Genomic DNA, 115,343 nt, shown 5'->3' with positions numbered 1-115,343 from the left:
GCGTGTAACCCAACAGCGGCAGTTCAAGGATCTGCGCCGGACTCAACGGCAGTTGCGAACCCAGGCGCTCCAGCAGCGCAGGCGAGGCCACCGCCATCACTCGATCCCCGCAGATCTGCGTCATCTCGCAGTCTTCCCATTCGCCATAACCGTAGCGCAAGGCCAGGTCCACGCGTTCGAATGCGCTGCGGTCCGAGCGCGGCATCGACAGCAATACCACTTCATGATCGGGCAACAGATCCAGCAATTGCGGCAAGCGCGGGTTGAGCCAGCTCTGGGCCAGTTCACTGTCGACATCCAGGGTCAGGCGTTGCGCCACGCTGCGGTTCTTCACCGAAGACAGCGCCCGGTCGATCTGCGCCAAGCCGTCGGACAGCACGCTGGCGAACAGTTGCCCGGCGTCGGTCAGGTTGCTGCCGCCGCCTTCGCGTACGAACAGCGGCTGGCCGATGAACTCTTCCAGCGAGCGAATCTGCTGGCTGATGGCGCTGTGGGTCAGGTCCAGTTTGCGCGCCGCGCTGGAGAAACTGCCGCTGCGCGCCGCCTGGATAAACGCATTCATGGACTGCACCGACGGGTATCGCTTGTACATGCTGTTAGTCCTACTTACACAGGATGGCAGAAATCGTCGCTGGCCCGATTTTCACAAGGCTTCCAATAATCGATCACCAGGCCTGCACAAAGACGGGCCGCTCTCTTGGAGCCTGACAATGATCGAATTCACGGTAAACGGCGAACGACGCGAGCTGGTAGAGACATTGCCCTCCATGCCCTTGTTATGGGTATTGCGTGACCACTTGAAACTCACCGGTACCAAGTTCGGTTGCGGCATGGGTCTGTGCGGCGCGTGCACCGTGCACCTGGACGGCGTCGCCGTGCGTTCCTGCCAGCTGCCGGTCGCCGCTGCGGCGGGGCACAGCATCACCACCATCGAAGGCTTGTCGCCGACTGAACAGCATCCGCTGCAACTGGCGTGGGTTGCCGAAGATGTCCCGCAATGCGGTTACTGTCAATCCGGTCAGATCATGTCCGCCGCGGCGCTGCTCAACACCGGCGCGGCGGTCACCGACGATTCGATCCGCAACGCCATGTCCGGCAACGTGTGCCGGTGCGGTACTTACGGGCGCATCAACAAAGCGATCAAACGTGCGGCGTCCGCGCTGAAGGAGGCGTGATGACGATCTCCCCGATGGATCTCTCGCGGCGCGTGTTTCTCAAGCAAACTGCAACCGTTGCCTCCGGCCTGGCCATTGCGTTTTACCTGCCGTCCAGCCTTGCTGCGACTGACCCGAAAGCCCCAGCACCTGCCGGTGAATTCGAACCCAACGCCTGGGTGCGGATCCTGCCCGACGGCACGGTGAAACTGGTGGTGCACAAGCACGATTCCGGCACCGGAACGCATACGGCCTTGGCCGCCTGTGTGGCCGAGGAGCTGGACGTCAACCCGATGACCGTGCAGGTGATCTCGCCGGAAGACCCGTTCTTCGAAACCTACATTCATCCGATCTGGAAAGTCTTCTCCACCGGCGGCAGCACCAGCGTTTCACTGGAATACGATCGCCTGCGCATGGCCGGCGCCACGGCCCGAGCGCTATTGATCGCAGCGGCGGCCAAACAGTGGAAAGTCAGCCCCGACAGCTGCGCAACCGAAGAGGGCCGTGTTGTTCATGCGGCGAGCAAGCGCAGCCTAGGTTTCGGCGAATTGGTCGATGTTGCCGCGCACCTGCCGGCACCGACCAAGGTCACGCTCAAGGATCCGTCGCAGTTCAAGTACATCGGCAAACTACGGCATAAGCGCGACGCCCAGGCCAAGGTCTGCGGGCGCTTCAAGTACAGCATAGATGTGGTGCTGCCGGACATGCAGGTGGCAGTCATCCAGCGTACGCCGGTGGTGGGGGCGAAAGTGCTGTCGGTGGACTCGGCTGCGACGCTGCAAGTACCGGGTGTACGCAAGGTGATTGTGGTGCCGGGACGGCCGGATGTGCTCGGCGGCAATCTGGAAGGCGTCGCGGTGCTGGCCGACAACTATTGGGCGGCGCATCAGGGCCGGGCACTGCTGAAGGTGCAATGGAGCGATTCGCCCTTGGCCGGTTTCGACAGCGATGAACTGGTCAAGACCCAAACGGCAGCGCTGAGCGACAAAGGCGCGCAACGGGTCTCTGCCATGGCTGCGGGAGATGTGAGCGCGCAATGGCCGGTCGCCGCGAAGCTGATCGAAGCCGATTACCGCATGCCGTACAAAGTGCAGAACCCGCTGGAACCGATTTGCATCACCGCGCAGGTCAAGGACAACGCCATCACCTACTGGGGCGGGGTGCAGGTGCCGTCATCGGCGCTGGAAGCGGCGCACGTCGTGTGCAAGATCGCCAAGGACAAGGTCACCATCAACGAGCTGGTGTCCGGCGGCAGCTTCGGTGCGCGGGAAGCAAAGTATTGGCTGTTTGAAGTGGCCTACCTGGCGCAACAGGCCAAGGTGCCGGTGAAGTTGATGAACAGCCGCGAAGATGAAATGCGCTCATTGTTTATGCACCCGGCCACGCTGCACCGGGTCAAAGGGGCGCTGGATGCTCAAGGTCGATTGACTGCTTTGCAGCTCAACGCGGTGTCGCCAGCCTCACCGGAACAATGGGAACCGGGCTATTTCGAGCGCCCGGACAAGATGGATTACAGCACCACCGAAGCCATCACCGCTTGGGATTTTGCCTATCGCCCGGCGAACCTGGACCTGGTCTGGGTCAAGCACGAAAGTGACGTGCCCAGCGGCTGGTATCGTTCGGTGAGCTTCATCCCCAACGTGTTCGCCGTGGAAAGCTTCATGGATGAACTGGCCCATGGCGCAGGGCAAGATCCGTTGGCCTTTCGCCTGGCCCACATGCAAGACCGGCCAAGGCATGTCGCGGTGCTGAAAAGCGCCGCCGAACGCGCCGGTTGGGGTAAGCCATTACCAGAGGGCACGGCGCTGGGGGTCGCCACCAATCAGGGTTACACCAGTTTCATCGCGGTGGTCGCGCGCCTGTCGAAGAAGGACGGCGCGATCAAGATCGACAAGCTCACCTGCGTGGTCGATTGCGGCCTCGCGGTGTCGCCCGGTGGAGTCGAAGAGCAGATCTATGGCGGCTTGATGTGGGGGCTGGGCCACGCGTTGTTCGATCAAATGGACATCAAACAGGGCAGGGTGGTGCAGAGTAATTTCCACGACTATCGGGTGCCACGCATGTCGGACATGCCGGCGGTGGACATCCTGGTCGTCGACGGCGAGCCGTCCAAACCGGGTGGCGTTGGCGAACTGGGCAGCCCGTCGGTAGCCCCGGCCATTGCCAACGCGTTGTTCAGCCTGACCGGTGTGCGCCAGCGTTCGACGCCATTGACGTTGGGATAACCGGGTATGGACTTGCGCTTGTTGAGGTACTTCATGGCACTGGCCGAAGAGCTGCATTTCGGCCGCGCCGCGACCCGTTTGCACATCTGCCAGCCACCGCTGAGCCAGCAGATTCGTCTGCTGGAGGAGGAATTGGGCACGCCGTTGTTCGAGCGCAGCCATCACCGGGTTGAGCTGACGGCCGCCGGGCAAATGCTCAAGGAACAGGCGCCGCTGGTGTTCGAGCAACTCAACCGCGCGCTGGACCTGACGCGTCAGACCGGCCGTGGCCAGTTGGGCGAACTGGAAATCGGCATGATCAGCTCGGTGATGGTCGGTGTGCTACCCCGCGCCTTACACCTTTTTCGCGAGCGTTATCCGCACGTCAACTGGCGGTTGCATGAAATGACCCCGGCGGCGCAGGTCAAGGCGTTGAAGGAAAAACGCATCGATGCCTGTGTGTTCCGGGTCGGTTACGACGATCCGCAGTTGCGCAACGAACTGTTGATCTACGAGCCGATCCGGGTGGTCATGCCGGCCGATCATCCGCTGGCAACGCGTGCAACCCTGGCGCCATCGGATTTGGCTCAGGAACCCTTTGTGGCGCTGGAACTGAAGCAGTCGCGGTTCGCCGATTTTCTGTTCCAGTGCTGCATCCAGGCCGGGTTTACCCCGCAGATTCGCCAGCAAGTGATTGAGGTGCAAACGCTGCTGAGCCTGGTCCGGGCCGGTTTCGGCGTGGCGTTGTTGCCGGCGTCCATCGAGCAATTGGCACCGGCCGGACTGGTGTTTCGACGCCTGACCCCGGCAATGCCGGAAGTGCCGCTGTACGCCACGTACCGCGCGGACGACGACTCACCGGTGCTCAAGTTGTTCCTCGATACCTTGCGCGAATTGGTGCTGCAAGACGCCCTATAAACGCGGTACAGGTAGGCGCTGGCTTGCCAGCGAAAGCGGTGGGTCATTCAACACATTGGTTGGCAGGTTGACGCCTTCGCCAGCAAGCCGGCTCCTACAAAGGTTCTTTGCACTATCCAAAACCTCGGAGGTCGTACTTTCACAGGGTCACATCACTTGTGGAGCCGCAATGAGCCAGGACGTCCTGACCACCGAAACCAACCGTCGCCAGTTGCAGCAGATCATCGCGGGCCTGTCCGACGGCGTGATCCTGCTCGACCCCGACCAGTCCATCCGCTGGGCCAATGAAGCGGCTTTGGCCATGCATGGCGTCTCGCGCGTCAGCGATCTGGGCCCCGATGCCAAGGCCTACACCCAGCGTTTCGTCCTGCGCTATCGCAATAATCACCGGGTGCCCGTCGACAGCTATCCGATCAACCGCGTTGCGTGCGGCGAGACCTTCGGTGACGTCGTGGTGGAAGTGAACCCCACGGCAGACGCAGAAGAACGTGCGTGGGTTCACCGTGTCCGTAGCCTGGTCCTGGCGGACAGCCAAGGCGAGCCGGAGTCCCTGGTGCTGATCATGGACGACGTCACTGACTGGGCCAACGCCGAGCAGCGTTTCGAGAAAACCTTCGCGGCCAACCCCGCACCGGCGGTAATTTGTCGCCTCAGTGATTTGCGCTACATCAAGGTCAATCCCGGCTTCCTTGAAATGACCGGCTATGCCCGCGATCAGGTGATCGGCACCTCCACCTATGAACTGGATGTACTGGAGCAAGCCGAAAACAAAGAACTGGCCAAGCAGCGTTTGCGCGAGGGGGGCACCATTCCACAGATGTCGGCTGAGTTGCGGCTACGGGACGGCGGTAGCAAACAGGTCATCGTCGCCGGCCAGCCGCTGGATCTCAACGACGAAGCCTGCATGTTGTTTTCTTTCGTCGACATGGAACCGCGACGCAAGGCCGAAGTGGCCCTGCGCCAGAGCGAAGAACGTTTTGCCAAGGCGTTTCGCCTGTCGCCGGTGCCCATTCTGGTGTGTGCTGCCGCCGAACAGGTGGTGCTGGACGTCAACGAAGCGTTCCTCGATACCCTCGGTTATTCGAGTGAGGAGGTGCTTGGCGTGACCATGGCGCAGATCGATTTCATCGACGACAAGTCGGCCCGTACACGGCTGTTCGCGGCGCTGGAGAAAACCGGGCGACTGGATCGTATCGAGGTGCGCCTGCGCAAAAAAGACGCCGGATTGATCGACTGCGCCGTCTCGGCCGAGACCGTGAATATTCAGGACAATCGCTGCTATCTGCTGGTACTGATGGACATCACCGAGCGCAAGCGTACCGAGCTCGAGTTGGTGTCGGCCATCGAAGAGGTGATGAAAGACGCTTCGTGGTTCAGCCGCACGTTGATCGAAAAACTGGCGAACGTGAAGAGTGTCAACTCACCGAAACTGGCCAGTGTCTCGTTCGCCGACCTTACGGCCCGCGAACGCGACGTCCTGGGCCTGATTTGCGAAGGCCTGGCCGACAAGGAAATCGCCGCACGCCTGAAACTGGCGCCGAACACCGTGCGCAATCATGTGGCTATGGTGTATTCCAAGCTCGATGTGCACAGCCGCAGTGAGGCGATTGTCTGGGCCCGGGAGCGCGGTTTGTTCAGCGGTGAGTGGCGGTCCAGGGGGCCGCTATAAAGGTGCAAATGCACCAGGAAGCAAGGTGCAAATTCATGTGTTGAGCGGGTGCGGCTGTTTTTAGGCTGGAAGCGTGTGGCAGGTGCCTTCGAATGCCCTGCGTGTTCCCTTCGAAATCGCTCAGGAACCGCCCCAATGACTCAACAATACGATGTGGCTTGCGCCAAGGCTCCCTCGCGATGATCACGCAAGCGCAACTGCGGATGCAGATTGAACAGGGTTTTGCGCCGCTGGCCTGTGAGTGCAGCGTCACGGGTGACCATTCGCTGACCGTCAAGCTCTATCACCCGGTCACGGGACAGGTGGATCTGGTGGTCAGTGGCTTGAACATGATGACACTGCAGTCGGCCGAATCAGTGACGGCATTGATCGAAGAGCTGCGCTACGAACTTGAGACCAGCAGCCTGAACCGACCCGATCAGGCGATGTAAGAACTGTCAGGTTTTGCTGGCAACGGTCACTGGCGTGGCGATAAGTGGAGTGCAAATCATTTTTTTGTGACAGGTGCATGGACTTTGCACGCGGGTTCTGTTGTCACAAAAAAGTGTCTTTTCACTTATCGCGGGTCAACCGATGAAAACTCTTGGGAAACGCGTTTGTACTCCACTGTCGCTCGCTTTCTGCGCGGCGATGTTCGCGGGCTGCTCCAGCCCACCACCCCCGGCACCGCTGCCACCGCCTGAACGCACCTGTGAAACTCAGGATAAGACCGATGTCCTGGGCGATGTACGGGGCGAAAACGGCGAGGTCACACGAATGACCACGACTACCCGGTGTGTCACGCAGTAAGCCCGTCGCATGGCTTCTGTAGGCACGAGCTTGCTCGCGATGGTCTCAAGTACGCGGTGTTTAGCCAGTCAGCACGCGTCATCGTTAACGCCCATCGCGAGCAGGCTCGCTCCTGCAGGGTTTTTTGGTGGTCAGGTCATCAGGACAGGAAACCGCCATCCACATTCAGCGAAACGCCGGTGGTGTAGCTGGAAGCATCGCTGGCCAGGTAAAGCACCGCGCCGGCCATTTCGTTTGGATCAGCCACACGCTTGAGCGGAATCTGCTGCAACGCGGTGTTCAAAATGGCCTCGTTCTTCACCAGTGCCGAGGCGAACTTGGTGTCGGTCAGACCCGGCAGCAGGGCGTTGCAACGGATGCCGAACTGCGCGCATTCCTTGGCAAACACTTTGGTCATGTTGATGACCGCCGCTTTGGTCACCGAATAGATACCCTGGAAGATCCCCGGCGAAACACCGTTGATCGACGCCACGTTGATGATGCTGCCGCCACCGTTTTCGCGCATCAGCTTGCCGGCTTCGACCGACATGAAGAAGTAACCGCGGATGTTCACGTCGACGGTTTTCTGGAAAGCGCCGAGGTCGGTGTCCAGTACGTTGCAGAATTGCGGGTTGGTCGCGGCGTTGTTGACCAGGATGTCCAGGCGTCCGAACTGTTCCTTGATACCGGCGAAGACCTGGCTGATCTGTTCCATCTCGCCAATGTGGCAAGCGACGGCGGTGGCTTTGCCGCCAGCGGCGATGATCGCGTCGGCCACGTGCTGGCAACCCTCGAGCTTACGGCTCGAAACGATGACGTGGGCACCTTGTTGGGCCAGGAGTTTGGCGATGGCCTCACCGATGCCACGGCTGGCGCCGGAGACGAAAGCGATCTTGCCGTCGAGGTCGAACAACTGAGTCTTGGACATGGGATTCCCTTAAAAAAGTCTTGTTGTTGTGTCAAATGCCGGGGTGTCGCTGATGCTGTTTGGTCGGGGCGGCTTGCTGCGATAGGTCATTGAACGAGTGTTATCGTTCACGATCTTCGCGAGCAGGCTCGCTCCTACAGGGGATCGCATCGAGGTCAGAGGGTGGATTTCTGGATGACCTGCAAGCTCATCTGCTCCAGCAGTTTGTTCATGTGAATGAACTGCGCGAAGCGTTTGTCCTGGGTTTGGCCGTGGTAGAAGCGGTAGTAGATCTGCTGCACGATGCCGGCCAGGCGGAACAAGCCGTAGGTGTAGTAGAAGTCGAAATTGTCGATCTGGATGCCTGAGCGCTGGGCGTAGTAATCGACGAACTCGCGGCGGGTCAACATGCCCGGTGCGTGGCTTGGCTGGCGGCGCATCAGTTGCACCGGTGCCGGGTCATCGGCTTCGATCCAGTAGGCGAGCGTGTTGCCCAGGTCCATCAGCGGGTCACCGAGGGTAGTCAGTTCCCAGTCGAGTACGCCGATGATCTGCATCGGGTTGCTCGGGTCGAGGATCACGTTATCGAAGCGGTAATCGTTGTGGACGATGCTGGAGGTCGGGTGATCGGCCGGCATCTTGTCGTTGAGCCAGACCTTGACCGCTTCCCACTGCGGGGCGTCAGGGGTCAGGGCTTTTTCGTAGCGATCGCTCCAGCCTTTGATCTGCCGCGCCACATAACCTTCGGGTTTGCCGAGGTCGCCCAGGCCATAGGCGTTGTAGTCAACCTGATGCAGCTCGACGAACTTGTCGATGAAGCTTTTGCACAGGGCTTCGGTTTTTGCCGAATCCAGCCCCAGCTCCGGTGGCACTTCGGAACGCAGAATGATGCCGTTGACCCGTTCCATCACATAGAACTCGGCACCGATCACCGATTCGTCGGTGCAGTGCACGTAGGCTTTCGGACAGTACGGAAAACCGTCGCGCAATTGATTGAGGATGCGAAATTCGCGGCCCATGTCGTGGGCGGACTTGGCCTTGTGACCGAAGGGCGGACGACGCAGGACAAACTCCTGCCCCGGGTATTCCAGCAAATAGGTGAGGTTCGACGCACCGCCCGGGAACTGGCTGATCTTCGGCAGACCGCTGAGACCCGGAATATGGGCCTTGAGGTATGGATCGATCAGGCTGGCATCGAGCTCTTCGCCGGTGCGGATACGGGTGGACTGGTCAGTAAGCGTCATGCTTATCCCTTCTGCTTATTCTGGAGGCCTGGAACTATTGGCTAATCTAATGCGCATACCCCACGCCCACAACAAAGAACGGCCCTTATTGGTGAGCGTGTTGCCGGCCAATCATTGCTTTTGATACACGCGTTTGAATTGTCTTACATGACAGCACTGCCGACGCTGCTGGGCATTTCGATCGGGGTTAATACGGGTTGACCGGAAAAAAATGCCGTGAGGTTTTTGCCCACCAGTTCGACGGTGGCCTGTGTGGCTTCCGGGGACAACCCCGCAACGTGGGGGGTGAGAATCACGTTGGACAAGGTTTTCAGGGCCTGTGGCACTTGCGGCTCGGCATCGAATACATCCAGCGCGGCGCCGGCGATACGGCGCTGTTCAAGGGCAGTGATCAGGTCAGCGGTGGCGACCACACTGGCCCGGGCGATGTTCACGATGAACCCGTTCGGACCCAGGGCATCGAGCACCTGGCGGTTGATCAGGTGTTTGGTGCCAAGGCCGCCGGGCGTGGCGATGATCAGGAAATCCGAGGCCCGCGCCAGTTCCGTGGGGGTCGAGCAGAACGTGTAGGGCACGTCGCTGCGGTGCTGGCGGTTGTGATAGCAAACGCTCATGTCAAAACCGGCGGCTGCGCGTTTGGCGATGGCCATGCCGACCGCGCCGAGGCCGAGGATGCCCAGGCGTTTGCCGGCGAGGGAAGGGCGCATGATTTTTGGCCATTCGCCACGGCGCACGGCGGCATCACAGCGCGGCACGTCGCGTACCAGCGCCAGCAGCAGCGCCATGGCGTGGTCCGCGACGGAGGAGGCGTTGACCCCGGCGCCGTTGGTGACGGTGATGCCCCGGTCGGCAGCGGCTTTCAAATCGACATGTTCATAGCCGGCGCCGATCACACAGATGATCTTGAGGTTGGGCAGCGCCGCGATTTCATCGGCATACAGCCCCAAAGGCCCACGGGTCAGAACGGCATCGATCTGGCTGGCATGCCGGGCAATGGCTTCGGCGCGCTCGGAGGGGGTGGGGGCCAGAATCAAGTGGAAGCCCTGATGTTCGAGGATCGGCAGGTAATCGTTGATGGTTTCAACCAGTACCAGAACGGTTGTAGGCATGCTTGGCTCCTGAGGGCGTCGGAAAGGTGGGCTCGAACGTCAATTGAGATGGCGGGCTGTGCGAGGTTTGGCAATCGCCAACGTTTGCCATTACTGGCTACTTTACTCAGTGTAGGAGCTGGCACAGCCTGCGATGAATTTCTGATTGTGTCTGCTTTTCAGGCGGCTGTGAAACGGAGCTAGCGTGCTCCGGAATGCATTGGCACATTCGACAGTTGTTTGATCGGACACACCGTATATCGTGAGCAAGTTCATTTTTATCGGTTTTTTTCGACAATCTGGTACCACCGTTCCTCACCTAAGTCTTTGCTTCTGCTCACTAATCCTCCAGAATCGCGCCCCTGTTTCGGCCAGGGCGCTGCCTGTCGGGTATTCCGACGCGTCCGGGCCGGGTGGCAAGTGACCGGAATGTGGAGATCCCACCGGATGAATGATCAGGCCAATAGCGTCAACAAACGCTATGTAGAAGCGACACCCGCGACGCTTTCGAGCTGGAATCGCCAAGACACCACCTGGATGCTGGGCCTGTTTGGCACGGCGATTGGTGCAGGAACCCTGTTTTTGCCAATCAATGCGGGCCTGGGCGGTTTCTGGCCGCTGCTGATCCTGGCGTTGCTGGCGTTTCCCATGACGTTCTACGCACACCGTGGACTGACCCGTTTCGTGCTGTCCGGTCGCGAAGGCGCCGACATCACTGAAGTGGTGGAAGAGCACTTCGGCATCAAGGCCGGCGCGCTGATCACCTTGCTGTACTTCTTCGCCATTTTCCCGATCCTGTTGATCTACAGCGTGGCGCTGACCAATACCGTGGGCAGTTTCCTCGAGCATCAACTGCACATCATACCGCCACCGCGCGCCGTGCTGTCGCTGGTGCTGATCCTCGGCCTGCTGGCAGTGGTGCGCTGCGGCGAGCAGATGATCGTCAAGGCCATGAGCCTGATGGTGTACCCGTTCATCGTCGCGCTGCTGTTTTTGGCGGTGTACCTGGTTCCGCACTGGAACGGCGGCATCCTCGCCACCGCAAGCCAGGTGCCTGCCCCTTCGGCGTTGCTGCACACCCTGTGGTTGGCGATTCCGGTGATGGTGTTCTCGTTCAACCACTCGCCGATCATTTCGGCGTTCGCGGTGGACCAGAAGCGTCGTTACGGTCAACACGCCGAAGAGCGCAGTTCGCAGATCCTGTCGCGCGCCCATCTGTTGATGGTGGTGATGGTGTTTTTCTTCGTCTTCAGCTGCGTGCTGACCCTGTCGCCGGCACAACTGGCGGAAGCGAAGGCGCAGAACCTGTCGATCCTGTCCTACCTGGCCAACCACTTCAGCAATCCGACCATCGCCTTCGCCGCGCCGTTGATTGCTTTCGTGGCCATTTCCAAGTCGTTCCTGGGGCACTACATCGGCGCCAGCGAAGGCCTCAAGGGCTTGATCGTGAAGAGCGGCAAGCGTCCAACAGCCAAGGCTCTGGACCGCATGACCGCGGCCTTCATGCTGGTGGTGTGCTGGATCGTCGCCACGCTGAACCCGAGCATCCTCGGCATGATCGAGACCCTGGGCGGCCCGATTATCGCGGCGATCCTGTTCCTGATGCCGATGTACGCGATCCGCAAAGTGCCGGCGATGGCGCGTTATCGCGGTCAGGCGTCCAACGTCTTCGTGACGGCGGTGGGCCTGGTGGCGATCACGGCGTTGATTTACTCGCTGACGGCCTGATTTAAAGGTCAAGAGATCGCAGCCTGCGGCAGCTCCTACCGGGATCGGATCATCCGTAGGCGCTGCCGCAGGCTGCGATCTTTTGATTTTCAGCTACAGTGGCCGCTGCACGTGATACGTGCAGCGGTTTTTTTTCGCCTGGAGACATCGGATTGCCCAGCGCCTCGACTACCCATTCCACCGAACGACCCAGTCGCTGGCAGGACCTGTTGGCCGGGTTGTCGATTGCCGGCCTGTTGTTGCCCGAAGCGGTGGCTTATTCAAGCATCGCGGCATTGGCACCCCAGGCCGGGGTGATCGCCTTGTTTGCCGGGTTGCTGTGTTATGGCCTGCTCGGCACCAGCCGCTTTGCGATTGTCTCGGCGACGTCGTCGTCCGCCGCGGTGCTCGCGGCGGCCACTGCGACGTTGGCCAATGGCGACTCTGAGCTTCGCTCGACGCTGGCCATCGGGCTGGTGCTGATGACCGGGCTTTTCTTCTTGCTGGCCGGGTTGTTCAAACTCGGCAGCGTGACCTCGTTCATTGCCAAGCCGGTGTTGCGCGGGTTTGCCTTTGGCCTGGCCCTGACCATCATTCTCAAGCAGGTCGCCAGCGTGGTCGGGGTGCATTTGACCGATGCCAGCCTGGTGCGCTTTCTGCCGCAACTGCTTGAACAATTGCCGCAATGGAACTGGGTGGCGGCGGCGGTTGGCGCGGCGGCATTGGCCTTGTTATGGCTGTTTGGGCGGTTTCGGCGTTTGCCGGGCGGGATGTTGGTGGTGGTGATTGGCATTGCGGCGGGCCAGTGGCTGAACCTGCCGGCTTATGGTGTGAAACTGATCGGCATGATCGATCTGAGCCTTGAGGTGCCAAGACTGCCGGTGCTGCCGTTTTCCGACTGGTTGCGCTTGGGTGAACTGGCGTTCGCGATGGTGATGATCCTGTACGCGGAGTCTTATGGTTCGATCAGTTCCTACGCGCTCAAGCATGGTGATCGCGTCAAGTCGAACCGCGACTTGCTGGCCCTCGGCGCGTCCAACCTGCTGTCCGGCCTGTTCCACGGGATGCCGGCGGGGGCGGGGTATTCGGCGACATCGGCGAACGAAGCGGCCGGTGCAACTTCGCGCCTGGCAGGCATCGTGGCGGCGCTGGTGGTACTGATTATTGTGCTGACGGTCCTGCCTTACATTGCCCTGACACCGGAACCGGTCCTCGCTGCCATCGTCATTCATGCGTTGGGGCGCGGCTTGAGTCTGCAACCGTTGGGGCGCTACTTCATCTGGCGCCGTGACCGGCTGTTGGTGATCTGCGCGGTGGGCGCGGTCCTGATGCTCGGGGTGCTGGACGGCTTGTTGGTAGCGGTGGCGATCAGTGTGCTGCTGATGCTCAAGCAAATGTCGGCGGCGGATATCCAGATTCTGGGGCGCATCGATGGCGGTCACGACTTTGTCGACCTGCAACGCCATCCAACGGCGCAAGCCGTGCCGGGCGTGTTGATTGTGCGGCCGGGTGAGGCGTTGTTCTTTGCCAATGTCGAGCGAATTCTTGGCGGTGCGATGCGCTTGATCCGGCATTCGCAAACACCGATTCATACGGTGATTCTCAGTCTTGAGGAGTCCCCCGACCTGGATGGCACCAGCATTGAGGCGTTGCAGGAGTTTTTTGTGCGGGTGCATCAGGAAGGCAAGCGGTTGATGCTGGCGCGGCTTAAGGATCAAGCGCAGTCGGTGTTGGCAGCGTTGCCGGAGGTGGAGGCAAACGGGGCGGTGCTGAGTGGGTTGAGTGTGGATGGAGCGGTGCAGCAAGCGCTCAAACGGAACACATAATCGGTGGGAGGGTTTTTGTGGCGAGGGGGCTTGCCCCCTCGCCACAAAAAGCTCTCACTTCACTGGCGAATTTTCAGGCATAAAAAAACGCCGCTCATCTCACGATGGGCGGCGTTTTTCATTGCGTTGCTACGTTAGGCTTGAACGACCGGGATCTTGGCGTTCGCAGCAGCTTCACGGAACTCGGCGATCTGGTCGAAGGACAGGTAGCGGTAGACATCGGCCGCCATGCTGTCGATCTTGCCAGCGTATTCCATGTACTCCTCGACGGTCGGCAGGCGACCCAGGATGGAAGCCACGGACGCCAGCTCAGCCGAAGCCAGGTAGACGTTAGCGCCGTCACCCAGACGGTTCGGGAAGTTACGGGTCGAAGTCGACACAACAGTCGAGTTCGGCTCTACACGTGCCTGGTTACCCATGCACAGCGAGCAACCCGGCATTTCCATGCGAGCGCCGGCCTTGCCGTAGATGCCGTAGTAGCCTTCTTCGGTCAGTTGGTGAGCGTCCATCTTGGTCGGCGGCGACAGCCACAGACGAGTTGGCAGCTGACCCTTGACCTGTTCCAGCAGTTTACCGGCAGCGCGGAAGTGACCGATGTTGGTCATGCACGAACCGATGAACACTTCGTCGATCTTCTCGCCAGCAACGCTGGAGAGCAGGCGGGCGTCGTCCGGGTCGTTCGGCGCGCAGAGCACAGGCTCTTTGATGTCGGCCAGGTCGATCTCGATGATTTCAGCGTATTCGGCGTCTTTGTCCGCTTGCATCAGCTCAGGGTTGGCCAGCCAGGCTTCCATTGCTTGAGCGCGACGTTCCAGAGTACGTGCATCGCCGTAGCCTTCGCCGATCATCCAGCGCAGCAGGGTGATGTTGGACTGCAGGTATTCGGCAATCGACTCTTTGGACAGCTGGATGGTGCAACCGGCAGCCGAACGTTCAGCCGAGGCGTCAGACAGTTCGAACGCTTGCTCTACGGTCAGCTTAGGCAGACCTTCGATCTCCAGGATGCGACCGGAGAAGGCGTTCTTCTTGCCTTTCTTCTCTACGGTCAGCAGGCCAGCCTGGATCGCGTAGTAAGGAATGGCGTGAACCAGGTCACGCAGGGTGACGCCTGGCTGCAGCTCGCCTTTGAAGCGAACCAGAACCGACTCAGGCATGTCCAGCGGCATGACGCCAGTAGCTGCGGCGAACGCAACCAGACCGGAACCGGCCGGGAACGAGATGCCGATCGGGAAACGGGTGTGGGAGTCACCACCGGTACCGACGGTGTCTGGCAGCAGCATGCGGTTCAGCCACGAGTGGATGATGCCGTCGCCCGGACGCAGGGAAACGCCGCCGCGGGTCATGATGAAGTCAGGCAGGGTGTGGTGGGTGTTCACGTCGATCGGCTTAGGGTAAGCCGCGGTGTGGCAGAAGGACTGCATCACCAGATCGGTCGAGAAGCCCAGGCACGCCAGGTCTTTCAGTTCGTCACGGGTCATAGGACCGGTGGTGTCCTGGGAACCCACGGTGGTCATCTTCGGTTCGCAGTAGGTGCCCGGACGAACGCCGGTCACGCCGCAAGCCTTGCCGACCATTTTCTGCGCCAGGGTGAAACCCTTGGTGCTTTCAACGGGCGCTTCTGGCTTCTTGAACAGAGTCGAAGGTGGCAGACCCAGCTCGGCACGCGCCTTCTCGGTCAGGCCACGGCCGATGATCAGCGGAATACGGCCGCCAGCACGTACTTCGTCCAACAGGACCGGGGTCTTCATTTCGAAGGTGGTCAGGACTTCGTCGGTGCCGTGCTTGCAGACTTTGCCGGCATGCGGGTACAGGTCGATCACGTCGCCCATGTTCATGCTGGACACATCGAATTCGATCGGCAGTGCGCCGGCGTCTTCCATGGTGTTGTAGAAAATCGGTGCGATCTTGTTGCCGAAGCAGAAACCGCCGGCACGCTTGTTCGGTACGTAAGGAACGTCGTCGCCGAAGAACCACAGTACGGAGTTGGTGGCCGATTTACGCGAAGAACCGGTACCGACCACGTCACCGACGTAGGCGATAGGGAAGCCTTGACCGCGCATTTCTTCGATCTGCTTCATCGGACCGGTGACGCCTTGCTCGTCCGGCACGATGCCGTCGCGAGCCATTTTCAGCATGGCCAGGGCGTGCAGCGGGATGTCTGGACGGGACCAGGCATCAGGAGCAGGGGACAGGTCGTCGGTGTTGGTTTCGCCGGTGACCTTGAACACGCGCAGGCTGATCTTGTCGGCCAGGGTCGGGCGCTTCACGAACCACTCGGCATCAGCCCAGGATTGCAGTACGCCTTTGGCGTGAACGTTGCCGTTCTTGGCTTTTTCAGCGACGTCGTGGAAAGCATCGAACATCAGCAGGGTGTGCTTGAGTTCTTTGGCAGCTACTGGTGCCAGTTCGGCGTCGTCCAGCAGGTTTACCAGAGTCACGATGTTGTAGCCGCCCTGCATGGTGCCGAGCAGTTCAACAGCGCGCTTCTTGTCGATCAGGGGGGAGTTGGCTTCGCCTTTGGCGATGGCAGACAGGAAGCCGGCCTTTACATAGGCTGCTTCGTCCACGCCTGGCGGAACGCGATTGGTGATCAGGTCAACGAGGAATGCTTCTTCGCCAGCCGGGGGATTTTTCAGCAGCTCGACCAGGCCTGCAGTTTGTTCGGCGTTTAGCGGCTGGGGAACGATACCCAGTGCTGCGCGCTCTTCGATATGTTTGCGGTAGGCTTCAAGCACAGTTATTACCCTCATCAGTGGTCCCAAATGGGTGTCCGGGACGCTCATCCCGAAATTGCCGTACTCATGCGCTGCATGGCGTTGTGAGCCACTTAGCCAGAATTACCGACAATTCCTTACAGAAGCTGCTTTCAAAGTTTTACGCCTGCAGAACGGGAGCTGATGAGGGTTGGCGTTGGGCTTTTCCCCGCTGGAAAAACCCCTCGCCAACACCGCTCTGAAGGAACGACTGTGCTCGTGACGCTTTGAAAACAGCTTCTAACGGACATTGGCGCCTAAAAAGGCAGGCTGATTCTACGGCAAAAAAAAATTAAAGGTAAGTCAGTGTTTATTGGACTTTGGTGGTGGCCGTCGGCAAAGAGCCACCGAGCGCTTTGGCCCCGAACTTTGAGGGGTGATGAATATTCGACAAAGGGCTACCATGCCGGCCTGTTTTGCTTTTTCGCGTTTTGCCTATTATGCCCAATCAGACCATCAAGACGCCCTGCGTCGGCCTTTGCTCCACTGTCTACGGTGACCTGGTGTGCCGTGGCTGCAAGCGGTTCCATCACGAAGTGATTCACTGGAACGGCTACAACGAGGAAGAAAAGCGCGCGGTGTGGCTGCGTCTGGAGCAGTTGCTGTCCCAGGTAATGGCCGCCAAAGTGGAAGTTTTCGACCCGGTGCTGCTCAGAATGCAGCTGGAACAACGCAAGATTCGCTTCGTGCCCCATCAGTCGGAATATTGCTGGGCTTATCAATTGATCGCCCGGGGCGCGCGGGTCATCAACAATCTGGAAGCCTACGGCATGGTGTTGTTGCCGGAATTCCGCGACTGGAACCTGCCGGAACTGCGCGATGCCATTGATCGGGAATTTTTCCTGCTGTCCGAGGCGCATTACCAGCGCTACATCGCGCCGGGGTTTCTGAAAGACGCCTTTGGCGGCTAAGAGCATCGCGAGCAGGCTCGCTCCCACAGGGGATTTGTAGCGACACAGATCCAATGTGGGAGCGAGCCTGCTCGCGATGACGTCCGAATCGACACCAAAGAACTCAACGCCTGTCGATCAACTCATCAATATGATCCGCCACTTCCGCCGGCTTAAGCACCAACACATCGCTTTCCACCTTATCCAGCACCACTTCCGCCGTATTGCCAATCAATGCCCCTGACAGCCCGGACCGCGCCACGGTGCCGATCACGGTCACGGCCGCCTGCAGCTTGTGCACCAGGAACGGAATCAGCACATCCGCCGGTCCTTCCTCGATATGCAGGTGTTGATCGTCGATATCGAACTCTGCCTGGAATGCCCTGCACTGATCGCGATAACGCTCAGCGATGGTTTCGCTCAGTTGAAGCGTCGGGTCGGCGGCCGACAGCATCGGCGACGGATGGGCGCTGATGACGTGCAAATGAGCCTTGGCGAGGCTGGCGATGTCGTAGCCATGGTCGATGATGGTGTTGTGCAGGTGACGGTGTTCAAGGTCGGTGTTGCCGACATCGACGGCTGCCAGAATCACCTTGTCTTTCCACGAGCCTGCCGTTTTGACCAACAGTACCGGGGTTGGACAGGCCCGCAGCAGTTTCCAGTCTTCCGGAGTGAGCAGGGCTTTTTTCAAGGGGTTATCGGGGAAGTGCTGCTTGACCACCAGCCCGCAGCCTTCAGCCTGCTGCACATCGACGATGGTTTTATGCTGGCTGTCATTCCAGGCCTGCTCGGTGGTGACGCTGTAACCATCTTCAAGCAAGGCGGACTTGAGCACGCTCAGCATGCCGCTGTGATCATGCTTGGGGTCGCAGACCAGCAGGTGCAAATGCGCCTGGGTCACGCCGGCAATCAACTTGGCCCGTTTGAGCGCCAGGCTTTCCGAGTGCTGGGGTTCGATGACCACCAGGATGCTGCGAATGGCTTGCATGATCGGGATCTCCTGAAATTAAAAATGCACGGCGTTGCACAACTATAGTTGCTGCCCGGCATTCGGGGACTTGATGCATATCAACGGTTGGCGTCTGGTGGTCTGCGGGCAGGCCGGTATAATCGGCGCCCTTCGTTTTGAACCTTTTATCCGTGAGCCCCATGATCCTTCCCGAAATTCACGAGTTCCTTGGCTGCCGCACCCCCGACGGCTGGGTCCAAGCCGCGCTGGCCGATCAGGAAACCCTGCTGATCGACCACAAGAACTGCGAATTCAAAGCCGCCAGCACGGCATTGAGCCTGATCGCCAAGTACCATTCCCACGTTGACCTGATCAATTTGATGTCGCGCCTGGCCCGGGAAGAGCTGGTGCACCACGAACAGGTCATGCGTTTGATGAAGCGGCGCAAGATCGAACTGCGCCAGCTGTCCGCCGGGCGCTACGCCTCGGGGTTGCGCAAGGTTGTGCGCAGCCATGAGCCGGTGAAGCTGGTGGACACGCTGGTGGTGGGCGCTTTCATCGAGGCCCGCAGTTGCGAGCGTTTCGAGGCGCTGGTGCCGCATCTGGATGAAGAGTTGGGCAAGTTCTATTTCGGTCTGCTCAAGAGCGAGGCCAGGCATTTCCAGGGTTACTTGAAGCTGGCCTATCAGTACGGGGACGCGAAGGACATCGCCCAGGTGATCGACAAGGTTCGCGCCGCCGAGCAGGAACTGATCGAATCACCGGATGTGGAATTCCGCTTCCACAGCGGCATACCCGCCGCCGCATAACCCCTGTAGGAGCGAGCCTGCTCGCGAAGAACTCAAGCGCGACGCGTGCATTCAGACAGCGCGTTATCGTTGACGTCCATCGCGAGCAGGCTCGCTCCTACAGGGTTTTTTGGTTCAGGCGTTCAGCTTAGAAATCCCACTTGGTGGTGAGCATCACGTTGCGCGGTTCGCCGTAATACGTGGTGTCGAAGTTGCCCAGGCCCGTCAGGTAGCGTTTGTCGAAGACGTTGTTGGCGTTGACGGTGAAGCTCAGGTGCTCGTTGTACTCGTAGCGGCTCATCAGGTCGACGAGGGTGTAGCCACCTTGTTTGATGCTCGTGTAGTCGCCCACGGTCGGGCTGTAGATCTTGCCGTAGAACGCGCTCTGCCAGCTGATGCCGCCACCGACGGTCACTTGATCCAGTGCGCCCGGCAAGCGGTAGGTGGTGAAGGTGCGAACGACGTGTTCCGGTTTGGTGGTCGACAATGGGTAACCGTAGATCCGCTGTTCGTCGGCGTCCCGGGTGCGGGCGTAGGTGTAGCCGGCCGACACGTTCCAGCCATCGGCCACTTCCCCGGCCAGTTCCAGTTCCACACCTTTGGTGGTTGCACCGTCGACGGCTTTGTAGATGCCTTCGTTGGTGACCGGGTTGGTGCCAATCGACTCGGCGACGTTGTCTTGCTCGATGCGGAAGAAGGCCAGGCTGGCGTTCAGGCGACCGTCGAAGTAAGCGCCTTTCAGGCCGGCCTCGTAGCTGTCGCCTTCGACCGGTGCCAGGGTTGAGCCCGCCGCATCCTTGTAGGTTTGCGGCTGGTAGATGCTGGTGTAGCTGGCGTACACCGAATTGGTGTCGTCCAGGTCATAGACCACACCGGCGTAAGGCGTGACCACGCCATGTTCCTTGTAACTGGCGTGAGTGTCATCGAGTCCCGCACCCGGATAATACGAATAGTCTTCGTTGTACTTGAACGTGCTCAGACGGCTGCCGAGGATGATCGACAGGTCGTCGGTCGCGTGCAGGCGCGTGGCCAGGTACAGGCCGTTCTGGCTTTGGGTGCGCTCGTACTTGCCATTTTTCGGGAAGTCCTGCTCCGGCAAGTCGCCGTTCCAGTCGTAGATGCTGCCCGGGACCATTTCGAAAGCGCTGGTGTCGTAGGTCGAGCCGGTCTGGCGTGAATGGGACGCCATGAAACCGGCTACCAACTCATGTTCACGGCCACCGAGGCTGAATGGACCGGTGACGTTCACATCCGCAGTGTTCTGCACGCGATGACCTTCCCAGCGACCCCAGTAGAGGAACATGCCTTCGCCGGTGGCGCGGTCCGGGTTGCCGCCGCTGGCCGAGGCCAGGCGCGTGTCGTGATCGGTGGTTTTCTGATCGAGGCTGGCCTTGAACTTCCAGTCGTTGGCGAGGGCCTGTTCGAGGGACGCGAAGTAAGTGATGTCGTCGAAATCGCGACGGCTCCAGTCGGCACCTGGGTTGAAGTGACGCGAGAAATCGGTACGGCCGCCGTCCGAGAAATACACCGGGTTGCCGGTCCAGGACGAACCTCGCGGCGTGGCGCTCGATTTGTCGATGCCGAACGTCAGCAGGGTGTCGGGCGTCAGGTCGGCTTCGAGGACACCATAGAACAGGTCTTTTTTCTGGCTGTAATGATCCTGGTAGGAATTCTTGTCGGAGTAAGCGCCGACGAAGCGCCCACGCACGCTGCCGGTATCGTTCAGCGAACCGGAAATATCGCCGACGCCGCGATAGGCGTCCCACGAACCGACGGTGCCGCTGATCGACGCCTTGAATTCCTTGGTCGGCTTCTTGCGGATCAGGTTGACGGTCGCGGACGGATCGCCCGAGCCGGTCATCAGGCCGGTAGCACCCTTGACGATTTCGATGCGGTCCAGGCTGGACGCGTCGTCGCCGTTGTTGGGGTTTTCACCGTACACGCCGTCATAAGGAATGTTGACGCCGTCGTACTGGAAATTGGTGATGGCAAACCCACGGGCGGAAAACTCGGTGCGGTCACTGTCGTACTTCTGCGTCGAAATGCCGGGGGTGTTGCGCAGTGCATCGCCGATGCTCTGCACGCCGCGATCGTCCATCTGCTGTCGGGTAATGACCGTCACCGATTGTGGCGTTTCGCGGATCGACAGCGGCAGACCGGTGGCCGAAGACGTCGAGCCGGTGGTGTAGGAGCGGGTGCCTTCGGTGGTGGCGCCCAGTGCCTGGCCGGAAATGGTCGTCGCGCCCAGTTGCAGGACGCCGTCGTCCTTGGCCGGTTTTTTCTCGGCATTGGTTTCGGCGGCGTGGGCAGCGGGGGCAAGGCTCAGCAGGGCGGCGGGCAGGGTCAGCGCCAGAGGGCACAAGGCAAAACGAAAACGGGCGGCAAGCTGGTGCGACATGGGGATCCCTTTGCGTCGAATCGGTCGGTAGTTGAAGTGCTTCTGAGGGGTTAACCGAACCAAAAACGCAAAGGGGAACTGCCGCGTGAAAAAAGTTGATAATTATTCTCAGAAAATCAGGCCGAGGCGCTCATGCCACACCTCGCCCAGCACAGACCGTCAGGGCTATTCGACGGGCACCAGAATCGCGTCGCCCGTCGCCACCAGTTTCAACTGATCACCGGTTTGCGCGAACAACTCGGCGTGGGCGAATACCTGCTTCTTGCCGGCCTTCACCACGCGACCCCGGGCGATGAAGACTTCACCGACGGCGGGCGAAAGGCAATTGACCGAAAAATGCGACGCCAGCACGTTGCCGGCGACCGTTCCGGCGGCAAAACCGCAGGCGGTATCGAGCATCGCGCCAATCAGGCCGGCATGCAGGAACCCGGCGTATTGCGCCATGTCGGCTTCGCGAAACGCCAGGGTGAGCTCGGCTTCGCCACTTTCGGCGCGGGTGACTTCAAATCCGGCCCAGCGGTTGAAGGCTGAGGTCGAGTTGATCTGTTTGAGTGTGTTGAGCATGACGAATCCCTCCGATTGAGGCATCAACATGCGCCGGGAGGTGGTGGGTGTCATCGACCATGAGAGCGGGTGATAGGCAGGCGGATTTGTGGTGAATGGGCTGGTCCCTTCGCTGGCAAGCCAGCTCCCACAGGTTTTTGGGGCTCCACAGAGGTCTTGTTCCGCACCGGTCATTGTAGGAGCTGGCGTTCAACCGGGCGTTGGTCAGGGCGTTCAGTCGGTTGAACTCTGGATTGTGATCGACCGTGGATGATGTGTTGAATGTGCCGACGTCATCGCTAGCAGGCTAGCTCCCACATTTGAAATGCAATCCCCTGTGGGAGCTAGCCTGCTAGCGATGAGCTGTAGGAGCAAGTTTGCTTGCGATGAACGATAACGCGGTCTACCGACCAGGCACGCGCCACAAATACCATGCTGCCACCGTCCGATATGGACTCCACGCCAGGCCTATCTCCATCATCTGCTTGCGGGTCGGTTGCACCTCCAGCCCTTTGAGCCGCCGATAACCTTCGCGTACGCCGAAGTCATCGGCGGGCAGGATATCCGGTCGTTCCAGGCTGTAGATCAACAGCATTTCCACGGTCCAGCGACCCACGCCGCGCAAGGTGATCAGGCGTTCGATCAAGGCTTCATCGTCCATCGCCAGCGCCGTGGCGTAATCGGGAACGATGCCGTCCAGCGCGGCCTGAGCAATGCCCTGAATGGTCGCTATCTTGCTGGCGGAAAAGCCACAGCTGCGCAATTGATCGAAATCCGTGGCGACCAGTTGTTCCGGTCGTGGAAAACCCCCAGTACCCAACAAACCCACCAGCCGCCCGACAATCGCGTCGCCGGCCTTGGCGTGCAATTGTTGATAGGCAATCGCGCGCACCAGCGATTCATAAGGATCACGCGCCGGATGCGGTTGATGCAGGCACGGGCCGATAGCGTCGATGTGACGGCGCCAGTCGTCATCAAGGGAGGCCAGGAATTCACTGGCGGGCAAATAGGGGTCGAGGTTACCCATCAAGTCCTTCTTGATCGAATTTTCAGAACGCCAACTGACGTGTCATCTGTGTTTTCGCATGCTCAAGCCTGAGCAGGAACGCCTTGCGCGGTTGTCCGCCGCCATAACCGGTCAACGAACCGTCGGCGCCGATCACCCGATGGCAGGGCACCACAATCGACAGGCGATTATGTCCGTTGGCCAGGCCCACCGCGCGACTGGCGCCGGGTTTGCCGAGGAGCGCCGCGATGGCGCCGTAGGTGGTGGTCTGGCCGTAAGGGATTTTCGCCAGTTCGGCCCAGACCTGCCGGGAAAACTCGGAGCCGGGCATGTGCAAGGGCACACTGAACTCCATGAGATTGCCGGCGAAGTACGCCGCCAGTTGAACCTCGATCTTTTGCAAATGTGCGTTGTGCCCGGGGGCTACAGCGTAGCCATGGCGGTGCTGCAACGCTTCGATTTCACGGGTGAGGGCGGGCCGATCGAGAAACTCCAGCAACACCAGCCCACGGCGTTCGGCCATGGCGATCATCGGCCCCAGCGGCGTGGTCAGGCGCGTAAACAGCAGGGGCTCACTGTGGGCAGCACGCCCCGGCGTGGTGTGAAAGGATTTCTGGAACGCATCGCGAAAACCACTCAGGGATTCGTAGCCTGAGTCGAACGCGGCGCTGTCGATGGAATCGCCCTGTTTGATCCCGCCCAATGCCATGCCCAGGCGCCGGGTACGCAGCCAGGCGTGAAAGGTCATGCCGAAATGTTGCTTGAACCAGCGGCGCAGTTTCAGCGGTTCGATGCCTTGTGCCTGCAACTGGGCATCGGTCCAGCGCAGCTCGGGATCGGCGTCCACCGATGTGAGCAACGTTTGCACCCAGTCTGGTGCAATAGCGGCAGCATCCAGCGGCTTGCACCGCAGGCACGCGCGGTAGCCGGCCGACAGGCACTCGTCGGCATTGGCAAAAAATTCGACATTCTCCGGTTTCGGCTTGCGCGCCGTGCAACTGGGGCGACAGAAAATGCCGGTGGTCCTGACCGCCGTAAAGAACACCCCCTCGTAGGCGGTGTCTCGTTCGAGCATGGCGCGGACCATCTCGGCGTGGGGTGGAAGCAGCGTGTGTTGTAGGTTCATGGACGCAGCATAGAACGCGTCACGGTCGGCCTCCACCGGAAAATCGACAGAGAATTTCTTCTTTCAACTCAACTCCCCCTGTAGGAGCGAGCCTGCTCGCGATAGCGTCAAATCATTCGCTATTGAAGCGACTGACACGACGCGAAAATCAGGATCGCCTTGGTGGTTTGACCGAAACAGTCCTGGGCGCAAACCACCGTACAACCGGCTACTTGGCGAACTTCTTCGCCCCGGCGACACACAGGATCACCGCCACAGTAACGCCCAGCATGCCGAGGCTGACTTGTTCGTGCAGCAGGGTGGCGGCCAGTGTCAGGCCAAAGAACGGTTGCAACAGTTGCAGTTGCCCGACAGCCGCGATTCCGCCTTGTGCGAGCCCGCGATACCAGAATACAAACCCGATCAACATGCTGAACAGCGACACGTAACCCAGGCTGAACCACGCCGGCATACTGATACCGCTGAAGGACGCGGGCATGCGCATCCAGGTCAGCACCGCGACCAACGGCAACGACAACACCAGCGCCCAGCAAATCACCTGCCAGCCACCGAGGGTGCGGGACAGTTTTGCGCCTTCGGCATAGCCGAGCCCACAGGCCAGGATCGCCAACAACATCAAGAGGTCGCCCTCGGGTGAGGCGGTCAACCCTTGGGACAGGGCGTAACCCACCACCAGCAGACTGCCCAGCACCGAGAAAATCCAGAACGCCGGCCGTGGTCGCTCGCCACCGCGCAACACACCGAACACTGCTGTCGCCAACGGCAACAGACCGACGAAGACGATGGAATGCGCGGACGTCACGTATTGCAGTGCCAGCGCAGTCAGCAGGGGAAAACCGATCACCACGCCCAGGGCAACGATGGTCAGGGGCATGAGCTGATGGCGTGCGGGACGCTTCTCCTTGAACAACCACAGCAGACACAACGCCAGCATCGCGGCGATGGTGGCGCGGGCGACCGTCAGGAAAACCGGATCGAATTCCAGCACCGCCACCCGCGTCGCCGGCAGTGAACCGCTGAAGATCACCACACCGATCAGGCCATTGATCCAGCCGCGGGTGGCGTTGTCCGACGTGTGTTTTGGCAATTCCGAAGTCCGTTCCATTTCGCGCTCGCTCAGTGTTTTGATTGCATGAAATCCATCGTATGATCGGCTATCGATACAATCAAAAAATTGTCATGGATACATCTCGACATGCCGCGATCACGCTATAAAACCCTGGTGGACGCCTTTGCCGCCGACATCCGGTCGGGGCTTTTGCCGCCCGGTACACGGTTGCCAACGCATCGGCAATTGGCCACCGAACACGGGCTGGCGCTGGTGACCGCCAGCCGGGTGTATGCAGAGCTTGAGGGCATGGGGTTGGTCAGCGGTGAAACCGGGCGTGGGACTTTCGTGCGGGAGACGTCACTACCGCCCGGCCAGGGTATTTCGCAGTCCGTGGTGGCGGCGGGGATGATTGACCTCAACTTCAACTACCCGTCATTGCCGGGCCAGGCGGACCTGTTGCGCAATGCCTTGCGCCAGTTGGCGTTGTCCGGTGATCTGGAATCCCTGCTGCGCTATCAGCCCCATGCGGGCCGCTTGCACGAGCGGGCCTCGGTGGCGCGGCATCTGCTGGAGCGTGGGTTGAACGTACCGGCCGAGCAGGTGCTGATCGTCAGCGGCGCCCAGCATGGCCTGGCGGTGACGATGATGGCGTTGCTCAAACCCGGCGATGTGATAGCGGCCGATGCGTTGACCTATCCCGGCTTCAAGACGCTGGCCGAAACCCTGCACCTTGAAGTCTTGCCCATTCCAGTCACCGACAATGGGCCCGATTTGCCGGCGCTGGCAAAGCTCTGCCAGAGCCGATCGGTTCGGGCGGTCTACTCGATGCCGACCCTGCACAACCCGTTAGGCTGGGTGATGGACGTTGATCAGCGCAAACATTTGGTGGCGATTGCACGCCAGCATGACTTGATGATTATCGAGGATGCGGCCTACGCGTTTCTCGCCGAAGACGTGCCGCCACCCTTGGCCGAGATGGCGCCCGAAAGGACGGTGTACGTTTCAGGCCTATCCAAGAATGTCGCCACGGGACTGCGCGTCGGATTTGTGGCCGCGCCCGTCCAATGGATGGCGGCGTTCGAGCGCACGATCATGGCGACCACCTGGAACACCCCCGGCGTGATGACTGCGATTGTCACTGCCTGGCTCGACGACGGCACCGTCAGCCAGTTGGAGATGCAAAAGCGCGCCGATGCACAGGTTCGGCAAACCCTGGCCCGCGAGGTGCTGCAAGGACTCAAATACATCAGCCATCCTTCTTCGTACTTCATCTGGTTGCCGTTGGCCGAAGATGCGCGCGCCGATCAGGTCGCCATGGCACTGATGCGCGAGCAGGTGTCGGTGTCGCCGGCAGAACCCTTTGCGATCACGGCTCATGTGCCCCACGCGATACGCCTCGCGCTGGGGTCGGTGGACATGGATTCACTGCGCCAGGCGCTGGTGAAAGTGAAGAGAATCGTCAGTCTGTACACCTGATCTTCGCTGGTTAATCGGGGCAGGGCATTTTTCTTCAATACGGGGTTGCGGTGGGTCTTTACCTTCAGGCCTGGTTCAACTCAATGGAAGAAGGTGTGTGATGAGTTTGATGATATCGATGGCGGCGTTTGCGTTGGTCGCTTCAATCACGCCGGGGCCGGTGAACATTGTGGCGTTGAGCTCCGGGGCGCGGTTCGGCTTCAGGGCCAGCCAGCGTCATGTGGCCGGGGCGACGCTGGGGTTTGTCTTGCTGCTGGTGTTGATGGGGTTGGGGCTGCATGAGCTGTTGCAGTTGTGGCCGGCGCTGACGCAAGTGGTGCAATGGGCGGGCGTGGCGTTTCTGTTGTACATGGCCTACAAGCTGGCTGCCGACAATGGGCAGGTGGAGGCCAAGGATTCGGCGCGAGCCCCGTCGATGTTGTACGGCGCGGTCATGCAATGGCTCAACCCGAAAGCCTGGCTGGCTTGCGTGGCCGGTATGGGCGCGTTTGTTGCCGATGGCGAAGCGCGGCTGGTGTGGCAGTTCGCGGCGGTGTATCTGGTGATTTGTTATGCGTCGGTCGGTTGCTGGGCCTATGCCGGCACGTTCCTGCGCGGCTACTTGAACAATCCCGCGGGCATGCGCTTGTTCAACCGGGCGATGGCGTTGTTGTTGGTGGTGAGTGCGGTGTATTTGCTGTTGCCATAGGCGCGGCTTTTTGTGGCGAGGGAGCTTGCTCCCGCTGGGCTGCGAAGCGGCCCTCGCTTTTCTTCAATCCCATTGTGCAGGCAGGTTCAGCATTAGCCACAGGTTCGGTGTCAGGCACAGGTTCAGCATCAGCCACGGATTCAGCCGCGATACTGTCCCGGTGTCGCCGCCAGATGCTGTTTGAACGCCCGTTGAAAATGCGCCTGATCGGCAAACCCCGCTTCCAGCGCCACGTCGGCGATCAGTTTGCCGCTGCGCAATTGGTCTTGAGCGAACTGGATGCGGCGGTTGACCAGGAAGGCGTGGGGCGTCATGCCGAAATGCTGTTTGAACGCCCGGATCAGGTAAGACGGTGACAGCTGAGCAGCCGCGCAAATGTCTTCCAGCTTGAGCATGCGCGTGCAGTTGTCACGAATGTACTCGGCAGCGCGTTCCAGTTTGAAGTTGGGTTCGCGCAGCGGTTGCGCTACCGGGTTGAGCTGCAATTGCACTTCGCCGAAGAACTCCACCGCCAGGCTCTGTTTGCGCAAGACATCCTGTTGCGGATCGACCAGCACCTCATACAAGTCGTTGAGGCCTGCAAACAGACTGGCATCTCGCGTGTGGGTGACCGAAAACCGGCGAAACGCCAAGTCGTCACTGAACCCGAGCTGATGCTGCAGATCGGTCAGCCACGGCGTATCGACGTACAGCATTACGTAGGACCACGGCTGATCATCGATGGGATTACAGGCGTGGACGTCTCCCGGGTTCATCAACACGACGGTGCCGACGTCGACCGCAAACTCGGACTGCTCATGGATATAGGTGCTGCTGCCTGCGGTGATCGCACCGATGGAAAAGTGCTCGTGAGAATGCCGGGTGTAGCAGACCTCACGACCGTCGGCGATCGAGCGGACTTCGATAAAGGGCAGGGCGTCATCGCGCCAGAAGCGTGGGGCCTTGTCGGCGTCTTTGGCGGCGGAATGCTTCATGCTCGGTCCTCGGCAGGTCAGCGCCTGAGTGTATTAGCTCTCGCCGTCAAAGGCTCGCTGCAACGCCGCGATATCGAGTTTTTTCATCTGCATCATCGCGGCCATGGCACGTTGGGATTTCTTCGTGTCGGGGTCTTTCATCATGTCCATCATGGCGACGGGCACGATCTGCCACGACAGCCCGAACTTGTCCTTGAGCCAGCCGCATTGCTGCGCTTCAGGCACGCCACCGGCCGACAGGTTGCCCCAGTAGTGGTCGACTTCATCCTGGGTCTGGCAATTGACCTGGAACGAAATCGCTTCGCTGAACTTGAACAGCGGCCCTCCGTTGAGTCCGGTGAAGCTCTGCCCGTCGAGTTCGAAGCTGACGGTCATGACCGAGCCTTCAGGGCGGCCGTGGAATTCAAACCCGGCTTTGCCATAGTGGGTCATGCCAGTGATTTTCGAATGATCGAAGATCGAGCAGTAGAACTTCGCGGCATCTTCGGCTTGATCGTCAAACCACAGGCAGGGCGTGAGTTTTTGAACGCGTTGCATGGCGGGCACTCCTAGGCAGGTTATGCAGGCTGGATTTAAAGCGTAGCCAGCCTGAGCCCGTTCGGCAGTACCGTAGATCGACCCGGGTTCAGAATTGCCAGCGGGTGGTCAGTTGCAGGGCGCGCGGTTCGCCGTAGAAACCGGTGCCAAAGTTGCCCAGCCCGGTGTAGTAGGTTTTGTCGAACAGGTTCTTCACGTTCAACGTGGTGCTCAGGTGTTCGTTGAAACGGTAGCGCGCCATCACGTCCACCAGCGCGTAACTGCGCTGGGTGATGGTCGAGTCCTGGCCGAAGTTGACGCTGTCGGCGGGGTTGGGCTGGAACACGTTGCCGAAGAACTCGCTTTGCCAGTTCACGCCGCCGCCGAGCGTGAGCGAGCTCCATCGCCCCGGCAGGCGATAGGTGCTGAACACCCGCACCAGTTGTTCCGGCGCTGTGGTTTGCAGGACCGAACCGTAGACGTAATCGCCGTGGGTATCGCGGGTATGGTTGTAGGTGTAGCCGGCCGAAATATTCCAGCCTTCGCTCAGCTCTCCCGCGAGTTCGACTTCGAAGCCCTTGGTGGTCGCACCCTGCACCGCACGGTACACCGACTCGGCGTCGACCCCGCTGACGTACTCGGCGATGTTGTCCTGCTCGACGCGATAGACCGCGAACCTGGCATTCAGGCGACCGCCGAAATAATCGGCCTTGATCCCCGCTTCGTAGCTGTTGCCTTGCACCGGATCGAGCAATTGCCGGTTGGCATCCTTGCTCATTTGCGGCTGATAGATGCTGGTGTAGCTGGAGTACAGCGAGTAGGTATCGTCGAGGTCGTAGACCAGCCCGGCGTAGGGCGTGACCACACCGCTCTGGCGATAGCTGTCGCGGATGTCGGCGGTGTCCGTGTCGCGGTAATCCAGATCATCGTGACCTTTGAAATCGCTGACCCGGGTGCCGAGGATCAGCGCCAGCTCGTCGCTGGGTTTGAGTCGGGTGGCCACGTAGAGGCCGGTCTGGCGCTGCTCAATGTCGTTGTCGCCCACCCGTGGAATGTCCGGTTTTGCAAACTCGCCGTGCCAGTCGTAAATGCTGCTATTCAAGGGCGGATAAACCGAGCCGTAGACCGGGATGTCCTGGCGGGTGTTCATCGACATGAAGCCTGCGATCAGTTCATGTTCGCGACCGAGCAAAGTGAAAGGGCCGGTCAGGTTGATGTCGATATTGTCCTGAACCTGATCGCCTTCGAATTTGCCCATGTACATGAACATGCCGTCCCCGGTCACCGGGTCCGGATTACCGCCGCTGGCGGAGGCGAGGAAGGTGTCGTGCTGGCGGTGCTTGCGGTCGTAACTGACCTTGAGTGCCCAGTCGTGGGCCAGCTGCTGATCCACCGAGGCGAAGAATGTCTGGTTGTTGAAGTCGCGACGGCTCCAGTCCGTGGCCGGGTTGAACGAGCGGGAGAAATCGGTGCGCGAACCGTCGCTGTTGTACATCGGAAACCCCGTCCAGCTGGCACCGCGAGAGCGGGTGTTCTGTTGGTCGATGCCGAAAGTCAGCAACGTATCCGGCGTCAGGTCGGCTTCGAGAATGCCGTAGGCGATGTCTTTGGTGTTCTGGTAGTGGTCGGCGTAAGCGCTGCGGTCCTGATACACCCCGACAAAGCGTCCACGCAGATGACCGCTTTCGATCAGCGGACCCGCGATATCCGCTTCGCTGCGGTAGCTGTCCCAAGAGCCGACGGCAGCGCTGACCGAAGCCTGGAATGCCTGGGTCGGGCGCTTCCTGATCAGGTTGACCGTCGCCGACGGATCCCCCGAACCGGTCATCAGGCCGGTTGCACCTTTGATGATTTCGACGCGGTCGAAGATCGCCATGTCAGTGCTGGTGGTGCCGTAGTCGTAGACACCGTCGTAGTCGGTGTTGACGCCGTCGTACTGAAAGTTGGTGACCGGCAGGCCACGGCTGGAGAACTCCCAGCGTTCGCTGTCGTAGTTTTGCACGCTGATGCCCGGTACGCGGCGCAGGGCGTCGGCAATGCTGGTGGAGCCCTGGTCGTCCAGGAGTTGACGGGTGATGACCGTGACCGATTGCGGTGTCTCGCGCAGGGACAGGGGCAGACCCGTGGCCGAAGCGCTAGAGCCGACGGTGTAGGCATGTGAATCTTCGCTGATCGACCCCTGCGTTTGTCCGGAAATGCTCGTGGCGCCCAGTTCCAGCGGGCCTGTTGCAGCGGGCGCGGCGCGCAGCACGTAGCCGCCGTCTCCTTGGGCTTGCGCCTGAAGGCCGGTGCCTTGCAGCAGTTGATGCAAGGCTTGCTGCTCGCTGTAGTCACCCTTCAGGCCGGGGCTGCGCTTGCCGGCAGCCAGGTCGTTGTGTCCCGCGAGAAACACTCCCGCCTGCTCGGCAAAGCGGTTGAGGGCGCTGACCAGGGAACCGGCAGGGATCGCGTAATGGCGTTGTTGCGCGCTGGATCGTTCATTGCTCGACTGGGTGTCGGCCTGGACGGTTGGCGCCGCAAAACCCGCCACGCCGAACGCCAGGGCCAGCACCGACAGGTGCAAAGCGCAGGGGCGGCGAGTAGGGGGGAAGCGCGACATGAAGTTCCCGACAATCTAACGGCTTTAAGGGTAAACCGAGCGAAAACCCGAAAAGGGCACCGGCACGACGAAAAAAACCAGCCTCACGCTTTCGCGGCCACGTTGACCCACCAGTCCAACGGCTTTTCCACCCGGATCGGCAACGCCGCTTCCAGCAGACGCAAGGCCTGGTCGGTGTCTTTGAGCGGGAACGAACCCATGACCGGCAATTCGGCAACGGCCGGGTCGCAGCCCAGATGTCCGGGGCGGTAACGGCTTAACTCTTCGAGCAACTGGCCCAGCGGCAGGTTATCTGCCAGCAATATTCCACGGCGCCAGGCTTCACGGCCTGGCGTGGCAGCAATCGGGGCAGGGAGGTGGTCTTCGCTGAATGACAGTTGTCCTCCGGCCTCGACCACCTGCATCAACCCGTGGGCGGTGCGGACTTCGACGGCGCCTTCGTAGACATTCAGCAGGGTTTTTCCGTCGTCCTGACGTACGCTGAAACGCGTACCCAGTGCGCGCATCCGGCCCTCGGTGGTTTGCACCAGCAACGGACGAACGTGGTCCTTGGCGGTGTCGATCAACACTTCCCCAGCCTGTAACAGCAGCAAGCGTTGTGTGGCGTCGAAACGCACATTCAGTGCGCTCAAGGCGTTGAGCCAGATCTGGCTGCCGTCACTGAGTCGAGTTTCGCGGGTTTCACCGGTGCCAGTGGAGAGGTCGGCGGTCCAGCGCGCCAGGGTGAGCGGCAGGGCGGTTTCCCGCCAGGCACTCCATCCCAACACGCCGCCCGAGGCCAGGATCAGCAGGCTCTTCACGGTCTGGCGGCGACTGATTGGCAGGCGCCCGGCGTTGCGCAACACCTGGCCGGCCGCGTGCTGATGATCGTCCTGCAACGCGGCAAAACGTTGGCCGACCCGCTCGACATACTGCCAGGCCGCCTGATGCTCGCCGCTTTGCGCCAGCCAGGCTTGCCAGCGCTGGCGGTCCTGCTCGCCGACTTGTTCATCGTTGAGTTGCACATACCACTGCGCCGCTTGCTCAAGGCTTCCATGGCTGATGGCGTTGGTGGCGATCCGGTTCATTGAATCAGCAGGCCGTCGAGTTCGGCCTCAAGGATCGCGCAATGCATCAAGGCCTGGGCCAGGTACTTTTTCACCATGCGCTCGCACACGCCGATTTCCTCGGCAATGACGCGGTATGCCAGGCCGTGCAGTTGCGCCAGAATGAACGCTTCGCGCACGCGTTGGGGCAAACGTTGCAGCATGGCGTCCACTTCATACAGCGTTTCGACGATGATCGCGCGCTGCTCGGGCGAGGGCTGAACCGCCTGGGGTTGCGCGGCCAACGTGTCGAGCCACGCCTGTTCGAGCTGCCGGCGCCGCCAGTGATCGATGCACAAGCCCCGGGCGATGGTCGCCAGATAAGAGCGTTCGTGGGTTTCGCCGTCGAATACCGGTGGGCGCTTGAGCACGCGGATGAAGGTGTCGTGGGCCAGGTCGGCGGCATCGAACGCATTGCTCAGGCGTCGACGCAGCAGCTCGTGCAACCAGCGGTGATGGCTGATGTAGAGGTTCTGGACGCAGGAGGTATCGGCAACCGTCATCGTGAGTGCATGTCCATGGGCGATCCTCGCCCTTGTGCAAATAAGAATGGATCGCGATTAAAGCAAAAGGCCATGAGCAGTGCAAATGATATTGGTTTGCTTTTAGTCAGTACCAACATGAGCGTAGTCAAAATGACGTTGTGTTGAGTCATTATGACTATTTTTGCTGTTGGTCATATTGACTGCTGATGCCTGAAAGGCTCGATCTGCAAGGGCTGCCGAAATGGCACGGATCGTGAAACAACAAACGTACAACTGAACGACTTCAGGAGTACCAGAACATGTCCCAACTGTTCAGCAACCCTCAGAACGTATTGCAGCTGTCGAGTCGAGTGCTCGGGGTGGGCGTGGCCATGCTGCTCGCCGGCATCTACGGCGCTTATCTGTACGCCGGCACGCTTTCGATCCCGGCGTTGGTGTCGATGCATGCAATGACCATTCTCGGTCCGACCTTGCTGAAAATCGGTTACGTGATGCGACTGCTGTCCCAGTATCGCCTCGACGCACCGGCAGGCGGAGCGATCGCTTGATGCGCAAGTTGGCTGCAGCTCCCGTTTTCAGTCTGGGCTTTCGCCCGTTCTTTCTCGCCGGTGCGGGGTTCGCGGCGATCGCCGTGGCCCTGTGGGGTGCCTGGCTGTACGGCCATTTACCCGGTACGCAACCGGTGGGTGGCATGCTCGCCTGGCATCGGCATGAAATGCCTTTCGGTTTTGCCGGTGCAATCGTTGCCGGGTTCCTGTTGACTGCGGTGCCGAACTGGACCGGTCGGCCGGGGCTCAATGGCTGGCCACTGATCGGGCTGGTGCTGGTATGGCTGCTGGCGCGTCTGGCGTGGTTCCTGCCGATTCCTTCGGCGCTTTTGTTCGTGATGGAAATTCCATTCCTGCCGCTGCTCGCCTGGGTGCTGGGGCGAGATCTGGTGGCTGCCCGCAAGCGCGAAAATTATCCGATCCTGCTGATGATCACGTTGCTGGCTGGCTGTCAGGCATTGACGCTGACGGGGGTCACCCTGGAGGACGCCAATCTGCAACGGCACGGTGTGTTGGCGGCATTGTGGTTGATCGGCGCGCTGATGAGTGTGATTGGTGGTCGTGTGATTCCGTTCTTCATCCAGCGAGGGTTGAATCGTCCTGCCGCGCCTGCGGTGAATCCGTTACCCGGCAAAATGCTCATGGTCAGCGCCATGCTCGCGGCGGTTTCGTTTGCCGGTGGTTTGAATGATGTCCCCCGGCTTTGGTTGGCCGGTTTGTTTGGATTGATGAGCGTGCTGCATGTGATGCGCCTGTGGCGCTGGCATGATCGGGGATTGTGGCGGGTGCCGTTGTTGTGGTCGTTGTATCTGACCTATGCATGGATTGTGGTCGCAACGCTGGCCATGACGCTGTGGCATGCCGGTGTACTTGATCAGCAAACCCTGGCCACTCATGCGCTGGCGGTGGGCGGTATTGGCGGGCTGATCCTGGCGATGATTGCGCGGGTCAGTCTCGGTCATACCGGGCGAGAGTTGAAACCGTCCAAAATGATCGTGGCGGGTTTTGTCCTCTTGCTGGCGGCCGGGGTGTGCCGGGTTGTGCTGGTGGCATTCTCCAGCGATGGACTGGCACTGTCGGCACTGCTCTGGTGTACGGCGTTTGGCCTGTTCGTGTGGCGTTACGCCGGAATCCTGTGGCGCCCGAGGCTCTAAATCAGGCGTCCATAGCCGCCCATTGAGGCGGCTTTCTTGTGACCGGTGGTCGATGCATCAGGTCCCCGGGGAAAATTGCGCTTAGCTAAAGGGATAACCCGAGGCGCGCGTAGGTGCTCCAGAACCACAGCGACGCCCCTTCAGATCACCGTGCGTCTGAGGAATTGCGCCATGCTGACCTTGAACATCAATGGCAAGGATCAGGAGCTGGATGTCCCCGCCGACATGCCGCTGCTTTGGGTCCTTCGCGACTTCGCTCATCTCACCGGTACCAAATTCGGTTGTGGCATGGCCCAATGCGGCGCCTGCACCGTGCATGTCGATGGTGCGCCACTGCGTGCCTGTATCACGCCGGCCACGGCGGTGGCCCATGGCCAGAAAATCCTCACCATTGAAGGGCTCTCTGCTGATGGCTCGCACCCGGTGCAGCAAGCCTGGGCTGAACTGGACGTGGTTCAGTGTGGCTACTGCCAGTCCGGGCAGATCATGTCGGCAGCCGCCTTGCTGGCGAAAATTCCGAAACCGACCGACAGCGATATCGATCAGGCGCTCTCCGGCAACATCTGCCGTTGTGGCACGTATCCAAGGATTCGTGCGGCAGTCAAGCGCGCGTCCGAGCTGGGTTGAGGGATCGAATCATGAACGACATCAACGCTGTCTCGCGCCGTGGTTTCCTCAAGGGCGGTGCCGTGCTCTGCGGGGGACTGGTGGTGGCCTTTGTCATTCCCGGCGGCCACCGTTTTGCCCTCGGTGCCGAGAATCAGGGCAATGTGTTCGCGCCGAATGCCTTCCTGCGCATCGGCAATGACAACAGCGTCACCGTGTTGCTCGGGCATTCCGAAATGGGCCAGGGCATCTGGACCGGCCTGACCATGCTGATCGCCGAGGAACTGGACGCCGACTGGTCGAAAATCCGTGTGGTGCATTCACCAGCATCGGCGGCCGATTACGGCATGGCCGGGTTTGGCGGGATGCAAATCACCGGCGGCTCGACCTCGATCTGGATGGAGTTCGATCGCTACCGCCAGGCCGGTGCGGCGGCACGCCTGATGTTGATCGACGCGGCGGCCAAGCGCTTCAACGTTGCACCCTCCGAAATCCACACCGAGCCGGGCGTGGTCATCGCCGGTGAACACCGCGCCACGTATGGCGAATTGGCCGATGACGCGGGCAAGCTTGCGGTCCCGGCTCCGGCGTCGATCAAACTCAAGGAGCCGAAGGACTGGCGACTCATCGGCAAACCCACCCCGCGCCTGGACACGCCGGAAAAAATCACCGGCCGGGCGAAATTCGGCATGGACGTGCAATTCGATGGGCTGATGACTGCCATGGTTGCCCGTTCGCCGGTATTCGGCGGCACCGTCAAATCCTTTGAAGGCGCCGAGGCGCTGGCGATTCCCGGGGTGCACAAAGTGGTGCAGGTGCCGACCGGTGTGGCAGTGATTGCCGATCACTATTGGGCGGCGAAACTGGGGCGCGATGCGCTGAAAGTCGATTGGGAACCGGGGCCGAACGCTGGACTCGACAGCGAGACATTGTTGGAAACCTTTCGCAAACTCGCCACGACGCCCGGTTTGAATGCCGGGCAGGCGGGGGATACCAAGGCTGCACTGGCGAAAGCGACGAAGACGATCGACGCCGAATACAGCGTGCCGTACCTGGCACACGCGCCAATGGAACCGCTCAATTGCACGGTGCGCATCACCCAGGACAAATGTGAAATCTGGACCGGTACGCAGTTCCAGACGCTGGACCAGATGATCGCGGGGAAAATCACCGGGCTCAAACCCGAGCAGGTCGAGATCCACACCGAGTTCCTCGGTGGCGGTTTCGGGCGGCGGGCCAATCCGACCTCGGACTTCGTCAGCGAAGCGGTGTACGTCGCCAAGGCAGCGGGCGGGCCGGTGAAAACCGTGTGGGCGCGGGAGGACGATATCCGTGGCGGTTATTACCGCTCGGCATTTTTGCACCATGCACGCATCGGTTTGGGCGCCGACGGGCTGCCGTTGGCCTGGAAACATGTGATGGTCGGGCAATCGATCATGGCCGGGACTTCCCTCGAAGCGACCATGGTCAAGGACGGCATCGACAAAACCTCCGTCGAAGGCGTGGCCGACAGCCCTTATATCGTGGGGTTGGCTAACCATCAGGTCGAATTGCACTCGCCAACCACCGGGATCAGCGTGCTGTGGTTGCGCTCGGTGGGGCACACGCACACCGCGTTTGTCATGGAATCGTTGATCGATGAGCTCGCCACGGCGGCGGGCAAAGACCCGGTCGAGTATCGACGAACGTTGCTCAAGGACCATCCACGCCATCTCGGCGTGCTGAACCTGGCCGTGGAAAAAGCCAACTGGAAAGCACCGCTGCCGGACGGCCACGCATTGGGCGTGGCGGTGCATGAGTCCTTCGGCAGCTACGTGGCGCAGGTGGCCGAAGTGTCCCAGGACAACCTGCACATCCGCGTGCACCGCGTGGTGTGCGCGGTGGACTGCGGCATTGCGGTCAACCCGCAAAGCATTGCCGCGCAAATGGAGTCGGGCATCACCTTTGGCCTCAGCTTCACCTTGCACAGCAAGCTGACCCTCAAGAACGGGCAGGTGGAGCAGTCCAACTATCACGATTACCAAGTGCTGCGACTGAACGAAATGCCGGTGGTCGAAGTGCATATCGTGCCCAGCAGTGACAAACCCGGCGGCGTCGGCGAGGTCGGCGTGCCACCCACGGCGCCAGCGGTGGCCAACGCGGTGTTTGCCCTGACCGGGCAGCGCTTGCGGGAGCTGCCGCTGCAACTGTCGGGGGTGTGAGATGAAACGACATCTGGTTCTCGCTGCCGTGGTGTTGATCGGCCTGGCCGGCTATGCCTCGGACCTGTTTGCGGATGACCGGGAAGCCTTGAAGGCATTCGATACCGTGCAGAAAGTCTTCCAGAGCCCGCGTTGCCAGAACTGCCACATTCCAGGGGATTCGCCGCTGCAATTCGATGCCGGCGTGCCCCATGCCATGAACGTCGTGCGCGGCCTCGACGGTAAGGGCTCGGCGGGATTGCCCTGCGCGACGTGCCATGCCCAAAGCAATCCACCGGCCAGTTACGGCCCTAACGCGCCACCCGGCGCCCCGCACTGGAGCCTGCCACCGGCCGCCCATCGCATGGCCTGGATAGGCCTGCCGCCAGATCGCTTGTGCGCGATGATCAAGGATCGCTCCAGCAATGGCGATCGGGATTTTGCCGCCCTGATCAAGCACGTCAGCGACGACAAACTGGTGTTGTGGGGCTGGAACCCGGGCGGTCATCGCGCACCGGTGCCGGTGCCCCACGACATTTTCGTCACACAGTTCAAACAATGGGCAGACGCGGGAGGACCGTGCCCGGTGGCGGGAAGCTGACCAACGGCGCGTGAACAGGGAGTCAATACGGTTATGGGCGACTCTAAAGTGCATAACCGCCAAGGGAGTCAACGATGTTAATTCCAGGCAAACCGGGCAAACCCGGTCGATATGCGACGCTGTTGCTCACGCCGCAGCAGGCGCGTGAACGACTGCGTGATCTGGCGCGTCAGGCCGAGCAGGAATTGATGGGCGTGCAGATGGCGAGCATGGACGAGCTGACGCTGCTGTCCAATCGCCACGGCTTCATCGCACTGGCCCAGCTGGGGCTCGACGCGTGTGAGCAGCTGGAAATTCCGGCAACGCTGCTGTACTTCACCCTTGATGAGTTCAAACACATCAACTACCTCTATGGGCGGGTCGAAGGCGATGACGTGCTCAAGACCTTCGCCGATGTGCTGCGCATCGGGTTCCGCGAAAACGACGTTGTCGGACGCCTCGGGGGCGACCGGTTTGTTGTGTTGTTGACCGGTTCCAGCACCGTGGAGATCGAATCGATAAAGACGCGACTCAAGGAAATTCTCGACGAACGCAACGCCACGGCTAGCCGCAGTTATGACATTCGGTTCAGTGTGGAGCAGGTTGAGTACGATTCGGCGCTTCAGGGTTCGGTGGAGCAATTGTTGGCCGAGACGGAGCGGGTGATGGGCCTGTAGTGCGATGCTGTCTGGGCGGGCCTCTTCGCCGGCAAGCCGGCTCCTACAGGGGTACGCATTTCAAATGTGGGAGATTCTATGTTGTCCGGCAACCTTGAACTCTCAGGCTGACAGGTATTTGCTCTGATTTCTCATAAGAGCAAATGCCATCCACGGCGTTGGTGTGAGCGGCTTCCTGGGGCGCGTTCTTCGGCGCCAGGTGAATCACCAGCTGATGGCCGAAGAAACTGAAGTCGACCCAGTGGTCGCTGGACCGTCCTTCTTCCAGGCCGAATACCGAGCCGTAAAAATGTCGCGCTGCGGCCAGGTCGTAGACGGGGATGGCCAAGTGAAAAGGGGATAGCTGCATTGTGCATGCCTCGACGATGGATTGAGTTGATAAAAAACAATAGTCGATCAAACACAATCCCTGTAGGAGCAAGCTTGCTCGCGATAGCGGTGTCTCAGCCACCACCGAGGGTGAATGTGCTGACATCTTCGCGAGTAGCTTGCTCCTACAGGGATTTAACCGCGTTCAAGAAATCACAGGCATAAAAAACCCGCCAGGCTTGGCGGGTTCTTTATTTGGCTAGCCGAAGATTACTCTTCGATGTTGCCCATGGCCGTGGTGTTGAAACCACCGTCCACGTACATGATTTCACCGCTGATGCCAGACGCCAGGTCCGAGCACAGGAAGGCGCCGGCGTTGCCGACTTCGTCGATGGTGACGTTGCGGCGCAGCGGAGTTTGCGCTTCGTTCGCGGCCAGCATCTTGCGGAAGTTCTTGATGCCAGAAGCGGCGAGGGTGCGGATCGGGCCAGCCGATACGCAGTTGACGCGAGTACCGTCCGGGCCCAGGGAGCCGGCCAGGTAACGAACGCCAGCTTCCAGGGAAGCCTTGGCCATGCCCATCACGTTGTAGTTCGGCATGGTGCGCTCGGCGCCCAGGTACGACAGGGTCAGCAGGCTGCCGTTGCGGCCTTTCATCATTTCGCGGCCGGCTTTGGCCAGGGCCACGAAGCTGTAGGCGCTGATGTCGTGAGCAATGCGGAAACCGTCGCGGGTGGTGGCTTCGGTGAAGTCGCCGTCCAGTTGGTCGCCCGGGGCGAAGCCGACGGAGTGCACGATGCAGTCCAGGCCGTCCCACTTCTTGCTCAGTTCTTCGAAGACCTTGGCGATTTCTTCGTCGCTGGCCACGTCGCACGGGAAGCACAGCTCAGGGCTCGAGCCCCAGCCTTGTGCGAACTCTTCGACACGACCCTTGAGTTTGTCGTTCTGATAAGTGAAGGCAAGCTCAGCGCCCTCGCGATGCATGGCGGCAGCGATGCCGGATGCGATGGACAGCTTGCTGGCGACACCGACGATCAGTACGCGCTTACCGGCGAGAAAACCCATGTGTTGCTCCTCTTTTCAGGTTATTGCGCAGTGGCTGGTGCCAAAAAAGCGGCTTCCAGCAACTGCTGTGTATACGGATGTTGGGGGGCGGCAAAAATGCTTTGCGCGTCTCCCTGTTCGACCACTTGGCCATGCTTGACCACCATCAACTGGTGGCTCAGCGCTTTCACCACAGCCAGGTCATGGCTGATAAACAGATACGTCAGGTTGTACTTGGTTTGCAGTGAACGCAAAAGCTCCACCACCTGGCGTTGTACGGTGCGGTCGAGGGCCGAGGTCGGCTCGTCCAGCAAAATCAACGCCGGTTTTAACACCAATGCCCGGGCAATGGCGATTCTCTGCCGTTGCCCGCCGGAAAATTCGTGGGGGTAGCGGTGCCGGGTTTCCGGATCCAGACCTACCTCCTTCAATGCCGCAATAATCGCCGCTTCCTGTTCTTGCGCGGTGCCCATCTTGTGAATCCGCAGGCCTTCGCCAACGATGTCGCTGACGCACATCCGCGGGCTCAGGCTGCCAAACGGGTCCTGAAACACCACCTGCATCTCCCGACGCAACGGGCGAACCTCGTTCTGCGTCAGGCAGTCTAGCTGCTTGCCCTCAAAACGAATGACGCCTTTGCTGCCGATCAGCCGCAAAATCGCCAGGCCCAGCGTCGATTTACCGGAACCGCTTTCTCCCACAATCCCCAAGGTCTGACCCTGGGGCAGGCTGAAATTGATGCCGTCGACCGCTTTGACGTAATCCACCGTGCGTTTGAGCAGGCCTTTCTTGATCGGAAACCAGACTTTCAGGTCCTCGACCGCCAGCAACGGCGGGCCAATCACATTGGTCGCCGGCGTGCCGCTGGGCTCCGCCGCCAGCAGTTCTCGAGTGTACGGATGCTGCGGCGCGCGGAACAACTCTTCGCACGATGCCTGTTCGACGATGCAACCTCGCTGCATGACACATACGCGATGCGCAATTCTTCGCACAAGGTTCAAATCGTGGCTGATCAGCAGCAATGCCATGCCCAGGCGAGCCTGCAATTCCTTGAGCAGTTCGAGGATTTTCAGCTGAACGGTCACGTCCAGTGCGGTGGTCGGCTCGTCGGCGATCAGCAGTTCCGGCTCGTTGGCCAGGGCCATGGCGATCATCACGCGCTGACGCTGACCACCGGACAATTCGTGGGGCAGGGCCTTGAGGCGCTTGTGGGGTTCGGGAATGCCGACCATCTCCAGCAACTCCAGCGTGCGTTTGGTCGCCACTTTTCCCGTCAGACCCTTGTGGATGCCGAGCACCTCGTTGATCTGCTTCTCGATCGAATGCAGCGGATTGAGCGAGGTCATCGGCTCCTGGAAGATCATCGCAATCCGGTTACCGCGGATATGACGGATGGTCTTTTCGTTCAGGTCCAGCAAGTTTTTCCCGTCATATTCGATGGTGCCGGACGGGTGTCGGGCCAGCGGGTAGGGCAACAGGCGCAGGATCGAGTGCGCAGTCACCGATTTGCCCGAGCCACTTTCGCCGACCAGGGCCAGTGTCTCGCCACGCTTGATGTCGAAACTCACGCCTTCGACCGCGCGTTGACAACGTTTGCCGACGACGAATTCGACGGCCAGGTCGCGCACTTCAATCAGATTGTCCTGATTCATTTCACTTCCTCGGGTCGAAGGCATCGCGAGCGGACTCGCCGATGAACACCAGCAAACTCAACATCAACGCGAGCACCGCAAACGCGCTGATGCCAAGCCACGGCGCTTGCAGGTTGGATTTGCCCTGGGCCACCAGTTCCCCCAGCGACGGGCTGCCCGCCGGCAAACCGAAACCGAGGAAATCCAGGGCCGTGAGCGTGCCGATGGCGCCGGTCAGGATGAACGGCATGAAGGTCATGGTCGAGACCATCGCGTTGGGCAGGATGTGGCGGAACATGATCGCACCGTTCTGCATGCCCAGGGCGCGGGCGGCGCGCACGTATTCGAGGTTACGCCCACGCAGGAACTCGGCGCGCACCACGTCCACCAGGCTCATCCAGGAAAACAGCAGCATGATCCCCAGCAGCCACCAGAAGTTGGGCTGCACGAAACTCGCGAGGATGATCAGCAAGTACAACACCGGCAACCCGGACCAGATCTCCAGAAAGCGCTGCCCGGCCAGATCGACCCAGCCGCCGTAGAAACCCTGCAAAGCCCCGGCGATCACACCGATGATTGAGCTGAACACGGTCAGCGTCAGGGCAAACAATACCGAAATCCGGAAGCCATAAATCACCCGGGCCAGCACATCGCGACCCTGGTCATCGGTGCCCAGCAGGTTGTCCGCCGAGGGCGGTGCCGGGGCCGGGACTTTCAGGTCGTAGTTGATGCTCTGGTAGTTATAGGGAATCGGCGCCCACAGCACCCAGGCGTCCTTGGCCTTGAGCAATTCGCGGATGTACGGGCTCTTGTAGTTGGCTTCCAGCGGAAATTCGCCGCCGAAGGTGGTTTCCGGGTAGCGCTTGAGCGCCGGGAAATACCAGTTGTTGTCGTAGTGCACCACCAACGGCTTGTCGTTGGCGATCAACTCGGCGCCGAGGCTGGCGCCGAACAGGATCAGGAACAGCCACAGCGACCACCAGCCACGCTTGTTGGCCTTGAACAGCTCGAAACGCCGGCGATTGAGAGGGGACAGGTTCATCTCAATGCTCCCGGCTTTCGAAGTCGATGCGCGGATCGACAAAGGTGTAGGTGAGGTCGCCGATCAGTTTCACCACCAGCCCCAACAGGGTGAAGATGAAGAGGGTGCCAAACACCACCGGATAGTCGCGGTTGATCGCCGCTTCGAAACTCATGAGCCCGAGGCCGTCGAGGGAAAAAATTACCTCCACCAGTAACGAACCGGTGAAGAAGATCCCGATGAACGCTGACGGGAACCCGGCGATCACCAGCAGCATGGCGTTGCGGAACACATGGCCGTACAACACGCGGTGATTGGTCAGGCCTTTGGCCTTGGCGGTGACCACGTACTGCTTGTTGATCTCGTCGAGGAAGCTGTTTTTGGTCAGCAAGGTCATGGTCGCGAAGTTGCCGATCACCAGTGCGGTCACCGGCAGCGCCAGGTGCCAGAAGTAATCGAGGATCTTGCCGCCCATGCTCAGTTCATCGAAGTTGTTCGAGGTCAGCCCGCGCAACGGGAACCAGTCCAGATAGCTGCCCCCGGCGAACACCACAATCAGCAGGATGGCAAACAGGAACGCCGGGATCGCATAACCGACGATGATCGCCGAGCTGGTCCAGACGTCGAAGTGGCTGCCGTGTCGCGTGGCCTTGGCGATCCCCAGCGGGATCGACACGAGGTACATGATCAACGTGCTCCACAGCCCGAGGGAAATCGACACCGGCATCTTTTCCTTGATCAGGTCGATGACCTTGGCGTCGCGGAAGAAGCTGTCGCCGAAATCCAGACTCGCGTAGTTCTTGACCATGATCCACAAGCGTTCCGGCGCCGATTTGTCGAAGCCGTACATGTGCTCGATTTCCTTGATCAGCGCCGGGTCCAGGCCTTGGGCGCCGCGATAGGCTGATCCGGCCACCGAGACTTCGGCACCGCCACCGGCAATGCGGCTGGTGGCGCCTTCAAAGCCTTCGAGCTTGGCGATCATCTGCTCCACCGGACCGCCCGGCGCGGCCTGGATGATCACGAAGTTGATCAGCAAAATACCGAACAAGGTCGGAATGATCAGCAACAGTCGCCGAAAAATATACGCCAGCATCTGATTACTCCGTGCCCGCAGGATTGGCCTGCAATGTGGTTTCGACTTCTACCGCAGGTTTCGCATCAGGCTTGACCCACCAGGTGTTAATGCCGATGTCATAGTCGGGAGAGTTTTTCGGGTGACCGATGTGGTTCCAGTACGCCACGCGCCAGGTCTTGATGTGCCAGTTGGGGATCACGTAGTAGCCCCATTGCAGCACGCGATCCAGCGCCCGGGCGTGGGCCACGAGGCCTTTGCGCGAGTCGGCATTGATCAGGTTTTCGACCAGTTGATCAACGACCGGATCCTTCAAGCCCATGGTGTTGCGGCTGCTGGGCTTGTCGGCGGCGGCGCTCATCCAGAATTCGCGCTGTTCGTTACCTGGTGAGTTGGACTGCGGAAAACTGCCGACGATCATGTCGAAATCACGGGAGCGCACACGGTTGATGTACTGCGAGACATCGACACGGCGGATCACCAGATTGATGCCGAGGTCACTGAGGTTGCGCTTGAATGGCAGGAGCACGCGTTCAAATTCGGTCTGGGCCAGCAGGAATTCGATGGCCACCGGTTTGCCCGTGGCGTCGACCATTTTGTCGTCGACGATCTTCCAGCCGGCCTCTTGCAGCAATTGATAGGCCTCGCGCTGCTGATTGCGGATCATGCCGCTGGCGTCAGTCTTCGGATTTTCGAAGGCTTCGCTGAACACCTGAGCGGGCAGCTTGCTGCGAAACGGCTCGAGGATCTCCCGTTGATCGGCGTCCGGCAGGCCGGTGGCGGCCATTTCCGAATTCTCGAAGTAACTGCGGGTGCGCACGTAGGCGCCGTTGAACAGTTGCTTGTTGGTCCATTCGAAGTCGAGCAGCAGGCTCAGCGCCTGGCGCACCCGCACATCCTGAAACACCGGACGGCGCAGGTTGAAGACAAAACCCTGCATGCCGGTCGGGTTGCCGTTGTGAATCTGTTCCTTGATCAACCGACCTTCGGTGACTGCCGGAATGTTGTAGGCGTTGGCCCAGTTCTTCGCGGTCATTTCCAGCCAGTAATCGAACTGCCCGGCCTTCAGCGCTTCGAGGGCGACGGTGTTGTCGCGGTAGTAATCGGTGGTCATCGTGTCGAAGTTGTAGAAGCCACGATTGACCGGCAGGTCCTTGCCCCAATAGTCCTTGACCCGCTCATAACGCACTGAGCGACCGGCCTTCACGTCGGCCACTTTGTACGGGCCGCTGCCGAGCGGAATTTCCAGATTGCCCTTGTTGAAATCGCGGTCGACCCACCAATGCTTGGGCAGCACCGGCAACTGGCCGAGGATCAGCGGCAGTTCGCGGTTGTTGCTGTGCTTGAACTTGAACAGGACTTTGAGCGGGTCTTCGGCGATGACTTCGGCCACATCGCTGTAGTAGCCGCGAAACAGCGGCGAGCCTTCCTTGGTCAGCGTGTCGAAGCTGAACACCACGTCTTCGGCGCGCACGGGATGACCGTCGTGGAAGCGCGCTTCGGGGCGCAGGTAAAAGCGCACCCAGCTGTTGTCCGGCGCTTTTTCGATCCTGCCGGCGATCAGTCCGTACTCGGTGAAGGGTTCGTCGAGACTGTGCCGGGTCAGCGTGTCGTAAATCTGGCCGATGTCATCGGCCGGTACGCCTTTGTTGATGAACGGGTTGAGGCTGTCGAAGCCGCCGAACCCGGCCTGGCGGAAGATCCCGCCTTTGGGGGCGTCCGGGTTGACGTAATCAAAGTGCTTGAAATCGGCCGGGTATTTCGGCGGCTCGTTGTACAGGGTCACGGCATGTTGCGGAGCGGCGCAGGCCAGTCCGGCGAACAGCAGACCGCTGGCCTGCAGGAGCAGGGCGCGTACGGGTTTCATCGATCTTTCTCCGAAGACTTCAGCCACCACGCGCTCAGGCCCAGGGTGTAGGGCGGCGTCGTGACAAAGGCCAACCGGTTGCGGTAGGCCAGTCGGTGATAGTTGAGGTACCAATTGGGAATGATGTAGTGCTGCCACAGCAGCACACGGTCGAGGGCCTTGCCGGCCGCGACCTGGTCATCGCGGGTCTGGGCGGCGAGCAGTTGCTCCAGCAGGTGATCGACCACCGGGTTGGCGATGCCGGCGTAATTCTTGCTGCCCTTGACCCCGGCCTGGCTGGAATGAAAGTACTGCCATTGCTCCAGGCCCGGGCTGAGGGTCTGGTTGAGGGTCATCAGAATCATGTCGAAATCGAACTGGTCGAGGCGTTGCTTGTATTGGGCGCGATCGACCGTGCGCAGGTGGGCGTCGATGCCGATACTGGCGAGGTTCTCGATGTAAGGTTGAAGAATGCGTTCCAGGTTCGGATTGACCAGCAGGAGTTCCAGGCGCAACGGTTGCCCGGTCGCGTTCTGTAAACGCTGGCCATTAAGCTTCCAGCCGGCTTCAGCGAGCAGGCCGAGGGCTTTGCGCAGGGTTTCCCGGGGGATGCCGCGCCCGATGGTCTGCGGCAGGCTGAACGGCTCTGTGAACAGCCTGGCCGGTAATTGTTCCCGGTAGGGCTTGAGCAGCAGCCATTCATGTCCGACCGGCAACCCGGTCGCGGAGAATTCGCTGTTGGGGTAGTAACTCATGGCGCGTTTGTAGGCGCCGCTGAACAGCGTGCGGTTGGTCCACTCAAAGTCGAACATCAGCCCCAGGGCTTCGCGGACCTTGGGATCAGCGAACGTCGGGCGACGGCTGTTCATGAACAATCCCTGGCTCTGGGTCGGGATCTGGTGCGCAATCTGCGCCTTGATCACCTCGCCGCGACGTATCGCCGGGAAGTTGTAACCGGTGGCCCAATTCTTTGCCTGATGCTCGATGTAAATGTCGAATTCGTCCGCCTTGAAGGCTTCGAATGCCACGTCACTGTCACGGTAATACTCGACTTCCATGCGGTCGACATTGTATTTGCCGCGATTGACCGGCAGGTCCTTGCCCCAGTAATCCTTGACCCGTTCGAAGACGATTTGTCGCCCTGGCGTGACCGATGTGATGCGATACGGTCCACTGCCCAGCGGCGGTTCGAAGGTGGTGGCTTTGAAGTCTCGGCCCTTCCAGTAATGCTGCGGCAGCACCGGCAACTCGCCCAGACGCAGGATCAACAGCGGATTGCCGGCACGCTTGAACACAAAACGAATGCGCTGCGGATTGAGGATGTCGACCCGCAGCACTTCCTGGAGGCTGGTGCGGTACAGCGGATGACCTTCCTTGAGCAGCAACCGGTAGGAGAACGCGACGTCGTACGCGGTGATCGGCGTGCCGTCGTGGAAGCGCGCTTCGGGGCGCAGATTGAACACCACCCAGCTGCGGTCTTCGCTGTACTCCACCGACTGGGCAATCAGGCCGTAACTGGACGCCGGTTCATCCCCGGATGGCGCGTACTGGCCGGTGCCGACCATCAGCGGTTCGTTGAGCTCGTTGATGCCGTACTGCAGGAAGCTCGGCGTGGTGACCGGGCTGGTGCCCTTGAACGTGTAAGGGTTGAGCGTATCGAACGTGCCAAACGCCATTACCCGCAACGTTCCGCCTTTGGGCGCTTGCGGGTTGACCCAGTCGAAATGGGTAAATCTGGCCGGATACTTGAGCGTGCCGAACTGCGCATAACCATGGCTTTCGCTGATCGTCGCGCTTGCGGTGGAGCTCAAGGCCAGGCTGATCAGGAAGAGGAGGGGACGCTTCAAATAGGGGATCCGATCCAGGCGGCTTGGGCTTTGTGGACCGTACAGTAACAGCTTGTCAGGACAGGAAAAAGACAGGGGATCAATCAGTCATTTCGGCTGGACGACAATCCCTGTAGGAGCGAGCTTGCTCGCGATGACGGTGTGTCAGTCGCCATCGATGCAAACTGACAAGCCCTCATCGCGAGCAAGCTCGCTCCTACAGGTTTTGTGCTCGCCATGAAACTGTGCAGGCATAAAAAAGCCCCTGAATTCAGGGGCTGTTTTTTTAGCGCGGATTGGCAACCGTCAACATTTGTCCGGGCTTCAACGCCTGGCCGACACGAGGGTTCCAGCGTTTGAGATGCTGCATCTCAACGTTGAAGCGCTTGGCCACGATGTACAGCGAATCGCCTTGCTGGACCTTGTACTTGGTCTGCTGCTTGTTGCTTTTGGCGGTTTTGCTGTTGGCGGCGACCACGGTATTGACGCGACCGGAGCTGTTTTTGCTTTTGCGGGTGTCCTGCATGACCAGGGTCTGGCCGGCCTTGAGGTTCTTGCCGCTGAGGTTGTTCCAGCGTTGCAGATCCTTGACGTCGACGTTGTTGGCCTTGGCAATGGAGCCGAGGTTGTCGCCGCGCTTGACCCGGTAGTTGCGTTTGGCACTGGCGACGACCGTATCGTCCGCACCGTCGAAGACAGGCTTGAGTGGCTTCTTGCTGATCAGCTCTTCAGGGCGCATGGTCTGCAGGCTGGTGGTCAGCAGTTGTGCCTTGGAAGTCGGCACCAGCAAATGCTGCGGGCCATCCAGGGTGGTGGTGCGCTGCTTGAAGGCCGGGTTCAGCTGGAACAGTTCGTCTTCGTCGATGTTGGCGACTTCAGCGACTTTGGACAGGTCCATGCGCTGATTGATTTCGACAGCCTGGAAGTACGGTTCGTTGGCGATCGGGTTCAGGTTCACGCCATAGGCGTTGGGAGCCATGACCACTTGCGACAGCGCCAGCAACTTTGGCACGTATGCCTGGGTTTCGGACGGCAGCGGCAGGTTCCAGTAATCGGTTGGCAGGCCGAGCCTTTCATTGCGCTCGATGGCCCGGCTGACGGTGCCTTCACCGGCGTTGTAAGCCGCCAGGGCCAGCATCCAGTCGCCGTTGAACATGTCATGCAGGCGGGTCAGGTAATCCAGCGCGGCGGTGGTCGACGCGGTGATATCACGACGGCCATCATACAGACGGGTCTGGCGCAGGTTGAAGTAACGCCCGGTGGAAGGGATGAATTGCCAAAGACCCACCGCGTTGGACCGGGAATAGGCCATCGGGTTGTAGGAGCTTTCAATCACTGGCAGCAGCGCCAGTTCCAGCGGCATGTTGCGCTCTTCGAGGCGCTCCACGATGTAGTGCATGTAGAGACTGCCACGTTCGCCGGCGTTTTCGAGAAACGACGGGTTGCTGGCGAACCACAGGCGCTGTTGCTCGATACGTGGGTTGACGCCCAGCCCGTCCTGCAACTGGAAGCCCTGGCGCATGCGCTCCCAGACGTCCTGTGGAACTTGCGGGCTAGGTTGTTCAGTGAGCCAGATCGGCTTCTGTTTGGCGCGTGCAGCGATGTTCTGGGTGTGCGTCGCATCAGTCTGCGGCGCATTGCTGGAACAGCCCGCCAATGTGGCGGACACAGCCACCGCGATGGCTTGAGCCAAGCGGGTCAATGCGTCTGAATTGATGGCTTTACGAATAGGTGACGACATTGGCTGGAAGTTAGTTCCGGGCAAAAATGTCGGGCGATTCTAGAAAGCGTACCCCCTGCGGTCAACCATTCAGCGATATCAGACCCGCGAGCAAGCTCTTTAGAACCCGTCTTTCCAAGCCCTGAGCGCAGCAAAAACCATATCGGGCGCCAAGTTATCGCTGCCGGTCCGTTCGTCCATTTTTTCTTTAACAGATGTTTCACTGACACGCAAAAACGGATTTGTGAGCTTTTCCAGCGCCAGTGTCGAAGGCAACGTCATGATCCCGGATTCCCGTTGTCGGGTGACTTTGGCCAGGCGTTCGGCAGTGTCGGGATTGTTCGGTTCGACGGCGGCGGCAAATTTCAAATTGCTCAGGGTGTATTCGTGAGTGCAGTAGACCAGCGTGTCCTCCGGCAGCGCGGCCAAACGGGTCAGCGAGGCGTACATCTGCTGTGGCGTGCCTTCGAACAGACGCCCGCAGCCCGCGGCAAACAGCGTGTCACCGCAAAACAACAGACCATGGTGATAGTAGGCAATATGCCCCAGCGTATGGCCCGGGACGGCAAGCACATCGAAATCCCATCCGAGCACGCTGACACGGTCGTTGTCCTTGAGCGCAACGTCCCGCGCGGGAATGCTTTCGCTCGCCGGGCCATAGACCTTCGCGTTTGTCGCTTCCTTCAACTGTTCGACACCGCCGACATGGTCATGATGGTGGTGAGTGATCAGAATGTCGCTTAATACCCAACCGGGATTGACCGTCAGCCAGGCTTGCACGGGCGCGGCATCACCCGGATCGACGACGGCGCAGCGCTTGCTGCCGTGGTCTTGTAACAACCAGATGTAGTTATCGGTGAAGGCGGGCAGGGCAGTGATCTGTATCATCGTCGGATTCGCCAAGCAGAAAACAAAGGCGCATCTTAGAACTTCCTGGCGCGTTGGAGAATGCAATGACTGACAAAGCGTTCGCACAGGCTGATCCGGACTGGCTGGCGTTGATCAGCGCAGCCCGCGACTGGCTGTCCGGGCCCATCGGGCAATTTTTGCTGGACGAAGAGCGGCGCATGCTCGAAGACGAGCTGGGGCGCTTTTTCGGCGGTTACCTTGTGCATTACGGCCCGTCTGCCCAGACGCCGCCGTCGGCGCCACAGGTGCAGCGCAATGTGCGTCTTGGTGCGCCGTTGCCGGGGGTCGAGATTGTCTGCGAGGAACAAGCCTGGCCACTCAGCGAACATGCCGCCGACGTGGTGGTGTTGCAGCATGGGCTGGATTTCTGCCTGTCGCCCCACGGTTTGTTGCGCGAAGCGGCCAGCAGCGTGCGGCCCGGTGGGCATCTGCTGATCATCGGCATCAATCCCTGGAGCACTTGGGGCTTGCGGCATATGTTTGCCCATGACGGGATGCGCAAGGCGCGCTGCATCTCTCCATCGCGGGTTTCGGACTGGCTGAACCTGCTGGGTTTCGCGCTGGAGAAACGCCGCTTCGGGTGCTATCGTCCGCCGCTGGCTTCGCCTGCCTGGCAGACCCGTCTGGCCGGATGGGAACGCAGGGCCGGCGCCTGGCAACTGTCGGGCGGTGGTTTCTACTTGCTGGTGGCGCGCAAGATCGTGGTCGGTCTGCGGCCGCTGCGGCAGGAACGCCGTGAGCCGATGGGCAAACTGATTCCGCTGCCGATGGCCAAGGTCAACCGGCGCAACATCGAGCCGTAAACCCTTCTTTAATTTCGGCCGGGCGTGTCCCGGCTTTGGGCGTCGTCGATCCTCGATCGGCGGGCCACCGCATTTTCTGGATAGATTGGCATGAGCGATAGCGTAGAACTCTTTACCGACGGCGCCTGTAAAGGCAATCCCGGCCCTGGCGGCTGGGGCGCCTTGCTGGTGTGCAAAGGCGTTGAGAAAGAACTCTGGGGCGGCGAAGCCAACACCACCAACAATCGCATGGAGCTGATGGGCGCGATCCGAGGCCTGGAAGAACTCAAGCGTCCGTGCGAAGTGCTACTGGTGACCGACTCCCAGTACGTGATGAAAGGCATCAATGAATGGATGGACAACTGGAAGAAGCGCGGCTGGAAAACCGCTGCGAAAGAACCGGTTAAAAACGCTGACCTTTGGAAGCTGCTGGACGAGCAGGTCAACCGCCATAAAGTCACCTGGAAATGGGTGCGCGGGCACATCGGCCATCACGGCAACGAACGGGCCGACCAATTGGCTAACCGTGGCGTGGACGAAGTGCGCGGCTACAAACAGACTTGATTTCCTGCTGATACACCGTGGTGCACTCATCGCCAGCAGGCTGGCTCCCACAGGAGATTTGTGAATGACGCAGATCAAGAGTGGGAGCTGGCCCGCCAGCGATCGGGACGGCACGGTCCACCTGAAAGACCCCGTCCAGCGTGTTAACATTCGCGTTTTTACATGATTGACCGATTGAGAGCTGAGCACTGATGGCCACCAGATCCGTTGTACTCGATACCGAAACGACCGGCATGCCGGTAACCGACGGCCACCGGATTATCGAAATCGGTTGCGTCGAGTTGATCGGCCGGCGGCTGACGGGGCGGCACTTTCATGTGTACCTGCAACCGGACCGCGAAAGTGACGAAGGCGCCATCGGCGTCCACGGCATCACCAACGAATTCCTGGTGGGCAAGCCACGTTTTGCCGAAGTGGCCGAAGAATTCTTCGAGTTCATCAAGGGCGCGCAGCTGATCATCCATAACGCGGCGTTCGACGTTGGTTTCATCAACAACGAATTTGCCTTGATGGGCCAGCACGGGCGTGCGGACATCACGCAACACTGCTCGATCCTCGATACCTTGATGATGGCCCGGGAACGCCACCCAGGGCAGCGCAACAGCCTCGATGCGTTGTGCAAACGCTATGGCGTCGACAACTCCGGCCGTGAACTGCACGGCGCCTTGCTCGACTCCGAGATTCTTGCCGACGTCTACCTGACCATGACCGGTGGCCAGACCAGCCTGTCCCTGGCGGGTAACGCCTCCGATGGCAATGGTTCCGGTGAAGGCGCGGACAACTCGGCCACGGAAATCCGTCGCCTGCCTGCAGACCGTCAGCCCACACGCATCATCCGCGCCAGCGAAGACGACCTGGCCCGGCACGCGGCTCGAATGGAAGTCATCGCAAAATCCGCTGGCGCTCCGGCGTTGTGGGTGCAGCTGGCTGAGGCGCAGGCGTAGTTCCTTCGTGAAGATCGAGCTCCTACGAGGGAATGCGTAATCCTGTAGGAGCTGTCGAGTAAAACGAGGCTGCGATCTTTTGAAAACCAACCCGCACCCCGACAAGTAGCTGCCGACCCATTTTAGTGCGTCGCGCTCGCCACATCCGCTTCAACCCTCTACCCTGAGGTGATTGGCAGGCTCTGGTCTGCCGCCTCAGGACACTGAGCCCCATGTATAAAGATTTGAAATTTCCCGTTCTGATCGTGCATCGCGACATCAAGGCTGACACCGTCGCCGGTGATCGCGTGCGCGGCATTGCCCGGGAACTGGAGCAGGAAGGTTTCAGCATCGTATCGGCGGTGGACTACACGGAGGGGCGGCTGGTTGCCTCGACTTATCACGGTCTGTCCTGCATGTTGATCGCGTCCGAAGACGCCAGCACTCATTCCCATTTGTTACAGAACATGGCCGAGCTGATCGGTCTGGCACGGGTCCGTGCGCCCGATCTGCCAATCTTCGCCCTGGGCGAAAAGGTCACTCTGGAAAATGCGCCGGCCGATGCCATGGCCGAGCTCAACCAGTTGCGCGGCATTCTTTACCTGTTCGAAGACACGGTGCCGTTTCTCGCCCGACAGGTGGCGCGTGCCGCGCGCAAGTACCTTGATGGCCTGTTGCCGCCGTTTTTCAAGGCGTTGGTGCAGCATACCGCCGACTCCAATTACTCCTGGCACACCCCGGGGCACGGCGGTGGCGTGGCGTATCACAAGAGTCCGGTAGGACAGGCGTTTCACCAGTTTTTCGGTGAAAACACCCTGCGTTCGGATTTGTCGGTTTCAGTGCCGGAACTCGGTTCGCTGCTGGATCATACCGGCCCCCTGGCCGACGCCGAGGCCCGTGCGGCCCGCAACTTCGGCGCCGATCACACCTTTTTCGTGATCAATGGCACGTCCACTGCCAACAAGATAGTCTGGCACTCGATGGTTGCTCGCGATGATTTGGTGCTGGTGGATCGCAATTGCCACAAATCGGTGCTGCACTCGATCATCATGACCGGCGCCATACCGCTTTATCTGTGTCCGGAGCGTAATGAACTGGGCATCATCGGCCCGATTCCACTGAGTGAATTCAGCCCGGCATCGATCCAGGCCAAGATCGATGCGAGCCCGCTGACCAAGGGCCGGGCGCCGAAGGTCAAACTCACGGTCGTCACCAACTCGACCTACGACGGCCTCTGCTACAACGCCGAACTGATCAAACAGCAATTGGGCAACAGCACCGAGGTGTTGCACTTCGACGAGGCCTGGTACGCCTATGCGGCGTTCCATGAGTTTTTTGCCGGACGTTACGGCATGGGCACATCCCGCACTGACGACAGCCCGCTGGTGTTCACCACCCATTCCACCCACAAACTGCTGGCGGCATTCAGCCAGGCGTCGATGATCCATGTGCAGGATGGCGGTGCGCGGCAACTGGACCGTGATCGCTTCAACGAAGCGTTCATGATGCACATCTCCACGTCGCCGCAGTACGGCATCATTGCCTCGCTGGACGTCGCCTCAGCGATGATGGAAGGCCCGGCCGGACGTTCGCTGTTGCAGGAGATGTTCGACGAGGCCCTGAGTTTTCGTCGAGCGCTGGCCAATCTGCGTCAGCACATCGCCGCTGATGACTGGTGGTTCTCGATCTGGCAACCACCGTCGGTGGAAGGTATCGAGCGGGTGACCACCGAAGACTGGCTGTTGCAGCCTGATGCCGACTGGCACGGCTTTGGCGGCGTGACCGATGATTATGTGTTGCTCGACCCGATCAAGGTCACGTTGGTGATGCCGGGTTTGACGGCGGGCGGCGCCCTTAGCGAGCGCGGGATTCCGGCAGCGGTGGTCAGCAAATTCCTCTGGGAGCGTGGGCTGGTGGTCGAAAAGACTGGGCTCTATTCGTTCCTCGTGTTGTTCTCCATGGGCATCACCAAGGGCAAATGGAGCACGCTGCTCACCGAGTTACTGGAGTTCAAGCGCAGCTACGATGCCAATGTCAGTCTGATCAATTGTCTGCCCTGCGTGGCGCAACAGAACGTTGCACGCTATCAGGGCATGGGCCTGCGGGATTTGTGTGATCAGTTGCACGCCTGCTATCGCAGCAATGCCACGGCCAAACACCTCAAGCGTATGTACACGGTATTGCCGGAAGTCGCGATGAAGCCGGCGGACGCCTATGATCAGTTGGTGCGCGGTGATGTTGAGGCGGTGTCCATCGATGAGCTGGACGGGCGCATCGCGGCGGTGATGCTGGTTCCGTATCCGCCAGGCATCCCCTTGATCATGCCCGGCGAGCGTTTTACCGAGGCAACCCGCTCAATCATTGACTATCTGGCGTTTGCCCGAACGTTCGATGCCAGTTTCCCGGGATTCGTCGCCGATGTGCACGGATTGCAACATGAAGACGAGGGCAATGGGCGGCACTATACCGTCGATTGCATCAAGGAATGAGGACCTTTCCCAGTATGCAACCGGTCATGAATCCTACTCATCCAGGGCTGTCGGTGCGTGTTGCCGACGAAGGTTTCGCTCCCTATATCTGGGGCAGTGATTTCAGTTTTGAAGTTGCCGCTTACGGCGCGCCGGAAATAGGTCAGCCCGTGGAGCGATGGCGGGTCACGCCGATTACCCCTTATCGCAAGTGTTATGGCATTGATCCTGAGGAGTTCAGCAGTTTTCGCGATGCTCCGGACAGCGCGATTTTCATGGCGTATCTGGACGATGAGCCGGTGGGGCATCTGGTGGTCAGCACCAACTGGAACGGCTTTGCCCATATCGACGAATTGGCAGTGCATGCGCCTGCCCGGCGACATGGCGTCGCCAAGGCGCTGCTGGATGTGGCGCAGTTCTGGAGCCGCAAGAAAAAACTGCCGGGCATCATGCTCGAAACCCAGAACAATAACCTGGGCGCCTGTCGACTCTATGAACGGTGTGGTTACGTGATCGGCGGGATCGACCATCTGCGTTATCGCGGCATCGACCCGAACACCGCCGAAGTGGCGTTGTTCTGGTATCGAATGTTCGAGAACCAGCTGGAAAACCCGATCAGTTCGCCAGCATCGCCGCGGCTTGTTCCGTGATGATGCTCAACAAAGCCTGAACCGCGGCAGAAGGCTCGCCGTTTTTCAGGGTCAAGGCGTACAGGCTGATCGGCACGGCCGGTGCCAGCGGGCAGACATCCAGCCCCGTCGTTTTGGCCCCGAGAGCCGTGAACGGGTCGACAATGGCCAGGCCTTCTCCGGCCTCGACCATGCTGCGCATCATCTGATGGGTCTGGACGCGGGTCTGAATGACCGGTGCAGGACGCAAGGCGTGCAGTTTGTATTCCAGGGCCGGGCTCAACGGGTCGTGACCTTCCAGGCCGATCATCGATTGACCGGCCAGATCCTGCACCGAGATGTATTTCTGTTTCGGTTGCAGCCAGCCATGGGGCGCGAGCAGTTGCAACTTGCCTTGGGCAATCACCTGGCAGTCGATTTCAGTGCGTTCGGGGTCATGCAGGCTCAGCCCCAGATCGCTTTCGCGCAGCAACAGGCTTTTGACGATGTCTCGGGTGGGCTGGCTCAGAAGGGTGCAGGGCGCGTCGGGCAGGCGTCGACGCAGGGCGGCGATGCTGTGCGGCAATAATTGCTGGGCCAGGGGCGGGGTGCAAATGATGCGCAGCGGTGGCGCCAGGTATTGTTTGAGGCTATTGGCCAGGCGCTGAACCGGTTCGAGCGCATCGTAGACCCGTTCGATTTCGACCTGCAGTTCCCGCGCCTCGCGGGTGGCCTGCAAGCGCCCGCGTACGCTGGCAAACAACATGAACCCCAGCTGATCCTCGGCGTCGCGCAGCAAATGCTCGACATCGGCCACCGGCATCTGCAGCCATTCGGCGGCGGTGCCCAGGTGACCGGTCTGCAGGAGCGCCTGGATCACTTCGATATGGCGTAAGCGCATGCATGAAGTCCATGTTCAGCAGGTGAAGGAGTCAGCGTTTGAATCCTAACCCAAGTCCGTGCATATGACTTCTACCCATAACATCGAGTTATGACGCAACGGTGGGTTCCGGCTCCCGGACGAGCGTAACGCCCGATTGCACCAGCTGAAACTCGTTGTCATCGATCTTGTTCAGGCGATCGCCAATGGCTGTTTTGTAAGTGGTAACCGTCCCTGGTACGTCTGCCGCCGGCGTGGATTCAAACTCATGCACGGAATAAATGCGGCCTTCCGCGTCTCTTGCATGGAACTGACCGACGAGTACTGCTGCCATCTGCTTAGAACCTCTGGAGATAAATCACTCAATTTGCGGCTCTGTAGACCGTGCTTGTGCGAAGTAAGTTTTCTTACATGAAAAAAATAGTCAGGTGCGGTGTTTTCGGCCGCCTCCGGGTAAAACGTCATCTATAACTACAAGCTCTTTCCACCGGACAGTCGAGAATCTCCCATGAGCAACGTCTATACGATCGCCGTCGTGGTCGGCAGCTTGAGAAAGGAATCGATCAACCGCAAGATCGCGTTGGCCCTGGCTGAACTGGCGCCTGCCAATCTCAAGCTCAACATCGTCGAAATCGGCGATCTGCCGCTCTATAACGAAGACATCGATGGTGCGTCACCGCCGGCAGCCTACAGCACTTTCCGACAACAAGTGAGCACATCCGACGCGGTGCTGTTCGTGACGCCTGAATACAACCGTTCTGTACCGGCGCCGATGAAGAATGCGATCGATGTGGGGTCGCGCCCGTACGGCAAAAGTGCCTGGAGTGGAAAGCCGGGCGCAGTGATCAGCGCGTCACCGGGTGCAGTCGGTGGATTTGGTGCGAACCATCACCTGCGTCAGTCCATGGTTTTTCTCAATGTGCCAATGATGCAGCAACCCGAGGCTTATCTGGGTGGTGCCGGTAAAGCGTTTGATGAGGCGGGTACGCTGTCCGAATCGGTGAAGCCTTTCCTGCAGAGTTTCATCAATGCCTATGCGCAATGGGTGGAGCAGCACAAGAAAGTCTGAGTTTGCGGGCAACCTGGTGTTGCGGGTGAATTTGGCGGCGCCGGTTGTGAGGTTATTCATTTAAACCGGGTTGGCCCTATCGCGAGCAAGCTCGCTCCTACAGAGGAATGCATTTCAGCCTGTGGGAGCCTGCTCGCGAAGGGGCCGGCTCAGGCAATGCAAGGCTCAACCTTGTCCCGGCACATTCGGCCAAAGATCCGCCACCAGAAACAACCGCTCGGCTTCTTCCCAGTCGCCACTGGCGTTTTCCGTCAGCCGCACCAGCAATTGCGCCGGGGCCAGCGGCTCCAGATCGCTCAACCACGCTTGCAGTTGCTCTGCATTCCAGGTGTGTTCCGCGGTGTAGTGCGCCGGGGCCAGCCAGGCATGGCGGGGCAGGGGCTGCCAGCGGCCAGCCGGGCTTTGCGCAACAAACGCCGCCCAATCCTTTTGATGCAACCAACGCCCACGCAAATGTTGTGGATGTGCGCCCTGCGGGGAATCGGAAGGGCCCGGCCACGGATAAAGCAGATAGCCACCCAACCATAAATGCGCGCTGAACTGGCGGATATCCAGTGCTGCGAGCACTTCGCGGCTCTCGGGACGTGCGGAGATCGGCAGTTGATGTTCGCTCAGGTGCTTCAGTTTGCGGTCCAGTCGGTCATGGCAACCTGGGCCGAGCCATTGTGCGGTGTCGTGGCCATCGCCGGATTGCGGGCCGAGGTAAAGCTTGATTGCCAGTTCCAGGTGATGCACGCCGTCGCGATCACGCAGCAACATGTCCAGCTCGCCCAAGGTGTGGCCCTCGCGGCGGATCGGCATGTTGGCGGCAATCAATTCGATGCCCGGCGCATGCTGCACGGCGAATTGCCACAGTCGCTCGTAATACAAGCCCAGGCGCCGGGTGCGGGCCTGGGCCAGCCAGTGCAGCAACCCGTAACTGTCCCGGTCGAGCTGTCGCAGCCAGTGTTCCAGGTGCTCCGGCGTCTGCACCCAATCGCTGCCGGCCAGCGGATGCCGCTGTGGCCACGGCGTATCGCCAAGCATCGGCGGTGCGAGGATGACCCACGCCAGGTCGCGCACTTCAGGGTGGCGCAACTGGTGGGGTAGCTGGAGCAAATCTGGAAATAGGATCATCTTGCGAGCATAGCCCGAAACCCGAGCACACCCTTGAAGCTGAAAGGATTTTGTCTACGGCCGGCTTTCGCCCATAATCGTGTTTTTCGCGCCACACAGATCCCGCAGGAGCCCCATGGAGCAATTTCGCAATATCGGCATCATCGGTCGCCTGGGCAGTTCTCAGGTGCTGGATACCGTCCGCCGACTGAAACGGTTTCTGCTCGATCGTCACCTGCATGTGATCCTCGAAGACACCATCGCCGAAGTCCTGCCGGGCCATGGCCTGCAAACGTCGTCGCGCAAGATGCTCGGTGAAGTCTGCGACATGGTCATCGTCGTCGGGGGTGACGGTAGCCTGCTCGGCGCCGCACGGGCACTGGCCAAGCACAATATTCCGGTGCTCGGCATCAACCGGGGCAGCCTGGGTTTCCTGACCGATATCCGTCCCGATGAACTGGAAGTCAAAGTCGCCGAAGTGCTCGATGGGCATTATCTGGTGGAAAACCGCTTCCTGCTCCAGGCCGAAGTCCGCCGTCATGCCGAGGCCATCGGCCAGGGCGATGCACTGAACGACGTGGTGCTGCACCCCGGCAAATCGACGCGGATGATCGAGTTCGAACTGTACATCGACGGCCAGTTCGTCTGCAGCCAGAAGGCCGACGGCCTGATCGTCGCCACGCCGACCGGTTCCACTGCGTATGCGCTGTCCGCCGGCGGGCCGATCATGCACCCCAAGCTCGACGCCATTGTCATTGTGCCGATGTACCCCCATACCTTGTCGGGTAGACCCATTGTGGTCGATGGCAACAGTGAGCTGAAAATCGTCGTGTCCAAGGATATGCAGATTTACCCGCAAGTCTCGTGTGACGGGCAGAACCACTTTACCTGCGCGCCCGGCGACACCATTACCGTCAGCAAGAAAGCCCAGAAGTTGCGGCTGATTCATCCTCTCGACCACAACTACTATGAAGTCTGCCGGACCAAGCTCGGCTGGGGCAGCAGGTTGGGTGGTGGAGGCGACTGATGCTCGATCCCGCGCGTAGCTACGACCTGATCGGTGACGTGCACGGTTGCGCAATGACCCTTGAGCATTTGCTCGACCGGCTCGGTTATCACAAGCAGGGTGGTGTCTGGCGACACGCATCGCGCATGGCGGTGTTCGTCGGCGACATCATCGACCGCGGCCCGCGGATTCGCGAGGCGCTGCATATCGTTCACGACATGGTCGAGGCCGGTCAGGCGCTGTGCATCATGGGCAACCATGAATTCAATGCGTTGGGCTGGGTCACGCCGGCGCTGCCCGGCAGCGGCAAGCAATTCGTGCGCGAGCACACGCCGCGCCATGCCCGCTTGCTGCACGAAACCCTGACTCAGTTTGAACACCATCCCGGCGACTGGCACGACTTCCAGCAGTGGTTCTACGAACTGCCGCTGTTCCTCGATGCCGGGCGTTTTCGCGTGGTGCACGCGTGCTGGGATGCAGGCTTGATCGAGCCGTTGCGGGCACTGTTTCCCAATGGTTGCGTCGACGAGCATTTTCTTCAGGCGTCGGCGGAACCGGGTTCGTTTGCCTGCACCGTATTCGATCGCCTGCTGCGTGGCACCGACATGCGCTTGCCCCATGGCTTGACCATGACCAGCGGCGACGGACTGGTGCGTTCGTTTTTCCGCACCAAATTCTGGGAAGACGACCCGAAAACCTATGGAGACATTGTGTTCCAGCCAGACGCCTTGCCTGAACCCGTCGCGCAAACGCCATTGACCTCTACCGAAAAGAACAGCCTGCTGCGCTACGGTATCGATGAGCCGCTGTTGTTTGTCGGCCACTATTGGCGCAGCGGCAAACCAGCGCCGATCCGGCCAAACCTGGCCTGCCTGGACTACAGCGCGGTGCTCTACGGCAAACTGGTCGCGTATCGACTGGACCAGGAAACCCGCCTCGATCCACATAAATTCGTCTGGGTCGATGTCGAGCGGCCGGAGGTGCTGCAATGAGTGCTGTCGCGGTCTTGCGTCTGCCATTGGCGGTGGACCTGAGCGGGTTCGTCCAATTGCTCAAACGCATGCAAGTGCCCCATCGGGTCAGTGAAGAGTCCGGTGAGCAAGTGTTGTGGGTGCCGCAGAACATCAGCGAAGACGTCCGTGCTCTGTACGAGCGCTTTCCGGCGGGCGATCCCGACCAGCAACTGGATATCCCGGTGGCGCAAACGGTCAAGCGTCCGGGGTTTGTCGAGCAGGTGAAATACGCCAAGGCCACCGCGCTGATATTGCTGCTGAGCGTGATCGTCGGCGCGCTCACGCTGCTGGGCGACAACCTGGAAACGATGCGCTGGCTGACCTTCCTCGAATTCCGCGTGGTCGGTGAATACATTCATTTCACGCCTCTGGCCGACAGCCTGGCGGCCGGGCAGTGGTGGCGTCTGGTGACGCCGATGCTGATCCACTTCGGCATCCTGCACCTGGCGATGAACGGCATGTGGTACTGGGAGCTGGGGCGACGAATTGAATCGCGTCAGGGCAGCATCAATCTGATCGGCCTGACCTTGCTGTTCAGCCTCGTGTCCAACTTCACCCAATATTTGTTCAGCGGGCCGTCCCTGTTCGGTGGGCTGTCCGGCGTGCTGTACGGGTTACTCGGGCATTGCTGGATTTTCCAGCTGCTCGCGCCGAACCCGGCATATCGCTTGCCCCGTGGCGTGTTGGTGATGATGCTGGTGTGGCTGTTGTTGTGCCTGTCCGGCCTCATCTCGATGATCGGCTTCGGCGAAATCGCCAACGCGGCCCATGTCAGCGGGTTACTCATCGGATGCTTCACCGGTTTGTTGGGTGGTTTGTACAACCGCCGTAAACTGGCCGTCTAAATCAGATATGCAATAAAGAGCGCGGAGACCCAATGTCCTCTTTTAACGAAATGATCAAGAACATCACCCCTGATATCTACGAGAGCCTGAAACTGGCCGTGGAAATCGGCAAATGGTCCGATGGCGGCAAACTCACCGCCGAACAGCGTGAACTGTCGCTGCAAGCGATGATCGCCTGGGAAATCCAGAACCTGCCCGAAGACCAGCGCACGGGCTACATGGGCCCGCAGGAATGCAGCTCCAAGTCGATTCAAGTGCCGAATATCCTGTTCAAGTCGGATGCCATCCATTGATCGAGATTGGCCGCGGTGCAATCAGCAAAATGTCGGCACGCCTTGACGGGCCGAACGTGCAATACGCATTTCGTCTTGGCGAAACCGAGGTACCGGTCAATCCGTTGATCGGGACCACGGTGCGCCTTGAATACCTGGGTGCGATCCACTGCATCCATTGCGGACGCAAAACCAAAACCAGTTTCAGCCAGGGTTACTGCTACCCATGCATGACCAAACTGGCCCAGTGCGACGTGTGCATCATGAGCCCGGAACGCTGCCACTTTGACGCCGGTACGTGCCGAGAGCCGGAGTGGGGCGAGAAGTTCTGCATGACCGACCACGTGGTGTACCTGGCCAATTCGTCGGGGGTGAAAGTCGGGATTACCCGAGCGACCCAGCTGCCGACCCGCTGGCTCGATCAGGGCGCCAGCCAGGCATTGCCGATCATCCGCGTCTCGACCCGACAGCAGTCCGGGTTTGTCGAAGACCTGTTCCGCAGCCAAGTGGCTGACAAGACCAACTGGCGTGCTTTACTCAAGGGCGATGCGGCGGCGGTGAATCTGGCCGAGGTTCGCGATCAGCTGTTCGCCAGTTGCGCAGAAGGTTTGCAAACGCTGCAGGAACGATTTGGCCTACAGGCGATCCAGACTATTTCTGACGTTGATCCGCTCGAAATCCGCTACCCGGTCGAGCAGTACCCGGCGAAAATCGTCAGCTTCAACCTGGACAAGAACCCGATCGTCGAAGGCACGCTGATGGGCGTCAAAGGTCAATACCTGATTTTCGACACCGGCGTGATCAATATTCGTAAATACACGGCTTACCAGCTCGCCGTGCATCAGTAAGGATTCCAGCATGCGCACCGAACAACCGAAGATGATCTACCTGAAGGACTATCAGGCGCCCGAGTACCTGATCGACGAGACGCACCTGACCTTCGAGTTGTTCGAGGACCACAGCCTGGTCCATGCGCAACTGGTGATGCGCCGCAACCCCGAGCGTGGCCCGGGCCTGCCGCCGCTGGTGCTGGATGGCCAGCAACTCGAGCTGGTGTCGGTCACGTTGGCCGACCGCGAGTTGAGTGCTGCCGACTATCAATTGACCGAGAGTCACCTGACCCTGCACCCGACCAGCACCACGTTCACGGTCGATACCAGCGTCAGGATCCATCCGGAAACCAACACCGCGCTGGAAGGCCTGTACAAGTCCGGCACGATGTTCTGCACCCAGTGCGAGGCCGAAGGCTTCCGCAAGATCACCTATTATCTCGACCGTCCGGACGTGATGAGCACCTTCACCACCACCGTGGTTGCCGAACAGCACAGCTATCCGGTGTTGCTGTCCAACGGCAACCCGATTGCCTCCGGTCCTGGCGAAGACGGCCGGCACTGGGCGACCTGGGAAGACCCGTTCAAGAAACCGGCGTACCTGTTTGCGTTGGTGGCCGGTGACCTGTGGTGCGTTGAAGACACGTTCACCACCATGACCGAACGCACTGTGGCGCTGCGTATTTATGTCGAGCCGGAAAACATCGACAAGTGCCAGCACGCCATGAACAGCCTGAAGAAATCCATGCGCTGGGACGAAGAGGTCTACGGTCGCGAGTACGATCTGGACATCTTCATGATCGTCGCCGTGAACGACTTCAACATGGGCGCGATGGAGAACAAGGGCCTCAACATCTTCAACTCCAGCGCCGTGCTGGCCCGCGCCGAAACCGCCACCGACGCCGCGCACCAGCGGGTCGAGGCGATCGTCGCTCACGAATATTTCCACAACTGGTCGGGCAACCGCGTGACCTGCCGCGACTGGTTCCAGCTGTCGCTGAAGGAAGGTTTCACCGTGTTCCGCGATTCGGGCTTCTCCGCCGACATGAACTCGGCCACGGTCAAGCGTATTCAGGACGTCGCCTACCTGCGCACCCACCAGTTCGCCGAAGACGCCGGTCCCATGGCCCACGCTGTGCGCCCGGACAGCTTTATCGAGATTTCCAACTTCTACACCCTGACTGTGTACGAAAAGGGTTCGGAAGTCGTGGGCATGATCCATACCTTGCTCGGCGCTGAAGGTTTCCGCAAAGGCAGCGATTTGTACTTTGATCGCCACGACGGCCAGGCCGTGACCTGCGATGACTTCATCAAGGCCATGGAAGATGCCAACGGCGTCGACCTGACCCAGTTCAAGCGCTGGTACAGCCAGGCGGGCACACCGCGTCTGTCCGTGAGCGAGTCTTACGACGCGGCGGCAAAAACCTACAGCCTGACGTTCCGCCAGAGCTGCCCGGAAACCCCGGACAAAGTTGAAAAACTGCCGTTCGTGATTCCGGTCGAACTGGGCCTGCTCGATAGCAAGGGCGGCGAGATTGCCCTGCGTCTTGCCGGTGAAGCCGCCGCCCAAGGCACGACCCGCGTGATCTCGGTGACCGAAGCCGAGCAGACGTTCACCTTCGTCGACATCGCTGAACAACCGTTGCCGTCGTTGCTGCGTGGTTTCTCGGCGCCGGTGAAACTGAGCTTCCCGTACAACCGCGATCAGTTGATGTTCCTGATGCAGCACGACAGCGACGGTTTCAACCGCTGGGATGCCGGGCAGCAACTGTCTGTGCAGGTGTTGCAGGAATTGATCGCCCAGCAGCAGAAGGGCGAAGCGCTGGTGCTGGATCAGCGTCTGGTCACCGCGTTGCGCACTGTGCTGTCGGACGAATCGCTGGATCAGGCGATGGTCGCGGAAATGCTCTCGTTGCCGAGCGAAGCGTATCTCACCGAAATCAGCGAAGTGGCGGATGTCGACGCCATCCACACCGCCCGTGAGTTTGCCCGTAAGCAACTGACGGACGCCTTGTTCGAAGGCCTGTGGCTGCGCTATCAGGCCAATCGCGAATTGTCGAAGCAGACGCCGTACATGGCCGAGGCCGAGCATTTCGCCCGTCGCGCCTTGCAGAACATTGCGTTGTCGTACCTGATGCTCAGCGGCAAACCGGAAGTATTGGCGGCAACCCTGGAGCAGTTCGACGCGTGCGACAACATGACCGAGCGTTTGACCGCACTGGCGGTGTTGGTCAACTCGCCGTTCGAAGAACAGAAGGCCACGGCGCTGGCGAGCTTCGCCGAGCACTTCAAGGACAACCCGCTGGTCATGGATCAATGGTTCAGCGTGCAGGCCGGCAGTGTATTGCCTGGCGGTCTGGATCGGGTGAAGGCGTTGATGCAGCACCCGGCCTTCAACATCAAGAACCCGAACAAGGTGCGGGCGCTGGTCGGTGCGTTTGCCGGGCAGAACCTGATCAACTTCCATGCGGCGGATGGTTCCGGGTATCGCTTCCTCGCCGATCTGGTGATCGAGTTGAATGGCTTCAATCCGCAGATTGCTTCTCGCCAGTTGGCGCCTCTGACTCGCTGGCGCAAGTACGACAGTGCCCGTCAGGCTTTGATGAAAGCTGAGCTGGAGCGCATTCGTGCGTCGGGTCAGTTGTCCAGCGATGTGTTTGAAGTGGTCAGCAAGAGTCTGGCCTGAGTCTGCTGTTGACCTTGGCGGCCTTCGGGCCGACCAATTTCTTTTTCTTTCAGATGTACTCAATCCCTGTAGGAGCTGGCTTGCCAGCGATGGCGGTGTGTCAGCTGCAGCAGGGTTGGCCGAGATGGCGCCATCGCCGGCAAGCCAGCTCCTACAGGGAGGTGTGTACAGCCTGACGAACAGGCCGGCCGGTAGGCCGCCTCGCTTTGGCTTTTGGTTTTCTTACCCCCCTCGATAGGCCCACGGCGAGGCACCAAATGTAAGGGGCCAAGCGCTTTGGTTACTTTCGCCTGGGCCGGCATTCCGGCTCTTCGAACGTGACCCGCCGTAAGGGCGGAACCAATAGCGGCCGTAACCGCAGCAACGGATATGTACACCAATCACCAAAACCCCAATCACCCCACCTGATACCCAACCATTCAGAACAACCCCCATCCCCCCCGGTTAACAAAAGATAACGTGGCGTCGATTGTCAGACATTCAAAAACACCGATAGGATAAGCCAGCTTCCGAAGGGGCTCTGGATTGCGGGTTTCAGGACTATGTTCTGAAACTGCCGGTCCAGACACGCACCCTTACGGCGCCCAGAAAGGTTGAATGACCTAACAATAATAATGGGGGAAGGTCTATGAGTGAGCCTGTCATGGGTGTGGGTATCTGCCGCCCGCCGGCATTACGCAAAATCGCGTTGCTGGCTACAGCGCTCTCGCTGTTGGGCTCGGCCATGCTGTCGGCACCTGTGCTGGCCGCAACGACGCCAGCATCCGACGTTGTTTATGCCACTGAATCTGCCAAGGCGGTCAAAAGCCTGATGCTCGATGTCGTCCACGCCGGCAAGCGGCTGGTGGCGGTTGGGGATCGCGGGCACATCCTTTATTCCGATGACCAGGGTACCAGCTGGGCGCAGGCCAAGGTGCCAACCCGGGCACTGCTGACGTCGGTGTTTTTCGTCGATGACAAACACGGCTGGGCCGTCGGCCATGACGCACAGATCCTCGCCAGCGAGGACGGCGGCGCCACCTGGACCAAGCAATTCGAAGATCTCCAACGCGAGTCGCCGCTGCTCGATGTCTGGTTCAAGGACGTCAACAGCGGCTTCGCCGTGGGTGCTTACGGCGCGCTGCTTGAAACCACCGATGGCGGCAAACACTGGGAAGACGTCAGTGACCGCATGGACAATGAAGACCAGTACCACCTGAACGCAATCGCAGCGGTCAAGGACTCCGGTCTGTTCATCGTTGGCGAGCAGGGCAGCATGTTCCGCTCTGCCGACTGGGGCCAGACCTGGGAAAAACTCGAAGGTCCGTACGAAGGCTCGTTGTTCGGCGTGATGGGCACGGCTCAACCTTCCACGCTGCTGGTTTACGGTCTGCGCGGCAATCTCTACCGTTCCACCGACTTCGGCAGCAACTGGGAGCAAGTCGAGCTCAAGGCTGAACGCGGCGACCTGGAGTTCGGTCTGTCCGGTAGCACGCTGCTCGATGACGGTTCCATCGTGATCGTCGGCAACGGCGGTTCGGTGATTCGCAGCAGCGACGATGGCGAAACCTTCAAAGTGGTCAACCGTGCGGATCGCATTTCCGTCTCGGCGGTCACCGCTGCAGGCAATGGCAATCTGGTTCTAGCCGGGCAGGGCGGCGTTCGCGTCACCTCGCCGAATGGCACCGAGTCGGGCAAATGAGCCGGGTTAATAATAAGAAGGCGCAGCTATGACTTCCTTGAGTACTCATCAACAGGACAAGGCGACGTTCCTCGAACGCCTGATCTTCAACAACCGCCCGGCAGTGATCACGATCTGCCTGCTGGTCAGCATTTTCCTGTTCTGGCAGGCGACGCTGATCCGTCCTTCCACCAGTTTCGAAAAAATGATCCCGCTGGAGCACCCCTTCATCCAGAAGATGATGGAGCACCGCAATGATCTGGCGAACCTGGGCAACACCGTGCGGATTTCGGTGGAAGCCACCGATGGCGACATCTTCTCCAAGGAGTACATGGAGACCCTGCGTCAGATCAACGACGAGGTGTTCTACATCTCCGGTGTCGACCGTTCGGGCCTCAAGTCGCTGTGGAGTCCGAGCGTTCGCTGGACTGAAGTGACGGAAGAGGGCTTTGCCGGCGGCGAAGTCATTCCGCAGAGCTACAACGGCTCCCAGGCCAGTCTCGACCTGCTGCGCAACAACGTGCTCAAGTCCGGGCAAGTCGGGCGGCTGGTGTCCAATGACTTCAAGTCGAGCATCGTCGACATCCCGTTGCTGGAGTCCTACCCGGACCCGCAAGACCAGGGCAAGTTGCTGGCGCTGGATTACCGCAAGTTCTCCCACGAGCTGGAAGACAAGATCCGCGACAAGTTTGAAAAACAGAACCCCAACGTCAAGATCCACATCGTCGGTTTCGCCAAGAAAGTCGGTGACCTGATCGATGGCCTGGTGATGGTGGTGATGTTCTTCGGCATTGCCTTCGTCATCACCCTGATCCTGTTGCTGTGGTTCACCAACTGCCTGCGCAGTACCGTGGCCGTGTTGAGCACGACGCTGGTGGCGGTGGTCTGGCAGCTGGGCTTGATGCACTTCTTCGGCTTCGGGCTCGATCCTTATTCGATGCTCGTTCCGTTCCTGATCTTCGCCATCGGTATTTCCCACGGCGTGCAGAAGATCAACGGTATCGCCTTGCAATCCAGCGAGGCGGACAACGCCCTGACGGCAGCACGACGTACGTTCCGTCAACTGTTTCTGCCGGGGATGATTGCGATCCTTGCGGATGCGGTGGGTTTCATCACGCTGCTGATCATCGATATCGGCGTGATCCGCGAGCTGGCCATCGGCGCGTCCATCGGCGTGGCGGTGATCGTGTTCACCAACCTGATCCTGCTGCCGGTGGCGATTTCCTATGTCGGCATCAGCAAGCGTGCCGTCGAACGCAGCAAGAAAGATGCGGTGCGTGAACACCCGTTCTGGCGTCTGCTGTCGAATTTCGCCAGCGCCAAAGTGGCCCCGGTTTCCATTCTGCTGGCATTGATCGCCTTTGGCGGTGGCCTCTGGTACAGCCAAAACCTGAAGATCGGTGACCTCGATCAGGGTGCTCCCGAGTTGCGTCCGGATTCGCGCTACAACAAGGACAACAACTTCATCATCAACAACTACTCCACCAGCTCCGACGTTTTGGTGGTGATGGTCAAGACCAATTCCGAAGGTTGCTCGCGCTACGAAGCCATGGCGCCGATCGATGAGTTGATGTGGAAGATGCAGAACACCGAGGGCGTGCAGTCGGCGATTTCTTTGGTGACTGTGTCCAAGCAGATGATCAAGGGCATGAACGAGGGCAACCTGAAATGGGAAACCCTGTCGCGTAACCCAGACGTACTGAACAACTCCATTGCCCGGGCCGATGGCCTGTACAACAACAGTTGCTCGCTGGCGCCGGTGCTGGTGTTCCTCAACGATCACAAGGCCGAAACCCTGGATCGTGCGGTGCATGCGGTGCAGGAATTCGCCAAGGAAAACAACAAGGATGGCCTGGAATTCATCCTCGCTGCCGGTAACGCGGGGATCGAGGCGGCTACCAACGAGGTGATCAAGAAGTCCGAGCTGACCATCCTGATCCTGGTGTACATCTGTGTGGCGGTCATGTGCATGATCACCTTCCGCTCTTGGGCGGCGACCTTGTGCATCGTGCTGCCGCTGGTACTGACATCGGTGCTCGGCAACGCCCTGATGGCCTTCATGGGTATCGGCGTGAAAGTCGCGACCCTGCCGGTGGTGGCGCTCGGGGTGGGGATTGGCGTGGACTACGGCATTTATATCTACAGCCGTCTGGAAAGCTTCCTGCGTGCCGGTCTGCCGTTGCAAGAAGCCTACTACCAGACGCTGAAATCTACCGGTAAGGCCGTACTGTTCACCGGTCTGTGCCTGGCCATCGGCGTGTGCACCTGGATCTTCTCGGCCATCAAGTTCCAGGCCGACATGGGGCTGATGCTGACCTTCATGCTGCTGTGGAACATGTTCGGCGCACTGTGGCTGTTGCCGGCACTGGCGCGGTTCCTGATCAAGCCGGAGAAACTGGCTGGGCAGAAGGGTAATTCGCTGTTTGCCCACTGATCCAGGCTGAAATGAAAAAGCCGCAACCGCATGTTGCGGCTTTTTCATGCCCGATGGTTTTTCCTTGAAGCCTGTGGGAGCAAGCTCACTCCCACTGGAAAGGTAGTGCTTGCGCTATCATTGCGTCTTTCCCATTCAAAGATTGACTGCCATGACGACCGCAACCGACACCCTGCTCAACGTCCTCGAACACTGCGATATGGTGGAGATCGACGGCTTGCACGCTTTCGAATTCTCCCTCGATGAGATCGATAACCTGCACATTGAATGCATGGATGGCCGTGCGGCCAAACACTGGGAGTTCACGCCAGCGCAAATCCAGGCGGCGACCTTCGATCCAACCCTGCAAAGCTGGCTGATCACCGGTGACTCAGGCGAACACCGACTGGTGTGCTTAACAGCATTTCGTGGCGACAACGACGACGAAGACGCAAGTAACGATGCGTAATCTCTGGCCGCTGTTGATGGCCGGCAGCATTGGCGCCATGGGCGTACAAACGGCGATGGCCGAGAATGTCGAATTGCTCGTGGGTTCGTACACGGCAGGCTCGAGCCAGGGGATTTACCGTTTGGCGTTCGACAACGCCACCGGGCAAATCAACCCCGTCCCCCTGCAAGTGGTCAGCAGCGAAAACCCGTCATGGCTGACCCTGTCCAAGGATCAGCGGCACCTGTTTGTGGTCAACGAAAACGGACCGGGCCAGACCGATCCGGTAGGGCGCGTCAGCAGTTTTGCCATTGATCCCAAGACCCATGAACTGAGCCTGACAAGCCATTTGCAAAGCCTGGGCAACGAGCCGACCCATTCGAGCCTCAGCGCCGATGGCAGCCACTTGTTCGTCAGCAATTACTCGGTGGCCGAAGACCCGGGCGGTACGCTGGCGGTATTGCCGGTGACCGCCGATGGCAAACTTGAAGCAGTGGTGCAGATGAGCAGCCATCCGGCGAGTCGGGTCAATCCCGAGCGGCAGATGTCGTCGCACGTGCATTCCACGGTGTCATCGCCGGACGGCAAGTACGTGTTTTCCAACGATCTGGGCGCGGATAAGGTCTTTGTCTATCGCTTCGACCCCAAGGCGAATCCCGAGCTGCCATTGACCCCGGCCACCCCGGCATTTGTGCAACTGCCACCCGGCAGCGGGCCGCGTCATCTGTTGTTCAGCGCCGATGGCAAGCACGCGTGGCTGACCATGGAAATGAGCGCGCAGGTCGCGGTGTTCGATTACCGCGATGGCAAGCTTGAGCAGACGCAGATGGTCGATCTGGCGGCCGGCCAACCGATTTCAGACAAGGCAGCAGCGGCGTTGCACGCTTCGGTCGATGGCAAGTTTCTGTATGTCAGCAACCGTGGCACGGCCAACCAGTTGTTGGTGTTTGCCGTGGATCCGGCGACTGGACATCTCAAGGAGCTGCAGCGCAGGGCGGTTGAAGGTGATCATCCTCGGGAGTTCAGCCTCGATCCGAGTGGCAAGTTCCTGCTGATCGCCAACCAGAAGAGCAACCAGATTGTCGTCGTCGAGCGCGATGCCAAGACCGGGCTACTGGGCAAAACCGTGCAAAAACTGCCGATGGATGCCCCGAGCGATCTCAAGTTCTTGGTGCGTCAATAGGCCGCAGGCCCCGGTTGATGGGGCCTGCATCCTTTTATCAATTGCGCTGATATGTGGTACTGCTACAAAGCATTTCAAGGCTCCCATCCTCCACGGTTAAGTTTGCTTCACGGCCCCACCGGGCAAACAAGCCAACTGAATCCGAGGAATACCGCCATGAACTTCAACCTCTTCTCCGTCATCGCCGCTTCCGCCATTTCTGCCACCGTTGCGCTGCCAGCCAGCGCCAACGTTGAAATCAGCGACAAAAAAAACCACACCCAGAGCTACACCCAGAAATACCTGCAACAAAGCGCCAATTTCTACGCCGCGCTGGATCACAAGACTCACGCCTGAAATTTCAGCCCTGCACCTGTTATGCAGGAGCGAACTCACTGGATGATCGACGACTGAAATGTCGAAAACCATCAGAGTGATGTCGCTCCTGCATAGCGCGTTTACGACAGTGTCAGTTGGCCATCAATGTAGCGCTTGATATCACAAGGCCATACGCTTAAATTTGACGCCGGTTTTTCGACTTCCCCTTGAGCAAGGATCGACAACATGGCGATGCGTGTGGCATTGGTTTTCCTGTTTCTCTATTCAGCCCCCATTCTTTCCTCCGTGGAGACTGTTTCCGGTGAACCGGAAGCGGCCCGCGAACGCTTGATGAGTTTTATCGAAGGCTGAAACAGTTCAACGGGCTGGGGTTTTTTGTGGCGAGGGAGCTTGCTCCCGTTGGGTTGCGAAGCGACCCTGTTTTTTTCAGGTATACCCAGTTAGCCAATTTGCGGCTGCTACGCAGCCGAGCGGGAGCAAGCTCCCTCGCCACAGAGCCACAGAGCCACAGAGCCACAGAGCCACAGAGCCACAGAGCCACAGAGCTACAGAACCACATTGTTTACTTGCGCATTACGCCGGTAAATAACTCCGAGTCCAGAAACCGCTGCAACCAGTCCTGCAAGCGCCGATACGGCGTCTGCGCGAACCAGTCACGGTCGACGTGGGCGAACTGGCGCACGAACGGCATCAACGCCACATCGGCCAGGCTTGGATGGCTGGCCAGCAAGTAATCACGTCCCTCCAGCAATTCATCCAGCCTTTGCAAAAACACCTCGCCCTCGCCGCGATAAACCTCCATCGGCTGCTCGGGATAACGCTCGGCGTACTTGTAGCGATTCAAGTGCACCTTGAACACCTGATCGTTCTGTTCGATCAAAGGGGCGATTTGCACCGCTGCGCCAGGATCATCCTTGAGCAACCAGTCCTGCGGATCGTTCTGTGCCAGGGCCCAGCGCATGATGTCGAGGCTTTCGTCGATCACCCGGCCATCGGCGCTGAGCACCGGCACCGTGCCTTTGCCCGACAGCGCGAGCATTTCGGCGGGCTTGGCCTTCAGGCTGACTTCGACAATGTCCACGGCCACGCCCGAGTAGCGCAGGGCCATGCGCGCCCGCATCGCGTACGGGCAACGGCGGAAGGAATACAGCGTGTTCATTTCACCTCCACGGTGCTCAGGCCGTTGCCCTGGCGGCGGACCTGAATCTGCACTGGAATCCGTTCATGCATTTCCTGTACGTGGGAAATCACCGCGACCTTGCGCCCCTGCGCCTGCAAGCCGTCGAGGGCGTCCATGGCCAGTTGCAGGGATTCCGGATCGAGGCTGCCGAAACCTTCGTCGATGAACAACGATTCGATCTTCAAGGTGCTCGACGCCATCGACGCGAGCCCGAGCGCCAGTGCCAGCGACACCAGGAACGTTTCGCCTCCTGATAACGAGTGCACCGAGCGCAGTTCGTCGCCCATTTCGGTGTCCATCACCAGCAGGCCCAACATGCTGCCGCCGCGCTTGAGGCGATAGCGGCGCACCAGTTGGCGCAATTGCACGTTGGCGTGGTGCACCAGCAAGTCGAGATTGTAAGCCTGGGCGATCTTGCGAAAGGTGTCGCCGGTGGCCGAGCCGATCAATGCATTGAGACGTGCCCAGCGCTGGTACTCGCTGTAGGCATCGGCGATTTGCTGCGCCAGGGCCTGATTGGCGTTTTGCCGGCGCTGGTCTTCGGCCTGCTCTGCGCGCAATTCGGCGCAACGCTGTTCGCTGGTTCCGAACAGGTGCTGCAAGTCCGTCAGTGCGGTGGCGAGTTGCTCGGCGTCGAGGTTGCCGTTGTGCTGTGCCTGATGCTCCGCCAGGCGCTTATCGCGTTCCTGAAGCAGGACTTTGGCTTGCTCGATGGCTTTTTCGCTTTGCTGCAAGCGATGACGCAAGTCACTGACCTGCTGGTCGTCGATACTCAGCAGTTCATCGAGACCGCCGTCGTCGAGCTCCGGGTGCAAGGCTCGCCAGTCGGCGATCTTGCCGCTCAAGGCTCGATTTTCGGTTTCCAGTGCCAGCAGGCGTTCTTGCTGGGCCTTGAGTTCCGCGGCCAGTTGCACCAGTGACGTACGAACCGTTTGCAGTTCCTGGGCGGCGGCGGATTCCGCCGAGCGTGCCAGAGCGACAGCCTGATCGAGTTGCTGCTGCCATTGTTCAGCTGTGGTGTGCTGACCGAGCAGTTGCAAGAGCTTCTGCTGGATGGCGTGTTGCTGTTCGTTGAGCGCGGTGAACTGTTGGCTGGTTGCGTCCAGTTGCTGAGTCCGGGTGAGCTGGCGGTCCTGCTCCTTTTCCAGTGTCTGCTGGCGCTGTTGCTGTTCGTCGAGCTCTTCGCGCTGTTGATCAAGCTGTTCCAGGCGCTGGGCGATCTGCCGGTCGAGCTGCATGAACGTTGCGGCAGGTTCGTCGCGCAGCGCTTGCAGGGTGTCGGCGGGGAGCAGGGTGCTGAACGCGGTCAGTTCTTCGTCCAGACGCTGGCGATCGCTGGTCAATTCGCGTTGCTGGTTGAGCAGATGCTGGGTCGCTTGCTGACTGGCCGTTTCAGCGTTGCGCAGTTGCAGAGCCAACCGTGCAGCATCCTGTTGCAGGGTGAGCAGGGCGCTCTGGCGTTGTTCGTCGTCGGCGATGCTCTGGTTCAACTGGCTGTTTTGTCGCGCCAGCCAGGCATCGCGTTTGGCGGCGTCCTGGCCCAGCAACTGCCCCGACAGCGGATGTGCTTCCAGACTCGGCGCCAGGCTCTGCTGCTGAATCGCCAGTTGTTCCTGTTGTTGCAGCAGTTCTTTTTGTCGGGCGATCACGCCGCCGACTTCCGCACGCAGGTCGGTGAGCTTCTCCTTGAGCAGGTCCACGGCTTTCTGCGCAGTGGCCTGTTCATTTTCATCAAAGCGACCGAGGCTTTGCAGCAGCGCTTCGGGCTGATGATACGGATGCTCGGCGCTGCCGCAGACCGGGCACGGTTGATCGTCTTGCAGCTGGGTGCGCAACTCTTCAACGCTGGCGCTGCGGGCCAGACGCTGACGTTCAAGTAACTCGCGGGTGACGCTCAAGGTCTGTTCGGCGACCGCCAGTTCATGCTTGGCCTGCACGCCGTCCTGGGTCAGGCGTTCACGGTCTTGCTGCGCCGTCAGTTGACGTTGTTGCAATTCGCCGCTGCGCTGGTCCAGTTCCTGCTGGCTGGCCCACAGCCGTGTCAGTTCTTCGAAGGCGCGCAATTGCTTGCGGTTGTCCTGCAACAGGCTGCCAAGAATCTGGATCTGTTCGGCTACCGCTTCGGGCTCGGCGCCGGCCTCTTTGTAGAGCACTTCCAAATGTTGCTTTTGCGCGGCCAGTTCTTCGGCGGCGCGGGTGGCGCTGAGTTCCAGCGCGGCCAGTTCGGCCTGGCCTTTGTTCAGGCGGTTGCCCACCAGCATCAACTGTTGCAGGCGATCCCGGTAAGCGTTCCAGGCATCGCTCAACGGTGCCAGATGAGCGCTTTGCTCAAGCTCGGTGCCGATCCGTTGCAAGCGCTCGGCAACCAACTTCTGCTGTTCGAGCAGGCCTTGAATCGTGGTTTGTCCCTGCGTGCAGGCCAATTCGGCTTGCTGCTTGAGGTCCGCACTCAGGCGGGTGTCTTTGACCAGGCGGGCGAGGGTGTTTTGCTCGTCGAAGGCCTGGCGCAGCAGTGGTGCGTTGGCGCTGTGTTGGCTTTGCGCTTCGGTCAGGGCGGATTGAGCGGCAATCTGGCTGGCTTCGAGCTGGGCCTGGCGCGCCTGCGATTGCTCTTGCTGCGCCGTGTGCTGCTGAATCTGCGCTGCCAGAGGCGTGAGCTGGGCAGTGAGTTCGGTCTGGCGCGCGAACTGGTGGCGTTGCGGCGCCAGTTGTTCCAGGCGGGTCAGCTTCAAGCGTTCGCCGGCCAGACTGTCCCAATGCTGTTGGGCTGACTGCAATTGTTCGGTGGCGGCCCGTTGCTGGTCCTGCAATTGGCGCAGGTCCTTGAGCCAGGTGTGTTGCAGCTCGAGTTGCTTGAGCTGTGCCTGCTGGGTCTTGAGTTGTTGCTGTGCCTCACCGAAACGCTGGTCCAGTTCGGCACGGGCTTCGGGCGAAAGCGGTGTGACACCGCTGGCCTTATCCTGCAGCAGTTTGTGGGCCTCGCGGGCTTCTTTGGTCTTGTCGAAAGCCCGGCGACCGAGACGGGTGTACAGCGCGGTGTCGGTGAGTTTTTCCAGCAGCTCGCTGCGGTCGTTGTCATCGGCCTTGAGGAAGGCGCTGAATTCGCTTTGCGCCAGCAGCACGGCGCGAGTGAACTGTTCGAAGTTCAGGCCCAGTGCGGCTTCGAGCTGGGTCTTGTACTCACCTTTCTGGCTGGCAAGCAGTTGGTCCTGATCGATATCACGCAAGCTCTGGCGACTGGCCTGCAGCTTGCCGGCGGCTTTGTCGCGGGCGCGGTTGGCTTCCCAGCGCGCCCGATAGCGGCGGCCGTCGACACCGACGAAATCCACTTCGGCATAACCTTCGCCGGTACCGCGTCGCAGCAGGGTGCGCGGATCACCGGTGCCGATTTCGCCATCGGCGTCCGGCACCTTGGCGTCACGACCGGTGTTGTTCAGGCGGGGTACGGCACCGAACAACGCCAGGCACAAGGCATCGAGCAGGGTACTTTTGCCGGCGCCGGTCGGGCCGGTGATGGCGAACAGTCCGGCACTGGCCAAGGGTTCGGCAGTGAAATCAATTTCAAACGGCCCGGCCAGCGAGGCGAGGTTTTTCAGGCGGATCGCGAGGATTTTCATGGTTGTTCGCTCTCCATCTGCACGTCTTGCAACAGCTCGGCAAAGTCCTTGAGGGTCTGTTCGTCGACCTCGCTGCCGTAATTGTCTTGCCAGGCACGGCTGAACAGTTCCTGGGGCGTGAGCTGGTCCAGTTCGATCAACGCGTTGCCATCGTCTGCACCGTCACGGCTGCCGTTGCCGGCGTACTCGGCGGCGATGCGCACCAGGCGCACGGCTTTGCCTTGCAGGGCGGTTTCCACTTGGTGGCGCAAGTCCGGCTGCGGCTCGTCAAGATGCACCCGTACTTCGAGCCACGGTTGACGCTGGAGATCGGCCAGCAGGTCGATGTTCGGCAGGTCCGCCAGTTGCAGGAGGATGTCCGCCAGCGGTGCCGGGCCGATGCGCTGCAAATTGACTGCGCGGGGAATCAGTTTCGGCTCGACGCTGACCAGGGTTTCGCCGTCGAGCGTGACGTGAAGAATCTGATGCTGATAACCGATCTCGGAAAACGACAACGGAATCGGCGAACCGCAGTAGCGAATGCGCTCCTCGCCATTGACCTTCTGCGGCTTGTGCAAGTGACCGAGGGCAACGTAGCTGATACTCGGCCCGAACAGGCTGGCGGGCAGGGCCTCGGCGTTGCCGATGATCAGGCTGCGCTCGGAGTCTTCCGATACCGAGCCGCCGGCCATGTGCGCGTGGCTGATGGCGATCAGTGCCTGACCCTTCTGGCGTTTGGCATTTGCCGCTTCGATCAGCCATTCATGCACCTGGCCGATGCCGCGCAAATAATTGTCGCCCAGATGCGCGCCGGTGACTTCGGCGGGCCGCAGAAACGGCAACGCCAGGCACCAGCCGGTGATTTCACCACTGGCATCGGGCAAGGGCAGCAACAGGCGCTCGGCGTCCAATTGACCGTCATCGAGCCACAACACCCGACCCAACGCATGGGTACGCAAACGGCGCATCAACGGCGCGGGCAGTTCGATGCGCGAGCCGGAATCGTGGTTGCCGGCAATCATCACGATGGTCAGTAACGGCTGTTGTTCGTGGGCGCTGACGATGAAGTCGTAGAGACGCTCCTGGGCTTTGACCGGCGGGTTGACCGTGTCGAAGATATCGCCGGCAATCAGCAGCGCATCAGGCTGGTCCAGCTTCAATTGACGCAGCAGCCAGTCGAGGAAACAGCCGTGTTCGAAATCGCGATCCTGGCCGTGCAGGTTCTGCCCGAGATGCCAGTCGGAGGTGTGAAACAAGCGCAAGGCGGACTCCGCTACAAAATAGGTGATGGCCGCGTGGAAAATGAAGGCGGCGAAAGGGGAGAGAGTTTACTGGCAAAAAAGTCCTGTCGCTCGGTGGATGTTTTGGAACCTTATGCCTGTGGCGAGGGAGCTTGCTCCCGCTGGGCGGCGAAGCTGCCCCCTTGAGACCTTTGATGAATATTGTGCAAGCCGAATGACGACTGCTGCGCAGCCGAGCGGGAGCAAGCTCCCTCGCCACGGAAAAACATCTGATCCCAGCCAAAATTCATTGCCATCAGGATGGGGGCTATTTCGGATAAAGCGGCGGCAACCCACTGTCACCCACCGGATCCTGAACCCGCTCGGCAATCGGGATCGCCTTGATCGCACGCCACAGCTCTTCGCCTTGCCAGTGCTGGCCGGTTTCGCTGTAGAGCGCGCCGTTCAGGCCGTCTAGGGCGTCGGACAGGGGGACGAAGCGGGCGGCCATGTCGGCCAGGGTTTCCGGCTGTTGCCGGGCCCAGGCATCGAGGGCCTGGCGGGTGGCGTGGGAGTCGTTGGCCTGGCAGGCGCGCTTGAGGTCGTCGAGCACGGTGCGCGGGCTCGGGCCGGTTTGGGCCGTGCGCAGGAGCGCCGGTTTCCAGCGACCGCGCCACCAGAGACCGAAGCCGAGCAGGGTGGTGCAGGCGAGGATCAGCGTACTGAGTTTCCAGCGCCAGAGTGTTCCGCTGTCGGCACTGGATTCGACGGGTGAGGTGCTGGCCGGTGTATCGACTACAAGGCTCGGATTGACCGCCACAAGCAGCGTGCGGGCGGGCAGGCTGCTGTGTTCCAGATGATCTTCAAAGGTGTTCCACCACACCACGTCGACGCCGGGCAGGTCAACGGCGCCGGTACGGGTCGGCACCAGGGCTTCACGGTCTTCCCGACTGCCGACCAGACCCCGTTCGGTGTTCTGGTTGCCGAGCACCGGCTGATCGGGGTAGCGGCGCAGCCCGGCGACCTCTGTGCCGGGCAAGGGCGGCAATTGCGTGCTGGCCAATCCATCGGCTTTCACGATCAGGCTGCGGGTCAGCGAGTCGCCGACCTGTGCGCGATCCGGTTCCGGATTCCAGCTTTCGCTCAGGGACAGGCTGCGCGCAGGCAGCCAAGGGGCGTCGGCCGGATAGGTGGCGGGTTTGGCCTTGACGGTCAGCAGCAACTCGGTGGAACTGACGCGCATCAGTTTGCCGGACCTCGGATCCTGAGCGCCAGAGTCGTGTTGCGCCTGTGCGGCAACGAGCGCGGCACTGAAGTTCTGGGCCGGAATAATCAGCTCACCGCTGTGTTGCGGGTAGATTGCATAGCGCTTTTCGATCACCCCGTGGCGCAGGCCGTCGATGTCTTTTTCGTAGGTGCGCGGGTCACCCAGTGATTCGATGCGCGCGTCGGGAATTTGCAGAGGCGGCAGGCTACTGTCGTCGTACAGAGACACCGAATGGTAGACGCGCAGGGTCAATATGGCCTGAGCCTGCACGTAGACGCTGCTTTGATCGAGGCTGGCGTCAATGAACACCGGCGCGCGTTTGTTCGGGTTATCGGGTGTTTCGCTCTCGATCACTTGCAGGGTGATCGGCTGGCTCTGGAGGTCGCCCAGTTGCAGTGAGGGGATGACCACGCTGCCATTTTGGCGGGGCAGCAGGGTGATGATCCAGCGCGTGGTGGCCCGATTGTCACCATTGAGGGTATTCAACTGGTTGACCTGGCGAGTGCCGCGCACGTCGAACAGCGGTTCCAGTGGTATCAGGTCAGGTTTGCCGAACTGTGTGACATCGGTGGATTCCAGGGTCAGTTCGACTGTTTCGCCTGAACTCAGGCGACTGCGATCCACACTGGCAACCAGCTCCCCAGCCTGGGCCTGTACTGCCCAAATCAGCAGGGCGAGCAATAAAGCGGTGAAGCGGGTCATCGAGTATTTTCCTGATCCTGATGTTGTTGCTGTTCGTACCAGAATTTGCGCCTGAGCAATTCGCCGGGGTCATCCGGGATCTGCCTTAGCCATTGCTCCAGTGCCTGGCGCTGCTCACCTTCAAGGCTGTCGGTGACCGGACGCAAGGGCGGCGTGGTGTGTTGCTCATCGCCCAGTTCGCTGCCCGGGACCTCATTGGAACCAGGTTTTGGCGGTGCGGTGGGCGGTGGCTCATCGCCCGGCTCGGCTGGTTTGCCCTCGGCACTGGCTTCGTCGCTGTTCGATGGCTCGATGGCGGCGCTGGGTGGTGCAGGGGGGGGATCGATATCGGGTTGGGTACTCGGGTTTTTCTCCGGTTCAGGGGCCGTCGGATCGATTTTCAGCTTGAGCAGACTTTCTACCAACGCCTTGTTGGTCAGGGCCGGGCGCAAATCCGGTTGCCGTTCCAGTGCCTGTTCATAAGCGTCGAGCGCAGCCTCCAGCTCACCGCTTCTTGCGAGGGCGTTACCCCGATTGTAGTGGGCGTGGGCGTCATCGCCTTCGGCGAAGCGTTCGGCGGCTGCGGCGTAATCACCGGCTTCATAGAGTGCCACGCCTTGCCATTGATGGTCTTCGAAATGCTGCGCAGCTTCAGCCGGCTGTTTTTTCTTGAGCAAATGCAGGCCTTGCTGATCGGGGCGCAGCCACAGGTCTTCGAAATCGAATGCATAGACGGGTTGCGGCAACGCGAACAGCAGCGGCAGGCAGAGCAGCCAGCCACGGCGACCCGCGCATGCCGCGAGCAGCAACAGCGGAAGCAGCAACCAGTAACCCTGATCCGCCCACGTGTCGAGGCGCAACGTCTGGCCATCGTTTCGCAGGGTGCGCGGACCGTCGAGCAGGCCGAGGGCGCGCAAGTCGCTATCACTCAGGCGCGCGTGGCGATAGCGTCCATCCAGGTCGTTGACAAAGGACTTCAAGCCCGGCTCGTCCAGACGTGACACCAGGATCGCGCCCTGTTCGTCCTTGAGGAAGCTGCCGTCCTCCTGAGTGATCGGCGACCCTTCGGCAGTGCCGATGCCAAGCATCAAAAACTCTGTCGATTGACCGCGCATTGCCCGGCGAATGCCTTGGCGTTCCTGTTCCGTCAGTGACGAGCCGATCAACAGGATCCGCCCGTCACCGAGGGCGCCCTGTTGCAGCAGGTTCAGGGCCTTGTCCACGGCCAGGTCGGCGCGATGGCCGGCCTCGGGCATCAGTGATGGCTTGAGCGCATCGAGCAGGTTGCGGCTGGTGGACAGGTCATCCGACAGCGGCACCAGCGTGTGCGCACTGCCGGCGTAGACGACGATCGCGGTCTGGGCGTCGCTGCGGGCCTGCAACAGGTCGAGCAGTTTGCGTCGGGCCTGTTCCAGTCGATTCGGCGTCACGTCGGTGGCGAGCATTTCCGGCGTCAGTTCAAGAATTACCACCAGTGGGTCGGCGGGTTTCTGGCTGGTCTGTTCGACGCGAGTCCAGCCCGGCCCCAACAGGGCGAGTACGGTCAACATCCACGCCAGACCCAGGGCGATCCATGGCAACTTGCTGTCGCGGCCGTCGCCGCCACTGAGCAGCGCGGCATGAAAGGCAGGCGGCAGAATCATTTGCCAGCGCCCGGCGCGCTTCTTGCGGTGCCAGAGTTGCCACAGCAGCCAGCCAAGCAGCGGCAACAACAGCAACCACCAGGGTCGGAACCAGAACGGCCACAACGCACTCATCTTCGCCTCCGAAGACGCAGGCGTTTGAGTCGTTCGCGCCAGTCAGGCAACAGTTGCGTTTGAGCGAACATTTCTTTGGTCATCAGGCGTTGCAGCGGATTGTCCGGCCAGAGCGTACGGCCCACCAGCAACAGGCTCAACCACAGTGCCAGGGTCAGCGGCCAGTGATACAACGCCTGGGCCGGGCGGGCCTGGGTCGGTTGCTGAGTCACCGGTTCCAGTTGGTCGAGGGTGTCCTTGATCGCCTGCAACTCCTTGGCATCGTGGGCACGGAAATACTGGCCGCCGGTGGCCGCAGCGATGGCCTGAAGGGCCGGTTCGTCCAGGTCCAGGCTCGGATTGACGCCGAGAAAACCGACCGTACCGCTTTGTTCCGGATCGGCGCCGATGCCGATCGGGTAGATTTTTACACCTTCTTTGGCGGCCAGTCGCGCAGCGGTGAGCGGGTCGATTTCGCCGCCATTGTTGGCGCCGTCAGTGACGAGAATCAGCACACGGCTTTGCGCCGGGCGTTGGCGCAGGCGTTTAAGGGCTAGACCGATGGCGTCGCCAATGGCGGTGTTTTTGCCAGCGATGCCGATGCGCGCTTCATCGAGCCACACGCGAACAGTGCGTCGATCGAACGTCAGCGGTGCCTGCACGTAAGCCTGACTACCGAACAGAATCAGACCGACGCGATCGCCCTCACGGTTTTCAAGGAAGTCGCCGAGCAAGTGCTGAACCAGCTCAAGCCGGCTGACTTCTTCGTCCTGCCACTTCATGTCCGGGAAGTCCATCGAGCCGGAGACGTCCACCGCCACCAGCAAATCACGGCCACTGGCGGCAATGGGTAGTGGCTCGCCGAGCCATTGCGGGCGCGCCGCGGCCACCAACAGAAACAACCAGATCAGCATGAACGGTGCCTGTTGCCGCCACGCTGGCAGATTGGCCCGGGCACGGCGCCCGGCGAGGCCTTCGAGGTCGCTGAGAAAACTGACCTTGAGTGCGGGTTCGCCGCTGTCGGCCACCGGCAACACCAGGCGCATCAGCCAAGGCAGCGGTAACAGGGCGAACATCCACGGCCAGGCGAATTCAAACATGCTTGCGAATCCATGTATCGACGGCTTGGGTCAGGCCAGCGATGGCCTTGTCGTCGAGTTTGCATTCGGGCTTGTAGGCGCCTTCCACCAGAACCATCCAGCGCGTCAGTCCCGCCGCGGGGCAGCGGTTATCGAGGAATGCCAGCCATTTACGTCCGTTGAGCGTGTGGCTCTGGCTGTAGGGGTAATGGTTGCGGCACAAACGCTTGAGCAAGCCGTTCAGTTGCTGCAACCACGCACCGGCGGGCGCGCCATCGTAGGGTTTTGGCATCAGCGCCAGTTCCGCCAGCGCGGCGAGACGCACTGGGTCGAGCGATTGTTCGGCGCGTACCACAGGCTGCTTTTTCGGAAAGAAACTCGGCAGCTTCCACACACCGAAACCTATCAGTGGCAGCAATAACAACAGCAACCACCAGCCCGGCGCCGGCGGCCAGAAACCGATCGGAGGCGGGAGAATCAGCGGTTGCAGTTGATCGAGTCCGCTCATCGTCCTTTCCCCGCATTCTGTGGGTTCAGGTACTCGCGCAGTTGCTCGACCATCTCGCTTTGGGTGCTCAAAGGCATCATCAATACGCGCAATTTCTGCGCCAGCAGTTCCCAGCGGGCGATCCGCACTTCGGCCTGGGCGCGATACGTCTGGCGCAGTTCGAAATTGAGGGTGTCGAGTTCCAGTTGCGCGCCGCGCTCGGCGAAGCGCAAAAGTCCGGCGGCGGGGAGGGCATGATCCAGCGGATCGGACAGTGGCAGCAGCAACAGGTCGCAATGTCGCGACAACAGGCTCAATTGTTGTTCGGCACTGTCTGAAAGGGCACGTTCGTCGCAGATCACGATCACCAGACTGCCCGGGCGCGAAACCTCTCGGGCGCGGCGCAGGGCAATGCCAAAGGCATCGCGGTCCGGCTCACTTTCGGTGTGCAGTGACTGGTTGACCCGCACGAGCCGGTTGAGCAGTTGCAGCAGGCTTTGTTTGCTGCGTCGGGGCTTGATCTCGTAGTGCTCGTTGTCGCCGAACACCAGCCCGCCGACCCGGTCGTTATGACCCAGCGCGGCCCAGCCGATCAGGCTCGCAGCTTGAGCGGCGAGCACGGATTTGAACATCAGCCCCGAGCCGAAAAACAGTCGGCGGCTTTGTTCGACCATGATGAAAATCGGCCGCTCGCGCTCCTCATGGAACAGCTTGGTATGTGGCTCCTGCGTCCGGGCAGTCACGCGCCAGTCGATGGTGCGCACATCGTCGCCGGCCTGATAGACCCGCACCTGATCGAAGTCCACACCGCGTCCGCGCAACTTGGAGTGGTGCAGGCCAATCAGCGGGCTGCGCTGGCTCGGTGTGGAGAACAACTGCACTTCACGCACGCGATGGCGCATCTCGATCAGCTCGGCGAGGCTGACGCGGATGCCCGGTTCGGGCGGCAGGATCGCATTCATCGGGGTCAAGCGACGGCTACGACGTCGAGAATCCGCTGGACCACCCGGTCCTGATCGATGCCGGCGGCTTCGGCTTCAAAGGAAAGAATGATGCGGTGGCGCAGTACGTCGAACAGCACGGCCTGAATGTCTTCGGGGCTGACGAAGTCACGACCGGCCAGCCAGGCATGGGCGCGGGCGCAGCGGTCCAGGGCAATGGAGCCGCGAGGGCTGGCGCCGTAGGCGATCCACTCGGCCATTTCCGGGTCGAACTTGGCCGGGGTGCGCGTGGCCATGACCAGTTGCACCAGGTATTCCTCCACGGCGTCGGCCATGTACAAACCGAGGATTTCCTTGCGTGCGGCGAAGATTGCCTGCTGACTGACCCGGCGCTCGGGTTTGGTTTCGCCGTTCAGGGCTTCGCCCCGGGCCTGCTGCAGGATGCGGCGTTCGACGGTGGCATCGGGGAAACCGATTTTGACGTGCATCAGGAAACGGTCGAGTTGGGCTTCGGGCAGCGGATAGGTGCCTTCCTGCTCGATCGGGTTCTGCGTGGCCATCACCAGAAACAGCGGTGACAACTCATACGTGCTGCGCCCGACACTGACCTGACGCTCGGCCATGGCTTCGAGCAATGCCGACTGAACCTTGGCCGGAGCACGGTTGATTTCGTCCGCCAACACCAGGTTGTGGAAAATCGGGCCTTGCTGGAACACGAAGCTGCCGGTTTCCGGACGATAGATTTCCGTGCCGGTGATGTCGGCCGGCAACAGGTCCGGAGTGAACTGGATGCGATGGAACTGGGCTTCGATGCCTTCAGCGAGTTCTTTGATGGCCTTGGTCTTGGCCAGGCCAGGGGCACCCTCGACCAGCATGTGGCCGTCGGCAAGCAGGGCGATGAGCAAGCGCTCGATGAGTTTTTCCTGGCCGAGAATCTGCGTTGAAAGAAAGGTTCGCAGCGCTAGCAGCGCCTCACGATGTTCCATCGATGACTGTTCCTGGAAAAGGGTGGCCGAGGCGTTCGAAATACGCCAAGGCTGGGGGCGTTACTTTAATCCATCGCGGGGGGCGGCGACTAACGGCATTTTGTGCAATTTGCAGGGATTTGAACCTGTTCGCGCCCTTCGCAGGGAAAAGGGATCAGCCATGCAGGTAATGCTCCTCTGTTTGAAGGTCGCTCAGCAGCAGTTTTACGGCTTTGCGTTTGACCAATTCACACCACGGACCGTCGTCAACAATGGCGCCCTCCTGCATGACGATGACTCGATCAAAGCGATGCAGATGCCGGACATCATGGGTTACACAAATCAGTCCATGCGCGGCAAATGTTTCAAACAACAAATCCCACACTGGCGTAGCGAGCTTCGGCTCGATCGATGCACTGGGTTCATCGAACAAATTGAACCGCCCTGGCCTGTTGATCACGCGCAGCAATGACAATCGTTTGCCCTCTCCACCCGATATGTTGGATGCGTTTTCGCTGATGTTGCGATGGGAAACGATATCTTCAAGGTCAAGCCGTTGTATTGCATCGCTCAGATGGGGGGAGGGAGGCATTCCGAACAATACGGAGATATCGAATTGACCCTCCAGAAACTGCGGTAATTGAGGGCAATACCTCAGCGAGTTCAAATGGGCCTCGGCGCTTAAGCGGGAGATCGGTATGTCATCAATGCTCAAGTGATTCCTCACTGAAGCATTTAACCCGGCCAGCGTCTCAAGCAATGTGGATTTACCCGCACCGCTGGGCCCGGTAATGGCTACTGACTGGCCTTGAGAGAAAGTAACGCTGCTCTCAATTGAGAGTCGGGTTGTGTCGGCGTCGCCCACCACACAAGGCTCAAGGACCAGCTTCGAGACGCGTCGGGATTGGATGTCGGTCTGGCGATTACTATCGTCAAAGTTTGGCAGTGCCAAAAGCTGCTGCATGCGTCGTTGATCCGCCAGAAACTGATCAAGTACCCGATAACCCTCCGTCAACGCAGTGATGTTCAGCAAAAAGCTTCCAGCAATGGAAAAAATGGCAACCAGTTGCCCAACGCTGATACCAGGTTCGCTTGAAAGCTGACCGAGAACCCCCCAACTGAGGAGCCCTCCCGTAGAGAGACTTACAAACAGGACTTTCGCTCCGTTCAGGAAACCGCCAGAGCTTGCCGCGATAACCGCGGCTTCGGCGTATTGGACGAAGGCCCGGTTCAGAGGCTTTGTTGCGGTGTGCTCTGCGCGTTCCAGTTTTATAGACTTGCCAATGTTGATGGTGTTGAACAAGACGCCGCTCAGCTCATCCTCTTGTTCATTGACTGCATCGATGTGCTTTCGGCGCCACCTGATGATCTGGTGAGCCACGAAGAGATAGACAATGCCAAGAGAGGTCATTGCCAGAAAAATTCCGGTGCCACCCATGTAGACAAAAGCACTGGCGACAATCAGAAACTCCACGCACAGAGGAAGGCCAACGGTCACAAAAAATGTCAGCAGTTGCTCATTTGCCGTTATCCCACGCTCAACTGACTTTATAAAGTAACCAATACGCCAAGAACTGAATTGAAGGAATTCTTTGCGCATAAGTTGGGCAATCCACTCGATGGATGCATTCATTACGGCCTGCTGTACCAACTTGGACAGGAAGAAAATTTGCAGTGGGTGAATGATTGCCTGAATACATCCGGCCAGTGTGAAGCCTGCTGTTAACAATAAGAGTGTGTTGAGTGTGGACGGATTGCTGCTGTTCAGGGTGTCGACAATTTTACCCAATAGTAATGGTGGGGCTAGCGACATTATTTTTAGTGCGAATATAGTGGTGCATGTTGAGATCAGCAATGCAGTGTATTTTTTGCAGGTTGTTCTAATAATTGTCTGCATGGGTTGCCTGAAAAACAAGTGGGTTTCGAGGTTGGCGTAGGATTCGTTGTGGGGCGACCAGGCTCCCATTTCTTATGATGTTGAAGCGTTCAAGGCCAGGAATATAAGCCTGGCAGACAATGCCGTCATCAGCGTATTGAGTGACGACTCTGTGGTAAATGGTCCTGTTGGTCGCCAATAGATTTTGTCTCAGCGCGTCTAGTTGCGAAGGAACACTTGCTACGTAAGCTCTGAGAGGGAGGTCCAGCAGTGGAAGTCTCAGGTTTTTTACGGGGTTCAGGTCGATAAGGCATCGTAATATTTTTGAATTCGCTAGAAAGTTTAGTGTTTTTCTGTCTTTGGCTTCTTGTGTGTCGTCATAAAGTGCGTCGACTTGAAATTGTTCTGTTACGGCTTTTTTTCGGAAGTGATTAATTAATAGCAGTGAGTTTGTGGTGCGGACAGTTCATCACTTCCTAAGCCGATGTAGGCCCGCTCTTGGCGGAATGTAGGATGAAAGTCGTCAATTTTCTGATTGTGTTGTTGTATCGTTTTTTTTTGTTTTTGATTCAATGGGATGGCGTGTTTAGTTTTGTACTGGGAAGGAAGCGGAATGTAGTCCGTACTTACGGACATCCGACTTTTTAGGGGGGAGTGATGAAGGGATCTCGCTGGCACCTTTGTTGGCAAGCCTGTTCCTACGGGTCTAATGCGATGCAAATCGACTGTAGGAGCTGGCTTGCCAGCGAAAGCGGTCTGTCAGGCCAGCTGGCTGATATACGTTCCAGTCCCTTTCAGAATGTTCTGCAAGGTTTCTTCCACTTCAGCCAGATCCACCATGTCAGCATCAAAGGTGATCTCCAGCACATCATCCCCATTCAACGCATCGGCATCCGCTGCCGCGATTTCGATCTTCAGCAGCGAAGGGCTAAGGGTCACTTTGACGCCATCGAGGGTCGAAGGCTCGCCATCGAGGGTAATCTCCAGCTCGTCTTCGTCCGGGTAGCGGCTCATCAGGAACATCTCGCCCTGGTCGCTGTGGCAGCAGACCATGGCCATGTTGTCTTCTTCGTCGTCGCAAGGGTTGACGATCAAGAGGGCGGTTTTCATTTTCATGGGAAATTCCTGGCTCGACGAGCGTGGTAAACGCAACAAAGGGCAATTCTGCCAGCCCGCGCACATTTCTGCTCGTTGAGCGTCAATTATCCCGATAACGGACAGCCAGTGTGTTACGGGTCATTTCTGGTACGTACGTCCCGTAAAACCGGACGGAAAACCGTCATTTTTCTGTGCGAATGCTAGTGTTGTTCCAAGCGTACGCCTTGAGCTGCGTACCGTTGACCGAATATGTCGCAGCACCGCAAGCACGGGCCTTGCCGCTCTGGTTAAGCTGCGCAACGGATGAGCACCCGTAAAGGCATTGCGCTGTTCGCAGCCCAGTCGTTTTTGCAGATGCCCATTCACGGAAGGTGAATGTGACCCGAGTGTCCCGTCCAGCTTCACCCACCTGTCACCCTGTTTCCTCTGCCCGAGAATCAGGAGCGGGGTGACGGGTAGCCCCGAACAGGGGTTTTGCACGCGACGCTTCCATCAATAACAAGCCCAAGCGGAGTACCACAGATGGCGTTCTTCACCGCAGCCAGCAAAGCCGACTTCCAGCACCAACTGCAAGCGGCACTGGCGCAGCACATCAGTGAACAGGCACTGCCACAAGTGGCGCTGTTCGCTGAACAATTCTTCGGCATCATTTCCCTGGACGAGTTGACTCAACGTCGGTTGTCCGACCTCGCTGGCTGTACTCTTTCTGCGTGGCGCCTGCTTGAGCGCTTCGATCACGCGCAACCCCAAGTGCGCGTCTACAACCCCGATTACGAACGCCACGGCTGGCAGTCGACCCACACTGCGGTCGAAGTGCTGCACCACGACCTGCCATTTTTGGTGGACTCGGTGCGCACCGAGCTGAACCGCCGCGGTTACAGCATCCACACCCTGCAAACGACCGTGCTCAGCGTGCGTCGTGGCAGCAAGGGCGAGTTGCTGGAAATCCTGCCGAAAGGCACCCAGGGCGACGACATCCTGCAAGAGTCGTTGATGTACCTGGAAATCGACCGTTGCGCCAATACCGCCGAACTCAATGTGCTGACCAAAGAGCTGGAGCAAGTGCTCGGCGAAGTCCGCGTTGCAGTGGGCGATTTTGAACCGATGAAGGCCAAGGTTCAGGACATCCTGACCAAACTGGACAACAGCCAGTTCGCCGTCGATGCCGACGAAAAGAACGAAATCAAGAGTTTCCTGGAATGGCTGGTGGGCAACCACTTCACCTTCCTCGGCTACGAAGAATTTGTGGTCAACGACGAGGCCGATGGCGGCCACATCGTCTACGACAAGGACTCCTTCCTCGGCCTGACCAAACTGCTGCGCGCCGGCCTGACCTACGATGACCTGCGCATCGAAGACTACGCCGTGAACTACCTGCGCGAACCGACCCTGCTGTCGTTCGCCAAGGCCGCACACCCAAGCCGTGTACACCGTCCGGCTTACCCCGATTACGTGTCGATCCGTGAAATCGACGCCGATGGCAAGGTCATCAAGGAATGTCGTTTCATGGGCCTGTACACCTCGTCGGTGTATGGCGAGAGCGTGCGGGTCATCCCGTTCATCCGCCGCAAGGTCGAGGAAATCGAACACCGTTCGGGCTTCCAGTCCAAGGCTCACCTGGGCAAGGAATTGGCGCAGGTGCTCGAAGTGCTGCCGCGCGATGACCTGTTCCAGACCCCGGTCGACGAGCTGTTCAGCACCGTGATGTCGATCGTGCAGATCCAGGAACGCAACAAGATCCGCGTGTTCCTGCGCAAAGACCCGTACGGCCGTTTCTGCTACTGCCTGGCCTACGTGCCGCGTGACATCTATTCCACCGAAGTGCGCCAGAAGATCCAGCAAGTGCTGATGGATCGCCTGAAAGCTTCGGACTGCGAGTTCTGGACCTTCTTCTCCGAGTCCGTGCTGGCCCGCGTGCAGTTGATCCTGCGTGTTGATCCGAAAAACCGCCTGGATATCGACCCGCTGCTGCTGGAAAAAGAAGTGGTTCAGGCCTGCCGCAGCTGGCAGGACGACTACGCCGCACTGACCGTCGAAAGTTTCGGCGAAGCCCACGGCACCAACGTGCTGGCCGACTTCCCGAAAGGCTTCCCGGCCGGTTATCGCGAGCGTTTCGCAGCGCATTCGGCTGTGGTCGACATGCAGCATCTGCTGAGCCTCAACGAAAAAAATCCGTTGGTGATGAGCTTCTATCAGCCGCTGGGCCAGGTGTCCGGTCAGCGCATGCTGCATTGCAAGCTGTATCACGCCGACACCCCGCTGGCGCTGTCTGACGTACTGCCGATCCTGGAAAACCTCGGTCTGCGCGTGTTGGGTGAATTCCCGTATCGCCTGCGCCACAACAGTGGCCGCGAGTTCTGGATTCACGATTTCGCGTTCACTGCTGCCGAAGGCCTGGAACTCGACATCCAGCAACTCAATGACACGCTGCAGGACGCCTTCGTCCACATCGTGCGCGGCGATGCCGAAAACGATGCGTTCAACCGCCTGGTGTTGACCGCCGGCCTGCCATGGCGTGACGTTGCACTGCTGCGTGCTTACGCCCGCTACATGAAGCAGATTCGTCTGGGCTTCGACCTGGGTTACATCGCCAGCACCCTGAACAACCACACCGACATCGCTCGCGAGCTGACCCGGTTGTTCAAGACCCGTTTCTACCTGGCGCGCAAGCTGAGCAGCGACGACCTCGAACAACGTCTGGAACACGCCATTCTGGCCGCGCTGGACGACGTCCAGGTGTTGAACGAAGACCGTATCCTGCGTCGCTACCTTGATCTGATCAAAGCGACCCTGCGTACCAACTTCTACCAGACCGATGCCAACGGCCATAACAAGTCGTACTTCAGCTTCAAGTTCAACCCGCACTTGATTCCTGAGTTGCCGAAGCCGGTTCCGAAGTTCGAAATCTTCGTTTACTCGCCGCGCGTCGAAGGCGTGCACCTGCGCTTCGGCAACGTCGCTCGGGGTGGTCTGCGCTGGTCCGACCGTGAAGAGGACTTCCGTACCGAAGTCCTGGGCCTGGTAAAAGCCCAGCAAGTGAAGAACTCGGTCATCGTGCCGGTGGGTGCGAAGGGCGGCTTCCTGCCGCGTCGCCTGCCACTGGGCGGCAGCCGTGACGAGATCGCGGCCGAGGGCATTGCCTGCTACCGCATCTTCATTTCCGGTCTGTTGGACATCACCGACAACCTGAAGGACGGCGCACTGGTTCCGCCGGCCAACGTCGTGCGTCATGACGACGATGACCCGTACCTGGTAGTGGCCGCGGACAAAGGCACTGCAACCTTCTCCGACATCGCCAACGGCATCGCCATCGACTACGGCTTCTGGCTGGGCGACGCGTTTGCGTCCGGTGGTTCGGCCGGTTACGACCACAAGAAAATGGGCATCACCGCCAAAGGCGCGTGGGTTGGCGTTCAGCGCCACTTCCGCGAGCGCGGCATCAACGTCCAGGAAGACAGCATCACTGTCGTCGGCGTCGGCGACATGGCCGGTGACGTGTTCGGTAACGGCCTGTTGATGTCCGACAAGCTGAAACTGGTCGCAGCGTTCAACCACCTGCACATCTTCATCGATCCGAACCCTGAGCCGGCGTCGAGTTTCGCCGAACGTCAGCGCCTGTTCGACCTGCCACGTTCGTCGTGGTCGGATTACGACACCAGCCTCATGTCCGAAGGTGGCGGCATCTTCTCCCGTAGCGCGAAGAGCATTGCGATTTCCCCGCAGATGCAAGAGCGCTTCGACATCAAGGCCGACAAACTGACCCCGACCGAACTGCTCAATGCCTTGCTCAAGGCACCCGTGGATCTGTTGTGGAACGGCGGTATCGGTACTTACGTCAAGGCCAGCACCGAAAGCCACGCCGATGTCGGCGACAAGGCCAACGATGCACTGCGCGTGAACGGCAACGAACTGCGCTGCAAAGTCGTGGGCGAGGGCGGTAACCTCGGCATGACCCAACTGGGTCGTGTGGAATTCGGTCTCAATGGCGGCGGTTCCAACACCGACTTCATCGACAACGCCGGTGGCGTGGACTGCTCCGACCACGAAGTGAACATCAAGATCCTGCTGAACGAAGTGGTTCAGGCTGGCGACATGACCGACAAGCAACGTAATGAGTTGCTGGCGAGCATGACCGACGAAGTCGGTGGTCTGGTGCTGGGCAACAACTACAAGCAGACTCAGGCCCTGTCGTTGGCAGCCCGCCGCGCATTGCCGCGGATTGCCGAATACAAGCGTCTGATGAACGATCTGGAAGGCCGCGGCAAGCTGGATCGCGCCATCGAGTTCCTGCCGGCTGAAGAGGCCATCAACGAACGCATCGCTGAAGGCCATGGCCTGACCCGTGCCGAGTTGTCGGTGTTGATCTCCTACAGCAAGATCGACCTCAAGGAGCAGTTGCTGGGCTCCCTGGTGCCGGACGACGACTACCTGACCCGCGACATGGAAACCGCTTTCCCGCCGACGCTGGTGAGCAAGTTCTCCGCGGCCATGCGCCGTCACCGTCTGAAGCGCGAAATCGTCAGCACCCAGATCGCCAACGACCTGGTCAACCACATGGGCATCACCTTCGTTCAGCGACTCAAAGAGTCGACCGGCATGAGCCCGGCGAACGTGGCTGGCGCTTATGTAATCGTGCGTGACATTTTCCATCTCCCGCACTGGTTCCGTCAGATCGAAGCCCTGGACTACCAGGTCTCCGCCGACGTGCAACTGGAGCTGATGGACGAGCTGATGCGTCTGGGCCGTCGCGCCACGCGCTGGTTCCTGCGCACCCGTCGCAACGAGCAGAACGCTGCCCGTGACGTCGCGCACTTCGGTCCGCATCTGGCAGCGCTGGGCCTCAAGCTCGACGAACTGCTGGAAGGCCCGACCCGCGAAGGCTGGCAGACCCGTTACCAGGCTTACGTCGCGGCTGGCGTGCCTGAGTTGCTGGCGCGCATGGTTGCAGGTACGACTCACCTGTACACCTTGCTGCCAATCATCGAGGCTTCCGACGTGACCGGCCAGAACGCCGCCGACGTAGCGAAGGCTTACTTCGCCGTGGGCAGCGCGCTGGACATCACTTGGTACCTGCAACAGATCAGCGCTCTGCCGGTTGAAAACAACTGGCAGGCCCTGGCCCGTGAAGCGTTCCGTGATGACGTCGACTGGCAGCAACGTGCGATCACCATCTCGGTCCTGCAACAGGGCGACGGCACCCAGGACGTGGAAGCACGCCTGGCGCTGTGGATGGAGCAGCATGCGAGCATGATCGAGCGCTGGCGTACCATGCTGGTGGAAATCCGTGCCGCCAGCGGCACCGATTACGCCATGTACGCGGTCGCCAACCGCGAACTGCTGGACCTGGCGTTGAGCGGGCAGGCGGTTGTACCTGCCGCTGTCGCTGCTGAGCTGGAACCGGCGGCCTGATCAGGCGCTGAATGAAAAAACCCGCATCGAGAGATGCGGGTTTTTTTTGCCTGCAGGTTTTGTGGTGTTTGATCGGGCCTCATCGCGAGCAGGCTCGCTCCTACAGGGGGGCGGGGGCGGTCATCAGTTTTCCAGTGGGATCAGCACTTTTTCGTCCGGCGCCAATACCATGAACACCAGCAACCTGGCGGGTTGGGTCGCGCTGGCGTTTTTCAGCAATTCGTCTTGCAGCACCGTGACCTTTTCCGAAGGCTCATGGGCAAACACCGAGGCAGAAACCATCAGGGCCAGGGCGGCAAGAGGGGCAGCACAAAAGAGGACAACGTTCATGGTTCATCACCTGCGAGGGTTGGTCGTTGCAAACCACAGTAGTGCGCAAGCGGTAGCCGTTAAACAGCCAATATTCGGGAAGGAGAGGGGACCAATGGTAGGGCTAAGGGGATCAACTGTGGCGAGGGAGCTTGCTCCCGCTGGGCTGCGCAGCGGCCCCAAGTCCAGCAGATGCGCAGGGTCAGGCACGCGGTTGCTTGATTTGCGTCTGCTGCGCAGACGAACGGGAGCAAGCTCCCTCGCCACAGGTGTTTTTTTTAAACGATCGGAAAACTATTGAAGTCCACGGCATTGGCCAACTGGCTGTCGATCAGACTGATAAAACCCTGCACTTCAGGGCGATCGAAGTGCGCATGCATGGCTTCTTCCGACTGCCAGCGGGCGCTGACGGTCCAGCGGTTGGTGTCCTCGGGGCAGCGGTCGACCATATAAGAATCACAGCCCGGCAGTTCACGCAGGGTGTCGACAATCTTTTGCAGTTGCTTACCCAGTTCGTCCGAGCGGCCGGCGGCGGCTTGCACCTGTACGGTATTGATCACTTCATGGGCCATTGTTCTCACTCCTGAATCAGGCCGGACGAATCCTGCTCATTGAGGGATAACGCCTATCCAGAATAGGCCCGCACCTGGGGGCCGCCAATAGCCAATCGCCGGATAAAGCCGCAGGCGAATCGTTCAGGCCACCTGCTGCAGGATGTCGCGCAGACGGTCCAGGGCAATGTCGATATCAAGGGTTTCGATGGCGCCAAACCCGAAGAAAAGCCCGGCCCGTGGTGCTTCTTGATAGAAAAAGCTGTCGATGGAGTACAGGCTGACTTCGACTTTTTTCGCCAGTTCGATCACCAAGGGAATATCCATCGGCACTTTGCACATCACCACCATGTGGAAACCCGCCGTGCTCGGCACCGCCTCAAGCCAGGGCGAGAGGTCGCCAGCCATGCGCGTCAGGATGCGGTCGCGGCGACCGGCATAGATCGTATGGCAGCGTCGAATGTGTTTGAGCAGGCAACCCTCGGCGATGAACTTGGCCAAAGCCCATTGCGGCAGGGTGGACGTGTGCAAATCGGTGAGCTGTTTGGCCCGCACCACGGCTTCGAGGATGGCCGGCGGCAGGATCGTGTAGCCCAGCCGCAGTTCTGGCAGCAGGGTTTTGGAGAACGTGCCGACGTACGCAACGATCCCGCATTCATCCATGCTTTGCAGCGAGTCGGTGGGCCGTCCTTCATAACGGAATTCGCTGTCGTAATCGTCTTCGATAATGATCGCGCCCAGTTCCTGAGCCTTGGCGAGCAACGCTACCCGACGCGCCTGGCTCATGGGCATGCCGAGCGGAAACTGGTGGGACGGGGTGACATAGATCAGCCGAGTGCCGAGGGGGATTTTGTCGACCACAATGCCTTGGGCATCCACCGGAACGCCGATCACCGTGGCGCCATGGGTGCCGAACAACAGGCGTGCCGGCGGATAACCGGGGTCTTCCATGGCGACGATGCTGCCCGGACGGATCAACACCCGGGCAATCAGGTCCAGCGCTTGCTGCGCGCCGTTGCACACCACCACGTCTTCCTCCTGGCAAATGACCCCGCGAGAGAACGCGATGTGCCGTGCGATGGCGTTGCGCAGCGCCGGCAAGCCTTCGGGCAGGCTGTAATAGCCTTTTGACGCCGCAATCTGGCGCAATGCATGGGCGGTGCAGCGTCGCCAGTCATCGTGGGGAAACTGCCCCTTGGTGGTGGCGCCGCCAATGAAGTCGTAACGCAGCGAGCCCTCCAGCGTCGGGTGGCGCAAAAACACCGGCAGGTTGCGCCAGGATTCGATCACCTCACAACCGGCCAGCTCCGAGTGACTCTGCTTGTGCTGCACTTTCGACGTCCGTGCGTTGACGTAGGTGCCTTTGCCCACCACGCCGGTGAGGAAATTTTCGTAGGTCAGTTGTGCGTAGGTGTCGGAAATGGTCTTGCGCGAAATGCCCAGTTGTTCGGCCAACAGGCGACTGGGCGGCAGTTGCGCCCCGGCTGCCAGGCGACCGGTCTCGATGGCGCTGCGCAGTTGGTTGTACAACTGGCCGGCGAGGTCTTTGCGGCCATTGATGACAACATGTAGTTCCATACCGCCAAGCTCCGGAGCAATTGAGGCGCGTGTGCGTCGCACCAGATTACCCTCATCCGTGTGTTGTCCAGAAGTTGCGTCGCGTAATGGCCTGATTGCCGGTCTGAAAGCTGAGCCCAATCAAACCTGTGGGAGCAAGCTCGCCCCCAGATTTTTATAATCGCCACAACATTAGATAGCGGTATAGAGTGAACAGCCATGTCTGTATCAAGGATTGAATCACTCATGCCCACCACCGATCCCGTCATCACCCTCGAACGCTTCAGCGAATCGCACATCGAGGGTATTACCGCGCTTTACAACGATCCGTTGATAGGTCGTCAAACCCTGCAAATGCCGTTTCAATCCACCGAACTCTGGCGTAAACGCCTGGCTCAGGATGACGAGCGGTTGGTGAAAGTCGTGGCCCTGCATCAAGGGACCGTGATCGGCAACATCGGCCTGGAACAGTATTCGCGCAGTCGTCGTAGCCATGCCGGCAGTTTCGGTATGGGCGTCGCCGTCGCGTGGCAGGGCAAGGGTGTCGGTTCGAAGTTGCTGGCGGCGGCGCTGGATATCGCTGACAACTGGATGAACCTGCACCGGGTCGAGCTTTCGGTGTATGCGGACAATGAAGCGGCCATCGCGCTGTATCGAAAGTTTGGCTTCGAAACTGAAGGCCTGTTTCGTGACTACGCCGTGCGCGATGGCGTGCTGGTGGACACCTTGAGCATGGCACGCCTGCGTCACAAGCCACAGGCGGTTTGAGTCAAACGTCTGATGCGAGCGTTACCTTGGGCATTCCGCCGGAGGTGCCGCTCACGCGTTTAGTCGTACGCGTGCGGCGCGCATCTGCCATGCTCAACCTCCGTAGCACCGCTCCAATCAAAGGAACACCGCAATGGACGATGTACAGCAACTGGGTGAAATGCTGCGCCACTACGCAGAAAGTGAAGCGCATAAAAAGCAATTGTTCGAGTCTCAGTCAGCGGTTTGGGCGGCGCGCATCAGCGAGCTGTTCGATCAGATCGAGCAATGGCTGGCGCCGGTGCAGGCGCCGAGTCTGCTGGAGGTGAAACGCGACGCGTATGTCGCCTCGGGCCCCAGCATTCCGGTTGAGACATCGACCTTCAAGACCGAGAAACTGTCCATCGTGATTACCGGTAAACCGGTGGAATTTGTTCCGGAAGTGATGGGCACGGGCGGCCAGGTTGCTTTGGGGATCGCGGGCTTGACGGCTGCGCGCCTTGGCAGCGTTTCACTGGTTTGCCAACCACCGGCCAATAGTTGGCAATGGCGCAAGACCAATGGTTTGAAAGATCCGGATGTCTTCGAGTTCGATGCGAATTTTCTGGCGCAGCAGTTGCAAGGCTTGATTCCCCGCAACCGCATTTGACTGTTCCAGAGATGAGCGCTGCGCCCGCTTCTACAGGTAGCGGGCCCCGGCTCACTTCAACGCCGGATCACCCATGTTCATTTTCTTCCAGCCTTGCAACAGCAGCTGGGCTTTCGGTTCCTGGCCGTTGTCGAGGTAGTACTGGATCAGCGACAACCGCGCATTGCGGTTGGCCCAGCGTCCAAACAGCAAACCGCCCAACGCCAACCCGGCAAAAAATGCACTGATCCCCGTGGTGATGGCGTACACCTCGACGCCCACCACCAACGACAACTGCTTGATCCACAGCACCTGGTACACCAGCGCCGCAGCACCGGAGACGAACAGCAGCAGGGCGGGCATCAGCAGCGCAGGGGAGACGACATCAGGGGCAGGTATGGCCGACGACTTGCTGGCGACACGTGAGGGCATGGATTTGTTGCCTTGTGCCAATTTCGACGTAAACACAAACCTTGTAGGAGCTGGCTTGCCAGCGAAAGCGGTGGTTCAGTCAGTATCTATATCGACTGTAAAGACGACTTCGCTGGCAAGCCAGCTCCTACAGGGGTTGTGTTCGCATTTCATAAGTGAGTCCGCTCGCCGGTGTCTTCGATCTTGCCGTTGGCGAAGCTGTGGATCACGCCGCGCGGAGTGTTGGCCTTGGGCCAGTACGGACGCTCGGGTCTCGATCACCGAGGACCTGAAAAACTCGGCCAGCAAAATCGACTGCACCTTTCCGGGCAATGGATCGGGTGGCTGGCATTGTTGCCGGCCCTGTTGGCATTGCTCTGGTTTACCCGCCCGCTCGTAAATCGCGCCTGCCTGGCCTGGCAAGCGCGACTCAGCGCCCGGCACGCTGCCTGGCTGGAATCGGCCGACTCAGCCCGCGCCTGCAAACGTTCCTGTGCGCCTGTTACGGCCGCGAGCCGGCCAGTGATCAAGCGTTGCTTCAACTCAAGCAATCCTTGTCTACGCTGCATAGTCAGGCTGAACGCAACAAAGAATCAGTTCTTCTTCGCCTGTTCCCAAACCCGCTCTTCCTGCTCCCTCAGTTCCGGCGTGAATTCAGCGCCAAAATCTTCGGCTTCAAACACCTGGCGAATTTCAATCTCGGCCTCGGTGCCCGGCATTGGGTTGGGGCAACGCTTGACCCATTCGATGGCTTCTTCTTTTGACTTCACCTTCCACAACCAGAAACCGGCGATCAATTCCTTGGTTTCAATGAACGGTCCGTCGATCACTGCGCGATTTTCGTCCGAGAACTTCACACGGGCACCTTTACTGCTCGGGTGCAGGCCCTCGCCCGCGAGCATGATGCCGGCCTTGACCAGTTCTTCGTTGTAGTTGCCCATGGCGGTCAGGAGTTCCTGGCTGGGCATCACGCCGGCTTCGGAATCGGGGCTGGCTTTGATGATGATCATGAATCGCATGGTGGTGTCTCCGCTGGATTTTTGAAGATTCGCTGGATAGTCGAACGGCTCCTGCTTGAATCGACAACACGGCCCGCTAATTTTTTGGCCGCCGCTCCCACAGGGTTTTGTGTTGTTCAAAGGAAGGAGGGCGGCAAGTTGTATCCAATTATTGTCGCCGATGCGTGACAATTTGTTTTTGCCATAGGTCGTAGGACAATTTCGTGGTTAACTTCTGCCTCGTCAAAAACTCTCCACCACCACGTCAGAAGGACTCCGTTCATGGCTCAAGTCACTCTTAAAGGCAACCCGGTTCAAGTCAACGGCCAACTGCCTCAAGCCGGCTCGAAGGCGCCAGCCTTTTCCCTGGTTGCCGGCAATCTGTCCGACGTCACCCTCAAAGACTTTGCCGGCAAGCGCAAAGTGCTGAACATCTTCCCAAGCGTCGATACCCCGACCTGCGCCACTTCCGTGCGTCAGTTCAACGCCAAGGCCGGCGACGTCGCCAACACTGTCGTGCTGTGCATCTCCGCTGACCTGCCGTTCGCCCAAGCCCGTTTCTGCGGCGCCGAAGGCCTGGAAAACGTACAGAACCTGTCGACCCTGCGCGGCGCCGAGTTCATCGAAAACTACGGTGTTGCCATCGCTGACGGCCCGCTCAAAGGCCTGACCGCCCGTGCCGTTGTGGTACTGGACGAGAACGACAACGTGCTGCACAGCGAGCTGGTTGGCGAAATCGCTGACGAGCCGAACTACGAAGCGGCACTTGCTGTTCTGAAATAAGCGTAGCTTTTACACTTATTAACGGCCTGGCTCTGTCCAGGCCGTTTTCATTTGTGCTTCAGTGTCTTACAGAAAACTCCTGTTACGTAAGCCGAAGGTAAATTGCCGGTAAAGGCGCTTTGCTTAAGAGCCGCCAGTGCTTATCGTTCAGCCTCATGTAAAACAAGCCCACGCGCCCAATGGTTGATCTCTCAATGCAATCCTCCGCTTCCCGTAATCCCCGTCGCTGGCTGTTTGGCCTGCTCGTCCTGTTGGTCATCGCCGCCCTGTGCTGGAAGTTCTGGCCCGATGGCGCTGTCCCGAAAGAAGGGGCGGGACAGAAAGCCACGGCCGGGCACACTGGCCGGCCGGGCGGGATGCGGCCGGGGTTCGGCGGTGCTTCAGGGCCGGTTCCGGTGCGCGTCGCCCCGGCGGTCAAGGGTGATTTCCCGCTGTACTACAAGGCGCTGGGCACCGTCACGGCGTTGAACACCATCAATGTGCGCAGCCGCGTTGGCGGTGAACTGATGAAGATCAATTTCGAAGAGGGGCAGATGGTCAAGGCTGGCGACCTGCTCGCCGAGATCGATCCGCGTCCGTACCAGAACGCCTTGCTGCAGGCTGAAGGCACCTTGTTGCAGAACCAGGCGCAATTGAAAAACGCCCAGGTCGATGTCGAGCGCTATCGCGGCCTGTACCGCGAAGACAGCATCGCCAAGCAAACCCTGGACACCGCAGAAGCGCTGGTCGGTCAATACATGGGCACGGTCAAGACCAATCAGGCGGCGGTCAACGACGCCAAGCTCAATCTCGAATTCACCAAGATCCGCGCACCCATTGCCGGACGCGTCGGCCTGCGCCAATTGGACGTGGGTAATCTGGTCGCGGCGAACGACACCACGGCGCTGGTGATCATCACCCAGACCCAGCCGATCAGTGTGGCCTTCACGCTGCCGGAAAACAGCCTCGAAACCGTGCTCGCCCGTTATCGCAGCGGTGCCAAACTGCCCGCCGAAGCCTGGGATCGCGGTGACACCAAACTGCAAGCCACTGGCGTATTGCAGAGCCTGGACAACCAGATCGACGTCACCACCGGCACCCTGAAATTCAAGGCCCGCTACGAGAACCGCGATCAGTCGCTGTTCCCCAATCAGTTCGTCAACGTTCGCTTACTGGCCGATACGCTCAAAAACGTCGTGTTGGCACCGTCCGCCGCGATCCAGTTTGGCACCAACGGCACGTTCGTCTATGCCCTCGACGGTGACAAAAAGGTCAAGATTCGCCAGTTGAAAATCGGTGCCAGCGACGGCACCAACACCGTCGTCACCGAAGGCCTGGTCGCAGGTGATCGCGTGGTGCTGGAGGGCACTGACCGTCTGAAGGAGGGCAGTGAAGTCGAAGTGGTCAACGACAGCCAGGACGTACCCGCCACGCCAACCGGACAGCTGCAAGGCAAGTCGGCAGCCACTGCGCCTGAGCCGGCAACCACCGACAAGGCGAAAAAGGGCGGCGCATGAATCTCTCGCGGCTGTTCATTCTTCGCCCGGTAGCCACCACCCTGAGCATGCTGGCCATTATCCTGGCCGGTATCATCGCTTATCGGCTGCTGCCGGTGTCGGCACTGCCTCAGGTCGATTACCCGACCATTCGCGTCATGACGCTGTACCCCGGCGCCAGTCCGGACGTCATGACGAGCGCCGTGACCGCGCCGCTGGAGCGGCAGTTCGGGCAAATGCCCGGCCTGACGCAAATGGCATCCACCAGTTCCGGCGGTGCGTCGGTGCTGACCCTGCGTTTCAGCCTCGACATCAACATGGACGTGGCCGAGCAGCAAGTGCAGGCGGCGATCAACGCGGCCACTAACCTGCTGCCCAAGGATTTGCCGGCGCCACCGGTGTACAACAAGGTCAACCCGGCCGACACCCCGGTGCTGACGCTGGCGATCACCTCCAAGACCATGTTGTTGCCCAAGCTCAATGACCTGGTCGACACCCGCATGGCGCAGAAAATCGCCCAGATCAGCGGCGTCGGCATGGTCAGCATTGCCGGCGGTCAACGTCAGGCGGTGCGGATCAAGGTCAACCCCGAGGCGCTGGCTGCCAATGGCCTGAACCTGTCGGACGTGCGCACTCTGATCGGCGCGTCCAACGTCAATCAGCCCAAAGGCAACTTCGACGGCCCGACCCGGGTGTCGATGCTCGATGCCAACGACCAACTGACCTCGCCGAAGGATTACGCCAACCTGATCCTGGCTTACGCCAATGGCGCGCCGTTGCGGCTCAAGGACGTCGCGGAAATCGTCGACGGTGCCGAAAACGAGCGGCTGGCCGCGTGGGCCAATGAAAATCAGGCCGTGCTGCTGAACATCCAGCGTCAGCCCGGCGCCAACGTCATCGAAGTGGTCGACCGGATCAAGGCCCTGTTGCCAAGCATCACTGACAACCTGCCGGCCGGTCTCGACGTCGTGGTACTGACCGACCGCACCCAAACCATCCGCGCCTCGGTCAAGGACGTGCAGCACGAATTGCTGATCGCCATTGCCCTGGTGGTCATGGTCACGTTTCTGTTTTTGCGCCGGGCCAGCGCGACGATCATTCCGTCGGTCGCCGTGCCGTTGTCGTTGATCGGCACGTTCGGCGTGATGTACCTGGCGGGGTTTTCGGTCAATAACCTGACCCTGATGGCGCTGACCATCGCCACCGGTTTTGTGGTGGACGACGCAATCGTCATGCTGGAGAACATTTCCCGGTACATCGAAGAAGGCGACAGCCCGCTGAACGCGGCGCTCAAGGGCGCCAAGCAGATCGGCTTTACCCTGATTTCCCTGACCCTGTCGCTGATCGCCGTGCTGATCCCGCTGCTGTTCATGGCCGATGTGGTCGGGCGGTTGTTCCGTGAGTTTGCGATCACCCTGGCGGTGGCGATCCTGATCTCTCTCGTCGTATCCCTGACCCTGACCCCGATGATGTGCGCACGCTTGCTCAAGCGCGAACCCAAGGAAGAAGAGCAGGGCCGTTTCTACTGCGCCAGCGGTGCGTTCATCGACTGGATGATCGCTGCCTACGGGCGCAAGTTGCAGTGGGTGCTCAAGCACCAGCCGCTGACGTTGCTGGTGGCTATCGGCACGTTGGCGCTGACAGTGGTCCTGTACATGGTGGTGCCCAAGGGCTTTTTCCCGGTGCAGGACACCGGCGTGATCCAGGGGATTTCCGAGGCGCCGCAATCGATTTCCTTTGCGGCCATGAGCGAGCGCCAGCAGGAACTGGCCAAGGTCATCCTTGCCGACCCTGCGGTCGAGAGCCTGTCGTCCTACATCGGCGTGGATGGCGACAACTCGACACTCAACAGCGGTCGCCTGCTGATCAACCTCAAGTCTCACAGCAATCGCGATCTGACGGCGCCCGAGGTGATCGCTCGTCTGCAACCGGAAGTGGACAAACTGGTGGGCATCCGCCTGTTCATGCAGCCGGTGCAGGATCTGACCATCGAGGATCGCGTCAGCCGTACGCAGTACCAATTCAGCATGTCGTCGCCGGATTCAGAACTGTTGAGCCAGTGGAGCGGGCGTCTGGTGGACGCCCTGGTAGATCGCCCGGAGTTGGCCGATGTCGCCAGCGATTTGCAGGACAAGGGCTTGCAGGTCTATCTGGTGATCGACCGTGATGCGGCCTCGCGGGTCGGGGTGTCGGTGTCGAACATCACCGATGCGCTGTACGACGCTTTTGGTCAGCGACAGATTTCGACGATCTACACCCAGGCCAGCCAGTATCGCGTGGTGCTGCAATCGCAGTCGGGTGAAAAGATCGGCCCGCAGGCGCTTGACCAGATCCACGTCAAGACCACCGATGGCGGACAGGTGCGCCTGTCCAGCCTGGCGCACATCGAAGAGCGCCAGGCACAACTGGCGATCACCCACATCGGCCAGTTCCCGGCGGTGATGATGTCCTTCAACCTCGCACCCGGCGTGGCATTGGGGCATGCGGTGGAGATCATCGAGCAAGTGCAGAAGGACATCGGCATGCCGATTGGCGTGCAGACCCAGTTCCAGGGCGCGGCCGAGGCATTCCAGGCGTCGTTGTCGAGTACCTTGCTGCTGATTCTGGCGGCGGTAGTGACCATGTACATCGTGCTCGGTGTGCTCTACGAGAGCTACATCCACCCGATCACCATTCTCTCGACCCTGCCATCGGCGGCGGTCGGTGCGCTGCTGGCGTTGATCCTCAGCGGCAACGACCTGGGCATGATCGCGATCATCGGCATCATCCTGTTGATCGGCATCGTGAAAAAGAACGCGATCATGATGATCGACTTCGCCCTCGACGCCGAGCGCAATCAGGGCATGGACCCGGAAACGGCGATCTACCAGGCAGCGCTGTTGCGTTTCCGACCGATTCTGATGACCACCCTGGCGGCGTTGTTCGGTGCGGTGCCGTTGATGCTGGCCACCGGTTCTGGCGCGGAGCTGCGTCAGCCGTTGGGTCTGGTGATGGTGGGTGGCTTGTTGCTGAGCCAGGTGCTGACCCTGTTTACCACCCCGGTGATCTACCTGTATTTCGACCGCCTCGGTCGCCGCTGGGGGCGCAAACCTGAGTCCGTGGAAGCGGTAGAGCAGCCATGAACCTGTCCGGACCTTTCATCAAACGCCCGGTCGCGACCATGTTGTTGAGCCTGGCAATCATGCTGCTGGGTGGGGTGAGCTTCGGCCTGTTGCCAGTTTCACCGCTGCCGCAAATGGACTTCCCGGTGATCGTGGTGCAAGCCAGCCTGCCCGGTGCGAGCCCGGAGGTCATGGCGTCGACCGTGGCCACGCCGCTGGAGCGTTCCTTCGGCGCCATCGCCGGGGTCAACACCATGAGCAGCCGCTCCAGCCAGGGCTCGACCCGGGTGATCCTGCAATTCGACCTGGACCGCGACATCAACGGCGCGGCGCGGGAAGTGCAGGCGGCGATCAATGCCTCGCGCAACCTGCTGCCCAGCGGGATGCGCAGCATGCCGACCTACAAGAAGGTCAACCCGTCCCAGGCGCCGATCATGGTGCTGTCGCTGACTTCGGACGTGCTGGAAAAAGGCCAGCTCTACGACCTGGCCTCGACCATCCTGTCCCAGAGCCTGTCGCAAGTGCAGGGCGTGGGCGAAGTGCAGATCGGCGGCAGCTCCCTGCCGGCGGTGCGCATCGAGCTCGAGCCGCAGGCGCTGAACCAGTACGGCGTGGCGCTGGACGATGTGCGCAACACCATCGCCAATGCCAACGTGCGCCGACCCAAGGGTTCGGTGGAGGACGGCCAGCGTTTATGGCAGGTGCAGGCCAACGACCAGTTGGAAAAAGCCAAGGACTACGAGTCGCTGATCATCCATTACGCCGACGGCGCGGCCCTGCGTCTGAAGGATGTGGCCAAGGTCAGCGATGGCGTCGAAGACCGTTACAACAGCGGTTTCTTCAACGACGACTCTGCGGTACTGCTGGTGATCAACCGGCAGGCCGGTGCCAACATCATCGAGACCGTCAACGAGATCAAGGCCCAGTTGCCGGCGTTGCAGGCCGTGCTGCCCGCCAGCGTCAAACTGAACCTGGCCATGGACCGCTCGCCGGTGATCAAGGCCACGCTGCACGAAGCGGAAATGACCCTGCTGATCGCCGTGGCGTTGGTAATCCTGGTGGTGTTCCTGTTTCTCGGTAACTTCCGCGCCTCGCTGATCCCGACCCTGGCGGTGCCGGTGTCGCTGGTGGGTACCTTTGCGGTGATGTACCTCTACGGTTTCTCGCTGAACAACCTGTCGCTGATGGCGCTGATCCTCGCCACGGGGCTGGTGGTGGACGATGCCATCGTGGTGCTGGAAAACATCTCCCGGCACATAGACAAAGGCGTGCCGCCGATGAAAGCCGCGTACCTCGGCGCCCAGGAAGTCGGTTTCACGTTGCTGTCGATGAACGTCTCGCTGGTGGCGGTATTCCTGTCGATCCTGTTCATGGGCGGCATCATTGAAAGTCTGTTTCGCGAGTTTTCCATCACCCTCGCGGCTTCCATCGTGGTGTCGCTGATCGTTTCGCTGACCCTGACACCGATGCTCTGCGCCCGCTGGCTCAAGCCGCATACGCCGGGGCAGGAAAACCGGCTGCAACGCTGGAGTCAGAGCGCCAACGAGTGGATGGTCGGTAAATACGCCACGAGCCTGGACTGGGTGTTGCGTCACCGGCTCCTGACGTTGCTCAGTCTATTCGTAACAATTGGCGTTAATATCGCGCTGTATGTTGTTGTTCCTAAAACATTTCTTCCGCAACAAGATACAGGGCAGCTGATCGGTTTCGTGCGCGGTGACGACGGTCTGTCGTTCAGTGTGATGCAGCCGAAAATGGAAATTTTCCGTCGTGCGGTGTTGAAGGACGAGGCGGTCGAAAGCGTTGCCGGTTTCATCGGCGGCAGCAACGGCACCAATAACGCCTTCATGCTCGTGCGCCTGAAACCGATCAAGGAACGCAGCATCTCGGCGCAGAAAGTCATCGAACGCTTGCGCAAGGAAATGCCCAAGGTGCCGGGTGCGCAGTTGATGCTGATGGCCGACCAGGACCTGCAATTTGGCGGTGGCCGTGAGCAAACCTCGTCCCAATACTCCTACATCCTGCAGAGTGGCGATCTGAGCGCGTTGCGCGAGTGGTATCCGAAAGTCGTGACGGCGCTCAAGGCCTTGCCGGAGCTGACGGCGATTGATGCCCGCGAAGGGCGGGGTGCCCAGCAAGTGACGCTGATTGTCGATCGCGATCAAGCCAAACGCCTGGGCGTCGACATGGACATGGTCACCTCGGTGCTGAACAACGCCTACAGCCAGCGGCAGATTTCGACGATCTACGACAGCCTCAACCAGTATCAGGTGGTGATGGAGGTCAATCCGAAGTACGCCCAGGACCCGATCACCCTCAAGCAGGTTCAGGTGATCACCGCCGACGGTGCGCGAATTCCGTTGTCGACCATCGCCCATTACGAAAACAGTCTGGAAAATGACCGGGTCAGCCACGAAGGCCAGTTCGCCTCGGAAAGCATTGCCTTCGACATGGCTGCGGGCGTGACCGTGGAGCAGGGCAGTGCCGCCATTGAGCGTGCGATTGCCAAGGTCGGTCTGCCGGAAGACGTGATCGCGAAAATGGCCGGCACGGCCGACGCCTTCGCTGCGACCCAGAAAAGTCAGCCGTGGATGATTCTCGGCGCACTGGTGGCGGTGTATCTGGTGCTGGGTGTGCTGTATGAAAGCTACATCCACCCGCTGACCATTCTTTCGACGTTGCCTTCAGCCGGGGTTGGCGCGCTGCTGTCGATCTATGTGCTGGGCGGCGAATTCAGTCTGATTTCGTTGCTCGGGTTGTTCCTGCTGATTGGCGTGGTGAAGAAAAACGCCATTCTGATGATCGACCTGGCGCTGCAACTGGAACGGCATCAAGGGCTGGAGCCGCTGGAGTCGATTCGCAGTGCCTGCCTGCAACGTTTGCGGCCCATTCTGATGACCACGCTGGCGGCGATCCTCGGTGCCTTGCCGTTGTTGCTGAGCCGCGCCGAAGGCGCCGAGATGCGCCAGCCCCTGGGCCTGACGATCATCGGCGGGCTGATTTTCAGCCAGGTCCTGACCCTTTACACCACCCCGGTGGTTTACCTCTATCTCGACAAACTGCGCCATCGCTTCAACCGCTGGCGTGGGGTGCGTACCGATGCTGCTCTGGAAACTCCGCTATGACTGACCGTTCGCTTATCCATTTGGCCACTGTACGGGGCTCGCGATTGTTGAGCCTTTCACTGTGCATGGTCATGCTCAGTGCCTGCGCCATCGGCCCGGACTATGAGCGTCCGCAAGCCGCCGACCCCGTGCAGTACAAGGCTGCCGAGGGCTGGAGCCAGGCCAATCCGAGTGATGCACTCATTCGCGGCGCGTGGTGGGAGTTGTATGGCGACCGGCAGCTCAATGGCCTGGTCGAGAAACTCAACAGCGCCAACCAGACCGTGGCGCAGTCCGAAGCCCAGTACCGTCAGGCCCAGGCGCTGGTGCGCAGTGCGCGGGGGGCGTTTTTCCCGACAGTGGACCTGTCGCTCGGGAAAAACCGCTCCAGCCAAGGCACCGGCAGCAGTAGTTCGAGCCTGACCAGTTCTTCCAGCGGTATCCGTGACACCTACACCGCCGAGGCCGGTGTGAGTTGGGAAGCGGATGTCTGGGGTAAATTGCGTCGCGGTCTGGAAGCCGACACCGCCAACGCCCAGGCCAGTTTCGCCGACCTGGCGGCCATGCGCCTCAGCCAGCAGTCGGAGTTGGTGCAGAACTATCTGCAATTGCGCGTGATCGACGAGCAGAAACGCTTGCTGGAAGCCACCGTCGAGGCATATCAGCGTTCGCTGAAAATGACCGAAAACCAGTATCGCGCCGGGGTTTCCGGCAAGGACGCGGTGGCCCAGGCGCAAACGCAGCTCAAGAGCACCGAGGCTGATCTGGTTGACTTGATCTGGCAGCGCGCCCAGTTCGAGAACGCTATCGCGGTGTTGATCGGCTTGCCGCCGGCCGAATTCGGCCTGGCAGAAACCCGAGACATTCCGCAGTTGCCACAGGTGCCGCTGAACCTGCCTTCGCAGCTGCTGGAACGGCGTCCGGACATTGCGTCCGCCGAACGCTCGGTGATCGCCGCCAACGCCAACATCGGCGTGGCGAAAGCCGCTTACTACCCGGACTTTACGTTGAACCTGAACGGCGGCTATAGCAGCAGCACTTCGAAAGATTTGTTCAGTGTGCCCAACCGCTTCTGGTCGGTCGGCCCGCAACTGGCGATGACCTTGTTCGACGGTGGCCAGCGCTCGGCGGAGGTCGATCGCAGTGAAGCCGCCTACGATGAGACCGTGGCCAAATACCGCCAGACCGTGCTCGACGGTTTGCGCGAAGTGGAAAATTACCTGGTTCAACTCAAGGTGTTGCAGGATGAAGCCGTCGTGCGCCAACAGGCGCTGGATGCGGCCCGTGAGTCGCTGCGATTGACTCAGAACCAATACAAGGCCGGTTTGATCGCCTACCTCGATGTCGTGGTGACCCAGGCTTCGGCGCTGAACAATGAGCGCAGTGCACTGGATCTGCAGCAAAGTCGACTGATCGCCAGTGTGCAGTTGATTGCCGCGCTGGGCGGCGGGTGGGATGGGCAGCTTGATGTAAGCGACACCAAGTGACAACACTGTGTGAGGCTGCTTGTCTGTGGCGAGGGAGCGTGCTCCCGCTGGGCTGCGAAGCGGCCCTCGAAATTATCAGTCAGCCAGCATTTTGCGCCCGCTTCGCGCTCGAACCGGGGCAAGCCCCCTCGCCACAAAGGGGTCTGGCTCGGTCACTCCAGCAGTAAAACAAGCGTTTCATCGGACTAATGGCCTTTTGCTTATATTGTGAGTGCGTTCCCTTTTGGAATCAGTACAATCGTGCCATTTGCACCCCCGAGAACGGACGCAATACGGCGGTGATTTCGAGACGTCTCCATGCTCATCGGTAGCTATTCACCCACGCTGGTCATCATTTCCCTCTGTGTAGCGATTCTCGCGTCCTATACCGCGCTGGACCTCACCGGTCGCATTGCCACCGCCAAGGGGCGGGCCGTGCATTTATGGACGACGGGCGGCGCCATCGCCATGGGTATCGGCGTGTGGTCGATGCACTTTATCGGCATGCTCGCGTTCAAGCTGCCGATTGACCTGGGGTACGACATCGCCCTTACGTCGCTGTCCTTGTTGATCGGTGTGCTCTCCAGCGGTTTCGCCCTGTGGCTGGTCAGCCGGCCGAAACTGCCGGCCTGGCAATTGGGGTTCGGCGCGCTGGTGATGGGCGCAGGAATCAGCGCGATGCATTACACCGGCATGGCGGCGATGCGCATGCAGCCGGGGATCGATTACGACCCGACGCTGTTTGGCGCCTCCTTGCTGATCGCCGTGGGCGCTTCGGGTGCGGCGTTGTGGATCGCCTTTCACCTGCGCCAGCACACGCCTCATGTGCGTTTGATCCGTGGTGGCGCCGCCGTGATCATGGGCATTGCCATTGTCGGCATGCACTACACCGGCATGGCCGCGGCGCGTTTTGCCGACGGCAGTTTTTGCGGGGCGGCGGTCAATGGTTTGAACGGCAATGGCCTGGATAATCTGGTGCTGATCACCACGCTGGCGGTGTTGAGTATCGCCTTGCTGACGTCGATTCTCGATGCGCGTCTGGAGGCCCGCACCGCCAGCCTGGCCCTGTCGCTGACCGAAGCCAACCGTGAGCTGACCCAACTGGCCCTGCATGACACCCTGACCGGGCTGCCGAACCGGATACTGCTCGCCGACCGTATCGATCAGGCCATGTCACGGGTGCAGGAAGAGGGCGGCTGTTTTGCCTTGATGTTCATCGATCTGGACGGGTTCAAGCCGGTCAATGATGCCTTCGGACATCACATGGGTGATCTGTTGTTGTGTGAGGTGGCGGCGCGTCTGCGTGAAGACTTGCGCAGTCACGACACCCTGGCGCGGATCGGTGGTGATGAGTTTGTGTTACTGGTGCAGTTGAACGAGCAGGACGACGCTTTGAACCTCGCGGCGCGTCAGGTCAGTTTGATCGCACGGTCCTTCCGCGTCACCGAGCATGATCTGCACATCTCCGCCAGCGTCGGTATCGCGCTCTTCCCGGGCAACGGCCAAACTGCCCAGGATTTGCTGATGAACGCCGACGCGGCGATGTATCACGCCAAAGGGGCGGGTAAAAACGGTTATAGCTTCTTCGATGTCTCGATGAACAGTAATGCGCGCCGGCAATTGCAACTGCTGCAGGATTTGCGCAACGCCCTGGAGCTTCGAGAGTTCAGCCTGTATTACCAGCCGAAGTTCGATGCGAGCAATGGCCAGCCAATCGGTGCCGAGGCCCTGTTGCGCTGGCAACACCCGACCCAGGGGATGCTGTTGCCGGACAAGTTCATCGATCTGGCGGAAAAGACCGGCCTGATCATTCCAATTGGCGAGTGGGTGCTCAATGAAGCTTGCCGACAAATGCGCGAGTGGTACGTGCTGGGTTACACCGACTGGCGCATCGCGGTGAACCTGTCGGCCATCCAGTTCTGTCACGCCGGTCTGGTGCAGAGCGTCGCCAAAGCACTGGCCACGCACCATCTGCCGGCCAACAGCCTGACCCTGGAAATCACCGAAACCACCGCCATGAACGACGCCGATGCCAGCATGACGGTGCTTCAGGAACTGTCGGACATGGGCGTTGACCTGTCGATCGATGACTTTGGCACCGGTTATTCGAGCCTGATGTACCTCAAGCGCTTGCCGGCCAATGAGCTGAAGATCGATCGCGGATTTGTCCGTGACCTGGAACGTGACAGCGATGACGCGGCCATTGTGTCGGCCATCGTTGCGCTGGGGCAGGCGTTGGGGTTGCGCATTGTTGCCGAGGGTGTGGAAACCGGTGTCCAGCAGGACTTCCTGACTCAGCTGGGGTGCGATTCGCTGCAAGGCTACTTGCTCGGCCACCCGTTGCCGGCTGAGCACTTCATGATGGAAATCCACCGTGCAGAGCAGCTCGTCGCCAGTCAAGTGTTGATGTGAGGCCATGCAAAACTCTGAATCACGGTTATTCTGAACCTCGACTGCTTACGCTTGGACTAGGGGAAAAGCTCGCATGGATAAAGTCATCGTCATTACCGGCGGCAGCCGCGGCATCGGTGCTGCCACCGCCCTGTTGGCAGCCTCGAAGGGCTATCGGATCTGCATCAACTATCTGGCCGATGAGCAGGCCGCTCACGCTGTGCTGGAGCAAGTCCGCGCCCTCGGCGCGCAAGCCATCGCGGTGCGCGCGGATGTCAGCATTGAAGACGAAGTCATCGCGCTGTTTAACCGGGTGGACGCCGAACTGGGGCGGGTCACGGCACTGGTGAACAACGCCGGCACGGTCGGACAAAAGTCCCGGGTCGAGGAAATGTCCGAATTCCGTATTCTCAAAATCCTCAAGACCAACGTTCTGGCGCCGATGCTGTGCGCCAAGCACGCGGTCCTGCGCATGTCGCCCAGACACGGCGGGCAGGGCGGCAGCATCGTCAATGTGTCGTCGGTGGCGGCGCGCCTGGGGTCACCCAATGAATATGTCGACTACGCCGCCTCCAAAGGGGCGCTGGACACCTTCACCATCGGCCTGTCCAAGGAAGTGGCGGGCGAGGGGATTCGTGTCAATGCGGTGCGCCCTGGCTACATCTACACCGATTTCCATGCGTTGAGCGGCGATCCGGATCGGGTCAGCAAGCTCGAATCGGCCATTCCGATGGCGCGGGGCGGGCGGCCGGATGAAGTGGCGGAAGCGATTGTCTGGTTGTTGTCGGACAAGGCGTCTTATGCGACGGGGACGTTTGTTGATTTGGGGGGTGGGCGCTAAACCCCGGGATTGGTGTTGTCAGTGCCGGCCTCATCGCGAGCATGCTCGTTCCTACAGTGGGTTTGTGGTGTTCACAGATAACCCTGCAGGAGCGAACTTGCTCTTATCAGAACGACCGCACAATCCGCCCCAACGTCTCCATCGCCTTCTCCGAATCCTCAGTCCACGGACTGCCGTAATTCAGCCGAATACAGTTTCTGAAGCGCTGCGTCGGTGAAAAGATCGGCCCCGGTGCAATGCTGATGCCTTGCGCCAGCGCCATCTGAAACAACTTCAACGAATCCATTTGCTCCGGCAACTCCAGCCACAGAAAGTAGCCGCCGGCCGGTTGGCTGACGCGCGTCTGCGCCGGGAAGTACCGGGCGATGGCGGCGAGCATGGCGCTTTGCTGATCTTCCAATGCGTGACGCAGTTTGCGCAGGTGCCGGTCGTAACCGCCGTGTTGCAGATAATCGGCAATGGCGGCCTGGGCCGGCATTGAGGCGCACAGCGAAGTCATGAGTTTCAGGCGTTCGATTTTCTGTGCGTAGCGCCCGGCCGCGACCCAGCCGATGCGGTATCCAGGGGCCAGGCTTTTGGCGAACGAACCGCAGTGCATCACCAGGCCTTCGGTATCAAATGCCTTGGCCGGTTTCGGGGCTTGCTGGCCGTAATACAGTTCGGCGTAGACATCGTCTTCAATCAGCGGCACTTCATGGCGGCGCAACAACTCGACCAGTGCCTGTTTCTTCGCCTCGGGCATGGTCGCGCCCATGGGGTTCTGGAAACTGGTCATGCACCAGCAAACCTTGATCGGGTGGCGCTCCAGGGTTTGCGCGAGCACGCCGAGGTCAATGCCGTCGCGCGGGTGCACGGGGATTTCCACGGCTTTGAGTTTCAGGCGTTCCAATACTTGCAGGCAGGCATAGAACGCCGGGGCTTCGATGGCGACCAGGTCGCCGGGTTCGGTGACCGCTTGCAGGCACAGGTTCAACGCTTCGAGCGCACCGTTGGTGATCAGCAGTTCTTCCATGGGCAGCATCAGGCCGCCGACCATGTAGCGCAGGGCGATTTGCCGGCGCAGTTGCGGGTTGCCCGGCGACATGTCGGTGACGACCATGCGCGGGTCCATCTCGCGGGTGGCGCTGGCCAGGGAGCGGGACAAGCGTTGCAGGGGAAACAGGGTCGGGCTGGGGAACGCCGAGCCGAAGGGTACGGTGTTCGGGTCCTTGATCGAGTCCAGCACCGAGAACACCAGTTCGCTGACATCGACCTCAGTGGATTCGTTGACCTCGCTGCTGATCACCGGCTCGGAAAACTGACTGGGCGTGTGCGCATTGACGAAATACCCGGAGCGAGGCCGGGCGCGGATCAGGCCGCGACGCTCCAGCAGGTAATAGGCCTGGAACACCGTGGACGGGCTGACGCCATAAGTCTGGCTGGCATACCGCACCGACGGTACGCGGTGGCCAGGGCCAAGAACGCCGGAGCGGATCAGTTCAGCGATGTCGTCGGCGAATTTTTCGTAGCGTTTCATCGATTGCCCGCAATGGAAGAATGTCGAACGGGTTCTGTGGCGAGGGAGCTTGCTCCCGCTGGGGTGCGAAGCGCCCCTCAAACCTGCTGGCAGGGTGTATCAGGCGAGCTCGCGTTCAACGCTTTGCGTCTGCTGCGCAGCCGAACGGGAGCAAGCTCCCTCGCCACAAAGGTCAGTATCTTACTGGCTCAACGATTCATCGGCGCAACAAACCGGCTCTTCGCCACGCTGTAAATGCCTGGTTCATCGCTGTCTTCAACCTTGAACTCGATGCTCTGCGAACCGCTGGCCGGGCGTTCGGTGGTCATCGCCACTGACACCGGCACATCGACAATCTCGCCCGGTGCCAGGCTCAGGTCGGTTTTGCCCTGCAACTGGAAGCCGTCGCCCTCGACGAGAGACAGTCGGTAGTCCTGATGCTGTTGAGTTTTGTTGATCACCTTCAGGCTGTAGATGTTTTCGATCTGGCCCAGGCTGTTCTCGCGGAACAGACCACGGTCCTTGCTGACATCGAGTGAGACCATCGGCCGTTCCACGAGCGCAATCACCAGCGCAGCGATCATCACCAGCAGTACGGCGGTGTAGCCGATCAGCCGAGGACGCAGCAGATGTGTCTTGCCACCCTGCAACTGATGTTCCGAGGTGTAGCTGATCAACCCGCGCTCGTAGCCCATTTTGTCCATGATCGAATCGCAGGCATCAATGCACGCCGCACAGCCGATGCATTCCATCTGCAAACCATCGCGGATATCGATGCCGGTCGGGCAGACCTGCACGCAGAGCTGGCAATCGATGCAATCGCCCAGGCCGACGTCGGCGGGTTTGACCTCGCGTTTGCGCGGGCCACGGTTTTCGCCGCGCGCCACGTCGTAGGAAATGGTCAGGGTGTCTTTGTCGAACATCACGCTCTGGAAACGCGCATACGGACACATGTGCATGCACACCGCTTCGCGCAGCCAGCCGGCGTTGATGTAGGTCGCGCCGGTAAAAAACAGCACCCAGAACAGACTGACCCCACTCATTTGCAAGGTCAGCAGTTCTTCGGCCAGCGGCCGGATCGGTGTGAAGTAGCCGACGAAGGTCAGGCCGGTCAGCAGGCTGATTGCCAGCCACAGCGTGTGCTTGGCCGAGCGGCGCATCAGTTTGTTCAGATTCCAGGGCGCTGCTTGCAGTTTGATCCGCTGATTGCGTTCGCCCTCGGTGATTTTCTCGCACCACATGAAAATCCACGTCCAGGAGCTCTGCGGGCAGGTGTAACCACACCAGACACGACCGGCAAACACCGTGATCGCAAACAGACCAAACGCGGCGATGATCAACAGCGCGGACAGCAGGATGAAATCCTGCGGCCAGAACGTGGCGCCGAAAATATGGAACTTGCTTTCGGAAAGGTCCCAGAGCACTGCCTGGCGGCCACCCCAGTTCAACCACACGGTGCCGAAGAACAGCAAAAACAGAACGCCGGCGCCACTCAGGCGCAGGGTACGAAACAGACCGGTAAAGCTGCGGGTGTGGATCAGGTTGTCGCTGGATTTGGCCTTGATCTTATGCGTGGGTAAAGGCTCGAATGTTTCTACGGTTCGGACGGGGATTCTTTCGCTCATGGTCTTTCGCTCATCAGCCTCCATCAGGCGTGAGCAACTATGCGCGGCGATCTGTTTGCATAACAGACTCAGGTAATCCAATAAAAAGCGGATCAGATGGGCTGTAAGCGCCTGCCTGCGTCAACTTGAAGCATCTGTCGCAAGCGTTTGCGGCGGTGTTGATCAAGCTCGGTCAAATCACCGAATGACTGTCCGTCTCTTTCAAGTGCCGACGGCCGTCCACCGCGCCTGCTACGGTCAATGCATCGGCTTCTGCTTCGGTGATGTAGATGCGCTGGCCTTCGAGGTCCACGGCAGACATGGATTTCTCAGCATCGGTGATGATCGTGACGTCCGGGCAAAGTCGGATTTCTTCGCCATTGTTTGTGATGAAAAAGCACGTCTGGTTTTCGATGCGCACGGTCATGGAGGAATCCTTTTTTCGGGGGAACCTGAAGTGTCAGGCCGCAACGGCGAGGTATCGTTCTATGCAACCGATTAATGGTCGGCGCGGTCCACCCTCTAACAGTCATTCACAGGGTCAAACGCGATGAACGCTTGGTGGCATGAAGTGTGGGTAACCCTGCAAGCCGAGTTCACCGACATCGGCGACGCCTCGCAATTGACGCGGGTAACCGTGCGTTTGCTGATGGCCGCGGTATTGGGCGGGATTCTCGGGTTTGAACGCGAGCATCAGGGCAAGGCTGCCGGTGTTCGCACCCACATGTTGGTGGCGATGGGGGCGGCGCTGTTTGTATTGGTGCCGCAGATGTCAGGTTCCCAGGCCGATGCCATGAGCCGGGTGGTACAGGGCGTTATTGCCGGGATCGGGTTTCTCGGCGCCGGCACCATTCTGAAAAACCACGAAGGGGATGAAGGCCACGTCAAAGGCCTGACCACCGCCGCAGGGTTGTGGATGACCGCTGCCATTGGCGTCGCGGCCGGATTAGGGCGCGAAGCCACGGCGGTGCTCAGTACGTTGTTGGCGTTGGGGGTGTTCAGCCTGATGCCGCGAATCGTAAAAGTGTTTGAAAAGAATCACACCCCGTAGCCGCAGCCTTCGGCAGGTCTACCGGTCAAGGTTTCACGATGACCGGCGGCATTGTCGGTGGCGGTTCTTCGCGGGGTGGCGGGTTGGTGCCGGGCGGGTCCTTTTCAGGGATCGGTTGTGGATCGCTGGGCGGTATCACCGGGTTGTCGATGTTGGGATCGGGGGTTTCAGCGGGGAAGGGATTGTTCATTGTTTAGCCTCCAGTGGCACATGGCGTGAGTCGTGCTTAAGTTGGATGACGCCTCTTATAGGGGTTGACCGCCCGGCGATGGATTTGATTCCCACCCGATTGTGC

At 60.0% G+C, this 115,343-nt stretch carries 93 protein-coding genes and 1 pseudogene (1 of these 94 cut by a window edge); 46 read left to right on the top strand and 48 right to left on the bottom strand.

The features are described 5' to 3' along the window. Positions 1 to 592, bottom strand: the 5' portion of a protein-coding gene (locus QYH43_RS04880; protein ID WP_301156537.1) for a LysR substrate-binding domain-containing protein. It extends 299 nt beyond the left edge of the window; only the first 592 of its 891 coding nucleotides appear in the window; the start codon lies at positions 590 to 592; its stop codon lies off the left edge, out of view. Positions 593 to 710: 118 nt separating this feature from the next. On the opposite strand from QYH43_RS04880, the gene QYH43_RS04875 reads away from it, so the two are divergent. From QYH43_RS04875 to QYH43_RS04855, 5 genes are all read left to right on the top strand, one after another. After that, complete coding sequence (locus tag QYH43_RS04875) at positions 711 to 1,175, top strand: (2Fe-2S)-binding protein (protein ID WP_301156536.1); 465 nt, start codon at positions 711 to 713, stop codon at positions 1,173 to 1,175. Beyond that, positions 1,175 to 3,379, top strand: a complete 2,205-nt coding sequence (locus QYH43_RS04870) for a molybdopterin cofactor-binding domain-containing protein (protein WP_301156535.1) — start codon at positions 1,175 to 1,177, stop codon at positions 3,377 to 3,379. Before QYH43_RS04875 ends, QYH43_RS04870 begins: the two co-directional genes overlap by 1 nt. A 6-nt stretch (positions 3,380 to 3,385) precedes the next feature. After that, positions 3,386 to 4,276 carry a LysR family transcriptional regulator gene (locus QYH43_RS04865; RefSeq protein WP_301156534.1) on the top strand — a complete coding sequence of 297 codons (891 nt, stop codon included), beginning with the start codon at positions 3,386 to 3,388 and terminating at the stop codon, positions 4,274 to 4,276. Between the two features lie 169 nt (positions 4,277 to 4,445). Beyond that, on the top strand, positions 4,446 to 5,945 hold the full coding sequence (locus QYH43_RS04860; RefSeq protein WP_301156533.1) for a helix-turn-helix transcriptional regulator: 1,500 nt from the start codon (positions 4,446 to 4,448) through the stop codon (positions 5,943 to 5,945). Positions 5,946 to 6,124: 179 nt separating this feature from the next. Next, a complete protein-coding gene (locus QYH43_RS04855; RefSeq protein WP_095059939.1) occupies positions 6,125 to 6,376 on the top strand; it encodes a DUF1652 domain-containing protein in 252 nt (83 codons plus the stop codon). A 497-nt stretch (positions 6,377 to 6,873) separates the two neighbouring features. Here QYH43_RS04855 and QYH43_RS04850 read toward each other — a convergent pair whose 3' ends face one another. From QYH43_RS04850 to QYH43_RS04840, 3 genes are all read right to left on the bottom strand, one after another. Then, positions 6,874 to 7,641, bottom strand: a complete 768-nt coding sequence (locus QYH43_RS04850; RefSeq protein ID WP_095151238.1) for an SDR family oxidoreductase — start codon at positions 7,639 to 7,641, stop codon at positions 6,874 to 6,876. Between the two features lie 155 nt (positions 7,642 to 7,796). Continuing rightward, entirely contained in the window at positions 7,797 to 8,864 is a 1,068-nt protein-coding gene (locus QYH43_RS04845; protein WP_301156532.1) for a phosphotransferase family protein, read from the bottom strand. A 143-nt stretch (positions 8,865 to 9,007) separates the two neighbouring features. Further along, positions 9,008 to 9,973 carry a 2-hydroxyacid dehydrogenase gene (locus tag QYH43_RS04840; RefSeq protein WP_301156531.1) on the bottom strand — a complete coding sequence of 322 codons (966 nt, stop codon included), beginning with the start codon at positions 9,971 to 9,973 and terminating at the stop codon, positions 9,008 to 9,010. A gap of 426 nt (positions 9,974 to 10,399) precedes the next feature. Here QYH43_RS04840 and QYH43_RS04835 point away from each other — a divergent pair, with 426 nt between their 5' ends. Both QYH43_RS04835 and QYH43_RS04830 read left to right on the top strand, forming a co-directional pair. Continuing rightward, positions 10,400 to 11,680 (top strand): serine/threonine transporter, encoded by a 1,281-nt coding sequence (locus QYH43_RS04835; protein ID WP_301156530.1) that lies wholly within the window; start codon positions 10,400 to 10,402, stop codon positions 11,678 to 11,680. A gap of 152 nt (positions 11,681 to 11,832) precedes the next feature. Next, the gene (locus QYH43_RS04830; RefSeq protein ID WP_301156529.1) at positions 11,833 to 13,485 is read left to right on the top strand and encodes a SulP family inorganic anion transporter; all 1,653 of its coding nucleotides are present in this window, start codon (positions 11,833 to 11,835) and stop codon (positions 13,483 to 13,485) included. A 134-nt stretch (positions 13,486 to 13,619) separates the two neighbouring features. On the opposite strand, the gene acnB is transcribed toward QYH43_RS04830, so the two are convergent. Continuing rightward, positions 13,620 to 16,220: a bifunctional aconitate hydratase 2/2-methylisocitrate dehydratase gene (acnB, locus tag QYH43_RS04825; protein WP_095059925.1), complete on the bottom strand. Its 2,601-nt coding sequence runs from the start codon at positions 16,218 to 16,220 to the stop codon at positions 13,620 to 13,622. Positions 16,221 to 16,678: 458 nt separating this feature from the next. Between acnB and QYH43_RS04820 the strand changes: the two genes are divergently transcribed. Next, positions 16,679 to 17,149 carry a DUF1289 domain-containing protein gene (locus tag QYH43_RS04820; protein ID WP_095059924.1) on the top strand — a complete coding sequence of 157 codons (471 nt, stop codon included), beginning with the start codon at positions 16,679 to 16,681 and terminating at the stop codon, positions 17,147 to 17,149. 103 nt (positions 17,150 to 17,252) lie between these two features. Here QYH43_RS04820 and QYH43_RS04815 read toward each other — a convergent pair whose 3' ends face one another. Next, the gene (locus tag QYH43_RS04815; protein ID WP_095059923.1) at positions 17,253 to 18,116 is read right to left on the bottom strand and encodes a universal stress protein; all 864 of its coding nucleotides are present in this window, start codon (positions 18,114 to 18,116) and stop codon (positions 17,253 to 17,255) included. A gap of 161 nt (positions 18,117 to 18,277) precedes the next feature. On the opposite strand from QYH43_RS04815, the gene QYH43_RS04810 reads away from it, so the two are divergent. Further along, a complete protein-coding gene (locus tag QYH43_RS04810; RefSeq protein WP_095059922.1) occupies positions 18,278 to 18,886 on the top strand; it encodes a tRNA isopentenyl-2-thiomethyl-A-37 hydroxylase MiaE in 609 nt (202 codons plus the stop codon). 127 nt (positions 18,887 to 19,013) lie between these two features. Here the strand turns inward: QYH43_RS04810 and QYH43_RS04805 are convergent, their stop codons facing one another. The 5 genes from QYH43_RS04805 to QYH43_RS04785 form a co-directional block, all read right to left on the bottom strand. Further along, positions 19,014 to 21,263, bottom strand: a complete 2,250-nt coding sequence (locus QYH43_RS04805) for a TonB-dependent siderophore receptor (RefSeq protein WP_301156528.1) — start codon at positions 21,261 to 21,263, stop codon at positions 19,014 to 19,016. Positions 21,264 to 21,428: 165 nt separating this feature from the next. Further along, positions 21,429 to 21,827: a PaaI family thioesterase gene (locus QYH43_RS04800; RefSeq protein ID WP_095151234.1), complete on the bottom strand. Its 399-nt coding sequence runs from the start codon at positions 21,825 to 21,827 to the stop codon at positions 21,429 to 21,431. A 382-nt stretch (positions 21,828 to 22,209) separates the two neighbouring features. Further along, on the bottom strand, positions 22,210 to 22,833 hold the full coding sequence (locus tag QYH43_RS04795; protein WP_095059919.1) for a DNA-3-methyladenine glycosylase: 624 nt from the start codon (positions 22,831 to 22,833) through the stop codon (positions 22,210 to 22,212). 22 nt (positions 22,834 to 22,855) lie between these two features. Beyond that, positions 22,856 to 23,938 (bottom strand): bifunctional transcriptional activator/DNA repair enzyme AdaA, encoded by a 1,083-nt coding sequence (locus tag QYH43_RS04790; protein WP_095059938.1) that lies wholly within the window; start codon positions 23,936 to 23,938, stop codon positions 22,856 to 22,858. Positions 23,939 to 24,146: 208 nt separating this feature from the next. Next, positions 24,147 to 25,043, bottom strand: coding sequence for a DMT family transporter (locus QYH43_RS04785; protein WP_095059918.1), 897 nt, complete (start codon positions 25,041 to 25,043; stop codon positions 24,147 to 24,149). A gap of 90 nt (positions 25,044 to 25,133) precedes the next feature. Between QYH43_RS04785 and QYH43_RS04780 the strand changes: the two genes are divergently transcribed. Together QYH43_RS04780 and QYH43_RS04775 are read left to right on the top strand one after the other, a co-directional pair. Continuing rightward, positions 25,134 to 26,465, top strand: a complete 1,332-nt coding sequence (locus tag QYH43_RS04780) for a PLP-dependent aminotransferase family protein (RefSeq protein WP_301156527.1) — start codon at positions 25,134 to 25,136, stop codon at positions 26,463 to 26,465. Between the two features lie 100 nt (positions 26,466 to 26,565). Then, positions 26,566 to 27,153, top strand: coding sequence for a LysE family translocator (locus QYH43_RS04775; protein WP_095059916.1), 588 nt, complete (start codon positions 26,566 to 26,568; stop codon positions 27,151 to 27,153). Positions 27,154 to 27,293: 140 nt separating this feature from the next. On the opposite strand, the gene QYH43_RS04770 is transcribed toward QYH43_RS04775, so the two are convergent. The 5 genes from QYH43_RS04770 to QYH43_RS04750 all read right to left on the bottom strand — a co-directional run bounded on the left by QYH43_RS04770 (position 27,294) and on the right by QYH43_RS04750 (position 32,830). Continuing rightward, the gene (locus QYH43_RS04770; RefSeq protein WP_301156526.1) at positions 27,294 to 28,127 is read right to left on the bottom strand and encodes an AraC family transcriptional regulator; all 834 of its coding nucleotides are present in this window, start codon (positions 28,125 to 28,127) and stop codon (positions 27,294 to 27,296) included. Between the two features lie 33 nt (positions 28,128 to 28,160). After that, the gene (locus tag QYH43_RS04765) at positions 28,161 to 28,664 is read right to left on the bottom strand and encodes a VOC family protein (protein WP_095059914.1); all 504 of its coding nucleotides are present in this window, start codon (positions 28,662 to 28,664) and stop codon (positions 28,161 to 28,163) included. Between the two features lie 88 nt (positions 28,665 to 28,752). Beyond that, positions 28,753 to 31,242, bottom strand: a complete 2,490-nt coding sequence (locus QYH43_RS04760) for a TonB-dependent receptor (RefSeq protein WP_301156525.1) — start codon at positions 31,240 to 31,242, stop codon at positions 28,753 to 28,755. A gap of 83 nt (positions 31,243 to 31,325) precedes the next feature. Further along, entirely contained in the window at positions 31,326 to 32,309 is a 984-nt protein-coding gene (locus QYH43_RS04755; RefSeq protein WP_301156524.1) for a FecR domain-containing protein, read from the bottom strand. Continuing rightward, positions 32,306 to 32,830, bottom strand: coding sequence for a sigma-70 family RNA polymerase sigma factor (locus QYH43_RS04750; protein WP_301156523.1), 525 nt, complete (start codon positions 32,828 to 32,830; stop codon positions 32,306 to 32,308). The genes QYH43_RS04755 and QYH43_RS04750 overlap by 4 nt, the downstream gene beginning before the upstream one ends. Positions 32,831 to 33,111: 281 nt before the next feature. On the opposite strand from QYH43_RS04750, the gene QYH43_RS04745 reads away from it, so the two are divergent. From QYH43_RS04745 to QYH43_RS04720, 6 genes are all read left to right on the top strand, one after another. Then, positions 33,112 to 33,360, top strand: coding sequence for a transmembrane sensor/regulator PpyR (locus QYH43_RS04745; RefSeq protein ID WP_301156522.1), 249 nt, complete (start codon positions 33,112 to 33,114; stop codon positions 33,358 to 33,360). Further along, entirely contained in the window at positions 33,360 to 34,514 is a 1,155-nt protein-coding gene (locus tag QYH43_RS04740; protein ID WP_301156521.1) for an NnrS family protein, read from the top strand. Before QYH43_RS04745 ends, QYH43_RS04740 begins: the two co-directional genes overlap by 1 nt. A 171-nt stretch (positions 34,515 to 34,685) precedes the next feature. Beyond that, a complete protein-coding gene (locus QYH43_RS04735; protein WP_095059908.1) occupies positions 34,686 to 35,141 on the top strand; it encodes a (2Fe-2S)-binding protein in 456 nt (151 codons plus the stop codon). 11 nt (positions 35,142 to 35,152) lie between these two features. After that, the gene (locus tag QYH43_RS04730; protein ID WP_095151227.1) at positions 35,153 to 37,321 is read left to right on the top strand and encodes a xanthine dehydrogenase family protein molybdopterin-binding subunit; all 2,169 of its coding nucleotides are present in this window, start codon (positions 35,153 to 35,155) and stop codon (positions 37,319 to 37,321) included. A gap of 1 nt (position 37,322) precedes the next feature. Next, entirely contained in the window at positions 37,323 to 37,901 is a 579-nt protein-coding gene (locus QYH43_RS04725) for a hypothetical protein (protein WP_095151226.1), read from the top strand. A gap of 74 nt (positions 37,902 to 37,975) precedes the next feature. Further along, a complete protein-coding gene (locus QYH43_RS04720) occupies positions 37,976 to 38,557 on the top strand; it encodes a GGDEF domain-containing protein (RefSeq protein ID WP_301156520.1) in 582 nt (193 codons plus the stop codon). A gap of 145 nt (positions 38,558 to 38,702) precedes the next feature. Here the strand turns inward: QYH43_RS04720 and QYH43_RS04715 are convergent. The 9 genes and pseudogenes from QYH43_RS04715 to gloB form a co-directional block, all read right to left on the bottom strand. Continuing rightward, a pseudogene (locus tag QYH43_RS04715) lies at positions 38,703 to 38,906 on the bottom strand (VOC family protein); the annotation flags it as partial. Between the two features lie 230 nt (positions 38,907 to 39,136). Continuing rightward, positions 39,137 to 39,931, bottom strand: a complete 795-nt coding sequence (gene fabI / locus QYH43_RS04710; protein ID WP_095059904.1) for an enoyl-ACP reductase FabI — start codon at positions 39,929 to 39,931, stop codon at positions 39,137 to 39,139. 20 nt (positions 39,932 to 39,951) lie between these two features. Next, complete coding sequence (locus tag QYH43_RS04705) at positions 39,952 to 41,562, bottom strand: ABC transporter ATP-binding protein (protein ID WP_095059903.1); 1,611 nt, start codon at positions 41,560 to 41,562, stop codon at positions 39,952 to 39,954. Between the two features lies 1 nt (position 41,563). Beyond that, entirely contained in the window at positions 41,564 to 42,583 is a 1,020-nt protein-coding gene (locus QYH43_RS04700; protein ID WP_095059902.1) for an ABC transporter permease, read from the bottom strand. A gap of 1 nt (position 42,584) precedes the next feature. After that, complete coding sequence (locus tag QYH43_RS04695) at positions 42,585 to 43,658, bottom strand: microcin C ABC transporter permease YejB (protein WP_034146535.1); 1,074 nt, start codon at positions 43,656 to 43,658, stop codon at positions 42,585 to 42,587. 4 nt (positions 43,659 to 43,662) lie between these two features. Next, entirely contained in the window at positions 43,663 to 45,504 is a 1,842-nt protein-coding gene (locus QYH43_RS04690) for an extracellular solute-binding protein (RefSeq protein WP_095059901.1), read from the bottom strand. After that, on the bottom strand, positions 45,501 to 47,330 hold the full coding sequence (locus QYH43_RS04685) for an extracellular solute-binding protein (protein WP_095059900.1): 1,830 nt from the start codon (positions 47,328 to 47,330) through the stop codon (positions 45,501 to 45,503). Before QYH43_RS04685 ends, QYH43_RS04690 begins: the two co-directional genes overlap by 4 nt. A 265-nt stretch (positions 47,331 to 47,595) precedes the next feature. Continuing rightward, positions 47,596 to 49,050, bottom strand: coding sequence for a transglycosylase SLT domain-containing protein (locus QYH43_RS04680; protein WP_301156519.1), 1,455 nt, complete (start codon positions 49,048 to 49,050; stop codon positions 47,596 to 47,598). 99 nt (positions 49,051 to 49,149) lie between these two features. Further along, on the bottom strand, positions 49,150 to 49,917 hold the full coding sequence (gloB, locus tag QYH43_RS04675) for a hydroxyacylglutathione hydrolase (protein WP_301156593.1): 768 nt from the start codon (positions 49,915 to 49,917) through the stop codon (positions 49,150 to 49,152). A gap of 65 nt (positions 49,918 to 49,982) precedes the next feature. Between gloB and QYH43_RS04670 the strand changes: the two genes are divergently transcribed. From QYH43_RS04670 to QYH43_RS04650, 5 genes are all read left to right on the top strand, one after another. Continuing rightward, complete coding sequence (locus QYH43_RS04670; protein WP_095059897.1) at positions 49,983 to 50,741, top strand: class I SAM-dependent methyltransferase; 759 nt, start codon at positions 49,983 to 49,985, stop codon at positions 50,739 to 50,741. Positions 50,742 to 50,831: 90 nt separating this feature from the next. Beyond that, a complete protein-coding gene (gene rnhA / locus QYH43_RS04665; RefSeq protein WP_095059896.1) occupies positions 50,832 to 51,284 on the top strand; it encodes a ribonuclease HI in 453 nt (150 codons plus the stop codon). Positions 51,285 to 51,475: 191 nt separating this feature from the next. Beyond that, positions 51,476 to 52,228, top strand: coding sequence for a DNA polymerase III subunit epsilon (gene dnaQ, locus QYH43_RS04660; RefSeq protein WP_301156518.1), 753 nt, complete (start codon positions 51,476 to 51,478; stop codon positions 52,226 to 52,228). Between the two features lie 212 nt (positions 52,229 to 52,440). Continuing rightward, positions 52,441 to 54,696 (top strand): arginine/lysine/ornithine decarboxylase, encoded by a 2,256-nt coding sequence (locus QYH43_RS04655; protein ID WP_301156517.1) that lies wholly within the window; start codon positions 52,441 to 52,443, stop codon positions 54,694 to 54,696. 14 nt (positions 54,697 to 54,710) lie between these two features. Beyond that, positions 54,711 to 55,325: a GNAT family N-acetyltransferase gene (locus QYH43_RS04650; protein ID WP_095059893.1), complete on the top strand. Its 615-nt coding sequence runs from the start codon at positions 54,711 to 54,713 to the stop codon at positions 55,323 to 55,325. Here the strand turns inward: QYH43_RS04650 and QYH43_RS04645 are convergent. Together QYH43_RS04645 and QYH43_RS04640 are read right to left on the bottom strand one after the other, a co-directional pair. Then, positions 55,291 to 56,184 carry a LysR substrate-binding domain-containing protein gene (locus tag QYH43_RS04645; protein ID WP_301156516.1) on the bottom strand — a complete coding sequence of 298 codons (894 nt, stop codon included), beginning with the start codon at positions 56,182 to 56,184 and terminating at the stop codon, positions 55,291 to 55,293. The two genes, QYH43_RS04650 and QYH43_RS04645, sit on opposite strands and share 35 nt — an antisense overlap. Before the next feature lie 88 nt (positions 56,185 to 56,272). Next, on the bottom strand, positions 56,273 to 56,497 hold the full coding sequence (locus tag QYH43_RS04640; protein WP_095059891.1) for a hypothetical protein: 225 nt from the start codon (positions 56,495 to 56,497) through the stop codon (positions 56,273 to 56,275). Positions 56,498 to 56,671: 174 nt separating this feature from the next. Here QYH43_RS04640 and QYH43_RS04635 point away from each other — a divergent pair, with 174 nt between their 5' ends. Then, positions 56,672 to 57,232: an NADPH-dependent FMN reductase gene (locus QYH43_RS04635; RefSeq protein ID WP_095059890.1), complete on the top strand. Its 561-nt coding sequence runs from the start codon at positions 56,672 to 56,674 to the stop codon at positions 57,230 to 57,232. Positions 57,233 to 57,397: 165 nt separating this feature from the next. On the opposite strand, the gene QYH43_RS04630 is transcribed toward QYH43_RS04635, so the two are convergent. After that, positions 57,398 to 58,348, bottom strand: a complete 951-nt coding sequence (locus QYH43_RS04630; protein WP_095059889.1) for a DUF1853 family protein — start codon at positions 58,346 to 58,348, stop codon at positions 57,398 to 57,400. 115 nt (positions 58,349 to 58,463) lie between these two features. Here QYH43_RS04630 and QYH43_RS04625 point away from each other — a divergent pair, with 115 nt between their 5' ends. The 12 genes from QYH43_RS04625 to QYH43_RS04570 all read left to right on the top strand — a co-directional run bounded on the left by QYH43_RS04625 (position 58,464) and on the right by QYH43_RS04570 (position 71,352). Beyond that, complete coding sequence (locus tag QYH43_RS04625) at positions 58,464 to 59,354, top strand: NAD(+) kinase (protein ID WP_053158802.1); 891 nt, start codon at positions 58,464 to 58,466, stop codon at positions 59,352 to 59,354. Then, on the top strand, positions 59,354 to 60,325 hold the full coding sequence (locus QYH43_RS04620; RefSeq protein WP_095059888.1) for a metallophosphoesterase: 972 nt from the start codon (positions 59,354 to 59,356) through the stop codon (positions 60,323 to 60,325). Before QYH43_RS04625 ends, QYH43_RS04620 begins: the two co-directional genes overlap by 1 nt. Continuing rightward, the gene (locus tag QYH43_RS04615) at positions 60,322 to 61,191 is read left to right on the top strand and encodes a rhomboid family intramembrane serine protease (protein ID WP_095059887.1); all 870 of its coding nucleotides are present in this window, start codon (positions 60,322 to 60,324) and stop codon (positions 61,189 to 61,191) included. Before QYH43_RS04620 ends, QYH43_RS04615 begins: the two co-directional genes overlap by 4 nt. 32 nt (positions 61,192 to 61,223) lie before the next feature. Beyond that, complete coding sequence (locus QYH43_RS04610; RefSeq protein ID WP_053158810.1) at positions 61,224 to 61,484, top strand: YeaC family protein; 261 nt, start codon at positions 61,224 to 61,226, stop codon at positions 61,482 to 61,484. Then, the gene (locus QYH43_RS04605) at positions 61,481 to 62,311 is read left to right on the top strand and encodes a DUF2797 domain-containing protein (RefSeq protein WP_095151218.1); all 831 of its coding nucleotides are present in this window, start codon (positions 61,481 to 61,483) and stop codon (positions 62,309 to 62,311) included. Before QYH43_RS04610 ends, QYH43_RS04605 begins: the two co-directional genes overlap by 4 nt. 10 nt (positions 62,312 to 62,321) lie before the next feature. Beyond that, positions 62,322 to 64,979 (top strand): aminopeptidase N, encoded by a 2,658-nt coding sequence (pepN, locus tag QYH43_RS04600; RefSeq protein ID WP_095151217.1) that lies wholly within the window; start codon positions 62,322 to 62,324, stop codon positions 64,977 to 64,979. A gap of 628 nt (positions 64,980 to 65,607) precedes the next feature. Next, entirely contained in the window at positions 65,608 to 66,660 is a 1,053-nt protein-coding gene (locus QYH43_RS04595; RefSeq protein WP_301156515.1) for a YCF48-related protein, read from the top strand. Positions 66,661 to 66,688: 28 nt separating this feature from the next. Continuing rightward, positions 66,689 to 69,073, top strand: a complete 2,385-nt coding sequence (locus QYH43_RS04590) for an RND family transporter (protein WP_095059883.1) — start codon at positions 66,689 to 66,691, stop codon at positions 69,071 to 69,073. A 151-nt stretch (positions 69,074 to 69,224) separates the two neighbouring features. Beyond that, a complete protein-coding gene (locus tag QYH43_RS04585) occupies positions 69,225 to 69,521 on the top strand; it encodes a DUF5629 family protein (protein ID WP_095059882.1) in 297 nt (98 codons plus the stop codon). Further along, a complete protein-coding gene (locus QYH43_RS04580; protein WP_095059881.1) occupies positions 69,514 to 70,683 on the top strand; it encodes a lactonase family protein in 1,170 nt (389 codons plus the stop codon). The genes QYH43_RS04585 and QYH43_RS04580 overlap by 8 nt, the downstream gene beginning before the upstream one ends. Before the next feature lie 156 nt (positions 70,684 to 70,839). Further along, complete coding sequence (locus QYH43_RS04575) at positions 70,840 to 71,019, top strand: hypothetical protein (protein WP_095059880.1); 180 nt, start codon at positions 70,840 to 70,842, stop codon at positions 71,017 to 71,019. A gap of 207 nt (positions 71,020 to 71,226) precedes the next feature. After that, positions 71,227 to 71,352 carry a hypothetical protein gene (locus QYH43_RS04570; protein ID WP_256580366.1) on the top strand — a complete coding sequence of 42 codons (126 nt, stop codon included), beginning with the start codon at positions 71,227 to 71,229 and terminating at the stop codon, positions 71,350 to 71,352. A gap of 211 nt (positions 71,353 to 71,563) precedes the next feature. On the opposite strand, the gene QYH43_RS04565 is transcribed toward QYH43_RS04570, so the two are convergent. The 11 genes from QYH43_RS04565 to QYH43_RS04515 form a co-directional block, all read right to left on the bottom strand. Then, positions 71,564 to 72,160 carry a glutathione S-transferase gene (locus QYH43_RS04565; protein ID WP_095151216.1) on the bottom strand — a complete coding sequence of 199 codons (597 nt, stop codon included), beginning with the start codon at positions 72,158 to 72,160 and terminating at the stop codon, positions 71,564 to 71,566. After that, positions 72,157 to 75,798: an AAA family ATPase gene (locus QYH43_RS04560; RefSeq protein WP_301156514.1), complete on the bottom strand. Its 3,642-nt coding sequence runs from the start codon at positions 75,796 to 75,798 to the stop codon at positions 72,157 to 72,159. Before QYH43_RS04560 ends, QYH43_RS04565 begins: the two co-directional genes overlap by 4 nt. Beyond that, positions 75,795 to 77,039 (bottom strand): exonuclease SbcCD subunit D C-terminal domain-containing protein, encoded by a 1,245-nt coding sequence (locus QYH43_RS04555; RefSeq protein ID WP_095059937.1) that lies wholly within the window; start codon positions 77,037 to 77,039, stop codon positions 75,795 to 75,797. Before QYH43_RS04555 ends, QYH43_RS04560 begins: the two co-directional genes overlap by 4 nt. A 286-nt stretch (positions 77,040 to 77,325) precedes the next feature. Continuing rightward, positions 77,326 to 78,966 carry a BatD family protein gene (locus QYH43_RS04550; protein WP_095059877.1) on the bottom strand — a complete coding sequence of 547 codons (1,641 nt, stop codon included), beginning with the start codon at positions 78,964 to 78,966 and terminating at the stop codon, positions 77,326 to 77,328. Continuing rightward, positions 78,963 to 80,702 (bottom strand): tetratricopeptide repeat protein, encoded by a 1,740-nt coding sequence (locus QYH43_RS04545; protein WP_301156513.1) that lies wholly within the window; start codon positions 80,700 to 80,702, stop codon positions 78,963 to 78,965. Before QYH43_RS04545 ends, QYH43_RS04550 begins: the two co-directional genes overlap by 4 nt. Next, the gene (locus tag QYH43_RS04540; RefSeq protein WP_301156512.1) at positions 80,699 to 81,781 is read right to left on the bottom strand and encodes a VWA domain-containing protein; all 1,083 of its coding nucleotides are present in this window, start codon (positions 81,779 to 81,781) and stop codon (positions 80,699 to 80,701) included. Before QYH43_RS04540 ends, QYH43_RS04545 begins: the two co-directional genes overlap by 4 nt. After that, the gene (locus QYH43_RS04535) at positions 81,774 to 82,268 is read right to left on the bottom strand and encodes a DUF4381 domain-containing protein (RefSeq protein ID WP_095059874.1); all 495 of its coding nucleotides are present in this window, start codon (positions 82,266 to 82,268) and stop codon (positions 81,774 to 81,776) included. Before QYH43_RS04535 ends, QYH43_RS04540 begins: the two co-directional genes overlap by 8 nt. Then, complete coding sequence (locus QYH43_RS04530) at positions 82,265 to 83,209, bottom strand: DUF58 domain-containing protein (RefSeq protein ID WP_095059873.1); 945 nt, start codon at positions 83,207 to 83,209, stop codon at positions 82,265 to 82,267. The genes QYH43_RS04535 and QYH43_RS04530 overlap by 4 nt, the downstream gene beginning before the upstream one ends. Before the next feature lie 5 nt (positions 83,210 to 83,214). Beyond that, entirely contained in the window at positions 83,215 to 84,174 is a 960-nt protein-coding gene (locus tag QYH43_RS04525; protein WP_053158878.1) for a MoxR family ATPase, read from the bottom strand. A gap of 154 nt (positions 84,175 to 84,328) precedes the next feature. After that, positions 84,329 to 86,050, bottom strand: a complete 1,722-nt coding sequence (locus tag QYH43_RS04520) for an ATP-binding cassette domain-containing protein (RefSeq protein WP_095059936.1) — start codon at positions 86,048 to 86,050, stop codon at positions 84,329 to 84,331. A 738-nt stretch (positions 86,051 to 86,788) separates the two neighbouring features. Continuing rightward, a complete protein-coding gene (locus QYH43_RS04515) occupies positions 86,789 to 87,145 on the bottom strand; it encodes a hypothetical protein (RefSeq protein ID WP_301156511.1) in 357 nt (118 codons plus the stop codon). 504 nt (positions 87,146 to 87,649) lie between these two features. Between QYH43_RS04515 and QYH43_RS04510 the strand changes: the two genes are divergently transcribed. Further along, positions 87,650 to 92,536, top strand: a complete 4,887-nt coding sequence (locus QYH43_RS04510) for an NAD-glutamate dehydrogenase (protein WP_095059871.1) — start codon at positions 87,650 to 87,652, stop codon at positions 92,534 to 92,536. A 123-nt stretch (positions 92,537 to 92,659) separates the two neighbouring features. On the opposite strand, the gene QYH43_RS04505 is transcribed toward QYH43_RS04510, so the two are convergent. From QYH43_RS04505 to QYH43_RS04495, 3 genes are all read right to left on the bottom strand, one after another. Next, the gene (locus QYH43_RS04505) at positions 92,660 to 92,866 is read right to left on the bottom strand and encodes a hypothetical protein (RefSeq protein WP_301156510.1); all 207 of its coding nucleotides are present in this window, start codon (positions 92,864 to 92,866) and stop codon (positions 92,660 to 92,662) included. Positions 92,867 to 93,123: 257 nt separating this feature from the next. Further along, positions 93,124 to 93,417, bottom strand: coding sequence for a putative quinol monooxygenase (locus QYH43_RS04500; protein ID WP_095060154.1), 294 nt, complete (start codon positions 93,415 to 93,417; stop codon positions 93,124 to 93,126). Between the two features lie 123 nt (positions 93,418 to 93,540). Next, a complete protein-coding gene (locus QYH43_RS04495) occupies positions 93,541 to 94,974 on the bottom strand; it encodes a PLP-dependent aminotransferase family protein (protein WP_301156509.1) in 1,434 nt (477 codons plus the stop codon). Between the two features lie 225 nt (positions 94,975 to 95,199). Between QYH43_RS04495 and QYH43_RS04490 the strand changes: the two genes are divergently transcribed. After that, positions 95,200 to 95,721 carry a GNAT family N-acetyltransferase gene (locus tag QYH43_RS04490; RefSeq protein ID WP_301156508.1) on the top strand — a complete coding sequence of 174 codons (522 nt, stop codon included), beginning with the start codon at positions 95,200 to 95,202 and terminating at the stop codon, positions 95,719 to 95,721. A gap of 133 nt (positions 95,722 to 95,854) precedes the next feature. Further along, entirely contained in the window at positions 95,855 to 96,349 is a 495-nt protein-coding gene (locus QYH43_RS04485) for a hypothetical protein (RefSeq protein WP_095060148.1), read from the top strand. A 51-nt stretch (positions 96,350 to 96,400) separates the two neighbouring features. Here QYH43_RS04485 and QYH43_RS04480 read toward each other — a convergent pair whose 3' ends face one another. Both QYH43_RS04480 and QYH43_RS04470 read right to left on the bottom strand, forming a co-directional pair. Further along, positions 96,401 to 96,760 carry a hypothetical protein gene (locus QYH43_RS04480; protein WP_301156507.1) on the bottom strand — a complete coding sequence of 120 codons (360 nt, stop codon included), beginning with the start codon at positions 96,758 to 96,760 and terminating at the stop codon, positions 96,401 to 96,403. Positions 96,761 to 97,332: 572 nt separating this feature from the next. Continuing rightward, positions 97,333 to 97,758 (bottom strand): YciI family protein, encoded by a 426-nt coding sequence (locus QYH43_RS04470; protein ID WP_301156506.1) that lies wholly within the window; start codon positions 97,756 to 97,758, stop codon positions 97,333 to 97,335. Between the two features lie 261 nt (positions 97,759 to 98,019). On the opposite strand from QYH43_RS04470, the gene tpx reads away from it, so the two are divergent. The 7 genes from tpx to QYH43_RS04435 all read left to right on the top strand — a co-directional run bounded on the left by tpx (position 98,020) and on the right by QYH43_RS04435 (position 110,898). Then, positions 98,020 to 98,520 carry a thiol peroxidase gene (tpx, locus tag QYH43_RS04465; RefSeq protein ID WP_095060144.1) on the top strand — a complete coding sequence of 167 codons (501 nt, stop codon included), beginning with the start codon at positions 98,020 to 98,022 and terminating at the stop codon, positions 98,518 to 98,520. 179 nt (positions 98,521 to 98,699) lie between these two features. Next, positions 98,700 to 100,016, top strand: a complete 1,317-nt coding sequence (locus QYH43_RS04460) for an MdtA/MuxA family multidrug efflux RND transporter periplasmic adaptor subunit (RefSeq protein WP_095060142.1) — start codon at positions 98,700 to 98,702, stop codon at positions 100,014 to 100,016. Continuing rightward, complete coding sequence (locus QYH43_RS04455; protein WP_301156505.1) at positions 100,013 to 103,117, top strand: MdtB/MuxB family multidrug efflux RND transporter permease subunit; 3,105 nt, start codon at positions 100,013 to 100,015, stop codon at positions 103,115 to 103,117. The genes QYH43_RS04460 and QYH43_RS04455 overlap by 4 nt, the downstream gene beginning before the upstream one ends. Continuing rightward, positions 103,114 to 106,221 carry an efflux RND transporter permease subunit gene (locus QYH43_RS04450; protein WP_301156504.1) on the top strand — a complete coding sequence of 1,036 codons (3,108 nt, stop codon included), beginning with the start codon at positions 103,114 to 103,116 and terminating at the stop codon, positions 106,219 to 106,221. The genes QYH43_RS04455 and QYH43_RS04450 overlap by 4 nt, the downstream gene beginning before the upstream one ends. Next, the gene (locus QYH43_RS04445) at positions 106,218 to 107,687 is read left to right on the top strand and encodes an efflux transporter outer membrane subunit (protein ID WP_095060139.1); all 1,470 of its coding nucleotides are present in this window, start codon (positions 106,218 to 106,220) and stop codon (positions 107,685 to 107,687) included. Before QYH43_RS04450 ends, QYH43_RS04445 begins: the two co-directional genes overlap by 4 nt. 297 nt (positions 107,688 to 107,984) lie before the next feature. Next, positions 107,985 to 110,078 (top strand): bifunctional diguanylate cyclase/phosphodiesterase, encoded by a 2,094-nt coding sequence (locus tag QYH43_RS04440; RefSeq protein ID WP_095060138.1) that lies wholly within the window; start codon positions 107,985 to 107,987, stop codon positions 110,076 to 110,078. A gap of 73 nt (positions 110,079 to 110,151) precedes the next feature. After that, entirely contained in the window at positions 110,152 to 110,898 is a 747-nt protein-coding gene (locus tag QYH43_RS04435; protein ID WP_095060137.1) for an SDR family oxidoreductase, read from the top strand. Positions 110,899 to 111,004: 106 nt separating this feature from the next. On the opposite strand, the gene mapR is transcribed toward QYH43_RS04435, so the two are convergent. The 3 genes from mapR to QYH43_RS04420 form a co-directional block, all read right to left on the bottom strand. Further along, positions 111,005 to 112,414 carry a GntR family transcriptional regulator MpaR gene (gene mapR / locus QYH43_RS04430; protein WP_095060136.1) on the bottom strand — a complete coding sequence of 470 codons (1,410 nt, stop codon included), beginning with the start codon at positions 112,412 to 112,414 and terminating at the stop codon, positions 111,005 to 111,007. 188 nt (positions 112,415 to 112,602) lie between these two features. Then, entirely contained in the window at positions 112,603 to 114,018 is a 1,416-nt protein-coding gene (gene ccoG / locus QYH43_RS04425; RefSeq protein ID WP_301156503.1) for a cytochrome c oxidase accessory protein CcoG, read from the bottom strand. Between the two features lie 172 nt (positions 114,019 to 114,190). Further along, complete coding sequence (locus QYH43_RS04420) at positions 114,191 to 114,424, bottom strand: DUF3203 family protein (protein ID WP_095060133.1); 234 nt, start codon at positions 114,422 to 114,424, stop codon at positions 114,191 to 114,193. 123 nt (positions 114,425 to 114,547) lie between these two features. On the opposite strand from QYH43_RS04420, the gene QYH43_RS04415 reads away from it, so the two are divergent. Continuing rightward, the gene (locus QYH43_RS04415) at positions 114,548 to 115,048 is read left to right on the top strand and encodes an MgtC/SapB family protein (RefSeq protein ID WP_301156502.1); all 501 of its coding nucleotides are present in this window, start codon (positions 114,548 to 114,550) and stop codon (positions 115,046 to 115,048) included. A gap of 25 nt (positions 115,049 to 115,073) precedes the next feature. On the opposite strand, the gene QYH43_RS04410 is transcribed toward QYH43_RS04415, so the two are convergent. Continuing rightward, positions 115,074 to 115,238, bottom strand: a complete 165-nt coding sequence (locus QYH43_RS04410) for a hypothetical protein (protein WP_177408846.1) — start codon at positions 115,236 to 115,238, stop codon at positions 115,074 to 115,076. Between the last annotated feature and the right edge of the window lie 105 nt (positions 115,239 to 115,343).

Origin of the sequence: Pseudomonas sp. C32 (assembly GCF_030417915.1) — a bacterium.
In the GTDB taxonomy this organism is placed as follows: domain Bacteria; phylum Pseudomonadota; class Gammaproteobacteria; order Pseudomonadales; family Pseudomonadaceae; genus Aquipseudomonas.
Note: the sequence above shows the minus strand (reverse complement) of the source record. Positions and strands in the feature narration are given on the sequence as shown.

Bases quoted from the DNA above. Each gene is read 5' to 3' on its own strand.
- QYH43_RS04835 (WP_301156530.1), top strand. From the start codon at position 10,400: ATGAATGATCAGGCCAATAGCGTCAACAAACGCTATGTAGAAGCGACA.
- QYH43_RS04520 (WP_095059936.1), bottom strand. From the start codon at position 86,050: ATGCAGACAATTATTAGAACAACCTGCAAAAAATACACTGCATTGCTG.
- QYH43_RS04505 (WP_301156510.1), bottom strand. From the start codon at position 92,866: ATGAACGTTGTCCTCTTTTGTGCTGCCCCTCTTGCCGCCCTGGCCCTG.
- QYH43_RS04450 (WP_301156504.1), top strand. From the start codon at position 103,114: ATGAACCTGTCCGGACCTTTCATCAAACGCCCGGTCGCGACCATGTTG.
- QYH43_RS04790 (WP_095059938.1), bottom strand. From the start codon at position 23,938: ATGAACCTACAACACACGCTGCTTCCACCCCACGCCGAGATGGTCCGC.
- QYH43_RS04440 (WP_095060138.1), top strand. From the start codon at position 107,985: ATGCTCATCGGTAGCTATTCACCCACGCTGGTCATCATTTCCCTCTGT.
- QYH43_RS04690 (WP_095059901.1), bottom strand. From the start codon at position 45,504: ATGAAACCCGTACGCGCCCTGCTCCTGCAGGCCAGCGGTCTGCTGTTC.
- gloB (WP_301156593.1), bottom strand. From the start codon at position 49,917: ATGATACAGATCACTGCCCTGCCCGCCTTCACCGATAACTACATCTGG.
- QYH43_RS04485 (WP_095060148.1), top strand. From the start codon at position 95,855: ATGGACGATGTACAGCAACTGGGTGAAATGCTGCGCCACTACGCAGAA.
- QYH43_RS04700 (WP_095059902.1), bottom strand. From the start codon at position 42,583: ATGAACCTGTCCCCTCTCAATCGCCGGCGTTTCGAGCTGTTCAAGGCC.
- QYH43_RS04585 (WP_095059882.1), top strand. From the start codon at position 69,225: ATGACGACCGCAACCGACACCCTGCTCAACGTCCTCGAACACTGCGAT.
- QYH43_RS04765 (WP_095059914.1), bottom strand. From the start codon at position 28,664: ATGCAACGCGTTCAAAAACTCACGCCCTGCCTGTGGTTTGACGATCAA.
- QYH43_RS04855 (WP_095059939.1), top strand. From the start codon at position 6,125: ATGATCACGCAAGCGCAACTGCGGATGCAGATTGAACAGGGTTTTGCG.
- QYH43_RS04595 (WP_301156515.1), top strand. From the start codon at position 65,608: ATGAGTGAGCCTGTCATGGGTGTGGGTATCTGCCGCCCGCCGGCATTA.
- QYH43_RS04470 (WP_301156506.1), bottom strand. From the start codon at position 97,758: ATGCGATTCATGATCATCATCAAAGCCAGCCCCGATTCCGAAGCCGGC.
- QYH43_RS04760 (WP_301156525.1), bottom strand. From the start codon at position 31,242: ATGTCGCGCTTCCCCCCTACTCGCCGCCCCTGCGCTTTGCACCTGTCG.
- QYH43_RS04640 (WP_095059891.1), bottom strand. From the start codon at position 56,497: ATGGCAGCAGTACTCGTCGGTCAGTTCCATGCAAGAGACGCGGAAGGC.
- QYH43_RS04630 (WP_095059889.1), bottom strand. From the start codon at position 58,348: ATGATCCTATTTCCAGATTTGCTCCAGCTACCCCACCAGTTGCGCCAC.
- QYH43_RS04530 (WP_095059873.1), bottom strand. From the start codon at position 83,209: ATGAATGCGATCCTGCCGCCCGAACCGGGCATCCGCGTCAGCCTCGCC.
- QYH43_RS04840 (WP_301156531.1), bottom strand. From the start codon at position 9,973: ATGCCTACAACCGTTCTGGTACTGGTTGAAACCATCAACGATTACCTG.
- QYH43_RS04670 (WP_095059897.1), top strand. From the start codon at position 49,983: ATGACTGACAAAGCGTTCGCACAGGCTGATCCGGACTGGCTGGCGTTG.
- QYH43_RS04615 (WP_095059887.1), top strand. From the start codon at position 60,322: ATGAGTGCTGTCGCGGTCTTGCGTCTGCCATTGGCGGTGGACCTGAGC.
- QYH43_RS04695 (WP_034146535.1), bottom strand. From the start codon at position 43,658: ATGCTGGCGTATATTTTTCGGCGACTGTTGCTGATCATTCCGACCTTG.
- QYH43_RS04655 (WP_301156517.1), top strand. From the start codon at position 52,441: ATGTATAAAGATTTGAAATTTCCCGTTCTGATCGTGCATCGCGACATC.
- tpx (WP_095060144.1), top strand. From the start codon at position 98,020: ATGGCTCAAGTCACTCTTAAAGGCAACCCGGTTCAAGTCAACGGCCAA.
- QYH43_RS04625 (WP_053158802.1), top strand. From the start codon at position 58,464: ATGGAGCAATTTCGCAATATCGGCATCATCGGTCGCCTGGGCAGTTCT.
- QYH43_RS04845 (WP_301156532.1), bottom strand. From the start codon at position 8,864: ATGACGCTTACTGACCAGTCCACCCGTATCCGCACCGGCGAAGAGCTC.
- QYH43_RS04420 (WP_095060133.1), bottom strand. From the start codon at position 114,424: ATGACCGTGCGCATCGAAAACCAGACGTGCTTTTTCATCACAAACAAT.
- dnaQ (WP_301156518.1), top strand. From the start codon at position 51,476: ATGGCCACCAGATCCGTTGTACTCGATACCGAAACGACCGGCATGCCG.
- rnhA (WP_095059896.1), top strand. From the start codon at position 50,832: ATGAGCGATAGCGTAGAACTCTTTACCGACGGCGCCTGTAAAGGCAAT.
- QYH43_RS04445 (WP_095060139.1), top strand. From the start codon at position 106,218: ATGACTGACCGTTCGCTTATCCATTTGGCCACTGTACGGGGCTCGCGA.
- QYH43_RS04750 (WP_301156523.1), bottom strand. From the start codon at position 32,830: ATGACGGTTGCCGATACCTCCTGCGTCCAGAACCTCTACATCAGCCAT.
- QYH43_RS04545 (WP_301156513.1), bottom strand. From the start codon at position 80,702: ATGAGTGCGTTGTGGCCGTTCTGGTTCCGACCCTGGTGGTTGCTGTTG.
- QYH43_RS04635 (WP_095059890.1), top strand. From the start codon at position 56,672: ATGAGCAACGTCTATACGATCGCCGTCGTGGTCGGCAGCTTGAGAAAG.
- QYH43_RS04745 (WP_301156522.1), top strand. From the start codon at position 33,112: ATGTCCCAACTGTTCAGCAACCCTCAGAACGTATTGCAGCTGTCGAGT.
- QYH43_RS04820 (WP_095059924.1), top strand. From the start codon at position 16,679: ATGCCCAATCAGACCATCAAGACGCCCTGCGTCGGCCTTTGCTCCACT.
- QYH43_RS04800 (WP_095151234.1), bottom strand. From the start codon at position 21,827: ATGCTCAACACACTCAAACAGATCAACTCGACCTCAGCCTTCAACCGC.
- QYH43_RS04865 (WP_301156534.1), top strand. From the start codon at position 3,386: ATGGACTTGCGCTTGTTGAGGTACTTCATGGCACTGGCCGAAGAGCTG.
- QYH43_RS04510 (WP_095059871.1), top strand. From the start codon at position 87,650: ATGGCGTTCTTCACCGCAGCCAGCAAAGCCGACTTCCAGCACCAACTG.
- QYH43_RS04540 (WP_301156512.1), bottom strand. From the start codon at position 81,781: ATGTTTGAATTCGCCTGGCCGTGGATGTTCGCCCTGTTACCGCTGCCT.
- QYH43_RS04735 (WP_095059908.1), top strand. From the start codon at position 34,686: ATGCTGACCTTGAACATCAATGGCAAGGATCAGGAGCTGGATGTCCCC.
- mapR (WP_095060136.1), bottom strand. From the start codon at position 112,414: ATGAAACGCTACGAAAAATTCGCCGACGACATCGCTGAACTGATCCGC.
- QYH43_RS04480 (WP_301156507.1), bottom strand. From the start codon at position 96,760: ATGCCCTCACGTGTCGCCAGCAAGTCGTCGGCCATACCTGCCCCTGAT.
- QYH43_RS04650 (WP_095059893.1), top strand. From the start codon at position 54,711: ATGCAACCGGTCATGAATCCTACTCATCCAGGGCTGTCGGTGCGTGTT.
- QYH43_RS04875 (WP_301156536.1), top strand. From the start codon at position 711: ATGATCGAATTCACGGTAAACGGCGAACGACGCGAGCTGGTAGAGACA.
- QYH43_RS04770 (WP_301156526.1), bottom strand. From the start codon at position 28,127: ATGAAGCATTCCGCCGCCAAAGACGCCGACAAGGCCCCACGCTTCTGG.
- QYH43_RS04775 (WP_095059916.1), top strand. From the start codon at position 26,566: ATGAGTTTGATGATATCGATGGCGGCGTTTGCGTTGGTCGCTTCAATC.
- QYH43_RS04435 (WP_095060137.1), top strand. From the start codon at position 110,152: ATGGATAAAGTCATCGTCATTACCGGCGGCAGCCGCGGCATCGGTGCT.
- fabI (WP_095059904.1), bottom strand. From the start codon at position 39,931: ATGGGTTTTCTCGCCGGTAAGCGCGTACTGATCGTCGGTGTCGCCAGC.
- QYH43_RS04455 (WP_301156505.1), top strand. From the start codon at position 100,013: ATGAATCTCTCGCGGCTGTTCATTCTTCGCCCGGTAGCCACCACCCTG.
- QYH43_RS04525 (WP_053158878.1), bottom strand. From the start codon at position 84,174: ATGGAACATCGTGAGGCGCTGCTAGCGCTGCGAACCTTTCTTTCAACG.
- ccoG (WP_301156503.1), bottom strand. From the start codon at position 114,018: ATGAGCGAAAGAATCCCCGTCCGAACCGTAGAAACATTCGAGCCTTTA.
- QYH43_RS04870 (WP_301156535.1), top strand. From the start codon at position 1,175: ATGACGATCTCCCCGATGGATCTCTCGCGGCGCGTGTTTCTCAAGCAA.
- QYH43_RS04785 (WP_095059918.1), bottom strand. From the start codon at position 25,043: ATGGAACGGACTTCGGAATTGCCAAAACACACGTCGGACAACGCCACC.
- QYH43_RS04805 (WP_301156528.1), bottom strand. From the start codon at position 21,263: ATGTCGCACCAGCTTGCCGCCCGTTTTCGTTTTGCCTTGTGCCCTCTG.
- QYH43_RS04610 (WP_053158810.1), top strand. From the start codon at position 61,224: ATGTCCTCTTTTAACGAAATGATCAAGAACATCACCCCTGATATCTAC.
- QYH43_RS04815 (WP_095059923.1), bottom strand. From the start codon at position 18,116: ATGCAAGCCATTCGCAGCATCCTGGTGGTCATCGAACCCCAGCACTCG.
- QYH43_RS04565 (WP_095151216.1), bottom strand. From the start codon at position 72,160: ATGAACACGCTGTATTCCTTCCGCCGTTGCCCGTACGCGATGCGGGCG.
- QYH43_RS04645 (WP_301156516.1), bottom strand. From the start codon at position 56,184: ATGCGCTTACGCCATATCGAAGTGATCCAGGCGCTCCTGCAGACCGGT.
- QYH43_RS04680 (WP_301156519.1), bottom strand. From the start codon at position 49,050: ATGTCGTCACCTATTCGTAAAGCCATCAATTCAGACGCATTGACCCGC.
- QYH43_RS04515 (WP_301156511.1), bottom strand. From the start codon at position 87,145: ATGAAAATGAAAACCGCCCTCTTGATCGTCAACCCTTGCGACGACGAA.
- QYH43_RS04850 (WP_095151238.1), bottom strand. From the start codon at position 7,641: ATGTCCAAGACTCAGTTGTTCGACCTCGACGGCAAGATCGCTTTCGTC.
- QYH43_RS04725 (WP_095151226.1), top strand. From the start codon at position 37,323: ATGAAACGACATCTGGTTCTCGCTGCCGTGGTGTTGATCGGCCTGGCC.
- QYH43_RS04590 (WP_095059883.1), top strand. From the start codon at position 66,689: ATGACTTCCTTGAGTACTCATCAACAGGACAAGGCGACGTTCCTCGAA.
- QYH43_RS04500 (WP_095060154.1), bottom strand. From the start codon at position 93,417: ATGGCCCATGAAGTGATCAATACCGTACAGGTGCAAGCCGCCGCCGGC.
- QYH43_RS04740 (WP_301156521.1), top strand. From the start codon at position 33,360: ATGCGCAAGTTGGCTGCAGCTCCCGTTTTCAGTCTGGGCTTTCGCCCG.
- QYH43_RS04755 (WP_301156524.1), bottom strand. From the start codon at position 32,309: ATGAACCGGATCGCCACCAACGCCATCAGCCATGGAAGCCTTGAGCAA.
- QYH43_RS04575 (WP_095059880.1), top strand. From the start codon at position 70,840: ATGAACTTCAACCTCTTCTCCGTCATCGCCGCTTCCGCCATTTCTGCC.
- QYH43_RS04620 (WP_095059888.1), top strand. From the start codon at position 59,354: ATGCTCGATCCCGCGCGTAGCTACGACCTGATCGGTGACGTGCACGGT.
- QYH43_RS04720 (WP_301156520.1), top strand. From the start codon at position 37,976: ATGTTAATTCCAGGCAAACCGGGCAAACCCGGTCGATATGCGACGCTG.
- QYH43_RS04490 (WP_301156508.1), top strand. From the start codon at position 95,200: ATGCCCACCACCGATCCCGTCATCACCCTCGAACGCTTCAGCGAATCG.
- QYH43_RS04415 (WP_301156502.1), top strand. From the start codon at position 114,548: ATGAACGCTTGGTGGCATGAAGTGTGGGTAACCCTGCAAGCCGAGTTC.
- QYH43_RS04460 (WP_095060142.1), top strand. From the start codon at position 98,700: ATGGTTGATCTCTCAATGCAATCCTCCGCTTCCCGTAATCCCCGTCGC.
- pepN (WP_095151217.1), top strand. From the start codon at position 62,322: ATGCGCACCGAACAACCGAAGATGATCTACCTGAAGGACTATCAGGCG.
- QYH43_RS04705 (WP_095059903.1), bottom strand. From the start codon at position 41,562: ATGAATCAGGACAATCTGATTGAAGTGCGCGACCTGGCCGTCGAATTC.
- QYH43_RS04580 (WP_095059881.1), top strand. From the start codon at position 69,514: ATGCGTAATCTCTGGCCGCTGTTGATGGCCGGCAGCATTGGCGCCATG.
- QYH43_RS04780 (WP_301156527.1), top strand. From the start codon at position 25,134: ATGCCGCGATCACGCTATAAAACCCTGGTGGACGCCTTTGCCGCCGAC.
- QYH43_RS04730 (WP_095151227.1), top strand. From the start codon at position 35,153: ATGAACGACATCAACGCTGTCTCGCGCCGTGGTTTCCTCAAGGGCGGT.
- QYH43_RS04560 (WP_301156514.1), bottom strand. From the start codon at position 75,798: ATGAAAATCCTCGCGATCCGCCTGAAAAACCTCGCCTCGCTGGCCGGG.
- QYH43_RS04495 (WP_301156509.1), bottom strand. From the start codon at position 94,974: ATGGAACTACATGTTGTCATCAATGGCCGCAAAGACCTCGCCGGCCAG.
- QYH43_RS04570 (WP_256580366.1), top strand. From the start codon at position 71,227: ATGGCGATGCGTGTGGCATTGGTTTTCCTGTTTCTCTATTCAGCCCCC.
- QYH43_RS04810 (WP_095059922.1), top strand. From the start codon at position 18,278: ATGATCCTTCCCGAAATTCACGAGTTCCTTGGCTGCCGCACCCCCGAC.
- QYH43_RS04550 (WP_095059877.1), bottom strand. From the start codon at position 78,966: ATGACCCGCTTCACCGCTTTATTGCTCGCCCTGCTGATTTGGGCAGTA.
- QYH43_RS04535 (WP_095059874.1), bottom strand. From the start codon at position 82,268: ATGAGCGGACTCGATCAACTGCAACCGCTGATTCTCCCGCCTCCGATC.
- QYH43_RS04860 (WP_301156533.1), top strand. From the start codon at position 4,446: ATGAGCCAGGACGTCCTGACCACCGAAACCAACCGTCGCCAGTTGCAG.
- QYH43_RS04795 (WP_095059919.1), bottom strand. From the start codon at position 22,833: ATGGGTAACCTCGACCCCTATTTGCCCGCCAGTGAATTCCTGGCCTCC.
- QYH43_RS04410 (WP_177408846.1), bottom strand. From the start codon at position 115,238: ATGAACAATCCCTTCCCCGCTGAAACCCCCGATCCCAACATCGACAAC.